This is a genomic window from Burkholderia sp. MSMB1835 (assembly GCF_001526365.1).
Classification (GTDB): domain Bacteria; phylum Pseudomonadota; class Gammaproteobacteria; order Burkholderiales; family Burkholderiaceae; genus Burkholderia.
Map to the genome: position 1 here is coordinate 55,296 of NZ_LOYP01000048.1, position 113,286 is coordinate 168,581.

A 113,286-nucleotide genomic window follows, 5' to 3' on the forward strand; every position below is an offset into this window, starting at 1 on the left:
CGGCGGTGCGTTCAGCGGGTCGATGCGGACCGTGCCGGTGAACCATTCGTCGGGGCCTTTGATCGAGGGCTGCGAGCCCGCGCGCTTCAGTTCCATGATGTCTTCCTCTATCGAAAAGGGTGCCGCATGGATCGCTCCAGCAGTCGGCCATCCCACTTTAATGACTCGCGATTCATGCGACTAGATGGCAAAATCGGCATGAACCTATGCCGTGGCGCATGAATCAATGGAAGACTTCAACGATCTGGTGGCGTTCATGGCCGTCGCGCGCGAGCGCAATTTCACCCGTGCGGCCGCGCAGCTCGGCGTGTCTCAATCGGCGTTGAGCCGAACGGTGCGCGCGCTGGAAGCGCGCATGGGCATTCCGTTGCTGACGCGCACGACGCGCAGCGTGTCGCCGACCGAGGCCGGCGAGCGGTTGCTGGCATCGATCGCCCCGCGCTTTCAGGAAATCGAGGCGGAACTGGAATCGCTGCGCGCGATGACGGACCAGCCGGCCGGCAACGTCCGGATCACCGCGACCGACTATGCGGCGAACGAGTACGTGTGGCCGCGGCTGCAACCGCTGCTGCGTCGATATCCGGCGCTCAAGGTCGAGCTGGTGAACGACTATGGCCTAACCGACCTCGTCGCCGGCCGCTACGACATCGGCGTGCGGCTCGGCGACCAGATTGCCAAGGACATGATCGCGCAGCGTATCGGGCCGGACATGACAATGTCGATCATCGGTTCTCCCGATTACCTTGCGTCCCGCCCCACGGCGAAGACGCCCCAGGACCTGACCCGGCACAACTGCATCAATCTTCGGCTGCCGACCAGAAACGCGCTGCTGTCGTGGGAGTTGAGCAAGGGGCGCCGCGACTTGCAGGTCCGCGTCGAAGGGCAGTTGACGTTCAACAACGTCTATCAGATGGTCGACGCGGCGCTTGCCGGCTTCGGGCTCGCCTATGTGCCGAAGGACCTGGTCGCGCATCACGTCGAAGCCGGACGGCTCGGCTGGGTGCTGGAGGACTGGTTTCCAACGTTCGTCGGGCACCACGTCTATTATCCGAGCCGGCACAAATCGTCGCGAGCCGTGGAACTCGTGGTCGACGCGCTCAGGGCCGGGTATCGACGCACCATACGATCGGCATGAGCCGTGACGCCGGTGTATCGACAGCGTCCCGCCCGTGACGACATCGCTCCCGCGTCGCGCATCACTTCGGAAACACGCCCCGGCTCATCGCATCGAGTTGCCGAACGATCTCGGCGCGCAATTCGGCCGATACGTCGACGCTGTCGAGCAATTCCGAAATCCACAACCCGTCGGCCGCGAGCCGGCAGATCATCAGCGTCGCGGCCTGCTCGAGCGGCACCGGGTCGGGCCGCGTCCATTCGCGCATCGGCACCGACCATCGCGCGCGCGTGTCCGTCTCGGTGATCATCGACGCGACCAGCACGCGCAGCACGTCGGTACTCGCGGCCGGATGGGCCGCATCGAGCACCGCATGCAGATACGCGCGCGCCGCCGCGCCGTCGCCGTCGGAATCCGCCGCCAGCCGCGCGGCCAGTTGCGCGCCGAACCGCTCGGTCGCCTGCCCGAACAGCGCGTCCAGCAGCCCCTGCTTGTTCGCGAAGTGATATTGCAGCGCGCCTTTCGTCACGCCGGCACGCTCGGCCACTGCATCGAGCGTCAACGCAGCCACGCCGTGATGCGTCGCGATCTCCGACGCGGCCGCCAGCAATTGCGCGCGCACCTGATCCGGCGCTTTTTTTCGCCGCACGCCGGTCACGGCCGCGGCTGCCGCCGGCGCCGATGATCCTTCAAGCGCCGGCGCAGCGGGCGTTTCAGCCGGTTCGACGGGCGCGGACACGTCGCGCGGCGCGGGTTCGAAGCGTTTTTTCATGGTGCGGATGGTAGCACCGCGCGTCTCGGTATAAACATTCCGGCTGGATGGTATGATCCGCCGCATGAACAAATCGGCCCCCTCCCCCTGGTCCGCGCTCGACACTGCCATCGCCCGTGGACGCGACGCACTCGTGCGCCTTCAGCAGCCCGACGGCAGCTGGTGTTTCGAACTCGAATCCGACGCGACGATCACCGCGGAATACATCCTGATGATGCATTTCATGGACCGGATCGACGACGTGCGCCAGGAGAAGATGGCGCGCTACCTGCGCGCGAACCAGCGGCTCGACACGCACGGCGCATGGGCGCTGTACGTCGACGGCGCGCCGGACGTGTCGTGCAGCGTAAAGGCGTATTTCGCGCTGAAGGCGGCCGGCGACAGCGAACACGCGCCGCACATGATCCGCGCGCGCGACGCGATCCTGAAGCTCGGCGGCGCGGCACGCTCGAACGTGTTCACGCGCATCCTGCTCGCGACGTTCGGGCAAGTGCCGTGGCGCGCGGCGCCGTTCATGCCGGTCGAATTCGTGCTGTTCCCGAAGTGGGTGCCGATCTCGATGTACAAGGTCGCGTACTGGGCGCGCACGACGATGGTGCCGCTGCTGGTGCTGTGCTCGCTGAAGGCGCGGGCGCGCAATCCGCGCAACGTCTCGATTCGCGAACTGTTCGTCACGCCGCCGGACGAAGAGCGCCGGTACTTCCCGCCCGCGCGCGGCATGCGCCGGCTGTTCCTCGCACTCGACCGCACGGTCCGCCATATCGAGCCGCTGATACCGAAGCGCCTGCGGCAGCGCGCGATCCGGCATGCGCAAGCGTGGTGTGCGGAACGGATGAACGGCGAGGACGGCCTCGGCGGCATTTTCCCGCCGATCGTGTACAGCTATCAGATGATGCAGGTGCTCGGCTACCCGGACGACCATCCGCTGCGGCGCGACTGCGAAAACGCGCTGGAGAAGCTGCTGGTCACGCGGCCGGACGGCAGCGTGTATTGCCAACCGTGCCTGTCGCCGGTGTGGGATACCGCGTGGAGTACGATGGCGCTCGAGCAGGCGCGCGGTGTCGCGGCGCCGGAAACCGGCGAGTCGGCCGGCGCGCTGCGCGAACTCGATGCACGCATCGCCCGCGCGTACGACTGGCTGGCCGAGCGGCAGGTGAACGACCTGCGCGGCGACTGGGTCGAGAACGTCCCGGCCGACGTCGAGCCGGGCGGATGGGCGTTCCAGTACGCGAACCCGTATTACCCGGACATCGACGACAGCGCGGTCGTCACCGCGATGCTCGATCGGCGCGGCCGTACGCACCGCCATGCGGACGGCACGCACCCGTATGCGTCGCGCGTCGCACGCGCACTCGACTGGATGCGCGGGCTGCAATCGCGCAACGGCGGCTTCGCGGCGTTCGATGCGGACTGCGACCGCATGTACCTGAACGCGATCCCGTTCGCCGATCACGGCGCGCTGCTCGATCCGCCGACCGAGGACGTATCGGGCCGCGTGCTGCTGTGCTTCGGCGTGACGAAGCGCGCGGAAGACCGCGCGTCGCTCGCGCGCTGCATCGACTACGTGAAGCGCACGCAGCAGCCCGACGGCAGCTGGTGGGGCCGCTGGGGCACGAACTACCTGTACGGCACGTGGAGCGTGCTGGCCGGCCTCGCGCTCGCCGGCGAGGACAAGTCGCAACCCTATATCGCACGCGCGCTCGACTGGCTGCGCGCGCGGCAGCATGCGGACGGCGGCTGGGGCGAGACGAACGACAGCTACATCGACCCGAAGCTGGCCGGCACGAACGGCGGCGAGAGCACGTCGAACTGCACCGCGTGGGCACTGCTCGCGCAAATGGCGTTCGGCGACTGCGAATCCGATTCGGTGAAACGCGGCATCGCGTATCTGCAATCGGTGCAGCAGGAAGACGGCTTCTGGTGGCACCGTTCGCACAATGCGCCGGGCTTTCCGCGCATCTTCTACCTGAAGTATCACGGCTATACCGCGTACTTCCCGCTGTGGGCGCTCGCGCGTTACCGGCGGCTGGCGGGCGCCGCCGCGGCGGCGGCGCCGGCGGCCGTCGAAGCGGACGGCACGGCTATCGCTTGATCGACCACGCGCTCGATCGCGCTGCGCGCGTCGAAACCCGGCGGAAACGAGACGAACGATGCGTCGCGCAGGTCGGCCGGCCGCGCGACGCACTTGTGTGCGCGCCGCTGCCCGCGCGGCACGATGCAGCACATCGCGCTTTGCGCGAGCCGCGCGACGCGCGCGGCAGGATGCGCGACGGGCTCGGCGACTTCGACGTGGTGCGGTCTTGCGCCCGGCGAGACGATCGGCCGGATCAGACGAAGCCTTCTTCGACCAGCGTGCAGCCGTGGGCCGTGATCTCGTGCCGCTGGCCCGAGCCGCCGACCACGCGGCTCCAGCTCTCGGACACGAGCACCGCGGCATCGCCGTCCGTACGCAGCGCGTAACGGAATCCGCCATACATGCCGGGCACCGCGAACCACATGCGCCCGGCTTGCGCGTCGAATTCGAGCAGCGGTTCGAGTTCGGGAAAACGCAGTGCGTCGACCCGCAGGTGCGCGATGCGGCCACCGATCATGTCGTGGAAATGACGCTGGATGGCGCACAACGTGCCGTCGGGCACGACGCGCCGCGGCTGCGGCGTCAGCAGCGCGACCAGATGCCGATGCCCGCGCGACGCGGCAATGTCGACCGCGCGCTCGCCTCGCGCATCGCGCAGCATGCGCCACGCGCCGAGCCGCAGCAATTCCGCGACGACTTCCCGCGGCGCGCCGCCATACGCGGCCTGATGCAGCGGCGCGTATAGCGACGTGCCGCCCGGCCGCGTCGCGTTGACGAGCGCGGGCTGTTGCGCGACACGCTCGATCAGTGTCGCCCATGCGCCGTCGCGCGCCGCATCGGCCAATGCGTGCCTGCTCGCCAGTTGCGCGTCGTCGAGCACGTCGGCGCCCGTGATTCCGTCCCATGCGATGGTCAATCGGTTCTCCTCCGTCGCCCGGTGCGTCGCTCGCCGCGCACCGGATTGCCCGCCATCATAAGCATTTCCCGACGGGCGCGCGCGGCGACGTTACCGCCCGTCGCCGAGCGATCCGAGGATCCGGTACGCGACCTTCACGCGGTCCTCGATCGGCACGTTGCCGTTCGCGAGGATCACGATCGCGATCCGCTTCGCGGGAACGAACGCGACATACGTGCTGAAGCCGCCGGTCGAACCCGTCTTGTTGATCCAGGTCGCGGGGTTCGGCGCGAGCGGCGGCTGGATCGCGCTGGCCGGCACCGCATCGAACAGCATCTTCGGCGCATTGCCCGCGAGCAGCGTGGGCAGCGCGACCGGGTACGGATACTGTTCCCAGATCAAATCCTGCGTCAGCGGGCCCGCGCGGAAATAGCCGGTGTGCGTGCGTTCGATCGCGCGCTGCAGGCGCGGCGCCGTCTGGATCATCCCCATGTTCGCCTGCACGAAGCGCAGCAGGTCGGCCGCCGTGGTCCGCACGCCGTACGCCTGCTGCCACAGCATGCCTTGCGTCATCCGGGTCGGCTTGCCGTCCTTCGTGTAGCCCTGCGCATAGTCGGCCATGCGTGCGTCGGGCACGTCGATGTAGGTGTGCGTCATCCCGAGCGCGGGAAAGAGCCGCTGCTCCATCAGCGTCGCGAAATCCCGGTGCATCGCCTTCGCGGTGAGCCAGCCGAGCATGCCGATCGCGACGTTCGAATACTTGCGGTGCGTGCCGGGCGCATAGTCGGGCCGCCACGCGCCGAGATAGCGGATCAGGCCCGCGTCGTCGCGGATGCCGTCCGGTACCTGCAGCGGCGTCCCGCCGGGCGTGTGCGTGCCGAGCTGAAGCAGCGTCACGACGCCGAACGGCTTGCCCTGCAGCTCGGGCAGATATTTGGCCGCGGGGTCCGCGAGCGACAGTTCGCCGCCCTCCTGCGCGTCGGCGGCGAGCGTCGCGGTCAACGTCTTGCTGACCGAGCCGATTTCGAACAGCGTGTCGCCGGTCACCGGCTTGCCGGTTTGCTTCGACATCACGCCGTAGTCGAACACGTAGGGCTTGCCGTCGGCGACGATGCCGACCGCCATGCCGGGGATCGCATACTGCTTCATCAGCGGCGCGATATGACGGGTGACGGTGTCGTGGAGGTCGTCCTGCGTGACGGCGGCCGCACGACCGGCCGCGGCGGTCGCGCAGGCGGCGACGAACAGGGTCGCGGCGAAGCGTGTCGCATTGAATCGCATGAGTGCGGTTCCTTTCGATTCCAGATGGTTGCATGGACAACAGATCTGGCCGCGCCGCGCGGAGCGGGCGGCGGCCGGCCTGTCGAAGCAGGACTATCCGCTACCGCCCGGCCGCCAACAATCGACGATATGTTGCGCGAGCCGAAAGAAAAACTTATGAAGTGCGCGACATGCCGGACGGGGCCGCGACTCCGTCGGCGCCGCATGCCTGTTTTTTTCAGGAAAACCGGCCGGGTTTGACGGCATCGATTCCGGGCACATGCGGCCGATCGTCCGCGAACGCGTGCTCGCCGAATTCCTGCGCTCGCGCGCCGGCACGCGGCTCGCCCGACAACTGCAACGCGTCACCAGCGCGATGGCGCTCGACATGCGAGAACGCGGCCGACGCACGCCTGCGCGTCGGCGGCCCGTGCGCACATCACCCCGGCAGCCGGTCGAGAAACGCCAGCATCGCCGCGTTGAATCGCGCGGGCCGCTGCAGCGGCGCGAAATGGCTCACGCCGGGCAGGATCGTCAGCGTCGCGCCGGGGATCGTTCGCGCGAGGTACGCCGCATGCTCGGGCCGGATGAATTCGTCGTGCTCGCCCTGCACGATCGCAACCGGCACGGCGATCGCCGCGAGATCCTGCGCGCTGTAATTCGGTTGCGTGCGCATCATTTCGCTGACGGCGGCCACGAACGCGTCGAACTGGTCCGGCGTCGCGGACAGTTGCGCATAGTCCTTGCGATGTCGCGCGAAACAACGGTCGATCAGCGGGCTCGGCACCATGTCCTTCGTGCCGCCCGGATCCATGTTGCACGCGAAGAAGAACACGCCGGCCGCGCGTTCCGGCGCGCGGGCGGCCAGCACGAGCGCGATGCATGCGCCGTCGCTCCAGCCGACGAAGCGTGCACGGTCGACCTGCAGCGCGTCGAGCACGGCCAGCACGTCCGATGCCATGCGTTCGTACGAATAGGGTCGGTCGTCGCGCGTGCTGCGGCCGTGGCCGCGGCTGTCGATCACGATCGCGCGGTAGCCGGCCGCGAGCAGCGCCGGTACCTGGTTGCCCCAGTTGCCGCCATGGCCGAGGCCGCCGTGCAGCAGCACGACCGCCGGCCCCTGGCCGAACGACGCGTGCCAAATGCGCGCACCGTCGTGGTCGAGCCATCCTTCGGCATCGGCCGCCGGCAGCGGCGTGCCGCCGTGCGCGTCGAAGCGAAGGAGTTCGTCGTCGTCGAATTCCGCATTCATCGTTCAGTCGTCCTCGAGAGGGAGACGCGCTTGCGATTGTAATGCGTGCGGCCGACGCCGCCGTCGCCGCTCAGGCCTGCGTCGACACCAGCCCGCCCGACGGCGAGCCGCCGGATTTTTCGAGCGCCGCGGCAAGTTGCGAGATCGCCGTCGCCAGCGCGGCTGAAATCGCGCTGGCTTCCGCACTCAGCGACTGCTGTTCGACGGCCGCGGCCGGGTCGTCCTTGGCGCGCTGGGCCGCGGCGGCCATCTGCCGCTCCAATGTCGCGAGCTGCTTCTGCAGCCGCTCGATCAGCGCCTTCAACTGGGCGACCGCCGGGTCTTCCGACGATGCGCCCGCCGCGCCGGGCGTGGCGCCGGCGGCGCCCGTCGAATCCTTCGCGCCGGTGGGGCCGGTGGTGCCGGTCGAACCCGTGGCGTTCGCGGTATCCGTTGCGCCGCCGGTGGACGACGTCGCGGCGGGCGGGTTCGCGGTCACGCCGCTGTCCGCGAGCGGGGATTGCGGGGTCGTGGAGAAATCGATCTGCATCGTGTCGATCCGTGTGTCGTGTCGGTAAACGAAAATGACAGGGGCGAGAATCGCCTTTCAATTGTTTACGGCATTCGTCACACGAAACTTGAATATCGGGGGTCGGGTGGATTGCCGGACGATGACCGCCATTGATCGCGAAAGGGCCAGATTGGCGGCACGATGGCGCTGGTAAAATCGCCGCTTCGCCGGCCGGGATGCGCATGTCGGAGCTCTCTTCCAGGCCCGATCGCCGATGCCGCCGGCTGCGACTCCGGGCCGGCATGCAACGCGTGCCGACACCGGCATCGCGGCTTCCCGGGTCGCCTTTTCCGTTCGGCTGCATGCGTGCCCCGCTCACTGCTCGAGCGGCGAACGCCGTGCGGCACACATTCACTTCATCCCGCATTCGAGGAACACACGATGGCCCGCATCGGCGCCTTCTGCATCACGACGTGGCTCGCCGCCGCGATTCTCTACTTCGGCCAGCACTCCGTCGCGATGATCGTGCTCAGCGGTGTCGTGGTATTCGGCGGGTTCGATCTGCTGCGTCCGTAACCGCGCGGCCTTGCAACCCAGTACGGCCGTACCGGGCGCTTCTTTCCACAGCATCTCGTACGCGGGCGCCGGCTTGCGCGATCGACAACGCTTCGCCGAGCCGCTCGATGATGTTTTCCGCCATCTCATGGCTGATCGACAAGCCCCGAACGGAGCCCGCCACGCGCGTCAGCGCGGCAACGTCCTCAACGAAGACGGCCCGCCCGTCAGCGCGATCCGCTTGCCCGTATCGCGCAGCTTGCCGCCCTCGACTGCATACAGCGCAAGCTGCCGTTCGACGTTGAACTGCACGATCACGTGCCGGCTGTCGGCGGTAAACACGATGCCCTGCGCGGCTTCGCCGCCCGGCGCTTCGCTCACCTTCACCGCCTGCCCGTCGCGGATTTCGAACAGCAGCACCTTGCCGAGCTTGTGGCGACCCGGGTTGTCGGCCGTGAGATTCGAGCCGTCCATCGCCTGCACGGCGATCCACTTGCCGTTCGGCGAAATCGCGACGCCTTCCGGCAGCGACGGCACCGTCAAATACTGGACCGTGCGAAACGGCACGCGCGATACGTCGATCAACGCGACCGAATCGGCGTCGCCCGCGAGCGTGCCGGCGTAACCCGGCAGCCCGGCGAGCCCGACGTTGCTGACGACGGCCCAGCGGTTGTCGCTCGACACGTCGATCGTGTACGGCGCAACGCCCGTGCTCAGGCGCGTGCCGCTGTCGGTTACCTTGCCGTCGTCGACGTTCAGCACCGCGATGCCCTGCTCGTCGCGCAGCGACACGAGCGCATGTTTGCCGTCGTGCGTGAAGCTGATCCCGGCCAACCGCTTCTTGCCGATTTTCAGGGTGCCGTCGAGCGTCACGTGCGTGCCGTCGATGCGCAGGATCGACACGCTGCCATCGACGTTGGCGACGAGCGCGAGCCGGCCCGAGCGGTCGATCGCGATCCCTTGCGGATGCGTGCCGAGCTCGACGCGCGTAATCGCGGGCGGCGCGGTGTCGAGATTCACGACCTGCAGGAACGTGTCGAACACGAGCTGCTTCGCGGCCGTGTCATAGCGCGTCGGCGCCCCGACGAGCGCGAGCTTCGCGTCGGGCGTGATCGCGACGGCCTGCGGCGGCCCCTGGATGCCGTTCTCGACGTCGACCTGCAGCGCGACCTTCGGCGGGAAGGTGCTCGCGTCGAGCAGCGTCAGCGTATCCGCGGGCGGGGACGGCAGATAGGTGTCGCGCCCCTCGACGCGCTGGTACTTGCCGTCGTTGCCGGACACGATCCAGTCGGCGGCGTGTACGGCAACGGCCGTCGTGGCGAGGGCCAGCGCGGCGAGCAGGCGCGCGCTGCGCGGGCGGAAGGGATTCGAATGCATGGCGGTCGGTTCTCCGGATCGGTTGCGGACGCAATGGATTGCCCGACCCTGCTGCCCGACGGGCCGGCGCCATCGCATGATGCCCGAAAGCGCGCGCGCCAGGCGTCTTGCGCCCGGTTTCCGTCAGCCCGTCGATCGTGCGTCCGGCTCCCACCGCTCGATGTCGTCGAGCGGATACACCGGTCGCGCGAGCCGCTCGTAGCGGAACAGTCCGAAGTCCGAGCCCGTCACGCCGCGACTGTCGCATTCGACCAGCGCGGACGAAATCGGCACGAACACCGGCCGGCAATACATCCGCGACTTCAGTAGCAGGAAGCGCGCCCGGCGCGGATCGACGCCGACGCTCTCGAACACGCCGAGATCCCACGGCTCCTGCGTGCGCTCGGTGACGACGAGCGTGGCCGTGCCGATGTCGAGCACCGCCGCGCGGCCCATGTACGCACGCTGCCCGGTATACGTCGGCCCCGTGATCACGTATTCGCCGTCGGTGATCGCGCGCACGATGCCCGTCGCGCGGAACGGTTCGCGCCGCACGCCGCCGTGCGACGGCAGCCGGTTGCCGACCGGCACCGTGACGGTGGCGCCGACGCCCGCGTCGATCAGCGCCGCGACGGCTTCGGGATCGCACAACGGCCCGCTGACGATCCCGTCGAGCCCGTGCGCGAGCGCGGCTTCGAGCAGGTCCATCGTGTCGCACGGCCCCCCCGACATGCAGTTGTCGCCGTGATCGAGCATCAGCACCGGGCGATCCGCGCCGCAGGCGAGCGCGGCGGCCTGCGCGACCGATTCGGCGAGCGGCGCGCTGCGATAGACGAATTCGTCGCGCGCGTCCCAGATCTGCCGCGCAATGCGTTCGGCCGCGGCGTCGGCGGCAGCGCGGTCGCCGTCGGCCACCACGACCACGCTGATGCACGGCGCGGGAATATCCGCGAGCGAGAAGCCGGGCAGGATCGATACCGCCAGCATTCCGTCCGCCTCGGCCGCGCACGCGGCCTCCACCGCGCGCCGCATCGCGCCTTCGGCGCTCGCGCTGCGCAGCGTCGACGTCATCAGCGGCGGCTGCCGCCACGCGAGCACGGGCCGCGCGCGGCCGTGAAGCCGGTCGAGCAGCAGCCGCGCCGCATGCTCGCCGGTCTCGTACATGTCGACGTGCGGATACGTCTTGAAACTGACGATCACGTCCGCGTGATCGATCATCTTCTGCGTGACGTTCGCGTGCAGATCGAGCGCGACTGCGATCGGCGCACCGGGCAGCGCCGCGCGCACGCGCGCGAGCAGGTCGCCCTCGCCGTCCACGCTCTGCTCGGCGACCATCGCGCCGTGCAGGTCGAGCATCACCGCATCGCAGCCGGGCGCGGCGGCGACGATCGCATCGCAGATCGCCGCATACGCATCGGCCGCGACCGGCCCGCTCGGGTTCGCGGCCGCCGACACGGGCGTCACGATATCGGCGCCTTCGCGCTCGGCCGCGTCGATGAACGCGGCCATCGCGGTGCGCATCCCGCGATTCGCGCGATACGCGTCGTCGCCCCAGTCGGGGCCGTTGCGGCCGAACGCGGCAAGCGGCGTCGGCACCGGCGAGAACGTGTTGGTCTCGTGGTTCATCCGGGCGATCAGGATCTTCATCGCGCATGGCCCTCCGCGATCCCGGCCGCGCCCAGCATCGCATGCAGCAGCACGTTGCAGCCGGCTTCCAGATGCACCGGATCGGCGTCTTCGATCTCGTTGTGGCTGATGCCGTCCTTGCACGGCACGAAGATCATCGCGGTCGGCGCCACGCGCGCGAGATACACCGCATCGTGCCCCGCGCCGCTGATCACGTTCATCGACGACAGCCCGAGTGCGTGCGCCCCGGCGCGGACCTGCCCGACCAGCGCCGGATCGAACGGCTGCGGCGGAAAATACACGACCGGCTCGATGTCGATCCGCATCCCGGCCGCCGCGCCCAGGTCGGCGCATGCCGCACGCAGTTGCGCATCCATCGCCGCCAGCGTCGCGTCGTCGGCCGCGCGCAGGTCGACGGTCAACGTCACGCGGCCGGGAATCACGTTGCGCGAATTCGGGTGCACGTCGATCCAGCCGACCGTGCCGCGTCCGTGCGGCGGATGCGCACGCGCGATGCCGTTCACCGCACGCACGAGATCGGCCGCGACCAGCAGCGCATCGCGGCGCAGTTCCATCGGCGTGGGGCCCGCATGCGCCTCCATGCCGTGTACGGTCACGTCGTACCAGCGCTGCCCGAGCGCGCCCTCGACCACGCCGATCGTCGTGTCGTGCGCCTCCAATACCGGCCCCTGCTCGATATGCGCTTCGAAATACGCGCCGACCGGATGCGCGCCGTGCCCGTCGTCCGCCCCGCCCGCATAGCCGATCGCGGCCAGCGCATCGCGCACCGGCACGCCATCGCGATCGCGTTGCGCGAGCGCATGCTCGAGCGTGAACGCGCCCGCGAACACGCCGGACCCCATCATCACCGGAACGAAGCGCGACCCTTCTTCGTTGGTCCAGACGGCCACCTCGAGCGGCGCGCGCGTGCGCACCCCGGCGTCATCGAGCGTACGCAGCACCTCGAGGCCGGCCAGCACGCCGTAGTTGCCGTCGAACTTGCCGCCGGTCGGCTGCGTGTCGATATGGCTGCCCGTCGCCACGGGCGGCAGGTCGTCCCGTTCGCCCGCACGCCGCGCAAAGATATTGCCGATCGCATCGACGCGCACGGTGCAACCGATTTCCTTGGCCCAGGCGACGAACAAGTCGCGTGCCTGGCGATCGAGGTCCGTGAGCGCGAGACGGCACACACCGCCCTTGTCGGTCGCACCGATGCGCGCGAGGCGCATCAGGCTGTCCCACAGCCGCGCGCCATCGACGCGCAAGCCGGACGCCGCGACGCCCGGAGTCACATCCTGTACTTGCATCGTTGCCATTCCTCGCATTGAAAGGGCCGGGCGCTCATGCGACACCGACGCCCAGATAGCGGTCCTTCACGTCGTGATCGGCCGCGAATGCCGCGTTGCTGCCTTCGTAGACGATCACGCCCTGTTCGATCACGAAGTGGCGGTCCGCGAGCTGCGTGCACACTTCGAGGTTCTGTTCGACGAGCAGGATCGCGACGCCGGCCGCCTTGATCTGCTTCAACTGCGCGACGATTTCCTCGACGATCACCGGGGCGAGCCCCTCGACCGGCTCGTCGAGCATCAGCAGCCGCGGATGATTCATCAGCGCGCGGCCGATCGCGAGCATCTGCTGCTCGCCACCCGACAACTGAGCGCCGCCGTTGCGGCGACGCTCCTTCAGGCGCGGAAAGATCCGGTAGATGTCGTCGAGCTGCCACGGCGAATCGCGACGCGCGCCGAGCCGCAGGTTTTCCTCGACCGACAGCAGCCGGAAAATCCCCCGATGCTCGGGCACGAAGCACAGGCCGCGCGCGGCGATCCGGTGCGCCGGCTGCCCGGACACCGGCCGGCCCGCGAACGTCACCGTGCCGCCGGTCGGCGCGACGACGCCCGCGATCGTCTTGAGCGTCGTCGACTTGCCCGCGCCGTTGCGGCCGAGCAGCGTCACCGTCTCCCCTTCGCTCACGTTCAGCGAAATGCCCTGCAGCACATGGCTCTTGCCGTAGCAGGCGTGCACCTCCTTCACGTCGAGCATCATGCGCGGCCTCCCGTGATCATGTTGCCGAGATAGGCGCTGCGCACGCGCGCGTCGCCGCGAATCGCGTCGGGTTGGCCTTCGACCAGCACGCGCCCTTGCTGCATCACCGTGATCGTGTCCGAGATGTCCATCACGATGCCCATGTTGTGTTCGATCAGCACGACCGTGTAGTCGTCGCGCAGGCCGCGGATCAGCGTCTTCATGTCGTCGAGATCGTCGATGCCCATGCCCGACGTCGGCTCGTCGAGAAAGATCGCGCGCGGTCGTGCCGCCAGCGCCATCCCGACCTCCAATCGGCGCTGCTGGCCATGCGACAGCACACCGGACGCCGTGTCGGCGAAGCGCTGCAGGCCGAGCCGCTCGAGTACGTCGTCGATGATGCCGTCGTGCGCGAGCGCGCCGCGCGGCGGCGCCCACGGATTGAGCGCCCGGCGCGATTCGACGCCCTGCGCGGCGACGCGCAGGTTCTCGCGCACGCTCAGGTTCGGAAACAGGCTCGTCACCTGGAACGAGCGGGCGATGCCGCGCCGCACGCGCTTGTGATCGGGTTCGTGCGACACGTCGTGACCGTCGAACAGGATCGAGCCCGACGTGATCGGCAGCGTGCCGGTCAGCGTATGGAACAACGTCGTCTTGCCCGCGCCGTTCGGGCCGATCACCGAATGCACGGTGCGCGGCATGATGCGCAGATCGACGCCGCCCAGCGCCGTGAACTTGCCGTAGCGCTTGACGATGCCGCGCGCTTCGAGAATCGCTTCGCTCATTGCCGCTCCTTGTCCGTGGCCGCCGTGCGATCGCTACGCCGCAGCGACGCCACGATGCGTTCGCCCAGCCCCCACAACCCGCGCTGCATGAACAGGCTGACCGCGATCAGCACGAGGCCGAGCAGCAGCAGCCACCGAGGCCACAGCGTCGATAGCCAGTCCGCGAACAGTACGTAGAACGCCGCGCCGAGCACCGACGCGAACAGGTTGCCCGTGCCGCCGATCACCGTCATCACGAGGATCATCTCGCTCGTGTGATAGTCGATGTTCGACAGCGGCGCGATGCCCGTCATCAGCGCGTGCAGCGCCCCCGCCAGGCCCGTGACCGCGCCCGAGATCACGAACGCCGCGAGCTTGAAGCGTTTCACGTCGTAGCCGGCCGCCGCCGCGCGCGCCTCGTTGTCGCGAATCGCCAGCAGCGTGCGGCCGAACACCGAGCGCGACACGCGCAGCAGCAGCCAGAACACCGCGACGAACAGCACCGCGACGAAGCCGTAGTAACGCCACGGCGAATCGAGCGAGACGAGCGGATGGCCGAACGCGGACAGCGCGGGGCGCGGGATGTCGAGCAGCCCGTTGTCGCCGCCCGTCACATCCGGCGTCGTATACGCGAGGAAATAGAACAGTTGCCCGAACGCGAGCGTCAGCATCACGAAATACGTGCCGCGCTGCCGGATCGAGAACCAGCCGACGAGCGCGGCCGCGATCGCGCCGAGCACCGCGGCCGCGACCAGCGCGGCCGTCACGGACGCGACGCCGCGCGTCAGCACCAGCCCCGCCGCGTAACTGCCGAGCCCGAAGAAGATGCCCTGCCCGAACGACAGCAGCCCCGTGTAGCCGAGCAGCAGGTTGCAGCCGAGCGCGGCGAGCGCGAACACCAGTACTTCGGTCGCGAGCGAGCCCGAACTCAACACGAGCGGCAACACGCACGCGGCCACCACCGCGAGCCAGCCTTCCGGCCGCTGCAGCACGCCGCGCCACGGTTGCGGGCGTTGCGACGCCGCCGCGCCCGGCGGCAGCGGTTTCGACGATTCGATCATGCGGCCCTCCCCAGCAAACCGTTCGGACGCAGCAGCAGCACGGCCGCCATCGCGACATAGATCATCAGCCGCGCGCCTTCCGGCCACAGCGTGCTCATCAGGCTCTGCACGATGCCGACCAGCAGCCCGCCGACGAGCGCGCCGAGAAAATTCCCCATCCCGCCGACGACGACCACGACGAACGCGACGCCGAGCGCCTCGATGCCCATGAACGGATCGACGCCGCGGATCGGTGCGGCGAGCACGCCGGCCAGCGCCGCGGTCGCCGCGCCGAGCGCGAACACGAGGCTGAACACGCGCGTCACGTTGATGCCGAGCAGCGACACCATCTCCGTCGACTCGCTGCCCGCGCGCACCGTGCTGCCGAGCCGCGTGCCTTCGAGCACCCACCACAGCAGCGCGGCGAGCACGGCCGTGAACCCGATCACGAACAGCCGGTATTTCGGGTAGACGAAGCCGCCCCAGATCACGACGCCGTTCAGCGCGTCGGGCGGCGGCACGTTGTCGCCGAGCGGCCCCCACGCGAGGATCGCGCACTCCTGCAGCACGAGCGCGAGCCCCACCGTCGCGAGGATGTGGAATTCATGCTGCTGCGCGTACACGTGGCGCAGCACGAGCTTTTCGACGCCCCACGCGAACGCGCCGACCACGAGCGGCACGACCGCGAGCGCGACCCAGAAATTCGCCGACCATTGCAGCGCCTGGTAGCAGAGATACGCACCGAGCAGATAGAACGCGCCGTGAGCGAAATTCACGAAGCGCAGCAGGCCGAACACGATCGACAGGCCGACGGCGAGCAGGAAATACAGCATGCCCACGCCGATGCCGTTGACGATCTGCAGCAGATAGACGTTCATGGCTTCCGTGTCGGAAAGGAGGTAACGGACGCCCGCGGCGCGCGATGCGCCGCGAACGCATGCACGGCGTCACGCGAGCTTGCAGCCCGTCTTGTCGAGCGGCAGGAACGACTGGCCCGAGCTGACGATGTCGGCGTAGTCGTCCGCGTTCTTCATCCGGCCCTTCGGCTTGCCTTTCAGCAGGTAGTAATTCTTCAGCACCTGGTGGTCGCCCTTGCGGATTTCCTCGGGCCCCGTCAGGCCGTCGTACTTCAACCCTTCCATCGCGGCGACGACTTTCTTCGGATCGGCGCTGCCGGCCTTCACCATCGCGTCGATCAGGATCTTCGAGCAGATGTACGAACCCGCGAGGCTGTAGTTCGGGTTCGCGTTGAACGCGGCGTTCGCGCGTTTCACCAGATCGCGGTTCAGCGGCGAATCGATGCCGTGCCAGTACTGCGCGCCGAAATACACGCCGTCGCAGATGTCCGGACCGAGCGCCTCGAACTGCTCGAGGCCCGATGCCCACGCGAGCAGGATCGTGCAGTTGCGCTTCATCCCGAAGCTGACGGCCTGGCGCAACGTGTCGGACGATTGCGAGCCGAAGTTCAGGATCAGCAGCACGTCCGGCTGCGCAGCGGCCGCATTCGTCAGGTAGCCGCTGAACTCCTTCTCGGCGAGCGAGTGGTAGCTGTTGCCCACATGCTCGATGCCCTTCTCCTTGAAGATCGCCTTCGCGGCCGACAGCAGGCCGTCGCCGAACACGTATTGCGGCGTGATCGTGTACCAGCGCTTCGCCTTCGGCAGCATCTGGATCAACGGGCGGACCGTCTGCTCGATCGCGCCGAAGGTCGGCACCGACCAGCGGAAGGTCGCCGCGTTGCAATCCTTGCCGGTGATCTCGTCCGCGCCGGCCGTCGTGATGAACACGCCGCCCGCCTTCTGGACTTCCTTGCCCATCGCCAGCGATTCGGACGACAGGATGCCGCCCGCGAAGAAACGCACGCCCTTCTGTTGCGCGATCTCCTGCACGCGCCGCACGGCGGTCGCGGGCTTGCCCTCGGTGTCGAGCGCCGTATAGGCGAGCGGCGCGCCGAGCACCTTGCCGTATTGCTTGACGGCCAACTGCATGCCGAGATCGGCGTACTTGCCATTGGCGGCGAACGGGCCGGACATCGGCACCGGGCAGGCGAGCTGGATGGGCGAGCCCTGCGCGAACGCGACACGGGACGACATGCTGCCGAGCGCGCCCGGCACGGCCGACAGCGCGGCCAGTTTCAACAGTTCTCGGCGATTCAAGTTGACGCTCCTCATGATGGGGGACACACGCGATACGACCGACTGCCAAACCGTGCCCACGCCCCTGCCGGATGCGCGCCGCCGGTTGATCCTATTTATCATGATAAATAGGATCAACCTGATGCTAGAGTTGATCAAAATTGGTGTCAATCAGGCAAAATTCCGTACCCGCGCGGGGCCGATCGTCGACGATGACGCGGCGCGCGGTCAGACAAAGGAGTCGTGAAGATGGTCATGGACCGAGCCAGGGCGGGCCTCGCGGTCGAAATCAAGCAGCCGAAGCGGGCCGACCTCGTCGCCGAGGAGATCAAGCGGCTGATCACCGAGAAGGACCTGAAGCCGGGCGACCGCCTGCCGCGCGAAGCCGAGCTGCAGCAGTTGTATGCGGTGAGCAAGAGCACGATCCGGGAAGCGCTGAAGTCGCTCGAGGTGCAGGGGCTCATCAAGGTCACGACGGGGCCGTCGGGCGGCGGGATGGTCGTCGAGGTGCCGCTCGACCGCACGCTTCAGCTTCTGCAGAACTATCTGTTCTTCAAGGACGTGACGATCGACGACATCTATACGGTGCGCAAGCTGCTCGAACCCGAGCTGGCCGCCGGCGCAGTGCCGCACCTGACCGAGCGCGACTTCGCGGCGCTGGAAGCGAACATCGCGTGCTGCGACGGCGCGTCGGGCGTGCACGATCGCGGTCACATGCTGCGTCAGCGGCAGGAGGACACGACGTTCCACGACATCCTCGCGGCCGCGAATCCGAATCCGTTCCTGCGCTTCAGTTGCGAACTGATCAACGAGATGATCCGGCAGTTGATCGAGTTCCGGAACGATACGCCGCTCGTCGAGCACAAGCGTTTCGGCGAAGCGAACGTGTCGATCCACAAGGCGATCCTGCAGGCCGCGCGCGAGCGCGACACCGAGCGCGTCCGCGCGCTGATGGTCGAGCACATGACCGAGGCGCCGAAGCATGTGAAGCGGATGAAAGGGAAGCTGCGCGGGCGGTTGATTCTCGATTCCGAGATCCGCAGGCGGGCCGCCGCTTCCGTTTCGGGATTCGATGCGGCCGCAACGGATCCGGAAGAACGCTGAGCGGCGGCACACGCGGAACGGATGCACTCGCCCCGCGATTCATCCGGGCGCTCAGGTCGTCATCGCGCGTCGCCTTCCGTATACCCGGTCGTCCCCTTCGTTTCCAGATACTCGACGAGGCCGAACTCCGCATACTCGCGGCCGTTCCCCGAGCGCTTGTAGCCGCCGAACGGCGCGGCCGGGTTCCATGCCGGGTAGTTGATGTGGACGTTGCCGACGCGCAAGCGCGCCGCGACCCGCCGCGCGCGTTCGAGGTCCTTCGACTGCACGTAGGCCGCGAGCCCGTAGACCGAATCGTTCGCGAGCGCGACGGCCTCGTCCTCGGTCCGGTAGGTCATGATCGACAACACCGGCCCGAAGATTTCCTCGGTTGCGATCGCCATGCCCGGCGCGACGTTCGAAAACACCGTCGGCCGCACGTAGAACCCGTCCGCGAGCCCCTCCGGCCGGCCGGGACCGCCGGCGACGAGCGTCGCACCCTCTTCGATCCCGAGGCGGATGAAATGCTGGATACGATCGAACTGCGTGCGGCTGATCACCGGCCCGATGCCGGTTTCCGTCGAACGCGGATCGCCGACGACCGTGCGTTCCGCTTCCCGGCGCGCCGCCTGCTCGGCCCGCGCCAGATGATCGACGTGCACCAGCATGCGCGTCGGCGCGTTGCACGACTGGCCGCTGTTGCTGAAGCAACTGCGCACGCCGCGCGTGACGGCATCGTCGATGTCCGCGTCGGGCAGGATCAGGTTCGGACTCTTGCTGCCGAGTTCCTGGTGCACGCGCTTCACGGTATCGGCGGCCGCCTTCGCGACCTCGACGCCCGCGCGTGTCGAGCCCGTGAACGACACCATGTCGACGTCCGGATGCCGCGACAGCGCGTCGCCCACTTCATGTCCGTAGCCGTGCACGAGGTTGAACACGCCGGGCGGCACGCCGGCTTCATGCAGGATCTCCGCGAACAGGATCGCGCTGAACGGCGCGATCTCGCTCGGCTTGAGCACCATCGTGCAACCGGCCGCGAGCGCCGGCGCGACCTTGCACACGATCTGGTTGATCGGCCAGTTCCACGGCGTGATCAGCGCGCATACGCCGATCGGCTCGTGCGACACCAGCAGCGAACCGGTCTGCGTGTTGAAGCGGAACGACTGCAGCGCGCGGATCGTCTGTTCGAGATGCGCGGTGCCGACCGCAGCCTGCATCGCGCGCGCGAACGCGATCGGCGCACCCATCTCCTGGCTGATCGTCTGCGCGACTTCTTCGTAGCGGCGCTGGTAGATCTCGAGCACGCGCTTCAGCAGCGCGACGCGCTCGTCCACCGACCAGCGCGAATAGGTATCGAAGGCCTGCTTCGCCGCACCAACCGCGCGATCGACATCGGCCGCATCGCCGATCGCAAGCTGTGCATACGGTCGCGCGGTGGCCGGATCGATCACGTCGATCGATCGCGCATCGGCTGGATCGCGCCACTGGCCGTCGATATAGGACTGTTGTGACGTTCGCATCGAATACTCCTGAAAGGAAGGATGTCGCGCTCAGCGCGTCGCCCGTGCATAGGTATCGACGAGGATGTCGCGGATCTGCGCGACGAACCACACGATCTCGTCGCGCGACATCACGAGCGGCGGCGAAAACTGCACGATCGGCGTGCCTTCGTGATCGACACCCGCGCGGCACAGCAGCCCCGCGTCGAAGATCGCCGGCGCGAGCATCGTCGACACGAACGCCTGCGCGCCGATGCCGGCCGCCCAGCGGCGCGCGGCCTTGTCGGTCACGAGTTCGAGCGAGTAGTGATAGCCGTCGCCGCGCACGTCGCCCACGCACGGCAGCTCCAGCAGCTCGTCGAGCGTCCGGCGAAACACTGCTTCGTTGTCGCGAACGTTCGCGAGCACGCCTTCGCGCTCCATGATCGCGAGGTTCGCGAGCGCGGCCGTGCATGCGACCGGATGGCCGCCGTAGGTCGCGCCGTGCAGGAACATCTGCTGCGGCCCGTCGAGCACCGTGTCGACGACCGCATCGCTCGCGATCACGCCGCCGAGCGGTACGTAGCCCGACGCGATGCCTTTCGCGAACGTGATGATGTCCGGCTTCAGCCCGTAGCGCGCCGACCCGAAGTACTCGCCGAGCCGCCCGAACCCGCAGATCACCTCGTCGGCCACGAGCAGCACGCCGTGCCGGTCGCAGATGTCGCGCAGCCCGGCCGCGTAGCCGGCCGGCGGCGTCAGGCTGCCGCCCGCGTTCTGCAACGGCTCGACGACGATCGCGGCGACCGTGTCCGGCCCTTCCTGCACGATCAGCGATTCGATCTCGTCGAGCAGATGGCGCGTGAACTGCGCTTCCGTCTCGCCGGCCGGGCGGCCGTAGCGCTTCGTGTTGCCCACGTGCCGCACGCCCGACATCAGCGGCTCGAAATGCTTGCGGAAATTCGTCATCCCGTTCAACGCGAGCGCGCCGAACGACGTGCCGTGATACGCGACGCGCCGCGCGATGAACTTGCGCCGCTGCGGCTCGCCGCGCGACTGGTGATACTGGCGCACCAGCTTGATCGCCGATTCGTTCGACTCCGAGCCGCTCGACGTGAAGAACACGCGGTTCAGGCCCTCGGGCGCGAGCGCCGCGAGCTGCTGCGCAAGCCGGATCGCCGGTTCGTGGCCGACGCCCCAGTTGGTCGCGAACGGCAGCCGCACCATCTGCTCGCGGATCGCATCGCCGATCTCCGCGCCGTGGCTGTAGCCGACCTGCACGCAATAGAGCCCGGCCAGCCCGTCGAAATAGCGCTTGCCGTTGCGGTCGACGAGCCAGCAGCCTTCGCCGCGCTCGAACACGGTCAGCGCGTTCTCGCGGTATGCATCGGCATGCGTGAAGTGCATCAGCAGATGGCGCTTGCCGAGCGCCTGCAGGTCCGCATCGAGATTGACGTCAACAGCGTTCATGGATCACTCCTCCTTCAGGGTTTCAAAACCGGCATCGCGCAGCCGGTCATTCAATTCATCGACAGCGTCGGCGCCGGCCGCGTGAAGCCGCGCGTCAGCCAGACGAGCTGGCAGAGCCCGAGCGCGAGCCAGCCGATGCCGACGTAGAACGTCTGGCGCGACAGCCCCGACCAGAGCCACACGCTCATCGCGAAGCCGATCGCCGGCATCAGGCCATACGCGATCCAGCCCGCTGCATGGCGATGCTCGGGCCGGCCCAGATAGCTGCGCATCACGCACAGGTTCACGATCGCGAACGCGACGAGCGCGCCGAAACTGATCATCGTCGACGCGAGATCGAGCGTGATGAACAGCGCGGACAGCGACACGACGCCGACCGCGAGCGTCGCGCGCACCGGCGTGCGCAACCGCGCATGCACATGGCCGAACACGCATTCGGGCAGCACGCGGTCGCGGCCCATCGCGAACAGCACGCGCGTCACGCTCGCCTGCCCGGCCATCGCGCTCGCGAAGCAGCCGGCCACGTACACCGCGACGAAGAACGCCGACAGCGTGCGGCCGCCGACCCGCCGCATCAGTTCGAGGCTCGCCGAATCGAGATCCTTGAACGCGTGCCAGTCGGGAAACACCAGTTGACCGACATATGCAATCAGCATGAACAGCAGGCCGCTTACGAGGGTGCAGAGCAGGATGGCGCGCGGCACCGTGCGCCGCGGCTCGCGCGTTTCCTCCGACAGCGTGGTGACCGCATCGAAGCCGAGGAACGACAGGCACAGGATCGCGGAGCCGGCGAAGATCGCGCGCGCATCGCCGGACGACGGCAACGCGACGGCCATCGACAGCCCTTCGCCCGCCGCGACGCGCGCCGACGCGATGACGAACACCGCGATGAACACGAGCTGGCTGGCGATCAGAATCAGGTTCACACGATTGACGAGCCGGATGCCGACGATGTTCAGCCCGGTGATCAGCGCGATGCTGCCGACGATCCACACGCTGGCCGGCACCGTCGGAAAGATCTGCTTCATGTAGATGCCGATCGCGAGGTAGCTGATCATCGGGATGAACAGGTAGTCCATCAGCAATGCCCAGCCGACCATGAAGCCGGCCGACGTGCCGAAGTTGCGGCTCGCGAACGTATAGGCCGACCCGGCGCTCGGCATCAGCCGCGCCATGTGGCCGTAGCTGCGCGCGGTGAACAGCATCGCGATGAGCGTGATCGCATACGCGGCCGTCAGATGCCCGTTCGTCTCGCTCGTGACGAGGCCGTAGGTCGTGAACACCGTCATCGGCAGCATGTACGCGAGGCCGAAGATCACCAGCGTCGAGAGGCCGAGCAGGTGCGGCCTGCGTGCGTCGGTGTCGCCGCGCGGCGCGCATGTTCCGAACGCGTGCGTCGCGGCGGCTGATGCGGTTCGACCTGGCCTGTCGTTGTCCATGCTGTCCTCACGTGGGTGGCGTCCATGACTTCAACACGCGTGCGGCCGGCGCGGCCGGCGGAGCACGACTGGAAGAAAGTGTGGTGCGCCAAAAAATCGACGACGAATGAGAAAAGCGGACGTAATCGAGGGATATTTCCGGACACGCGGTCGGGCATCGTGCCGTGCCGCCCTGCATGCTGCTGTGCGGCACTGGCGTTTCGCGGACATTCCGGCTATGTTCGGTGCGACCCCGTCACCGCATCGGCACCATGAACAGTCGTTCCCAACGAAACCAGAGCCGGGCCGAACGCAGCCTGCGTTCGGCGCTCGGCCTCGCGCGCCCGGCCGGACGCCAGGAGGACATTCCCGCCACGGTTCACGCGATCGCGGTCGCGCTGGACGAGTGCCGCGTGCGGCACATCGACGGCGCCGCGCTGCTCGAAGGCACCGGCCTCGGCGCGGACGAAGTCGCATCGCCGAACCTGCACGTGAATCGCGGCCAGGAGCAACGTTGCTTTCGCAACCTGTTGCGCTGCAGCGGCGTGCCGTCGATCGGGCTGTCGATCGGCGCGCGGCTGCATGTGTCGACGCTGGGTCTCGCCGGCTACGCGATGCTGATCAGCGGCTCCGTGATGCAGGCGTTCCGCTGCATGGGCCAGTTTCCGCTGTTCATGGGGCTGTATTTCGACGTGCGCATCGACGCGCATGCCGGCGGCATGAGCGTGACCATCGGCCGCTACAACGGCGAGCCCGATCTCGAGGTGTTCCAGGCCGACATGTGCCTGGCGAGCCTGCGCCTGATCGTGTCCGATCTCGTCGGCAAGCCGGTGTGGCCCGAGCAGGTGCAGCTCGCGCGCCGCACGCCGCGCAATGCGGCCGACTACGCGCGCCACTTCGGCTGCCCGGTCGTCTTCAATGCGGCCGACAACCGGCTGGTGTTCACGTCGGTGAACGGCACCGAAGCGCCGCGCCTGGCGAACGAAGTCAGCTTCAATGCGCTGCACGGCCAGTGCGAGGTGCTCGAACGGCAGTGGGCCGCATCGGTCGGCACGCGTTTCGCCGATCGCGCGAAGGAGCTGATGGCGCGCGACCTCGCGCGTTTCAAGTCGATGACGGCGCTCGCCAGTGCGCTGCACCTGACCGAACGCACGCTGCGCAGGCGGCTCGACAAGGACGGCATCACGTTCCAGTCGCTGCTCGACGACGTGCGTCGCGACGAAGCCGTGCGGTTGCTCGACGATCAAGCGTTGACCGTCGCCGCGATCGCCGAGCGGCTCGGCTACAGCGAGCCGCGCAGCTTTCGTCACGCGTACCGGCGCTGGACCGGCAAGACGCCACGGTCGGCGTCGGATGTCGACGCATAACCCGATGCGCTACCGCTTCGCCCGGCTTTCGAGGATTCGGCATCACGCTTCGGTGAACGCACGGCCGGCCGCAGCGACGAGCCCGGCATCGCGCGATAACGATTTCACGAAGCGAAACCGCTCGCGCATCGCGCGTCGCGATGCAGGTTTCGCCCACTGATTCGTTCTTCGAATCAATTTACATGCACGTCGCGCCACCCTATCGCACGACCGGCGACACATCGCCGCGATCGTTCCCCACGGTAGACGCAATTATTTGATTGCTCTATACTCGCCTCAACTTCATCACAAAACGCATGATCTCGTGCGCAACGTGATGTCATTTCGCACTTCGTTGCGCATGCATCCGTTTCGCCACGTCAAAGGGGCCACCGGCCCCAGCGGTCGGCATCGAGCCGCCCGCATCCATGCCGCCCTCACAAGGCGGCGCCCTGCTCGAACGCGCCTCGCCGTTACGGCGCCGCCGGGCTGAACCTGACAATCAGACGAACGCGTCGTCGCGTTCACCCGACCGCCAGCCGCACCTCGGTGCAGCCGGCAGCACTGTTTCCGTCAGTTCAATCGCGGCCATGCCGGGATCACGAACTTCCATCGCGACGCCATTCGGCGTCATCGCGGCGTGCGCGTGCGCGCGCCGCACCGGATTGAGGAGGCGTATCTTCATGACTCGACGCACTGTCCAGTTGGTGGGCAGCCTGGTGGCAATCATCGCAGCGGGATGGGCATTGGCGCGCGGCATCGGCGCCGACACGTTCCATCAGCGCTCGGACGATCTCGCCTACTACGCGGGCCAGCACATGCTGCTGGTCGCCTATTCGATGACACTGGCCATCGCCGTCGGCGTGCCGGCCGGCGTGCTGCTGAGCCGGCCGCGATTCCGGCATCAGGCCGAGCGTTTCATGCAGGTCTTCAACATCGGCAACACGATCCCGTCGCTCGCCGTGCTGGCCATCGCGCTCGGCATCTTCGGCATCGGCGACGTGCCCGCGATCGTCGCGCTGTTCCTCGCGTCGCTCCTGCCCGTCACGCGCAATGCGTACGAAGGCATGAAGAACGTGCCGGCCGCGCTGCGCGAAGCCGCCAAGGGTATCGGCATGACCGGCTGGCAGTCGCTGGTTCGCGTGGAACTGCCCCACGCGCTGCCGATCATCGTCGGCGGCGTGCGCACCGCGCTCGCGATCAACGTCGGGACGGCGCCGCTCGCGTATCTGATCGGCGCGGACAGTCTCGGCTCTCTGATCTTCCCGGGCATCTACCTCGACAACCAGCCGCTGCTGCTGCTCGGCGCGTCGCTCACCGCAATCCTCGCACTGGTGCTGGACGGCGTCGTCGCGGCCGGCAGCCGTCACTGGCTCGCACGCCACGGAGGTGCCGCATGACGCTTCGACGCATCCTTCGATCGCTCGCGCGCCTGGGCGTCGCCGGCGCGCTGTGCGTCGCGGCCGGCACCCCGGCATTCGCCGCGAAGCTCGTGCTGGGCGCGAAGAACTTCACCGAGCAATACGTGCTGGCGGAACTCACGTCGCAATACCTGCGCTCGCGCGGCTACGACGTCGAAGTCCGCGCCGGCCTCGGCAGTACGCTCGCACGCAGCGCGCTGGAGAACGGCCAGTTCGACCTGATGTGGGATTACACGGGCACCGCCGCGCTCGTCTACAACAAGATCCAGGACAAGCTGTCGCCCGACGAAATGTACCGGCGCGTCAAGGCGCTCGACGTGCCGCGCGGGCTCATGTGGCTCGATGCGTCGCCGCTCAACGACACCTACGCGATCGGCCTGCCGAGCCGGCTCGCGCAGGCTACCGGCATCCGGACGGTGTCGCAGCTCGCCGAGCACCTGAAGCACGATCCGGCCGCGAAGCATTACGTATTCGGCATGGACGCGGAATTCGCGAACCGTCCCGACGGCCTGAAGCCGCTGCTCGCCGCCTACGGCATGCAGTTCGGCCGCGCCCAACTGAAACAGATGGATCCGGGGCTCGTCTATACGGCCCTGCACAACGACCAGTTGCAGATCGGCCTCGTCTACACGACCGACGGACGCGTGAAGGGCTTCGGCATCGTGCCGCTCGAGGACGACAGGCACTTCTTCCCGCCGTACAACGCGACGCCCGTGGTCCGCAAGGGCACGCTGGAGCGCAATCCGAAGCTCGCGACGCAACTCAACGCGCTGTCGGCCGTGCTCGACAACGACGCGATGCAGGCGATGGCCAAGGCGGTCGATCTCGACGGCCGATCGCCGCGCGACGTCGCCGATGCGTTCCTGCGCGCCCACCCGCTACCTTGAAGGAGGACCGATGAGCGTATTCGACTATCTCGCTTCGAGCTGGCCCGAGCTGCTGCAGCTCACGCTGCAGCACGTATGGCTCGTCGCGATCGCCGTGGGCTGCGCGATCGTCGCCGGCGTACCGCTCGGTATCCTGATCAATCGTCACGACTGGCTCGCGGGGCCGCTGCTCGGCCTCGCCACGCTCGTGCTCACGTTGCCGTCCATCGCGCTGTTCGGCCTGATGATCCCGTTCTTCTCGCGCTTCGGCCAGGGCATCGGCGCCGCGCCCGCGATCACCGCCGTGTTCCTCTACTCGCTGCTGCCGATCATGCGCAACACCTACCTCGCCTTGCACAACGTGGATGCGGGGATCAAGGAAGCCGGCACCGGCATCGGCATGACGTCGTGGCAGCGCCTGCGTCTCGTCGACTTGCCGCTGGCGGTGCCCGTGATTCTCGCGGGCGTGCGCACCGCCGTCGTGATGAACATCGGCGTGATGACGATCGCCGCCGTGATCGGCGCGGGCGGCCTCGGCACGCTGATCCTGCGTGCGATCGGGCAGAGCAGCATGATGAAACTGCTGGTGGGCGCGGTGCTCGTGAGCCTGCTCGCGATCGTCGCCGACCGGCTGCTGCAGATGCTGCAACGTGCATTGACACCGAAGGGAGTGCAGAAGACATGATCGAACTCGACAAACTGACCAAGACTTTCACGCGCAAGGATGGCCAGGCCGTGCGCGCGGTCGACTCCGTGAGCCTGTCGGTGCCCGAAGGGGAAATCTGCGTGTTCCTCGGCCCGTCGGGCTGCGGCAAGACCACCACGCTCAAGATGATCAACCGGCTGATCGCCGCGACGTCGGGCCGCGTGCTCATCAACGGCGAGGATACGGCGCAACTGGACGAAGTCGACCTGCGGCGCCACATCGGCTACGTGATCCAGCAGATCGGGCTGTTCCCGAACATGACGATCGAGGAGAACATCACCGTCGTGCCGCGCCTGCTCGGCTGGGACAAGAAGCGCTGCGCCGAACGCGCGCGCGACCTGATGTCGATGGTCGCGCTCGATCCGAAGCTGTACCTGAAACGCTATCCGCGCGAGCTGTCGGGCGGGCAGCAGCAGCGCATCGGCGTGATTCGCGCGCTGGCCGCCGATCCGCCCGTGCTGCTGATGGACGAGCCGTTCGGTGCGGTCGATCCGATCAATCGCGAATCGATCCAGAACGAGTTCTTCCAGATGCAGCGGCAACTGAACAAGACCGTGATCATGGTGAGCCACGACATCGACGAAGCGATCAAGCTGGGCGATCGCATCGCCGTGTTCCGGCGCGGCCAGCTCGTTCAGTACGATCACCCCGACACGCTGCTCGCCCGCCCGCGCGACGAGTTCGTCGCGCAGTTCGTCGGTCAGGACAGCACGCTCAAGCGCCTGCTGCTCGTGAAGGCCGGCGACGCCGCCACGCAGCCCGAAACGGCGCGCGTCGATACGCCGCTCGCGCACGCGCTGGCGGTGATGGACGAAACCGACTGCCGCTACCTGACCGTGCTCGACGATGCGGGCCGGGCGCTCGGTTACGTGACGCGCCGCGCGGCACGCACCGACGGCGGCGTGTGCGGCGAACGCGTGACGCCGTTCCCGGCCGGCGTCGCGGCGGACGACAACCTGCGCATCGTGCTGTCGAAGATGTACCAGTACAGCATGTCGTGGATGCCGGTGCTCGACGCCGACGGGGCGTGGCTCGGCGAGATCACGCAGGATTCGATCGCCGCATACCTGAGCTCGGGCCGGTCGCGCCGGCAAACCGGCCAGCCGCCGGGCAGTCCGGCCGACGCGGCGGCCACGGTCGCCACGTCCTGAGTCGCGCCCGGGCCGGCGCTGCGTCGCACCGGCCTCGGGAAACGAACCGAGTCGATGCCGCCCCGTTGCAGAAAAGGACGGTCGTATTCGTTCGGATCGTGCAATCGAAAATCTGTAGCCCGAAACGAATCGCGAATTGAATTGAATCGACACCGGCGATCGGCTGTCGTACGGCCCGACGCCGCCGCGCAAACCGAGCGAACTGCGCGAGCCGTGCTGCCGTGCGTCGATGCGGCGTGGGTCGTGCGCAAAGTGCGGCTCAGCGACGGCCGGCTGACGCAGGTCGAACAGGCGCGCATTGGCAAGTTGAAGGCGCCGGCGCGCCGATCGGGAAACCCCATGGCGGCGCGCCGAACCGGCAAACGTCAGCGCAGCGGCGCGCGGATCTTTCCGTCGACCTTCAACGTGCGCCGCTCGCGCGCGGCCTCGTATTCGACCGTCTGCGCGGGCGTGACCGCGCCGTAGGATCGTCCGTTCACATAGACGACCCCGTCGCGCAACTCGACCCGGTCGCCGTCGACGACCGCGGTGGCCCGGTCGCCCTGCAACACCGCGCCCGAACAGCCGGCGCTCGAGAAGCTGCGGACCGACGCGCCCGGCATCGCGACGTTCCCGCCACCGCGATCCGCCGCATGCGCGGCGCTGCACGGCGGCGCATCCATGGTGCCGGCCGCGTGGAGCGGCGGCGCCGCGATGCTGCCCCCGGCAAGCAACGCGATCATCGTCGGCAACAGCTTGTTCATGGTGATCTCCATAGTCCGCGGTCGTCGATCGACGATCGGCCGGCGATCCTGCCCGCAGATCGACCGGTCCGCCCAGTATGCGGCCGCTTCTCCATGCCCGGCCATCCGCTTCAATACCAGTCGCGCCCCGCCCCGGTTCGCCCCCCGCGCCTCGTCCGGTTGACCGTCGATCGCACGGAAGCACCACCCCCGAAACACCGGCGCGCCCCGCCCCGGTTCGCCCCCCGCGCCTCGTCCGGTTGACCGTCGACCGCACGGAAGCACCGCCCCCGAAACACCGGCGCGCCCTCAAAATCCGCCTTGCCAAGGTTGCGACCCGCAACTATTATTGATTGCGATACGCAACCTTTCAGGAGCCGTTCATGGACCTCATCGACGCGCCGGCCAAGCCGCGCGACGCGACCATCCTCGAGCTGCGCGACTTCTCGCGCAAACTGGTGCGCGAGCTCGGCTTCATGCGGGCGACGCTGGCCGACAGCGACTGGGCGCCGTCGGCCGTGCACGCGATCCTCGAGATCGGGATGGCGCCCGGCATCAACGCGAAGGATCTCGGCGCCATCCTGCGGCTCGACAAATCGAACACGAGCCGGCAACTCGCGCGGCTCGAAGCGGCCGGGGTCGTGGAGCGGCGCGTGTCGAGCGAGGATGCGCGTGCGATCGAGCTGTACCTGACCGCCGAAGGCAAAAAGCTCCGGAAACGAATCGACACGTTCGCGACCGACCAGGTGTCGAATGCGCTGCGCCGCATGATGCCGGCCGACCAGCAGGCGCTGCTGCGTTCGCTCGCGCTGTATGCCGATGCGCTCGCCCAGGACAACGCGGCCAGGGCGCCCGTCGCGCCCGCCGACACGCCGTCGATTCGCGAGGGCTATCAGCCGGGCTGCATCGGCGACATCGCCAGCCTGCATGCACGCTTCTACGCGGAACACTGGGGTTTCGGCGCCTTCTTCGAACAACGCGTGGCGACCGAGCTGGCCGCGTTCGCGGGCGCGCTGCCGGCCGACGGCAAGGCGCTGTGGTTGTGCCAGGAAGACGGTCGCACGCTCGCGTCGCTCGCGATCGACGGCGACCCGGCGACGGGCGTCGCGCACCTGCGCTGGTTCATCGTCAACGACGCGTTGCGCGGCTCGGGCGTCGGACGCCAGTTGATGACGCTGGCGATGCGCTTCGTCGACGATCACCGGTTTCGCGAGACTTATCTGTGCACCTTCAAGGGGCTCGATGCCGCGCGCCATCTGTACGAGTCGTTCGGCTTTGCGCTGACGAGCGAGTGCCCGGGTACGCAGTGGGGAACCGAGGTAGTCGAGCAGCGCTTCAGCCGGCCCGGGCCGGCTGGAGATTGAGCTCGGCGGCCAGCCGTCGCGTCGCCTGTCGCCGTCGTTCCCGCACCGCGTGACCGGGTTCGATCCGCGACTCGCCGGAACAACCGGAAACATCCATGCAGCGATTTACCCGACGGGGCCGCCCGGCAGCCGGTCGCCGCATACGCGCATCCCGACGAAAGCAATCGCGTCGATCCCGTGAACTACCGGCCTGCTTGCGCCTGCTCCACTGCGAACGTATCGCCGACGAACCGGATCACGTCGTCGAGAGACGACGTGCACACTGCGTCCGCGGCAAGCTCGCGAAACGCACCGTCCGGCCCGAAGCAGACGAGCGGCTTGCGCCAGCGCTGCGCGAGCGCGATCTCCTCCGCCGTCCCGTGCCCGCCGGGCAGCGCGACGATCAGGTCGCTGCTCAGCACGTTCACGTAGTTGCGGTTGATCGTGTGCGGGGCCGCGCCCGGTTCGCGGCGCGGCAGCGGCGTGAGGACCGGAATGTCGACGAACGGATGCGGATAGCCGTCGAGCGGCACGAAGCCCGCGACCGGATCGGCCTGCGTCGGCAGGATCCCGATCGATCGGCCGGCCCGGCCGGGCACGCCGGCGAACGCGCGCGCGACCGCCAGCATCACGCCCTGCCCGCCGCCCGTCAGCAGGTTGAACCCGGCCTGCGCGAGCCACACGCCGAGCGGCTCCGAAAACGCGAGCCACGGCTCCTTGCCCGAGCCCATCACGCCGATCGTCCTGTTGTGTCGTTGCATCGTGGTTTCCGGTGAAATCGTGGCGGCGCGTGCGCGCACCGCGCTCATTCGAGCTCGACGCCCTTGAGCTCGGGAATCAGGAACAGCGTCGCGACCATGTCGAGCACGTAGAGGCCGGCGAGCAGCGCGATGGCCGTCTGGAACGAGTAGTGCGCGGCGAGCGCGCCGACCGCGACCGGACCGAAGCCGCCGACCGCGCGGCCGATGTTCCACAGCACGTTCTGCGCGGTCGCGCGTGCGGCCGTCGGATAGCCTTCCGACATCAGCGTCCCGTAGCCGCCCACCATCCCGTTGACGAACATGCCCATCAGCGCGCCGGCCCACAGCATCGCCGTCGGGTCCGACAGCCGCGCATACGCGACGACCGTCACGACCGAGCCGAGCTGATACAGCAGAAACGTCGGCTTGCGGCCGATGCGGTCGGCCAGTTGGCCGAACACCCAGACGCCGATCATCATCCCGACGACGGTCGCCGCCGTCCACAGCCCCGATTTCGTCAGCGAGAAACCCATCTGCTTCGACAGGAAAGTCGGCAGCCAGATCATGATTCCGTAGTAGCCGAAATTCTGGACCGAACACAGGATCGCGATGCCGAGGCTCGTGCGCGCGGTGCGGCCGTCGGCGACGAGCATGCGGAACGCGTTGGGCTTCGGCTGCGTCGCGCGCTGCACGAACGCTTCCGGCTCGTGCAGCTTGTTGCGCATCGCCCAGGCGAGCAGCGCGGGCAGCACGCCGACCACGAACATGCCGCGCCAGCCGATGTGCAGCAGCAGAAACGGCGTCAGCAGCGCGGCCAGCAGCACGCCGGCCTGCCATCCCAGCGCGACGTAGCACGACACGCGGGCGCGCTTGTTTGCCGGCCACGCTTCGGCCGCGAGCGCCATGCCGATCCCGAACTCGCCGCCGAGGCCGATGCCCGCGATGGTGCGATAGACGAGCAGATCCTGGAAGCCTTGCGCGAATGCGCACAGGCCGGTGAAGATCGCGAACAGCAGGATCGTCCAGGTCAGCACGCGCACGCGCCCGTAGCGGTCGCTCAGCGCGCCGAACACGATGCCGCCCGCGACCGCGCCGATCAGCGTCCACGTGACCAGCGCGCCGGCCTGCCCGGGCGTCAGGTGCAGCGCCGCCGTGATCGCCGGCAGCATGAAGCCGAGGATCAGCAGGTCGAAGCCGTCCATTGCATAGCCGATCGCCGACCCGGCCAGCGCTTTCCACGCGTACGCGCCGACCCGCTCCACGCGCGGGGCCGACGGGCCGCCGAGCGTCGAAGATTTCATGTTTGCTGCCATGGTGTCCTGCCACGAATGTCCGGCGACATTCTAAGGCCTGTGCCCGCGAACGACGGAGGCGACGCGTCGTGCCCGCGCTGGCCGGACGGCTGGCGGGAAAACGGCGGAAAATGCGTGGAAAGAGAAAGGAAAAACGTGGATCCAGTGCGGCGGCGAGGCCGGCGATGTCGCGATCGGGCCGGACACCGGATGAAAGACGGCCGGCCGGCGGGGAGATTGCCGGCCGGCCCGCGTGCGCGAACCGGACGGCGCCGGATGGCCTTGCGGCGCGGCGGGCTTCAGCCCTGATCGTCCCCCGGCCACCAGGTCTTGGCCCCGCGGTCGACGGCGAGCGCTTCGAGATCCTTGCCATCGAGCCATTTCGGCCGCGGGCCGCGCCCCGACCATGAGCGGCCGGTCGACGGATCGTAGTACTTGGCAGGCGCCTTGCGCTTGCGCTGAACGATGTAGCCGAGCGCGCTCAGCACTTCCTGCTGCGAAATTCCCAACAGCTCGACCTGTTCCTTGAAAGCCGCGAGCGCAGCTTGCTTCTCCTTCTGCTTTGCCTCTGACAGCTTGATGTTCAGGTCCCGAAGTTGTGCTTCGAGTTCCTGCAGGGCCTGGGTCATGTATTCATCCTCTTTGGGCATGTTTTTGCAAAAAGCTCCGATGGCCGAACCTACCACGAAGTTACGCCGATCGGGGCTGTCAAATAGGTGAATCGTCCACCTGAGCCGGCATGATTTGCGCGATGCGCACGAAACGACGTCGTGCGTCACCGACAGACAGGACCAGACCGGCAGCGGGCGGCACGCCGCGACGCATGCACGGGCGAGCGGTGGCGGCAAATGATTCGCCGCGCCATGGCACGGGCGCGGCATGGCGCGAATGATAGCAGTGCGCGGCGTCGCGATGCAGAAGTCGCCGACCGGAATCGACGCGAGCCCCGACGCTTCAGCGGTCCGCGCCGCCGGGCTCCCACGCGATCCGGTCGAACAGCGCGCGCAGCTTCGCGCCGCGCGCCGCATTCAGCGCCGTCGCATGCGCGACGCGCCCGGCCAGATGCGCACGAAAATCCGGATGCGCATCGCGATTCTCTGACGCCGGACCGCGCCGGATGCAGTTGGTCAGGATGGCCTTCAGGCGATCGAACGCGTCGCGCGGCAGGTTCGGATGACGATTGACGACCACGCCGGCCAGTTGCTGGCGCGTGCCGCGCCGCATCACACGGGTCTTGCGCAATTGCAGCGCGAAGCCTTCCTCGAGTGCGATCGCGGCGACCCGGACCTGCAATCGCCCGATGTCGCGCGCGAGCGCGCCGCCGCCGGAAAACGCGAGGTCGTCCGCATAGCGCGTGTAGGTCGCATCGAGGGAACGCGCGAGCGCGGCAAGCCGCATGTCGAACCGGAACGCGCACAGGTTCGCGAGCGCCGGCGACGTCGGCGCGCCCTGCGGCAGATGCCGTTCGCGATAGCGCTGGCGGCCGATCCAGTCGAAGCGGTCGCGCAAGTCCGGCGCGAGCAGCCGCGCCGACGGCACGCGATTGGTGCACAGCCCGGTGAGCGCACGCGCGACTTCGGCCGGATACCCGAGCGTCGCGAACAGCGCATGGACGCGCGCGGCGCGCACCGACACGAAGAAATCCGCGAGATCGAAACGCACGACGACATCGCGATCCGCATGCGGCGCCGCGAACGACACGATCCCGTGCCCCTTGCGAAAACCGTGTACCGCGCCGTGCGGCGCGATGCGATCGAGCAGCCCGTGCAGGATGCGGCGTTGCGCTTCACGCAGCCGCCCCTTCGGGATTTCGACGAGGCGACACCCGCCGCTGCGCTTGTCGAGCGCGACGTACGTGTAGTGATGCAGCGGCGAGGCGCTGTCGCGCGCGTCGACGCGCCAATGATCGGACAGCCAGTCGAGTTCCGGCGTGCTCACCCCGAGCCAGCCGGCGAGATCGCCGGGCGTCGGCCATTGCGGCACGTCGCAGCCGGCGAGCGGCGCCGGCAACGGTCGCTGCACCAGCGGCCGCCGCACGATGCGGATCACCGCCGGCCGACGGTCGCCATACCATGCGCGCACGAACGCGGGCGCCTCGGCCAGGGCCGCCGCGAGCACGTCGGTGTCGGTATCGGCCCAGTTCGTGCCGAAGCGCACGAGCGCGAGGCTCGCGCATTCGTGCGTCCACGGTGGCGCTTCGCCGAGCACGGCGGCCAGCCGGGCGACGACGCCGTCGCGTTCGGGCGGACCGGCGAGCATCGCCTCGGCAATCGTGCGGGTGGTGTCGCGCAGGGATGAGTGCATGGCAAACGAGAGGCGGGACGATGAGTCAACGTGGCTGGTGCTGCGAGAGCAGTCGTTGCGCAACGCGCAACCTGCGCGCTTGCGACGCATCGGCGTATCGATCCGATCCACGGGGTAGCCCCGTGGTCCTGGAACATCGGCTGCCTGTTCCGGGCGTGTGCTTGACCCACCGCCCCGCGTCGGCGACTTTAACGGCCGGCGCCGCCCGGTGTCAAATCGAGCCGGACGATGCGCGATGCACGGTGGCGCCGCGCTTATGGGCGCCGGGAACTCGCGCAGTGTATCGCCTTTCGATGCAGGTACGGCAGGGTTCCATCACGACCCATGCGACTGCATCGGCCATCGCCGGCTGAAACGGCATACGGTCCGCTCCGCCCGGATCCGCCCCGCTTCCCTACATCGTGCCCGCCAGATGAAACCGCGACGCCGGATGCCACAGCCTGACCGACGTGGCGACCTGCTCGCCGACCCACGTACGGCGTCGCAGCAGCAAGCACGGCTCACCGATTTCCATCACGAGATGCCGACGCACCTGCGCATTGGGCTTCTCCGCGTAGATCCGAAACTCCGCGCGCTGGATCGGCGCCAGGCGCACCATGTAATGATTCGGCGTCTCGATCGTGAAGTCCTGCTCCAGATACGCGGGAAACAACGCCGGATTGACGTAGCGATCCTCGAACTGGATCGGTTCGTCCTCCTCGTAATGCACGATACGCGAATGAAACACGGGCCCGGTGCGCAGGCCGAGCGCATCGATCGCGTCCGGGTCGACGCTGCGCTCGATCAGCAGGACGCGCGCACTGTGCCGATGGCCGCGCTCGGCGATCTCGTCCGCGATGTTGCGGATCTCCAGCACCGTCGACTCGTAATGCCGGCGCTCGACGAACGTGCCGGCCCCCTGGATGCGCGTCAGCACGCGCTCGGCCGTCAGTTCGCGCAGCGCGCGCGACACCGTCATCCGGGCCACGCCGAATTCCTTGACCAGTTCGGCCTCGGTCGGGATCGCGGCGCCGGGCTTCCAGTCGCCCTTCGCGATCCGCTCGACGACGTAGCGCTTGATCTGCTGATAGGCCGGCAACGCCCGCGCCGGTACGGTGTCGGCCGACGCCAACGCCGGCCGTGCGGAAAGTTTGCGTTCCGTTTCGCTCATGCGCCCTCGACCGAATGAATGGTGGGTGATCGGCCCGTCCTCGACCGTCGTCACTGCAACGGCGGCGGCACACCGGCGACGATGCCGGCCGCGATCGCGATGTCGTCCGCGAGCGGCCGGTCGTCGTGATACGCCGGCACGCGGGCGCGCACATGCCGCCACAGCGCGTCGGTCGATGCGGCCCGCCCCGTTTCGTCCGGCTGCAGGTCGTACGCCTGCGCGGCGGCCAGCAGCTCGATCGCGAGCACCCGCGTCGTATTCTCGATGATGTCGAGCGCCTTCAGCGCGGCCGGCGTCGCATGGCACAGGTGATCTTCCTGCAGCCCCGACGTGATGCCGCCGTCGAGGCTCGCCGGCGCGGCAAGCCGCTGATTCTGCGCGACCAGCGCGACCGCCGTGTACTGGGCGATCATGAAACCCGAACAACTGCCTCCCGGCGCGGCGAGAAACGCCGGCAGCCCGCTGACGAGCGGATTCACGAGCCGGTCGAGACGCCGCTCGGCGATCGCCGCGACCTGGGCCATCGCCGCCGCGAGGCTGTCCATCGCGAGCGCGATGCCCGCGCCGACCGCATGCGCCTGCGAATGCACGGCCGGCGCCTCTCGCGTGCCGGCCACGATCGGATTGTCGGTAACGGACGCGAGTTCGCGATCGACGACCTCCGCCGTGACGTCGAACACGTCGCGCGCCGCGCCGTGCACGTGCGGAATCGTGCGCAGGCTGAGCGGATCCTGCGTATGCCGGCCGCTCGCCGCGGCAAGCATGCCGCTGTCCGCCAGCAGCGCGCGCAAACGCGCGCCGACCTGCCCGATACCGGGCGAAATCCGCAACGCGAGCGAAGCCGGATCGAATGCGGCGAGTTGCCCGCCCAGGTTCTCGAAGCTCATCGCCGCGATCCAGTCGGCCCAGTCGAGCAACCGCTCGGCGCGGGCCAGCGCCAACGCCGCCAGCCCCGTGACGCACGGCGTCCCGTTGACCAGGCTCAACCCTTCCTTCGCGCCGAGGACCAGCGGTTCGCGGCCGATGCGCCGCAGCGCCTCGTCGCCGCGCACGCGTTCGCCGCGATGGCGCGCATGGCCGTGCCCGACGCACACGAGAGCGACGTGCGCCATGTGGGTCAGATACCCGACCGAGCCGTGCGCCGGCACTTCGGGGAGGCAATCGTGCTCGAGCAGCGCGACGAGCTGTTCGACGACGTCGGCGCGGACGCCCGAATGCCCGTGCGCATAGTTGTTGATCGCGGCCGCGATGATCGCGCGCGTTTCGGCTGCGCCGAGCGGCATGCCGACGCCCACCGCGTGACTCATCAGGATGTTGTGCGACAGCGTGCTCTGCTGTGCCGGCGACACGATCACGTCGCATAACGCGCCGACGCCGGTATTGACGCCGTATGCGCGAATCCCGCGCGCGACGATCTCGTCGACGAGTTCGCGAGCGGCGACGACGCGCGTGCGCGCATCGTCGGCCAACGCCAGCGGCTCGCCGGCCGCCACGGCCGCGACCTGTCGCCAGTCGAGCGGCTGCGCCGCACGGAATAGGGTCATGGCAGCCTCAGTTCGCGGTGCGGTCGTGATGGCTCAACACGAATTGCCGGAAGCGCTCGGAGGTCTGCCCGCCGAACACGTCGTCGGGCGTCCCGTCCGTATCGACCTCGCCTTGATGGAGGAACATCACCCGATTCGACACGTGGCGCGCAAAACCCATTTCGTGCGTGACGACCAGCATCGTGCGCCCCTCCTCCGCCAGCGAGCGCATCACGCGCAGCACCTCGCCGACCAGCTCGGGGTCGAGCGCCGACGTCGGTTCGTCGAACAGCATCACCTTCGGACGCATCGCCAGCGCGCGGGCAATGGCGACCCGCTGCTGCTGGCCGCCCGACAGGTGCGCGGGATAGTAGCCGCGCTTGTCCGCGAGACCGACGCGTGCGAGCAGCGCCTCCGCTTCCTCCACCGCTTCCGCGCGACTGCGCTTCTGCACGCGCAGCGGCCCCTCGACGAGGTTGTCGAGCACCGTCATGTGCGACCACAGGTTGAAGTTCTGAAACACCATCCCGAGCTGCGAGCGGATCCGGTCGACCTGGCGCCGGTCGCTCGGATGCAGCTTGCCGTCGCGCGCGCGCTTCATCGCCAGCGCTTCGCCCGCGAGCGCGACGGAGCCGTCGTCGGGCGTCTCGAGCAGGTTCAGGCAGCGCAGGAACGTGCTCTTGCCCGAGCCGCTCGCGCCGAGGATCGAGATGACGTCACCCTCGTGCGCGTCGAGCGAAATGCCCTTCAACACATGATGATCGCCGAACGACTTGTGGATGTTTCTGACCGACAGCGCAACGGGAGCAGGGGTGTTCATCGGATTCTCTCTGAAAGGACGGGGAACGCTCAGGATGCGGCGCGCCGGGGATTGGGCGTCGCCGCGGCGGGCGCACCGGACGGCTTCGGCGCACGCAGGTGCGCGGAGAGCCGCCATTCGAGCGCGCCGAGCAGGCGCACGACGATGAAGTTCAGGCACAGATAGATGATGGCCGCGCAGACGAACACCTCGGTCGTCCGATAGGTTTGCTGAATGATTTGCTGCGCGACGCCCGTCACTTCCCACACCGTGACGAGGCTCGCGAGCGCGGTCGACTTGACGAGCAGCACGGCCTCGGTCGAGTACGCCGGCAGGCACTGGCGCAGCGCGATCGGGCCGATCACGCGCCGCAGCAGCGAGAAACCCGACAGGCCGATGGAATACCCGGCCTCGATCTGCCCGACCGGTACGGCCATCAACCCGCCGCGCAGGATTTCGGCCGTGTAGCCGGCGGTGCACAGCGCAAGCGACAGCACCGCGCATACGTACGGCTCGCGCAGCACCGGCCACATGAAGCTCTCGCGGATCACGCCGAACTGGCCGAGCCCGTAATACACGAGGAACATCTGGATCAGCAGCGGCGAGCCGCGAAACACGAGGATGTAGGCGCGCGCGAAGCGGTTCGGCAGCCAGTGCGGCGACACGCGCATCGTGACGATCACGAGCGACAGCAGGCCGCCGAGCACGAGCGACGCGAAGAACAGACCGAGCGTGGTCGGCACGGCCGCGAGCAGCTGGCGCAGCGTATCGACGAGAAAATCGAAATCGATGGACATGCCCGTTCTCCGTCAGTTGCGCGCGAAATTGCGGCGGAACGACCGGCCGACGATCGCTTCCGCCCGGTTGAACACGCGGTTCGACAAGCCCGTCATCAGCAGATACAACGCACCGCCCGCGACGAAGAATACGAAGTACTGGTGCGTCGAATTGGCGGCGATCTGGCTCGTGCGGAGCAGCTCGGCAAGACCGGTGACCGAGATCAGTGCGGAGTCCTTCAGGCTCAGTTGCCACACGTTGCCGATACCGGGCAACGCGAAGCGCAGCACCTGCGGAACCAGGATGCGCCGCAGCACCATCGCGCGCGGCATGCCGATCGAGCGTGCCGCTTCGAGCTCGCCTTTCGAGACGGCGAGCACCGCCGCGCGATAGACCTCGGCCTGATAGGCGCCCGAGATCATCCCGACCGCGAGCGCGCCGATCACGAACGGCGGCACGCCGATGAACCCTTCCGCGCCGAACCACTGGCCGACGGTCGTCACGAGCGTCGAGCCGCCGAAGTAGAACAGATAGATGACGAGCAGTTCGGGCACGCCGCGAAATACCGTCGTATACAGATCGCCGAGCAGGCGGGCGGTGCGGTAGCGCGACAGCTTCGCGGCCGCGATCGCCGCGCCGATCACCGCGCCGACCGCGAGCGCGGCAAGCGTCAGCGCGACCGTCATCAGCGCGGCGAGCAGCAGCACGCCGCCCCAGCCTTCGGGTCCGAAGCCGAGCATTTCAAGAATCGCCATGCGTGCCTCCCGGCATGCGTTGAGTGAATCCGCTGGATGCGTGCCGCCGCGCGCCGTTCGACGAACTTACGCGGCGGCCGAACGCGCGCTTACGGCGTGACGTCGGTCTTGAACCACTTGTCGGCGAGCTTCTTCACCGTGCCGTCCGCGAGCGCTGCGGCGATCGCCGTATCGAACTTCGTCTTCAGGTCGGCATCCTGCTTGCGAAACGCGAGCCCCTCGCCCGGCCCCCAGATCGGGCCGCCGAGCTTCGGCCCCGCGAGCACGATCGATGCGTTGTCCTTCTTCGCGTTGTTCGCCGCGTAGTACGTGACGTCGTCGAACGATGCATCGATGCGCCCGGCGACCAGATCGAGATCGCGCTCCGGCGACGTCTTGTACACGCGGATCGACGCGATGTCCTTGAAGCTGTCGTTGATGAACTTCGTGTAGACGGTGCCCGACTGGATCCCGATCGTCTTGCCCTTCAATTGCTTGCGCAGCGTGTCGACGGTGGGCTTGTCCGTGTTGGCGTCACCCGTCAGCTTGACGATCGGCGCGCCGGGCGCGGCCTTCGGCAGGATCTTCGTATCGGTGACGGCGAACGTCGCCGGCGTCGCCGCATACGGACGCGAGAACAGCAGGATCTTTTCGCGCTCCGGCGTGATGGAAATCGCATCCATCAGGATATCGAACTTGCCGGCCTGCAGGCCGGGAATCATCCCGTCCCAGTCCTGCGCGACCATGTTGCACTGCACCTTGATGCGCTCGCACACGTTGGCGAGCAGTTCCGGTTCGAAACCGCCCAGCTTGCCGCCCGGCAGCGTGAGGTTCCACGGCGCGTAGCCGCCTTCGAGCGCGACCGTCACCGTCTTCCATTCCTTTGCCTGCACCGGTGCCGCAAGCGTTGCCGCCGCTGCCGCGATGACGCCGATCGTCCTGATTGCCCATTTGATGCGCTTGCCGTTCACGAGCTTTCTCCTTGCGTTGAGGTTCGCCATCCCTTCGGTGCCAGCAAGCCGCCTCAGGAATTTGTCTATACAAGCATGCAAGAAGAAAAACAGCGAGACAAGCAGCGATCAATAAAAACCGGGGAAACGCGGGAAATCCCCTAATTAAAGGGCTCTGACGTGCCTCGTTGCAGGGAATTTCGGCACACGTTTGGTGCAGTACGGCAGGCCGAATCGCAAGGATGACTAGACAAATTCAGAATTCGATCGCCAGGCGGGTCATGTCGTTCGCGTTTCTCGCCCGCGTCGATGTCCGCCGGTTCGTCCGGGACGGATGGCTGTATCCACCCCGGCCGACTCGTCGAGGCGTTCTCGTCGAGGCGGCACATCGAAGGCTGCACGATCGCGCAGTCGTCGTGAGGCGTGACGATCGCGTCGTCGCCGTCGTGGGCGATCTCGGTGCCCGCCTTCGCGCTCACGCCGAGCCCCGTGAACGGCCGCGAGAACCGAAAATCCATCGGGCGCGCGGCGACCGGCTCCGTGATCTCGACGAACTTCCGCCGCACCGGCGCGGCTTGCGTCGGAAACGCCGCGACATCGTCGCGCACGGCGACGCCCGCGTGCAGCGGGAAGCGCGCGGCGCTGTCGAGCATGGCCTGGCTCCCGAGCGAGCGGTGAGCGGCTGTACGATCCTCGGCGAATGGGCTCGTCGATGTCGGCGGGACGCCGCGAGCCGCGCGCGGTGTCGATCCTACGGCGACTGCGGCGCATCGCGCAGCACGGTCCGCAGTGCCGTATCGAACGGCGTCGCGTAATCGATCCCGAGCGCGCGCACGCGCGCCGCGTCCAGATGGCAGTCGTACGGGCGCGGCGTCGCGTCGGTCGGCCGGTCGATCGGCGCGAGCGACGCGGCGATACCGAGCGCGGCGGCGATGCGCTGCGCGATGTCGTACTTCGTCATCGGCTCCTCGCTCGACCAGTGGCGGATCCCCGTGACGGTTTCACCCGCGAGATGACGCAGCGTCAGGTCACGGATGACCTGCGCGACGTCGGGCGTATAGGTCGGGTAACGAATCGCCCATGCGTCCATGCCGACCGCATCGGCGCCCGGTCGCGCCGACGCGACGACGGCCGGCACGAGGCTCGTGACGGCCGATTCGCGCCAGTCGGCGATCGGGCCGAAGAGCAGCGGCAGGCGCAGCACGCACGACAGCGGCGACGCGGCGAGGAGCGCGGCCTCGCCCTCCAGCTTGGTGCGACCGTAGATGTTCAGCGGATTCGGGATCGCGTCTTCGCGGTAGGGGGCGGCCCGCCCGTCGAAGACGTAGTCGGTCGAGATGCCGAGCGTCCATGCGCCGTATCGCGCGGCGAGCGCGCCGATGCGGGCCGGTGCGGTGACGTTGATCGCGCGGGCCGCGGCCGGGTCGCGTTCGCAGACGTCGGGGCGGCGCTCGGCGGCGCAGAGAATCACCGCTGCGGGTCGGTGGGTTTCAAAAACGCGTTCGAGCGCCGGCTGGTCGAGAACATCGAGTTCGGCGATGTTTTCCGAGGGCAATGCGAGCAGCTTCGCGCCGGCGGTTTGCGGGTTCCGGATGGTGGCGAGCAGCGTCAGCGACGGTTCGCGGAACAAAGACGCGGCGACCGCGCGGCCCAGCAGGCCCGAGGCGCCGATGAGGAGGATGGTTTTGCGTACCGACGATTGATTTGGCATGGTGGCGATGAATCACGGAAACGCATGGATTATCGGGCTTATTGGATGACATGAGCGGCTCGCGTCGGGTCGGGAACAGGATCGACTCCGTTCTTCGCCCCGTTCGTTGTCCCGTTCGTTGTCCCGTTCGTTGTCCCGTTCGTTGTCCCGTTCGTTGTCCATATCGCGCCGACCAACGGCTTCGTGCAGTACGCGATCGACGATGAGGATTCCGGCCGCGACCGGTTGCGCCGTGCGCGGCGCTTCGGCACACGCCCTCACTCCTCCGTCGTCCGCAAAAACAAAACCCGGCACGCGTGCGCGCACCGGGCTTCCGATACCGAACGGAATCGCCGTCCCGCGTTACTTCCGGTCTACGGAATACCGCCCCGGCCCGACCAACGCGAGCAACAACAGCCCGCCGATGATGCTCACGTTCTTGTAGAAGTTGATCATCGCCATGTACTGCTCCATCCCCTGCAGCGCCCAGTAGCGATGGCCGATCAGCGCGGTCGCGAGCGTATAGGCGGCGAACGCCAGTGCGAGCGGACGCGTATAGAAACCGATCGCGATCAGCACGCCGCCCACCAGTTCGACCGCCACCGCGATCGCGGCCGCCAGCTCGGGCGCCGGGTTCCCCGTCGACGCCATATACGCGACCGTGCCCGAGAAACCGTTCAGCTTCTGCCAGCCGAACAGCACGAACAGGATCATCATCAGTACGCGAGCCGCCAGCAGCAGCTCGTCCTTCTTCGACTCCAGCGAAACGTAACGCATAGCAATCACCCTTGAATTGACGGTTTGATGCATCCGGTGCCGCGGCGCGCCCAATCGACACGCCATGCCGGCCACGGACCACTCTTCGCTCGATCGGACGGCAAGCCGCGTGGCCTGCCGCCGAAGAATCCGTCCGGTAACGCCGCGAGTGGCGGCGCGCTGCGGATCGGTTCTGGCGAAGCACGGGTGCAGTCTACTGTCCCGCAACAAATCATCAATCCATCGAAATATGATTCGCCGTCTCGAATGAGTTGACAATCACGGAAGGCCGCCCCGTTATGCGGCGCCCTGGGCGGCCATGGGAACCACCGGCCTCCCTGTTTCGGCAACGCGAAAGAGGCTCGTTTCTTTACGTTACGGGAATCAACGATATTTCCGAATTGAATTGGAACGCAACCATCGAAACGGCGCATTGCGCCCGTGACTCATCCGCATCCGATGGCAAGCATCGACTCAATGCAACCGTCATTCCGGTTAATCACGCGCCTTTACCTGCGTCGCCCGTATCATTTTTCGAGTTCAAGAACATGGCGCCGAAATGCGCTTTCCGCCTGAAACGCATGGAATCCCATCTTTACGCGTCTTACCCGTCTTCCGTTCAGCGAAATCGACGAAAAAGCATGTCGTCAAACATTCCTGCTTCTGCAAATTTCTACTGTGCCAAAAATCCTTTAATAAATACGACAAATATCATGTGTTGAGAGGAAACGGAACACATTCCCAGCACATTCCTCACTTTCCACTCGCCCATTCACGCTTCCCCCAGGAATCGTTACAAAAAATGACTAATTAATATCGATTTGAGAATACGATGGCGCACCGATTCGTTCGTCCGTTTTCCCGACACTTCCGTGACCTACGCCCCGCGCCATACGAGAAAGCGGCATGCACGCGAATCGCCATGCGCGCCGCCCCGATCGCCGCGGGCCGGCTCGACCGCCGTTCGCCACTGAATCGTCTTTCAACCGGAGCTCACCCATGCCAACGAACACGCCCGTCAACAGCGGCGCGAACGCGAACAGCCTGATGCAACAGGCGGCGCAATCGATCATCAACGGCTCGACCGGCAATCCGGCGATGGACGTCGGCTCGCTCGTCAAGACGCTCGTGAACGCGAAGACGGCCGGGCGGGCCGCGATGCTCGCCGCTTCGCAAACGAACGGCAACACGCGGATTTCCGCGTTCGGCGCGTTGTCGTCGGCGCTCGGCGCGCTCGAGGCGGGCCTGACGTCGCTGAAGAATGGCGCACTGCAGTCGACGTTCAACGCCGTCGCGAGCGGCAAGGGCCTGACGGCGACAGCCGGCGCGGGCGCGGTCGCCGGCACCTACACGGTTGGCGTCACACAGATCGCGACCGCGCAGGCGCTGTCGTCCGCCGGCTTGAACGGCAGCAAGGCGCTCGGCACCGGCACGCTGACGCTGTCGCTCGGCAACCAGTCGTTCAAGGTTGAAATCGGCAGCGCCAACAACACGCTGGCGGGCATCGCGGCGGCAATCAACGGCGCGTCGGGCAACCCGGGAATCAGTGCGACGGTCATCAACGGCACGGATGGCGCGCACCTCGTGCTCGCGTCGTCGAAAACGGGCGCGGCGAATGCGATCAGCGTCGCGGTCGGCAACGTGTCCAACGACGGCGGCCTGTCGAATCTCGGCGTCACGTCGACGGTCGCCCCGTCCGGCGGCGCGTCGACGATCGATTCGGCGAACGGCGCGGCCGCCTGGCGGCAGAGCGCCGTCGCACAGGATGCGAAGTTCACGCTCAACGGGATCGCATCGACCAGCGCGAGCAACGCCGTGTCGGGCGTGCTGACCGGCATCACGCTGAACCTGTCGGCGGCCGCGGTCGGCGCGACCGATACGCAGACGCTGACGATCAGCACCGACACGAAGTCGCAGGCCGCCACGATCACGCATTTCGTGAGTCTGTACAACACGGTCGTCAAGACGATGGGCGCGCTGTCGAGCTACACGCCAGGCGCAAGCTCGCAGGGCGCGCTGATCGGCGATTCGACGCTGAACACGATCCGCAACGCGCTGGCGTCGATCGTCGCGCGCGGGGTGGACGGCGGCGGCGTCGCCGAGAAGGGCAACGGACACGTGAACCTGTTGTCGATCGGCATCAAGCTCGAGCGAGACGGCACGCTGAACGTCGACGGCGCGAAGCTCGACAGCGCGCTGTCCGCCAACCCGTCCGGGGTCGCGCGCCTGTTCAATCCGGAGAACGGGATCGGCACGCGCCTGGCCGAGCAGGTCACGCAGTTCACGAAGAAGAACGGGATGATCGACGTGCGCACGACCGCACTGAGCGCCGATCTGAAACGTGTCGCGCAACAGCAGTCGGATCTGTCCGACTATGCCGCACAACTGACCAGGCAGTATCAGGCGCAATTCACCGCGCTCAACACGCTGATGACCCGGATGAACACCCACTCGCAATACCTGACGCGATTGTTTGGCGGTGCGAACAGTAGCGGCACGCTGTCCAGGAAGTGAGCGGGTCGCGCGGTGTGCGCGGCCCGGAGACATCGTTCATGCCCGGCGGCGCGCCAGCGCCCGCCGGCTTCGCATCGCCGCGGCCGGCAACCGGGCCGCAGTCGTCCTTGAAACAGGCACGCGTCAGCCGAGACCTTCGACGCGGTCGGCGAACCAGTCGATTGCACGCGATACCCGACGCCCGAAATAGCCGGCGCGTTCGTGCTCGTACGCGCGCAGCAGCGACGTGCATTCGCGCTCGGCCCAGCGCCACACCGGGCCCTGCTTGGCGAATACCGGATGGTCGTGCAATTCGGCAGGTACCGTGTGCTCGTCTTCCCAGCCCCAGAAATAAGCCTGGTAGGCACGCGCGAACGGCATGCCCAGCTGGTTCGCAACGGTCTCGTCGTGGCGCAGCGTGAAGTCGACGATCTCCTTGCGCGTACGCCCGCCCACGTCGTCGTGGCGCGCTTCGACCCAGCAGTGATACCGCGCGAGTTGCGACAGATGCCGCGCGGTGCGGCGCCGCGCGCGCGTCGTGCACAGCGCATACAGGTTGCCGCCGCCGAAGTCCATCACCTCGCCGCCCGCGAACGGCCGATAAGGCTTGCCGGTCAGCAGCGTCAGCACCTGCGCGCCGACGATCGCATAGTCGGCGCAGCGCATGTAGCCGCTGCGCGTCGTCGCCTCCGACACGCTCCGATGGACGACCTCGTCGATCACGGCGCGCAGCATGGCATCAACCGGCGCCGCCAGGATCGGCGGCTGGCTTGTCGTCGTCACGTGTTGCATGGGCGAATGCGGCTTCCGCGGTTCGTCGGTAAAAATCACTCCGAGGCATGGTATTACGGACCGCTATGACGGACGGCCGCGGAATTGCGCAGATTTGTGCGCTTTTCTCGCCGTGTGAGAAAACATGTCGACGGTCCACCAGACATCGTCGATGCGACGCGCGGCAGGATGGCCGGACGCGCGTCGACACCGCGCTCGCGGATCGCGGGCGGTTCGAGTTCGTGACGTCGTGAATGGCCGCCGAATGACGGCCGGACAGCGCGGCGGCACGTGTTGCCGCCATCGACGGGATCGGGAGTCGCGACGATTTCGCCGCAATCGTATGCATCGCGCACGCGGATCGTTCCAGCAGAAACCGGCGTGCCGGCCGCACGCACGGCATGGCACGCGATGCGATCGCGCGCCGCGCTGCCGGCGCGACGCGCAAGAAATAGCGGGCCGGCGCCCCGCTTACTGCATCACGTCGATCGGCAGCGTCTTGTCGAGCGTGTCGTGCCACGCGTTGATCGTCTTCGGCACGGTTTTCTTCCACGCGGGCACATTCGAGTAGTAACGCATCCGGACGTGGTTCTTTGCATCGAACACGAGCAGCCCGATCCACAGATCGGTGCCGCGGCGCATCACGATCGCCGCGTTCGTCGTCGCGATACCGCGCACCCAGTACGACGTCACGTGCGCGTCGAGGCCGTCGAGATCCTTCTCGTCGGCGCTGACGTTGACCATGTCGACGAGCGTCTGATAGTCGGCGCCGAGCAGCTTGTGCGCGATCGCGTTCTGCCGCGCGTCGGCGACGACCTTGAGGCTCAGCAGGTCGGCTTTCGGTTGGGCCTGCGACTGCGCGGCGGCCACATAGTTGCCCGCGTACGTGACGCCCGCACCGGCGCCGCAATCGAAATCGGCACCCTGTTGCGTAACGCGGATGCGCCCGCCCGTCCGGTCGAAGTCGAGCCGGCACTGGTTCTGGCGGTAGATGCCGCTGTCGCCGTGCAGCACGATGTCGCCGTCGACGCCGCCGGTATTCGCGCCGTTGTTGGCGCTCAACTCGAAATGCAGGCGCGGCACCGTGCCGGTGAACGTCAGCACGCCGCCGACCGACGGGTTGTCGCTCGTCAGGTACCACGTCTGCTGCCAGCGATCGGCCGCAAGCGGCGTGCCGTTCAGGCTCGCGAGCCGTTCGCGGTAGCGGTCGCCGAGGCATGACGCGTCGCTGCCGCACTGGTCGCGCTGCTTGAGCCACTTCAACTGCGCAGCCTTCGGCGCGGCCGTATCGCCGCCCTTCGCGAGCGTCCTCTTCCACGCGGCCGACAGATCGCCGTCGAGCTTCGAGAGTACGGGGTTCGCGCAGATCGTCTTCTCGGTCGGCGACGCGGCCTTCCCGCAGTCGAAGCCGGCCGCCAGCGCGGCGACCGGCACCAGCATCAGCAGCGCGGCCGCCGCGATGGACGGCAACTGCGTGCGCGACGTTTCACATGCGGACATCGCGGCTTGCCCGCGCGCATTCGATCGGTTCTGGGTTGTCATCGGCTTGATCGTCGCTGCGTCGCGCGCCTGTAGAAGCGACCTGCACGCGACATTCGAGGTAAAAACGCCCGGCCCGGCATGCAGCGCATGCCGCCGCCCGCCGAAGCGTAACCCGGATGCGCGACGCCGATCAATCGACGTTCGATGTCGTCGCAACCATGTCGGCGGCGGTGCCGCGGTGCACGATACCGTCGCGCAACGCAGCTTTCGTCGCGCGACCGACGATCCCGATGAACACGATCGCCCGAGCGCCGTCACGCCTGGTCGGCCCGTCGTCTTCCATCGACCGGAGCCGGATGCGCCGCGGGCGACCTGCCCTACGCGTGTCGCAATCGCACCTGCCGCATCGGCCATGCACACGACGCCTTCGCGCGCAGGACGAGACGAGCCGGCAATGACGTCAGCCGTCGAACGGCACCAGCTCGTAACTCGTGCTCCGCCCGCCGGACGCCGAGCGACGCAACATGCCCTGCTCGACGAGCTCCGTGATGTCGCGCAGCGCCGTGTCCTGCGAGCATTTCGCGAGAGCGGCCCACTTGGTGGTCGTCAGCTTCCCTTCGAAGCCGTCGAGCAGGCGATTCATGACCTTGACCTGGCGTTCGTTCATCGCGACGCCCGCGCATCGCTGCCAGAAACGCGCCTTGATCAGCACCGCATCGAGTGTCGTGTGCGCATGATCGATGGCCCGGCCCAGCGTGTTCAGAAACCACGCGAGCCACTCTGTGACGTCGAGCGAACCGCGCTGCGTGCGCTCCAGCACGTCGTAATACGCGTTGCGCTCGCGCTGGATCTGCGCCGACACGCTGTAGAAACGCTGCGGGCTTCGGTCCCCGCGTGCCAGAACCAGATCGCCGAGCGCGCGCGCGATGCGACCGTTGCCGTCGTCCAACGGGTGCAGCGTGACGAACCACAGGTGGGCCAGGCCGGCCCGGATCAGCAAGGGCTCGGCCGGCGGCGCGTTGAGCCACGCGAGAAAGCGCCCGATTTCGTGCGTCAGGCGGGTGGCCGGCGGCGCCTCGAAATGCACGTGCTGCCGGCCGATCGGCCCGGAGACCACCTGCATCGGCCCGCTCGCATCCGAGCGCCACCCGCCGACGGTGATCCGCGACAGTCCCGAATAGCCGGTCGGGAACAGGGCGGCATGCCACCCGAACAACCGCGCTTCGGTGACCGGTGCGGCGGCATGGGCCGTCGCATCCAGCACCATGTCGACAACGCCTTCGACGTGGCGATCGACCGGCGCGAGCGCGCCGATGTCGACGCCGAGCCGGCGCGCGATCGACGACCGGACCGACGCGACATTCAGGTTCTCGCCCTCGATCGCGCTGGTCTTGACGACGTCATCCGTCAGCGCGGCCAGGCTCGCTTCGTCGCGCAACGCCAGGCCGACATCCGCCAGTCGGCCGGCCAGCATGCCTTGCGCACGGCTGACGTCGGCGAGCGGCGTGGCGAGGGACGGAAGATCGAAGCGCCATGCCGGCCAGTCGGCCGATTCCCAGATAAAGGTGTAATCTCCGCTCATGATGCGGAGATTATCCACCGATACACCGCACGATTCAATAATCTCCGCAAATTTTGCGGAGATTAGTCACCTCATTCACCGCAAAGCGGCCGGCTACCGTACCCGGCCCGCCCCGCTCGCGTCCGTCGGCGCCGGCTGCCCGAGCCGCTCCGCGAGAAACCCGATGAACGTGCGCAGCGTGACGAACCCCTCCCGGTGCTGCGGAAACACGGCATTGAGCGTGATCGGCGGCGGCGCGTACGCGTCGAGCACCGGCACGAGCTCGCCGCTGTCGAGCGCCGCGCCGACGATGAAGTGCGGCAGCAGCGCGATGCCGAGCCCCGCGATCGCGGCGTCGCGCACCACTTCGCCGTTGTTCGCGACCAGCGGCCCCTGCACGTCGAACGTGCGCGCCGCGCCGTCGACGCGGAATTCCCAGCCGACCCGCCGCTCGCGCCCGTACAGCACGCACGTATGGCCGGCCAGATCGGTCGGCGTCTGCGGCGCGCCATGCCGCTTCAGGTAGGCGGGGCTCGCGCACGCGATCATCCGCCACGCGCCGAGCGGTCGCGCGATCAGCGTCGAGTCCTCGAGCGAGCCGATCCGCAGCACGAGATCGAAGCCCTCGCCGATCAGGTCGACGCGCCGGTCGGTCAGGTCGAGGTTCAGCCGCACGGCCGGGTGCGCGGACAGGAATTCGGCGATCAGCGGCGACACGTGCGTGATCCCGAACGACAGCGGCGCGCTGATCTTCAGCGAGCCGTGCAGCTCGGTACTGCGCACCGACATCGCCTGCTCGGCGTCGGCGATCTCCGCGAGGATGCGCTGCGCACGCACATAAAACTCCTGCCCCGACTCGGTCACCGCGAGATTGCGGGTATTGCGATGCAGAAGCCGCACGCCGAGCGACGCCTCCAGCGCCATCGTGCGCCGGCTGACGAACTGCTTGGACAGCATCAACTGGTCGGCCGCCGCCGTGAAACTGCCTGCGTCGACGGTCGCGACGAAGATCCTCAGGTCGTTGAGTTCCATATTGTCCACTCCATAGCGACAGTCATTATCTCTACAGCGATTTATCTGTCAAATCGATTGACCTAAGATTCATCTCAACGAACGGCCGGGCCCACTTCCGAGGTCCGGCGACTTGAAGGAAAAATCATGATCGACATCCGTGCAGCAAACCAACGTGGCCGTGCGGAGCATGGCTGGCTCAGCTCCCGTCATACGTTTTCGTTCGCGAATTACTACGATCCCAAGCAAGTCGGTTTCTCCGATCTGCTCGTGATCAACGACGACCGCGTCGCCCCGGGCCGCGGCTTCGGCACGCACCCGCACCGCGACATGGAAATCCTGTCGTACGTGCTCGAAGGCGCGCTCGAACACAAGGACTCGATGGGCACCGGTTCGGTGATCGTGCCGGGCGACGTGCAACTGATGAGCGCGGGCACGGGCGTGCGCCACAGCGAGTTCAACCACTCGCCGGACACGCCGGTCCACTTCCTGCAGATCTGGGTCGGGCCGGCCGAAAAGGGTGCCGAGCCGCGTTATCAGCAGACGAATGTCGCGGCCGACGACAAGCGCGGCAAGCTCGCCCTCGTCGTGTCGCCGAACGGCGACGCCGGTTCGCTGAAGATCCGCCAGGACACGCGGATTTACGCGGGCCTGTTCGACGGCGACGAAAGCACTACGCTGGAACTTGATCCGAACCGCTTCGCTTACGTGCATGTGGCGCGCGGCAGCGTGACGGTCAACGGCGTGACGCTCGGCGAAGGCGACGGCGCGCGCATCCGCGGCGAACAGGCGCTGACGATCGCGGACGGCAAGGATGCCGAAGTGCTGGTGTTCGACCTGCGTCCGGTCGAAGTGACGGCCGAATGGGCGTGATGCCCGCTCGGGAAACCGGGCTCCGCTGACCGCGGGGCCCCTTTAATCGGAGATTCGCAACATGGCCAAGGTTCTCGTTCTTTACTACTCGTCCTACGGGCACGTCGAAACGATGGCGCAGCACGTCGTGGAGGGCGCGAAATCGGTGCCCGGCGTCGAGGTCACGCTCAAGCGCGTGCCGGAAACGATCCCCGTCGACCAGGCCCGCGCGATCGGCGTGAAGGTCGACCAGGCCGCGCCGGTCGCCACGGTGGACGAACTCGCCGACTACGATGCGATCATCTTCGGCACGCCGACCCGCTTCGGCAACATGGCCGGCCAGATGCGCACGTTCCTCGACCAGACGGGCGGCCTGTGGATGAAAGGCGCACTCGTCGGCAAGATCGGCAGCGTGTTCGCGTCGACCGGCACCCAGCACGGCGGCCAGGAAACGACGATCACGTCGTTCCACACGACGCTGCTGCATCACGGGATGGTGATCGTGGGCGTGCCGTATGCGTGCAGCGGGCTCGTCAACATGAATGAAATCACCGGCGGCACGCCGTACGGCGCGACCACGCTCGCGGGCGCGGACGGTAGCCGCCAGCCGAGCGCGAACGAGCTCGACATCGCGCGCTACCAGGGCAAGCACGTGGCGGAACTCGCGAGCAAGCTCGCGTCGTAACGCGGCGGCTCCGCGGCCCCGCAGTTCCGCACATGAACGAACGGCGCCGGGTCGACCGGCGCCGTTCGTCCTGTGTAACGCGTTCGACCGTTACTGGCCCGAAGCCGGTGCGGCCGGCGCCGCCTTCGTCGCGGGCGCCTTCTGCACGGCGTTCTGCGGATAGTTGCTCTGGTCGTTGGTCAACCGGTAGCCGCTACCGGTGCCGATCGCCTTCAGGTCCGACGCGTGCCGCGCGCGGGCCGCCTTGCGCGCCGCTTTCTTCTGCGCCTTGTCGAGCTGCTTCTGCGCCGGCGCGGACGCCGGGTCCTGCGCATATGCCGTCGGCGCGACGGTCAACAACAGACCGAACGACGCCGCTACCGCTACTGCCACCGAAACCACGCGAGACTGCTTCATGGCCGATCTCCTTGTCGATTGTTGAGTGTGGGTCGGACACCGGCGTGCACGCGACGGCTTGCGACAACGGCGCCGATGCAACGTTAGCCGATCGCTGCGCAAATGTCCTTGGGCGTTCCTGAATTCTCCTGATAACGCCGACGATACATGCGCGCCGCGAGCGCCATCCTGTCGGCCTGTCGTCCGCGCCATCGGGGAAACCGATACCCCGGCGGCCGCGCGCTCAGATCCAGCGCGACAGCACCGGCAGCAGGATCGGCACGACGAACGCCGTCAGCACGCCGTTCAACCCCATCCCGAGCCCGGCAAACGCGCCGGCTTCCTCGCTCACCTGGAACGCGCGCGCGGTGCCGATCCCGTGCGACGCGACGCCGAGCGCGAAGCCGCGCACGGCCGGCTCGTCGACCCGCAGCAGATTGAGGATTCCACGCGCGCACACCGCGCCGAAGATCCCGGTCGAGATCACGAGCACGGCCGTGAGCGACGGAATGCCGCCGATCTCGGCGGCGACGGCCATCGCGATCGGCGTCGTCGCCGATTTCGGCGCGAGCGACGCGATCGTCTGATGCGACGCCCCGAACAGCGCCGCGATGCCGACCGCCGACACGATCGCGGTCAGCGAACCCGCGAGCAGGCCGACGAGCAACGGCAGCGCGGTGCGCCGCAGCTTCGACCACTGGCGGTACAGCGGCAGCGCGAGCGCGACGGTCGCGGGGCCGAGCAGGAAATGGACGAACTGCGCGCCTTCGAAATACGTCGGATATGGCGTATGCGTGAGCGTCAGCAGCACGACGATCACCGCGACCGCGATCAGCACCGGATTCGCGAGCGGGTTGAAGCGTGCCCGCGCATAGACGGCCTGGGCGAACAGATACGCGACCAGCGTGATGGTCAGGCCGAGCAGCGGGCTCGCGGCGAGATAGACCCAGATCGCGCCGAGCTTCGGGAAGGCCGTCATTGCGCGCCCTCCGCAGTGCCGCCCGCGCGGCGCTGGCGTCGCAGCAACGTACGCGTGACGAGCGCCGTCACCGCGATCGCGAGCGTGGTGCTGACGGCCAGCGCGACGACGACCGCGACCGCGTCGCCGCGCACGCGGTCGGCCGACACCATGATGCCGACGCCGGCCGGCACGAACAGCAGCGACAGGTGACGCAGCAGCTCGAGCGCGGTCGGCTCGATCGCATCGGCCACCTGCGGGCGCAGCATCACGAAGCCGAACAGCAGCAGCATGCCGATCACCGGGCCCGGCACCGGCAGGCCGAACAAATAGGACACCCCTTCCCCGAGACACTGGAAGATCAGCAAGACCGCGAACGCCTGCAACATGAACCGCTTCTCCCGAACGTGGCCGCGCGGCCGTGCAGCCGCACGGCCGATGAACCGGCGGCTGGCGACGCCGGCGTGAACGATACGCGCGATCGTACCAACAATGCCGGCGGCCAGGTGCGATCGGGCGATCGGGCGATTGCGCGATCGCCGTTCGACCGTTTCGACCGACGCGCGGCCGGGCATGAGCGGGACGCCCTCCTTCATGCGAAAACGGCGGGCACGTGCCCGCCGTCCCGCCGTTCGGGTTCGAACGACCGTCGATCGCGTTACTTCAGCCGCGTCGCGATTTCATTGGCCATCGCCTTGATCGCGGCCTTCGTCGGTGCATCGTCGGCCAGCGCGTTCAGCAGACCGAAATCATGGATCGTGCCGTCGTAGCGCGTGGTCGTCGCGTCCACGCCGGCCGCGTCGAGCTTGCGACCGTATGCTTCGCCTTCGTCACGCAACACGTCGAACTGCGCGACCTGGATCAGCGCGGGCGGCAACCCCTTCAGTTGCGCGAGGCTCGCGCGCAGCGGCGATGCGTAGATCTCGTTGCGTTGCGCTTCGTTCTTCGTATAGGCGTCCCAGAACCACTTCATCATCGGCCGCGTCAGGAAGTGGCCCTGCTGATACGCGCGGTACGAACCGGTGTTGAAGTCGTGATCCGTGACCGGCCACATCAGCCCCTGGAAACGGATCGCAGGGCCGCCCTTGTCCTTCGCCATCAGCGCGACGACCGCCGACATGTTGCCGCCGACGCTGTTGCCGACCACCGCGAGGCGGCTGCCGTCGACGCCGATCTCCGCGCCGTGCGCGGCCACCCACTTGGTCGCCTCATACGCCTGATTGATCGCGACCGGGTAACGCGCTTCCGGCGACGGCGTGTAGTTCACGAACACCGCGACGGCGCCCGACTGCACGACGAGATCGCGCACGAGGCGCTCGTGCGTCGGGAAATCGCCGAGCACCCAGCCGCCGCCGTGGATGAACACAAATACCGGCAGCGTGCCCGTCGCGCCTTGCGGACGCACGATCGTGACCGGCACCGACAGGCCGTCCTGCTCGATCGTGCGGTTCGACACGTCGATGCCGGACAGATCGACCTTCACGCCATTCTGCGCGTCGACCAGCACCTGGCGCGCCTTCGCGGGGCTCAGCGTTTCGAGGCCCGGGCCCTTCTGGCCGTTCAGCGCGGCGAGGAACGCGCTCGTCTTCACATCGGGACGGACGGCGTCGGCATCGGTGCCGGCGGCGAATGCGGCAGGGGCGGTGGACAACGCGGCTGCAACGGCGGCGGCGATCAGCAGCGGCTTGACGATCTTCATGGTGCGACTCCTTGGTTGATTTCTGCGAATGGCGATGAATGTTTTGCAGTGCGATAGATCAGACGAGCGTGAGCGTGACGTCGATGTTGCCGCGCGTCGCGTTCGAGTACGGGCAGACGACGTGCGCGCGGTCGATCAGCGTTTGCGCGATGTCACGATCGAGGCCGGGCAGCGAGATCTTCAGTTCCACTTCGATGCCGAACCCGTTCGGGATCGCGCCGATACCGACGCTGCCTTCGATCGCGGCGTCCGCGGGCATCGCGATCTTGTCGCGCGCCGCGACGAACTTCATCGCGCCGATGAAACACGCGCTGTAGCCGGCGGCGAACAGTTGCTCGGGGTTCGCGCCCGCCCCGCCCGCGCCGCCGAGCTCGCGCGGCGTGGTCAGCTTCAGGTCGAGACCGCTTTCGGGCACCGTCGCACGGCCGTCGCGGCCGCCGGTGGCTTTTGCATGGGCGCGGTACAGCACTTTTTCGATCGACATGACAGACTCCTTTTCAGCAAATGAATGAAACAGCCTTCGAACCGGGGACCGCGTGCCGGCGGCTTCTCCGCCGACCTCACGTCAATTTATCTACTCATAGATAGATAAACATCCCCAAAAAATGCAGATGGTCGATCCATCTGCGCCAGCAATCTATCTACTACATGATAGATAGCAAGATCCACTAAAAGTGGCGGCGAACCGCCCCACTGCTTGCGCCGTCCGTCAGGACCGCGTTTTCCAGACTGCCTCGACGTCCTCGAGACGCGCCCGCGTGTGAAACAGCCGGCTGGCCAGCACGCTGCCCTGAAACGCCGCATACAACGTGCGCGCCGCCGTGTCGGGCTCGCCGCTGAACTGCAGCGTGCCTTCCTTCGCGCCTTGCGCGAGCAATTCCGCGAGCCAGCGCTCGTTGGCCGTGAAGAACGCCTGCACGGCCTGCCGCACGTTCTCCGGCAGCGTTTCGATGTCGGCCGCGAGCATCCCGCACAGGCAGATCAGATTGCCGTCGCCGAGCGTGCGACCGAACATCTTCGTGTACAGGCTCAGCCTCACGTCGGCCGGCAAGGCCGGATCGATCGCCCGCACCGCCGCGAGGACTTCGTCGCTGTACGCCGCCACCGCTTCCAGCACGAGATCGTCTTTCGACGGGAAGTAGTAGTGGATGCTCGACGTCTTCACGCCCACCAGGTCGGACAGGTCTCGATAGCTGAAGCCGTTGTAACCGCGCTGCATCATCAGCGTGATCGCGTGGTCGAGAATCTGTTCGCGGACGGTCGGTTTCGTTTCCATGGATCGAACTTTATCTACTCATAGATAGATAGTCAAGGGGTTTTTTAGGGGCGCGATGTCCATTCCCGAAAGCCCGCTGCGCGAGTCCGGCGCCGTTCGCACGGCCGGGGCGGCTTACAACCCGCCTGCAGCGCGGTCGAATCGATGCGACACTTCGAGCCGGGCCACGCGATCGCGGCGTAACGTCCGTCGGCCGAAAGGAACGTGCCGGCACACGATGACCGCATCGCATCCGGTCCGGCACCATCGGCCCGCCCGTCGCGTCGGGCCGTATAAGGAGAACAAGTCGATGTATTCGTGGTTTGAACGGCGCCTGCCGACTTTCCCGCTCGAAGATCCCGTCACGCCGCCGAAGGGATTCTTCTCGTTCGTCTGGGCGTGCACGAAAGGCGCGCGCGGCTGGATCCTGCTGATCGCGCTGACGTCGGCCGCGCTGGCCGCGTACGAAGCCGCGCTGTTCGCGATGATGGGGCACGTGGTCGACTGGCTGTCGTCGTCGACACCGGCCGACTTCGGCGGCCGCCACTTCGCCACGCTCGCCGGTTTCGCGGCGATCCTCGCCGGCAGCGCGCTGCTGATCGCGCTGCATACGATGGTCAAGCACCAGGTGCTCGCGATCAACTTCCCGATGCGGCTGCGCTGGCTGTTTCACCGGCTGATGCTCGACCAGAGCCTGTCGTTCTACGCGAACGAGTTCGCGGGCCGCGTGACGACCAAGATCATGCAGACCGCGCTCGCGGTACGCGACGCGCTGTTCATGTCGGTCGACGTCGTGATCGGCGTCACGGCCTACCTGATCGGCATTCTCGTGCTCGCCGCCAGCTTCGACTGGCGGCTGATGATTCCGCTCGCGCTGTGGGCGCTCGGCTACGGCGCGGCGTGCGCGTATTTCGTGCCGCGCCTGGGCGCGGTCGGCAGCCGGCAAGCCGACGCGCGCGCGCTGATGACGGGCCGCATCACCGACGCGTATTCGAACATCACGACCGTGAAGCTGTTCTCGCATACGCGGCGCGAAGCCGAGCACGCGCGGCGCGCGATGGAAGCGTTCAAGGCGACCGGCGACGCGCAGATGCGGCTCGTCAGCGCGTTCGAGATCGTCAACCACCTGCTGTCGACGCTGCTGCTGGTCGGCTCGGCCGGGCTCGCGCTCGCGTTGTGGATGCACGGCGAGGCGAGCGCGGGTGTGGTCGCGGCCGTGATCGCGATGGCGCTGCGCCTGTCGAGCTACTCGCACTGGATCATGTGGGAAATGACCGAGCTGTTCGAGAATGTCGGCACGATCCAGGACGGCATCAACACGTTGACGAAGGTGCGCAGCGTGGTCGACGCGCCCGATGCGAAGCCGCTCGCGGTGCAGCGCGGCGAAATCGTGTTCGACAACGTGCAGTTCGCGCACGAGGACAACGATCGCGCGGTATTCGACGGGCTGAACCTGACGATCCGGCCCGGCGAGCGGATCGGATTGATCGGCCGCTCGGGCGCCGGCAAGTCGACGCTCGTGAACCTGCTGCTGCGCTTCTACGACGTCGGCGGCGGCACGATCCGGATCGACGGGCAGGACATCGCACACGTGACGCAGGACAGCCTGCGCGGCGCGATCGGGATGGTCACGCAGGATACGTCGCTGCTGCACCGGACGATGCGCGAAAACCTGCTGTACGGCCGCCCCGACGCGACCGAGCGCGAGATGCAGGACGCGGCCGTGCGCGCGGAAGCGGCCGAGTTCATCGACCGGCTGCGCGACCGCCATGGCCGCAGCGGCTACGACGTCGAAGTCGGCGAGCGCGGCGTGAAGCTGTCGGGCGGCCAGCGGCAGCGCGTCGCGATCGCGCGCGTGATGCTCAAGGACGCGCCGATCCTCGTGCTCGACGAAGCGACCAGCGCGCTCGACTCCGAGGTCGAAGTCGCGATCCAGCGCAGCCTCGACAGTCTGATGCACGGCAAGACGGTGATCGCGATCGCGCACCGGCTGTCGACGATCGCCGCGATGGACCGGCTGATTGTGCTCGACGAAGGGCGCATCGTCGAGGAAGGCACGCACCAGCAGTTGCTGCAGGCAGGTGGCATTTACGCGGCGCTGTGGGCGCACCAGAGCGGCGGATTCCTCGGCGAGACGGCGGACGCGGAAGACGTGGCGCAATAGACCGGCCGCCATGGCAACATGGCGGCCATCGATCGTTGGCGAATGTCGCCGCCGATCGCGTTCCGGCCGGCCGGGGCCATCGCCCGGTTTCGTACCGACCCACGCATACCCGAGGAGCACCCATGACCACGCGACCGGATATCGCGACCGCGCTCGATGCGCCCGATTCGGTGCTCGAGGAAGACGAGCAGCGCTTCGTGCGTCAGATTCGCCAGCACGGATGGTTCCGCACCGAAGTATTCGCGGAAGACGACGCGCCGGGTTTCTCGTTCACGACCGGGCTGTGGGTCAACCACGGTTTCCCGGAAATCATCGTTTTCTCGTTGCCGACGCGCATCGTCCATGACGTGCTGTGGGACGTCTATCGGAAGGTCGCGGCCGGCACGCCGCCGCCGGTCGGCGAAGTCACGGCCGCCGTCTACGGCAACGCGAACGCGCTGCTGATGCCGGTCGAGAAGGAACACTACGAAGCCCATCTCGGCTGGAACCGCTGGTTCTACGGCAACGACGAATTCCCGTGCGTGCAGTTGCTGTGGCCGGACCGCAACGGAATTTTTCCGTGGCAGCCGGAAGCGGACGACGCATTGAACGCGGCACAGCCGCGCCTGTTCGCACCGGGCGACGCGCGCCACTGACCTGGCGCGCCGGATCGCGCGGCACGCGCGCGATGCACACGCTATTCGCGCGCCGCTCGTCGATCCGTTGCGCGCGCATCCATCGCCGCGCCGCCTCATAACGATCCGACAATTTATTGGTTCCCTTGGCGATACGCCATCCGTATCGTTCACCGGCTCGTCAGACCAATCGACCAACGGGGGAATCCAACCATGAAACAGATCCGGTCATTCGCACTGCTCGCGCTGCCGGCCGCGCTCGTCGCCGCGGGTGCCCACGCACAAAGCAGCGTCACGCTGTACGGCATCGCCGACGCGGGCATCGCGTACGTCCACAACGCGCAGAACGCGAACGGCAGCAACGCGTCGAACCTCGTGAAGTTCAGCAGCGGCAACCTGTCGGGCAGCCGCTGGGGGCTGCGCGGCATCGAGGATCTCGGCAGCGGTCTGTCCGCGCTGTTCCAGCTCGAGAACGGCTTCAACATCGGCACCGGCGCGCTCGGCCAGGGCCAGCGTGAATTCGGCCGCAAGGCCGTCGTCGGCCTCGCGAGCAGCACGTACGGCACCGTGACGCTCGGCCGCCAATACGATCCGGTCGTCGATCTCGTGCAGGGCCTCACGGAAGACAACTACTTCGGCGGCGTGTTCGCGACGCCGGGCGATCTCGACAACTACGACAACAGCCTGCGCGTCAGCAACTCGGTGAAATACACGAGCCCGCTGATCTCCGGCTTCCAGTTCGCCGCGCTGTACGGCTTCGGCGGCGTCGCAGGCGCGACCGGCAGCGGCCGTACGTACAGCTTCGGCGCGAGCTACGCGAACGGCCCGCTGTCGCTCGGCGCCGGCTACTTCTACGCGAACGGCGGCACGACGGTCGCGGGTGGCGTGCGCACGTGGTCGAGCAGCTCGGACACGCTGTTCAACACCGTGATCAACCAGGGCTTCTCGAGCGCGAAATCGATCCAGATCGTGCGCGTGGCCGGCCAGTACGTGGCCGGGCCGGCGACCTTCGGCCTCGCGTACTCGAACACGCAATACGGCGCGGACACGCTGTCGGCATTCAACCGGAACGCGAAGTTCAACAACGGCTCGGCGTTCTTCAACTGGCAATTCACGCCGGCGCTGCGCGCGGGCGTCGGCTACAACTACACGTCGCTGACGGGCCCGGCTTCCGCGCACTACAACCAGGTCAACCTCGGCGCGGACTACGCGCTGTCGAAGCGCACCGACCTGTATGCGCTGTTCGGCTATCAGAAGGCGAGCGGCAATACGCTCGACGCGAGCGGCAAGACCGTGAAGGCCGCCGCTTCGGTCGGCTCGTACGGCGTGAACGCCGGCACCGATACGCAGGAACTCGCGATCGTCGGCATTCGCCACAAGTTCTGATCGCTACGTCGCACGACGATCGTCGTGACGGGCGCGCACCGCGGTGCGCGCCTGCGGCGTTTACACTGTCCGCCTTCACGGTCGTCACGACACGAGGAGCCCGGCATGCCGACGGTATGGGGACGACGCAACGCGTTCAATGTCCAGAAGGCGATCCCGATGCCGACCTTTCAGAGTCGAACAGGCGTCGCAACACCGGTCCAATCATCGGCCTAATGTCGCCGCATGCCACCCAACCCGTGGCCCGCACCCAACGGGAACGGGCCGTGATGGAACCCCGCGCCCATCGGCACCCCGAAGCGGCGATGTCCGATCGGATTGAAGTGATCGACGTGATCGAAGTGGTGAAAACGACGGAAGCGATCGACGAAGATGAAGCTCACGCCCGCGCCGATGAACAACGGCGGCCCCCAGTACCACGGATCGGCATACGGATAGGCTGCCACCGGGTACCACAGCACGCTGCCGTCGGCGTTTTGCACGATCTGCCACGTCCCGTCGTCTTGCAGACACGCGCGCCCCACGATCTGCTGCTCCGTGCCGTCGATGTCCGCCTGCGCGACGACCGCACGGCAGTTCGTGCCGTTCGCCGCTGAATCGTCGGTCATTTGCGCGAAGACGGACGCGGCAAAGCCGAGACAGACGATGGCTGTCACGGATCGAAACGAGATGCACATGATCGGCTCCTGCGTCGTTGCCCCCGACCCATTGATCCCGAGCGTCGCCAACGACGCCCGCACACCGTTTTGCTTGCGCACGATTCGTCGCGCGGCGATCGCCGCTCGCCGCCGCTTCGCGTCGTACAGGGGTCTCCTGACGGCTAAACGACCCAGCGCGGCCGGTTATTCCAGGGGTCGGGATACGGATGCCCGTCGCGGACATCCCCGGCAATCGATGCCGGGATCAGCGCGTGGCGCGACGTCGGGCCACGCAGTAGACAGACGCTGCCGTGATCCCGAATACCAGATGGGCGATCAGCGTGATCGCGCCGCGCACCGGGATGAACCACGGAAAGATCGCCGTGAAACCGTACAGGTTCACGGCGTACAGCAGGAGTCCGAACGCGCCGCCCGCAAGCAGCGCGGCCACACACGACAGCCGGTGGATCAGCCGTGCCAGCACGGCCGCATAGACGAGCGAAAGTATCGCGTGCACGAACGTCGCCACGCCCATGACCGGCGGATCGAAGCCGTCGGACGTATCGAGCACGCTTCGCCCCATCACGATCGCGGCCGTGAGGCGCGCGTCGCGCAATAGATTCCGGACGGCGTCATCGCCGGCGACGGCCCAGAGCAGCAACTCGACGACGGTCGATCCGACCGCCGCGCCGAACGCCGCCCAGAGCATCGGGACCACACTGGCTCGTTTCAATGGTCGTCCTCGTGGCGGCCCGGTCGATGCATCGAGCGAACCGCCGTGCAAACCCGGCTTACGACGCCCCTTCGCAGTCCGACCAGTACGCAAACGGGTCGCGATGTTTCGGATAGTGCTCGTCGAGCCATTTCAGCAGCGTCGCCCGCGCATTGTCCATGTCGGCCTTCAACGACGACGTCGTCAGCTCATGCACTTCGACGGACTTTTCCCGATCGACCACGAAGCAGTTCCAGTCGGGGCCATCGAGATCCGGATCGTCGGATGCCTTCGACGACTTCGTCCAGCCGAAACGCTTGCGCGCATCGATGTAGTAGCGCGGATGCACCTTCAGATACGACATCTCGCCGCCCTGCAGGCTGCTCTCGGCGCGCAGCACGTCGCGTTCGTCGACGATCTGCGTGACTTCCGGAAGCCGGCGGGAGCGCCATCCGGCGGGCAGCGTCGCCACCGCGCGGACGCTATCGTAGGTGCCCCACTCGAGGCCCCACGCTTCGGCCATGCGTTTCATGAACGCGTCGGCGCTCGGATAACCGCGCAGCTGGATGCGGGTCGACAGCGTGACTTCCACCCCGCCGCGACCGCCGGATGCACTCGACACCTCGTCGTCCGCTTCGAACGGATTGCCCGGACGCGGCGATGCGCGCTTCGCGTCCGCAGGCGCCAGGCCGGAAAAAAGTTGATCCAGCGCCGCACGCGCTTTCGACGATTTGTCTGGTCTATTCATCGGTTCCCTTTTGTGCAAATTTGAACCCGTACTGCAATGGTTGGTGATTGCCCTGCCGTCGGGCAAAGGCGCGATTCCGCTTCACTGCGGCGATCTCGCCGTTTTCCGCGGCTGCATTGTAACGATTCGGCGTCCTCGGCCGAACGAACGGAACGGGCGGCCCGTCGCATGCGTGACGCGCGTGCCGAAGCGGCCGCCTGCGCGAACCGCCGGGTGCGCGCTACCGCAGCGCCTTCACCATCCGTTCCATCAACGCGAGGACCTCCGGCCGATTCTCGCCCTTCGCGTGCACGAAGTGATAGCTGAGCGGCGAATCGACCTCGTGACGGCTCACGCGCACGAGCGCGCTGCGCTGCAGATACGCATCCGCCAGCGGCGTTCGCGCAAGCGCCACGCCCAGCCCCGCTTCGGCCGCCGCCAGCACGAGGTTGTAATCCTCGAACCGGCGATCCTGCGCGCGCGGCTTGAACGGAATGCCGAGCGCGTCGAACCACGTGCGCCAGCCGGTCACGTCGGAATCGTGCAGCAACGGCATGTCGAGCAGCGCGGCGTCGCCCGTTGCGCGGCGCATCCTGGCCAGTTGCGCGGCGAGCCGCGGATGCGCGACCGGATACAGCCGCTCCGGCATGAACGGGCGAGTGTCGAGCCGACGCCAGTTGCCGCGCCCGTACCGGATCGACAGATCCGCTTCGCCGCCGGCGATATCCACGTTGCGCAGCTCGATACCGAGCTCGATGCGCAACGCGGGCGCTTCATTCTCGAGCGCGTGCTGCCGCTCCAGCAGCCACAGCTGCGCGAATGCAGGCACCACGCTCATTCGCACCAGCCGCGGCGTGCGCGGCGTGCGCCACTGATCGGCCGCGCCGTCGATGATCGCGAACGCCTGCTCGATCCGGCCGACGAAGCGCTGCCCGTCCGGCGTCAGGCGCACGCCGCGCGCATGCCGTTCGAACAGCGCCATCCCGAGCCAGTTTTCGACGGCAGCCACCCGGCGGCTGATCGCGCCGTGCGTGACGCCGGAGACGTCGGCGGCCGCGAGAAACGAACCCTCGCGCGCCACCGTGCAGACCGTCTCCAGGCTCGCGAGCGGCGGCCGCGGGCCCGGCATCGGCGCGGCGGCCGACAGCCGGACGGCCGCCTGACGCGCACGCGCCGAGCCGTCGGCCCGCCGTGGCCCCGAGCTGTGAGCCATATTCATATCCGGGTGTTGATCTGTGCGCTAGCTTAACATCTCGCCACGCCGCACCATGGCCGCATGAATACGCTTTCGTCACCGACGTCGCGCGGCGCGCGACAACCGCTCGTCGCGGCAGCCGCAGTCGCGTTCACGATCGTCTCGTGGGCGTCCGCGTTCCCGTTCATCCGGATCGGCCTGCATGGCCTCGCGCCGCTGCAGCTCGCGGCCGCGCGCTTCGCGACCGCCGCGTTGCTCGTGATCGCGTGGCTCGCCTGGCGACGGCCGCCGCTGCCGGCGAAAGCCGATGCGTGGCGCTTTCTCGCGTGCGGCCTGCTCGGCATCGCGCTCTACAACGCACTGCTCAATACCGGCGAACGGACCGTGTCGGCCGGCGCGGCGAGTTTCATCGTGAACACGCTGCCGATCTTCACCGCATTGCTGGCCGCCGTGTTTCTGCGCGAGCGCTTCAATCGCTGGGGCTGGCTCGGTTCGCTCGTCAGCCTCGCCGGCATCGCGGTGATCGCGCAAGGGCAGCCCGGCGGCCTTGTCCTCGGCTCGGGCAGCACGCTGATCCTCGGCGCGGCGCTGTGTTCGGCCAGCTATTTCGTGTTGCAGCGGCGGCTGATTCCCGTGTACGGCGCGCTGCCGTGCACCGCGTACACGCTGCTGGCCGGCGCGGTGCTGCTCGCGCCCTGGCTGCCCGGCGCGCTCGTGTCGCTCGGCGGCGGGTCGCGCGACACGGCGCTGGCCGTCGTCGTACTCGGCGTCTTTCCCGCCGCGCTCGGTTACGCGACCTGGACCATCGCGCTCGGCTACTTCGGCGCGGCGCGCGCGGCCAACTTTCTCTACCTGACGCCGGCGGTCGCGACGCTGCTGTCGGTGGTGCTGACCGGCGAGCGGCCGGGCGTCGCGACGGCGTGCGGCGGCCTGCTGGCGATTGCAGGCGTAATCGTCGTCGCATTGCGCGGACGGTCGTAGGGTCGAGCGGGCGGCGAATGGCGCGGCCGATGCGACGCTCCGGATTTTGCCGCGACGCCGGCCCCAAAACGGCCCCCGTCTCTGCCGATCTCGATGGATGGTTCGGTCGGTGTAATCGCCACCCACTTGCCGGCGCGGCCGAACTTGACCGTTAGTTGCATAACGACGGCGATCGCGCTCGATGAAGCATGACCATGAAATCGGATACGCCATTCGCCGTTGACCAAACTGTGCAGACAAATCGACCGAACAGTTCCCGATTGACCGGGCGCCAGTGTCCATGGCTTCGCCGAGGCAACCGGCCGAATAATGGATGCGGCCGTAAGGCCGACGACAGCGAACCGCAATCCGGGGGCCGCCGCGGCGCATGATTTGCGGTATCCGGAAGCCTCGACATCCGCACGCCGGCGCATGCCGCAGCGGTCCGCCACGCGGTGCGCCGCAGCACACGGAAGCGGGTTCCGATATATTCATACGAATTGCATGGCGTGCGGCGCCCGCCCGCTCGCCCGGGCGGCAGGTCACTCGGCCGGACGCCATGCAAGCGACGCCCGTGACGGGTATGGAAAATCGTCCGATCGCCCCGGCCCGCGGCCGGCCGGTCGAGACGTCAATAGAAAGACATTCAATTCGGAGATGGCAGATGGAACGAAGCACTGTCGGCATGCGCTGCAAACCCCTGATCACCGTTGCACTGGCTGCCGCCGCGTTCGCGGCGGCGTCGAGCGCGATGGCCGACCAGGTCGTGAAGATCGGCAGCGTCGAACCGACGACGGGCGGCATCTCGCACCTCGGCAAGGACAACGAGAACGGCGCGCGCCTCGCGGTCGAGGAAATCAACGCGAAGGGGCTGACGATCGGCGGCAAGAAGATCACGCTGCAACTCGACGCGCAGGATGACGCGGCCGACCCGCGCCAGGCGACGCAGGTTGCGCAGAAGCTCGTCGACGACAAGGTCGTCGCCGTCATCGGCCACCTGAATTCGGGCACGTCGATCCCGGCATCGAAAATCTACAGCGACGCGGGCATCGTGCAGATCTCGCCGTCGGCCACGAACCCGACCTACACGCAGCAGGGCTTCAAGACGACCTACCGCGTCGTCGCGACCGACGCGCAGCAGGGCCCGGCGCTCGCGAGCTATGCGCAGTCGAAGGGCGTGAAGAGCGTCGCGGTGATCGACGACTCGACCGCGTACGGCCAGGGCCTCGCGAACGAGTTCGAGAAGAAGGCGAAGGCGCTCGGCCTGAAGGTGCTGTCGCACGACGCGACCAACGACAAGGCGGTCGACTTCCGCGCGATCCTGACGAAGGTCAAGGGCGAGAACCCCGACGCGATCATGTACGGCGGCATGGACGCCACCGGCGGCCCGCTCGCGAAGCAGGCGAAGCAGCTCGGCCTGCGCGCGAAGATCCTGTCCGGCGACGGCGTGTGCACCGACTCGCTGGCCGAACTGGCCGGCCCGGCGGCCGACAACGTGCTGTGTTCGCAGGCCGGCGCGGCGCTCGAGAAGATGCCGGGCGGCGCGGACTTCCTCGCGAAGTACCAGAAGCGCTTCAACCAGGGCATCAAGTTCGACGCGCCGTTCGCGTATGACGCGGTCTATATCGCGGTCGACGCGATGAAGCGCGCGAACTCGACCGACCCGGCGAAGATCCTCGCGGCGATGCCGGCGACGAAGTACGACGGCGTGATCGGCACGACGACGTTCGACTCGAAGGGCGACCTGACGCACGGGGTCATCTCGATCTACGGCTACAAGAGCGGCAAGAAGACCTTCCTCGACCAGGTGAAGATGTAACCCGACGCGGCGCCGGCACGACGGGAACGCCACCCGTCGGCGCCGGCGCCGCGCGGGCCGAATTCTGATTCACGGAGACGAAGCATCATGTGTGCAATGGCGTATGCGGAATTCCAACAGGAGTTGAAGAAGGCGCAGTTGACGGCGCGCGAGTTCGCCCGCCTGATCCGGATGAACGAAAGCTCCATCACGAACTATTCGAGCAAGGGCACCGTCCCTTCCCACCTCGCGGTCATCGCGAAACTGATCGGTACGCTGGCCGCGCACGAGATCGACTTCCGGCGCGTGATCCGGCAAATGCGGATCGAGCCGAAACGGCCGCGCGGCGTCGGCGTGCTGCCCGCAGCGGACAAATCGCGGTCGCGGAAGACGGTAAAAGCCGACGCCTGACCCGCGCCGGCGAAGGTCGACAGCGGCACGGGGATTGCCGCTCGACGCTCGATCGACGCCTCCCCGAAGGGCCGCTCGGCCCGCACCGCCCCGTCGTCACCCCACCGCCCGCACATGATCGAGCAGCGCCTGCAACGGATGGCGCACCTGTTTCGACGACAGGCGCTTCACCTGGCTGCGGCACGAATACCCGGTCGCGAGCGCTTCGCCCTCCTCGTCCGGCGCATCGACGTGCGCGGCCCACGACTGCGCATAGATCGTCTTCGACGTCGCGAGATTGCGCGCCTCGTGCCCGTACGTGCCCGACATCCCGCAACACCCGGCCGCCTGAACCTGCAGGCGCAACCCGCGACGCGCGAACACCTGCGCCCATTGCTTGCCGCTGTCCGGCGCATTGGTTTTCTCGGTGCAGTGCGGCAACAACCGATATGAAACCGTCGCGCCGCCCGCGCCGGCTTGCGGCAGCGCATCCAGCAGCCACTCCTGCGGCAGCGCGACCTTCGGCACGTCGGCGAGCCCCGTCACCTTCAGATATTCCTGCCGATACGTGAGCGTCATCGCCGGATCGAGGCCGACCAGCGCGACGCCCGAGCGCGCCAGCGCGGCCAGTTGCGTCGCGTTGCGGATCGCCGCCTTCGCGAAGGCTTGCAGAAAGCCCTGCACGTGCAGCGCCTTGCCGTTCGGCGCGAGCGGCGCGAGCCACACCTGAAAGCCCAGGCGCGCCGCCAGCTCGATCAGCGTCGCCAGTTGCTCGGTATCGAAATAGCGCGTGAACGTATCCTGCACGATGACGACGCTGCGCGCGCGCTGCGCATCGCTCAGCGCGGCGAGCGCGTGCGGGTCGGCCGGCTTCACGCGCCACGCGCGGATCACGGCCGCGAGATCGAAGCGGCTCAGCAGCGGGCTGTCGACCATGCCGACCTGACGCTCGAGCAGCGCCCGCACCCAGCCGGATCCCATCAGCCCGTTGTACAGCGCGGGCACGCGCGCCATCCACGGCATCGTGAATTCGAGCGAGCCGATCAGGTAGTCGCGCAGCGGCCGCCGGTAGCGCTGGTGATACAGCTCGAGAAAGCGCGAGCGGAACTCGGGCACGTTGACCTTGACCGGACACTGTCCCGCGCACGACTTGCATGCGAGACATCCGGCCATCGCGTCGTACACCTCGTGCGAGAAATCCGTGTCGCCACGACGGGCGTGGCGGCTGTTGCGCCAGCGCTCGATCAGACCGCGCAAGAGCGGCTGCCGCGTGCGCGCCGCCGCGACCACGTCGACGCCGGCCTGCCCTTGCAGGCGCAACCATTCGCGCATCAGCGACGCACGCCCCTTCGGCGACTGCACGCGCTCGCGCGTCGCCTTCCAAGACGGGCACATCGCGTCGTCCGGATCGAAGTTGTAGCACGCGCCGTTGCCGTTGCAATGCATCGCGGTGCCGTAACTCTGCCACACGCGCTCGTCGATCTGCCGGTCGTGATCGCCGCGCGTCGGCACCTCGTCGATCTTCAGCAATCGCAGCGTGCGATCCGGCGGCGTCGCGATCTTGCCCGGGTTGAACTGGTTGTGCGGATCGAATGCGGCCTTCAACTGCTGCAGCGACGGATACAGCTCACCGAAAAACGCCGGCGCATATTCGGAGCGCACGCCCTTGCCGTGCTCGCCCCACAGCAGGCCGCCGTGACGCTGCGTGAGTTCGGCCACCGCGTCCGACACGGGCCGCACCAGCGCCGCCTGCTTCGGATCCTTCATGTCGAGCGCCGGGCGCACGTGCAGCACGCCCGCATCGACGTGGCCGAACATCCCGTACTGCAGCCCGTGGCCGTCGAGCAGCGCGCGAAATTCGGCGATGTACGCGGCGAGGTTTTCGGGCGGCACCGCCGTGTCCTCGACGAACGGTTGCGGGCGCGCCTCGCCCTGCACGTTGCCGAGCAGGCCGACCGCGCGCTTGCGCATCGCATACACGCGCTTCACCGCATCGTCGCCGGCCGCCAGCGTATGGCCGAGACGCGCCACGCTCGTATCGGTGCGCAGATGCTCGACGAACGCGCGCACGCGCGCATCGACGTCGTGTTCGTCGTCGCCGCTGAATTCGATCAGGTTGATGCCGAGCGTCGGACGCGCGTCGTCCTGCGGGAAATACTCGGCCACGCTGCTCCACACGAAGTCCTTCATCGCGAGCATCAGCACCTTCGAGTCGACCGTCTCGATCGACAGCGGCCGGTGTTCGAGCAGCGCGCGCGCATCGCGCAGCGCGTCCATGAAGCCCGCATAACGCACGTTGACCAGCACCGAAAACTTCGGGATCGGCAGCACGTTGAGCTTCGCCTCGACGACGAAGCCGAGCGACCCTTCCGCGCCGCACAGTACGCTATTCAGGTTGAAACGGCCGTCCGGTTCGCGCAGGTGCGCGAGGTCGTAGCCGGTCAGACAGCGGTTGAGCTTCGGAAACTTCGCGTCGATCAGCGCCGCCTTGTCGTCGCTGATGCGCCGCGCGGTGCGGTACACGTTGCCGACGCGGTCCTGCCGCGCGCAGCGGCGTTCCAGCTCCTCATCGTCGAGCGCGCCGCTGTGCAGCCGTTCGCCGCCCATCAGCACGAAATCGAGCGCGAGCACGTGATCGCGCGTCTTGCCGTACGTGCAGCTACCCTGCCCGCTCGCGTCGGTGTTGATCATCCCGCCGACGGTCGCACGGTTCGACGTCGACAGCTCCGGCGCGAAGAACAGCCCGTGCGGCTTGAGCGCCGCATTGAGCTGATCCTTGACGACGCCCGCCTCCACGCGCACCCAGCGCTGCGCGACGTCGATTTCGAGGATCCGGTTCATGTTCCGCGACAGGTCGACGACGATGCCGTCGGTCAGCGACTGCCCGTTGGTGCCGGTGCCGCCGCCGCGCGCGGCCACCGCGACGTCGCGGTGCGCGGGCTCGGCCAGCAGCCGGGCCAGCAACTGGACGTCATCCGCATGCGCGGGGCAGATCACCGCCTGCGGCAGGCGCTGGTAGATCGAGTTGTCGGTGGCCTGCACGGTCCGGTTCGCGTGATCCGCACGGATTTCGCCGGCGAAGCCGGCCGCCTGCAGCGCGGCGAGAAAATCGCGGTAGACGTTCGTGGACGGGCTGGCGGGACGAGGCAACGGGACGATCGACATGGGGCGAAAACGCAATGTGGGTGGAGCAGGCCGGTTCGCGCGCACCGAAACATGATTTTTTGGCAAGTTTCCGTGCGACCGAGAATTCCAGTATCTTTCGATAATTCTCCAGAAACAAACGAATTCTCCCTCGGCGAATCTTGCATAAAACTCATGAATTACCGCCGCCTCACCCCGTCGATGTCGCTGCTGCTCGTGTTCGAGGCCGCCGCGCGGCATGAAAGCTATACGCGCGCGGCCGAGGAGCTGTCGCTGAGCCAGAGCGCGATCAGCCGGCAGGTCCAGACGCTCGAGGATCAGCTCGGCGTGCCGCTGTTCCGGCGCGAGGGTCGCTCGGTCAAGCTGACCGACGTCGGCCGCCGCTACTTCGGCGAGCTGACCGGCGCGCTCGGGCGCATCCGCGGCGCGACGTTGCAGGCGATGTCGCATCGGGCGGGCGCCGGCTCGCTCCGGCTGGCCACGTTGCCGACCTTCGGGTCGAAATGGCTGCTGCCGCACCTGCACGGCTTCTATGCCGCGCATCCGGGCGTGACCGTGCACCTTCATTCCCGAATCGGCGCGATCGATTTCCTCAACGACGACCTCGACGCGGCGATCACCGTCGGCACCGGCGACTGGCCGGGCCTGCATGCGCACCGGCTGTACAACGAGTTCCTGATCGCGATCGCGCCGCCCGCCACGGGCAGCGGCCGCCAGGCCGACGCGCGCACGCCGGCCTGGGCCGCGAAGCAGACGTTGCTGGGCGTGACGAGCAATCAGCAGGCCTGGGCCGAGTGGTTCTCGCACTATCGGCTCGATCATCGCAAGATGCGCATCGGCCCGAGTTTCGAGCTGACGTCGCATCTGATCCAGGCCGTGCATGCCGGAATGGGGATCGGGCTGGTGCCGAAGGTGCTCGTGGAGGACGAATTGAGCCGCGGCGAGCTCGACTCGATCGGCGACACGATTACCAGCCAGCGCAGCTATTACCTCGTCTACCCGCCGGGCAACGAAACGCTGCCGTCGCTCGTCGCCTTCCGCGAATGGCTGCTGACGTCGTGCTGACGCGCCGCCGGCGACGGGCCGCTCAGGCGCGCCATTCGCCGAGAATCTGTTCGGCGAGGTAGTCGCACGGCGGGCGCGCGGACTGCGCGCTGCGGGCGAGCACGACTTCGAGTTCGCCGAGCGACGGCAGCCCGTGGCTCTCCGTCAGTTGCAACAGGTGATCTGGCACGCAGCAGCGCGCGAGCGGCGCGACGGCGAGGCCGGCCTCGACCATGCTGAGCAGGCCGAGAAAGCTCGGGCTTTCGTATGACATCCGGTACGGAATCTTCCGCCGGTTCAGCGCCCTGACCGCGTGATCGCGCGCCATGCTGCCGCCGTGCGTGAAAAACGCCACCGGCAGCGGCCGCTCTTCCCACACGTCGCGTGTCGGCGAGCCGGCCCAGACGAGCGGCTCCATCCGGATCAGCTCGCCCGTCACGCCCTTGATTCGCGTGAGGCACGCGAGGTCGACCGTGTTGTCCTTCAGCATCGGCACGAGCGCGCTGCTCGGCTGGCCGATCACGCGCACTTCCACGCGCGGATGCATCGCGGCGAACTTGCCGAGCACCTGCGGCAGCAGCGACGAGATGTAGTCGTCGGGCACGCCGATCGTCACGCGGCCGCGCATCTCCGGACGCACGACCGACGCCCACGCCTCGTCGCGCATCGCGAGCATCCGGCGGCCGTAATCGGCGAGCATCCTGCCGTCGTCGGTCGCCGTCACGTTGCGCGTGTCGCGGATGAACAGCGGCTTGCCGAGCGCGTCTTCCAGCGTCTTGATCTGCATGCTCACCGCCGACGGCGACCGGTGCACGGCCTGTGCGCCCTGCGCGAACGATCCGGATTCCGCGACGGCCACCACCATCGCGAGCACATCGAGGTCGAGCTTCTTCATGACGATTCAGAAAAACTGATTAATCGATTCAGTTTATCCCGTTTTACTGTTCACCTCCATCGCCGGACAATCGACGCTATCGGCACTCATTCGATGCAGGAAGCGGAAAACATGCACACGTCCGGATCGCTCTACGGGTTTCTCGTCATCGGCGGCATGCTCGCGGTCACGCCGGGGCCGAACATGGTCTACGTGATGTCGCGCTCGATCGCGCAAGGGCGGGCGGCCGGGCTCATTTCGCTCGCCGGCGTGATGATCGGCTACCTGTTCTACATGTTCGCCGCCGCGTTCGGCATCACGACGCTGTTCATGAGCGTGCCCTATGCGGGCAGCGTGCTGGGCGCGCTCGGGGCAACCTATCTGCTGTACCTCGCATGGCAGGCGGTGCGGCCCGGCGGCCGCTCGCCATTCGAGGTGAAGGCGCTGCCGGCCGAGCACCCGCTGCGGCTGCTCGCGATGGGCGCGACGACCAGCGTGCTGAACCCGAAGCTCGCGATGCTGTTCGTGTCGCTGCTGCCGCAGTTCATCGATTACGGACGAGGCAGCGTGTTCGGCCAGTCGCTGTTTCTCGGCTCGCTGCTGATCGCCGCGTTCGCGTCGGCCAACGGGCTGGTGGCGCTCTGCTCGAGCGGCCTCGCGACGTTCCTGCACGGCCGCCCGATGCTGCTGCTCGCGCAGCGCTGGGCGATGGGCATCATCCTCGGCAGTCTCGGCGTGCAGATGGTGATCGAGGCATCGAGGCTGGCGGGCGTCGCGTGAACGTCACGCCGCCGCGCGGCCCTGCGCGATCGCGGGCCGCGCGCGGGCGTCGGACAGGCGTCACGCGGCAACGGCCTGCCGACGCGCCTCCAGTTCGCGCACGAGCGGCAGCACGCGCCGGCCGAAGTATTCGACTTCCTCGATGAAGTGCAGGAAGCCGGCCAGCACGAGATCGACGCCGATCGCCTTCAGCGCGACGATCCGCTCGGCGATCTGCTGCGGCGTGCCGATCAGGTTCGTGCGAAAGCCGTCGTTGTACTGCACGAGATCCTCGAACGTCGATTTCGCCCAGTTGCCCTCGCCTTCGGGCGACGCCTTGCCGGCCTCCTTCACCGCATCGCCGAACGCGTGCACGGCCTCGACGTGCGCATGCCGGATGATGTCGTCGAGCACGGCCCGCGCTTCTTCCTCGGTGTCGCGCGCGATCACGAACGCATTGACGCCGATGCGCACGCGATGGTTGTTCGCGGCCGCCTTCGCGCGAATGTCGTCGATCTGCGCCTTCAGGTTCTCCGGCGTATTGCCGTTCGTGAAATACCAGTCCGACACGCTCGCCGCGTTGTCGCGCGCCGCGCGCGAGCTGCCGCCCTGGAAGATTTCCGGATGCGGCTTCTGCACCGGCTTCGGGCTCAACGTGTAATCGTTGAAGCGGTAGAAGTCGCCCTTGAACGTGAAGTTGTCCTGCGTCCAGATGCCCTTGAGCGCCTGGATGAATTCCTTCGAGCGCCGATAGCGTTCGTCGTGCTCGAGCCACGGCTCGCCGATCGCAGTGAATTCGCCCTTGAACCAGCCGCTCACGACGTTGATCGCGATGCGCCCGTTCGAGATGTGGTCGATCGTCGCGAGCTGCTTCGCGACCACGGCCGGATGCCACGGCCCCGGCAGGATCGCCGCGAGCACCTTGAGCTTGGTCGTCGCATGCAGCAGCGCCTGGCTGAACGACACCGACTCGTGCTGGTATTCGGCGCCATAGCCGGCCGTGAAGCGGATCTGGCTCAGCGCATAGTCGAAGCCGGCCGCTTCGGCCGTGCGCGCGAGCTTCTGGTTGTATTCGAGGCTCCAGTCGGTGCGCTGCTCGATCGTGCTGACGACGAGGCCGCCGCTGACGTTCGGCACCCAGTACGCGAATTTGACGCCGTCGGCGGAAGGGTCGGAAAGGCTCATGAAGATGTCCTGGTCGAAGGGGAAACGAAAAAGCGGCTTACGCGGCCGCGGCGGAAAGCGCGTGCGGGCGCAGTTGCGGCACCGCGCGGTCGACGGCGAGCGCGATGCGCTCGCGCAACGCTGGGCTGGCGATCTGGTACCGGTCGAAATCGCTTTCGGATGCGTACACGCCGATCGGCAGCGTGCGCGCCTGGAAGAAACTGAACAGCGGGCGCAGCTGGTGGTCGATCACGAGCGCATGACGCTCGCTGCCGCCGGTGGCCGCGAGCAGCACCGGCACGTCGACGAGCGCGTCGTGGCGCACGAGGTCGAACAGATGCTTGAAGAGGCCCGTGTACGACGCGCGATACACCGGGCTCGCGACGACGAGCGCATCGGCCGTCTCGATCGCGCGGATCAGCGCGTCGAGATCGGCCGGCACCTGCGCGCGCGTGAGCGCGCCGGCCAGCCGGCTGCCGATCTCGCCGAGTTCGATCCGCCGCGCGTCGATCGGCCGCGCGGCGCCGAGCGCCGTGACGATCGCGTCGGTCAGCGCCAGCGTGCGCGACGGCCGCTGCAGGCTGCCCGATATCGCGACGACGTTGAGAGGGTGGCTCATGCGATGCGTTCCCGTGGTGAAGCCGCGTGCGGTGCGGCGATACCGGTTCGGGTCAGCAAGGAGCGTGCCATTGGCGCGGATGCGTGAAGGAAATTTCATCCGGATCACGAAATTTTTCACCATCGTCCGCCGGCACTGGCGCTCCGCCAAATGCGCGATAGTGGCAAGCATCCCGGCTCACGCGTCACATCGATATTCCGCACCACGATGAACCGGGCGCAGCGGTTTTGCTGATGCACTGCTGATCAGGCAGCAACGCATCGCGCGCGCCAGCGTCGAATTCGATGCTTCGACGTCGCCGCACCGCCGCTCTTGCGCGCCATTGCAGGTTCCGCAGCAATCGCGCTTTGGTTATCAGAAATCGATGCTTTTCGCGCGCGGCGAAACGTTCAACACTCTGCTGACTACGCAGCAGCCACACCGCGGCGCCCGCCGGCACGGGCCCGCTTTGCCCGGCCATCCAACGGTTCATCGCCATGACTTCCATTTCCGCATCGCCGCGCCCGCTCAACCTTCGCGTCGTCGCCGCGTCCCGCGACCCGGCCGGACTTCAGGCCGCCGGGCACGCGGCGCCGGTGCTCACGTTGCCCGACCGTCACGCACCGGCCCGCGCGCAGGCGCAAGTGTTCGCCGATCCGCGTTCGCTCGCGCTGCTCGAACAGGTTCGCCGCGTCGCGCCGAGCGACGCGAACGTGCTGATCGTCGGCGAGACGGGCACCGGCAAGGAACTGATCGCGCGCCACGTGCACGCGCTCGGCGCGCGTCGCGACGGGCCGTTCGTCGCGGTGAACTGCGGCGCCTTCTCCGACACGCTCGTCGACAGCGAACTGTTCGGTCACGAGAAAGGCGCGTTTACGGGCGCGTTCAGCGCGAAGCCCGGCTGGTTCGAAGCCGCGCACGGCGGCACGCTGTTTCTCGACGAAATCGGCGACCTGCCGCTCGCGATGCAGGTCAAGCTGCTGCGCGTGCTGCAGGAGCGCGAGGTCGTGCGGCTCGGTTCGCGCACGGGCATTCCGGTCGACGTCCGGGTGGTCGCGGCCACCAACGTCGACCTGCAGCAGGCGGTCGCGGCCGGGCGGTTTCGCGGCGACCTGTTCTACCGGCTCAACGTCGTGCAGCTCGCGGTCCCGCCGTTGCGCGAGCGCCCGGGCGACATCCTGCCGCTCGCGCGCCACTTCTTCGACATTTACCGCGACCGGCTCGGCGGCGGGCCGCGCCGCATCGATGCGCGCGCCGAGCGCCGGCTCGAGGCACACGGCTGGCCCGGCAACATCCGCGAACTCGAGAACGTGATCCATCACGCGCTGCTGGTGAGCCGGCACGATGCGCTGCAGGACACCGACCTGCACATCGCGCCGCCGTGCCTGCCGGCCGTTTCCGCGCCCGCCGCCGATTCGTCCGCCGACGCGCAGGCAGCGCTCGAACACGCGCTGCGCGACCTGTTCGACGAAGGGCACGGCAATCTGTTCGAACGTATCGAGGACACGGTGATGCGTGTCGCGTTCGAATTCAGTCACCGCAACCAGATCCGGGCCGCGCAGTTGCTCGGCATCAGCCGCAACGTGCTGCGTGCGCGGCTGATTCGCGCGAAGGCGATTTCCGCGCTGAAATAGCGGCGCCGCCGCTGCGCCCCAGGGCGCCATCGCGTCGCGATCCGCGCCGCGACGTCCGAACCTGATGTATCGTGGCGCGAAGCGTACGCTTCGTTGCCCGACCCGCGTCCGGTCGCCCGTCATGCGACCGTCGCCGACCGGCAACAGGTCACGCACGATCCTCCGCAACACGAAAACGAAAGTCGTCCGGCGCGCATGCGCGCCCGGCCGAGCCCTGTTCACCCGTCCGGAACCCGTCGCCATGAAAAAGCTTGTGAACCGCCCGTCCGACGTCGTGCGAGAAATGCTGGAAGGCATCGCGCGGCAATCGCCGCATCTCGCGATCCTCGGCGACGAGCACGTGCTCGTCCGCCAGCCGCTGCCCGAGCCGTCGCAGCGGCCGGTCGCGATCCTGTCCGGCGGCGGCAGCGGCCATGAGCCCGCGCACGGCGGCTATGTCGGCGAAGGGATGCTGAGCGCGGCCGTGTGCGGCGAAGTGTTCACGTCGCCGTCGACCGACGCGGTGCTCGCCGCGATCCGCGCGAGCGCCGGCCCGAACGGCGCGTTGCTGATCGTGAAGAACTACACCGGCGACCGGCTCAATTTCGGGCTCGCCGCCGAGCTCGCGCGCGCGGAAGGCATTCCGGTCGAAACCGTCATCGTCGCCGACGACGTGTCGCTGCGCGGCCGCGTCGAGCGCGGCCAGCGACGCGGGATCGCCGGTACCGTGCTGATCCACAAGCTCGCGGGCGCTGCCGCCGCGCGCGGGCTGCCGCTCGCCCGCGTCGCGAGCATCGCGCGCGACGCGGCGGCCGAGCTCGGCACGATGGGCGTCGCGCTCGACGGCTGCACGATCCCGGGCGCCGACAAGTCGGGCTTCAGCCTCGCCGATCACGAGATCGAGCTGGGCCTCGGCATCCACGGCGAGAAAGGCGTCGAGCGCCGCGCGCCGCTGCCGGCCGATGCGTTGGCCGACACGCTGTTGTCGAGCATCGTCGCCGATCTCGTGCTCGACCGCGACGAACGCGTAGCGCTGTTCGTCAACGGCCTCGGCGCGACACCGGACATGGAACTCGCGATCGTGCTGCGCGCCGCGTTCGACAACCTGAGCCGGCGCGGGATCGTCGTCGCCCGTGCGTGGGCCGGCACGTTCCTGTCCGCGCTGAACATGCCCGGCTGCTCGATCTCGGTGCTGCGGCTGAACGACGAGCGCGCGGCGCTGCTCGATGCGCCGACGCAGGCGCGCGCATGGCCGGGCGGCGGCCTCGTGAACACGCGGATCCGCGTGGCCGCGGCCGCGTCGCAGAACGCGCCGCAGCCGCCGCTCGACGCGGCCGGCCGCGCGTGGGCCGCGCGCCTGCAACCGGCGCTGCACGCGGTGGCGCAGACGCTGATCGACCACGAGCAGACGCTGACGGATCTCGATACGGCAGCCGGCGACGGCGATCTCGGCGCGAGCATGCGGCGCGCCGCGCAGGCGATCCTCGAATTGCCCGACACCGCGTACGGCACGCCATCCGGTGCGCTCGCGGCGCTCGGCGCCGCGTTGCGCCGCGCGATCGCCGGCAGTTCCGGGCCGTTTTACGCGACCGCGCTGCTGCGCGCGTCGCGCCGGCTGGCCGACATCGCCGCGCCGTCGCCGCGCGACTGGGCCGCGGCATTCCGCGCGGCGGTGGATTCGATCGGCGAACTCGGCGGCGCGCGGGCGGGCGACCGGACGATGCTCGATGCGCTGGTGCCGGCTGTCGACGCATTCGGCCGCGCGCTGGACGGCGATCGCGATCCCGCGAGCGCATGGACGGCGGCCGTCGAAGCGGCCGAGCAAGGTGCGCAGGAAACGGCGCGCATGACGCCGCGCGCGGGACGGGCAAGCTATCTGGGCGAGCGGGCGATCGGTACGCCGGACGGCGGAGCGGTGGCCGTGTCGTACTGGCTGCGGGCGTTGCAGCCGCACGTCCGGTAACGACGCGCGGCCGCGTTCAGACGCCCTCGACCAGCACCGCGCGATAGCGGGCGCCCTTGAACCGATGCTGGACGACCCGCTGGTATTCGGGGCCGTGATACCACGCGTGCGCGGCCGCCTTCGACGGGAACTCGACGATCACGACGCCTTCCGGGCCGTCCCCCTCGAGAATTTCCTGCGGCCCATATGCGGCGAGCACCTTCACCGGATGGCCGGCGAGGGTCGCACCGACCTGGCTCGCGTAGGTGTCGAGCTCATGCTGGTCCTGCGTGCTTTCTCGCGTAAAAACGATGTAGGTCGCCACGATATGCGCTCCTGATGAAGGGTGAAAAAAGGGACGCCACGCGTTGAACGGTCCGATCGATCCTGCATGGCAGCGTGCAGCTTACCGCCGTTCGCCGCCCGGCGCCGCGAAGCGCCAGCCGCGGCCCGCGCCGGCCCCCAGCCCGGCACGGGAAAACCCCGATCCCCACATCGTCCTATGACATCCGGCATCGCAAATTGGCGGGATTACTTTGATCCTCGTCGGCGCCCGCCCGGGCGCATGCTGATAGCGAGGATCCCTCATGCGATACGTGCCATCGTGGACTTCCGTTTCCGCCGCGTCGTCGACTCCCGACGACGCGATCACCCAACGCGGCGACGAGCCGCACTGTCTGCCGCGGGTCGCGATCGCGGCCGCCGCCCTCGGCAATGCGACCGAATGGTTCGATTACGGTATTTACGCGTACGGTCTCGCGTACATTTCCGCCGCGCTGTTTCCCGGCAACACCGCGAGCGCGACGCTGTTCGCACTCGGCACGTTCGCGATCTCGTTCCTGATCCGCCCGCTCGGCGGCCTGTTCTGGGGGCCGCTCGGCGACCGGCTGGGCCGCAAGCGCGTGCTCGCGCTGACGGTCCTGACGATGTCGGGCGCGACGTTGCTCGTCGGCCTGCTGCCGAGCTACGCGACGGCCGGCTGGCTCGCCCCCGCCGCGCTGATCGTGCTGCGCATGGTGCAGGGCTTCTCGACCGGCGGCGAATACGGGGGGGCGGCCACCTTCATCGCCGAATACGCGCCCGATTCGCGGCGCGGCCTGTGCGGCAGCTTTCTCGAATTCGCGACGCTCGCCGGCTTCTCGCTCGGCGCGTTCCTGATGCTCGGCTTCGCGCTGCTGCTCGGCGATTCGGCGATGCATGCGTGGGGCTGGCGCCTGCCGTTCCTGGTCGCGGCGCCGCTCGGCCTGATCGGCTTCTATCTGCGCTCGCGCCTCGAGGAAACGCCGGTGTTCCGCGAACTCGAGGAACAGGCGCACCGCCGCGAGAAAAACGTCGCCGCCGCGCTGCCGATCCGGTTGCTGCTGGTGCGGTACGCGAAGCCGCTGCTGCTGCTCGGCGGGCTCGTCGTCGCGCTGAACGTCGTCAACTACGTGCTGCTCGCGTACATGCCGACCTACATGCACAAGGAACTCGGCGTCAGCGAGAACATGTCGCTGCTGATTCCGCTGATCGGCATGCTCGCGATGATGGTGCTGCTGCCGTTCGCCGGCTGGCTGTCGGACCGCGTCGGCCGCAAGACGATGTGGTGGATCTCGCTCGTCGGGCTGTTCGTCGCGGCCGTGCCGATGTTCACGCTGATGACGCACGGCCCGCTCGGCGCCTTCATCGGCTTCGCGGTGCTCGGCGTGCTCTACGTGCCGCAGCTCGCCACCATTTCCGCGATGTTCCCGGCGATGTTCCCGACCCACGTCCGGTATGCGGGCATGGCGATCGCGTACAACGTGTCGACGTCGCTGTTCGGCGGCACCGCGCCGATCGTCAACGACTGGCTGATCGGCAAGACCGGCAACGCGCTGATTCCCGCCTACTACATGATGGCCGCCTGCGCGGTCGGGCTGATCGCGCTGCTGGCGGTGATCGAGACGCGCGGGTGTTCGCTGCGCGGCGACACCCTTCCCGGCCAGCCGGGCTGACCCGCGCGCCGGCGGCGCCCGGCTTCCCATAAACGGCATCCATTGCATCGCCCGCCGTCCGGCAACGGACGGCGGGCGATGTGCATTTCGAGCGGCGAAGCCCACTGTCGGATTGTTGTCGCCCGGACAACACGATGTGCACGCGTGCAACGCTGTTGGCGTGTGTCGGCCGTCACTACAATCGCTGGCAACGTTCGATCGAAATCCGGTCGAACCGAAGCGCGCGATCGTCACGATCGCGCTCGCGAACCGCGCGGCGTCGCGCGGCTCGATCCCCACTCGACGAACAGGATTACTGAACATGAACGCACCCATCCGCAACGTCCAGCCCGTCATCGCCCGCCTGGGCAACGAAGGTTCGGGCGAGCTCGTTTCGTCCCGCTACGCCGTGCGCATCGGCGAAGTCGATGTCGTGCTGATCAGCGACGGCGTGCTGCCGCTGCCGACTTCCACCATGTCGACCAATGTGAGCGAAGCGGACCGCAACGCATGGTTCGACGGCCGCTTCCTGCAACGCGACATGTTCGACTGGGCGCTCAACATCGCGCTCGTGCGCAGCGGCGACCGTCTGATCCTGATCGACTCGGGCGTGGGCGACGGCTTCGAATACTTCACGCGCGCCGGGCGCTCGGTCATGCGTCTGGAATCGGCCGGCATCGACCTGGCCGCGATCACCGACATCGTGATCACGCACATGCACATGGACCATGTCGGCGGGCTGAACGTCGACGGCGTCAAGGCGAAGCTGCGCCCGGACGTACGCATTCACGTATCGGCCGCGGAAGTGGCGTTCTGGAAAAATCCCGACTTCAGCAAGACGGTGATGCCGGAAACCGTTCCGCCCGCGCTGCGCAAGGCGGCGGCGCGGTTCGTGGAACTCTATGGCGAGAACATCGTGCAGTTCGACCGGACCGTGGAAGTCGCCGCGGGCGTGTCGGCGCGGGTGACGGGCGGCCATACGCCGGGGCACTGCGTGGTCGACGTCGCATCGAACGGAGAAAAGCTGACGTTCGCGGGCGACGCGATTTTCGAGGTCAACTTCGACAATCCCGACTGGCAAAACGGCTTCGAACACGATCCGGACGCGGCGGTCGACGTGCGTATCGTGCTGTTCAACGAAGCCGCGGACACCGGCGCGCTGCTCGCCGCGGCCCATGTCGCGTTCCCGTCGATCGGCCATGTTGCAAGGCACGGCGACGGGTTCCGTTTCGTTCCGGTCGTGTGGGACTACTGATGGACGGCCGGTAGCCGACGTGCACCGCTGGCGATGCACCGACGGCTTTTCCAGACCGTATCGGCAAGAAAAAACGCCGCCGCACTTGCATGCGGCGGCGTTGCATCGCGCGCCGAAGCGCGCATCAGGACCGCGTGAACATCACGCGACGGCCGACAGGTTCCGCTCGGCGACCTCGTCCACTGCTTCCTTGACGATCGCGACGATCTCGTCGGCGTCTGCCCGCGTCATCACGAGCGGCGGCGCAAAACCGAGAATGTCGCCGTGCGGCATCGCACGCGCGATCACGCCGCGCTGCAACGCGGCCGCCGACACCTGCGCACCGATCTTCAGCGCGGGATCGAACGGCGTGCGTGCGTCCTTGTCGGCCATGAACTCGAGCGCGGCCAGCATGCCGACGCTGCGCACCTCGCCGACGAGCGGATGCGCGCCGAACGCGTCGCGCAGCTTCGCGCCGAAGTAGCCGCCGACGTCGGCTGCGTTGGCGACCAGGTTCTCGCGCTCCAGGATCGCGAGGTTCGCGAGCGCGGCGGCCGCGCATACCGGATGACCCGAATACGTCCAGCCGTGCCCCATCGGCCCGTGCTCCTGCGAGCCGCGCGCGATCACGTCCCACACCTTCTCGCCGACGATCACGCCCGACAGCGGCGCATAGGCGCTCGTCAGACCCTTCGCGACCGTGATCAGGTCGGGCGCGATCCCGAAGTGCTGCGCGCCCATCTTCGAGCCGAGACGCCCGAACCCGCACACGACTTCATCGGAGATCAGCAGGATGTCGTGCCTGCGCAGCACGGCCTGGATCGCGGGCCAGTAGCCGGCCGGCGGTTCGATGATGCCGCCCGTGCCCATCACCGGCTCCGCGATGAAGGCGGCGATCGTGTCGGCGCCTTCGCGTGCGATCAGCTGCTCGAGCTCGTCGACGCAGTACGCGACGAACTGCGCTTCGTTCATGCCGGCCGGCGCCTTGCGATACCAGTGCGGACACACCGTATGCTTCACGCGATCGATCGGCAGATCGAAATGCTGGTGGAAGCTCGGCAGGCCCGTGAGGCTGCCCGTCACGATGCCCGAGCCGTGATAGCCGCGCTCGCGCGAGATGATCTTCTTCTTGTTCGGGCGGCCGAGCACGTTGTTGTAGTACCAGACGAGCTTGACCTGCGTCTCGTTCGCGTCGGAACCCGACATCCCGTAATAGACCTTCTTCATCCCCGCCGGCGACCAGTCGATGATGCGCGACGACAGCTCGATGATCGCGTCCGACGCGTGGCCGACGTACGTGTGGTAGTACGCGAGCTGCTTCGCCTGTTCGTACATCGCGTCGGCGACTTCGGTGCGGCCGTAGCCGATGTTCACGCAGTAGAGGCCGGCGAACGCGTCGATATAGCGCTTGCCCTGGTGATCCTCGATGCGGATGCCTTCGCCGCCGCGCACGATCTTGCCCGGCAGCGCGCCGGTCTCGTGATCGTATGCGTGCGTCGACGGGTGCATGAAGTGGGCGCGGTCCTCGCGCAGCAGTGCGTCGATCGATTTTTGCATGATGTGCTCCTTTGAATGGGTCAGGCCGTCGCCGCAACCGGCAGGCCGAGATTGCCGAGGCAGAAGTATTTGGTTTCGGTGAACGGCTCGAAGCCCTCGGTACCGCCTTCGCGCCCGAGGCCCGACGCCTTCATCCCGCCGAACGGAATCGGCGCGCCGGTGAATTTCATGCCGTTGACCGACACCATCGCGAAATCAAGCCGCCGCACGAGCTGGAAGATCGTGTCGATGCGCGTCGCGCATACGTACGCGGCGAGGCCGTACTCGGTGTCGTTGGCCGTTTCGACGGCTTCGTCGAGCGTGTCGAACGCGCTGACGGCCGAGATCGGTGCGAAGTTTTCCTCGTCGACCACGCGCATGCCGGGCGCGGCATCCGCGATCACGGTCGGCTCATAGAACCAGCCGCCGAGCGCATGCGGCCGGCCGCCCGCGACGATGCGCGCGCCGCGTGCCCGCGCATCGTCGACACGCGCCGCCGTCGCGTCGAACGCGGCCTGATGCATCAGCGGACCGACGTCCACGCCCTGCTCGAACGCCGGCCCCGTCTTCAGCGCGCGCACCGCGTTCGCATACCGTTCGACGAACGCGTCGTACAGCGGGCGCGCGACGAGTATCCGGTTCGCCGCGCAGCAGTCCTGGCCGGACGTCTGGAACTTCGCGCCGACGGCGATCCGCACCGCCTGCTCGACGTCCGCATCCTCGGTCACGATGAACGGCGCATTGCCGCCCAGTTCGAGCGCGATCTTGCGGATGCCGGCCTTCGCGGCGGTTTCGGTCACGAGCCGTCCGACCCGCGTCGAGCCGGTGAAGCTCACCGCCCGCACGCGCGCGTCGCCGACCAGCGTTTCCATCGCCATCTGCGGCTCGCCGAGCACCACGTTGAACACGCCGGCCGGAAAGCCGGCCTCGTCGGCGAGCTGCGCGAGCGCGAGTGCCGAGAACGGCGTTTCGTGCGCGGGCTTCACGACCACGGTGCAACCGACCGCGATCGCGGCCGCCGCCTTGCGCGTGATCATCGCGGCCGGGAAATTCCACGGCGTGATCAGCGCCGCGACGCCGACCGGCTCCATCACGGTGCCGAGATGCGCGCCGTCGATGTGAGTCGGAATCGTGCGGCCGGCGACGCGCTTCGCCTCGTTCGCGAACCATTCGACGAAGCTCGCCGCATAGCGGATCTCGCCGCGCGCTTCGGCCAGCGGCTTGCCCTGTTCCAGCGATAGCAGCGCGGCCAGATCGTCGACGTGACGCAGGATCAGCGCGTGCCAGCGCAGCAATGCCGCGCTGCGCACCGCTTGCGGCGTCCAGCGCCAGCTTCCGTACGCGCGCTGCGCGGCGTCGACGGCCGCGACGATCTGCGCGCGTTCGAGCATCGGCACGTGGCCGATCACCGCCTGGTCGGCGGGGTTGACGACGGCGACCGTCGCGGCACTGTCGCTGTGGATCCAGCGACCATCGACGTAACAGGTCGACTTGAACAGAACGGGGTGTCCGGGCAGCATGCTGCGTCTCCTCGTTGGTGGGCACGGACTTCATTGTGTCGCGCCCGCGCATGCGGAAATTTCGGTTTGCACCGCCGGAAATGCCGGTTTTTTCCGTATTGCCGCGCGCCGGCGCGAACTTTCACAGCCAGTCCGGCGCGCCGCCGGATCCGCACTTCACCACCTTCGTCACGATGTACGTGAAGTAGCGCTCGATGCCGAGGTCGTCCATCAGCAACGCATCGATGAAGCGCTGGTAATGGTCGATGTCGCGCGCGACCACGTGCAGCACGTAGTCGACGCCGCCGCCCGTCGCATAGCACTGCGCGACCTCGGGCGCCGCGGCCACGCGATCCTCGAAGCGCCGCATGTCGGGCGCCGTGTGCCGCGACAGCGTCACCTCGACCACGATGCGGCTGCCGGAGAACGCGCCGATCCAGTCGACGTCCGCGCGATAGCCGCGGATCACGCCGCTTTCCTCGAGCTTGCGCACGCGCTCCCATGCCGGCGAAATCGACAGGTTCACGGCCTCGGCGAGCTTCGACTTCGTGATGCGCCCGTCGCGCTCGAGCAGGCGCAGGATCGCGAGGTCGTATCGGTCGAGCTTGATCACGTTATGCGTCGCCCCAGGTCGCCACCGGGATGTTGCGCTCGACGATGTCGGCCACCACCGCGATCGTGTCGCCCGTCTGCACGATGCCCGGAAAATGCCGCGCGGCGAGCAACCCGCGCCGCCGTGCGACGTATTCGACCGGCGTGACGCCCGTGCGGTCGATGTCGTGCACGCGCGCGAGCACGTCGCCGGCCTCGACCTCGCTGCCGAGATCGACGCACATCTCGAGCAGGCCGCGATGCTCGCTGGTCGTGTAGCAGGCGCCGTCCGGCATGTCGAGCAGCGTCGTCGTGCGCGGCGCGCCGCCCGCGCCGGCGCGCGAGCCTTCGCGCCGCGCGAGCACGCCGGCATGCGCGAGAAAGCCGCGCACGCCGCGCTCGGCGATCGCGACGCTCGCGGCCGTCGACGTGCCGCCGCCGCCCAGCTCGGTCGACACGAACACCTTGCCGGCCTCCTCCGCCGCGCTGTCGTACAGGCCGACGCTGTCGAGTTCCAGCATGCGCATCGAATACGGCGCGCCGAACGCGCGCATCGCGCGCTCGCAGCGCGCTTCCTGGTCGCGGTCTTCCAGCACGTGAATCGCCGCGAACGGCACGAAGTCGAGCGTGCGGCCGCCCGCGTGAATGTCCAGCACGTGCGTCGCGAGCGGCAGCAGGTGACGCTGGAAGTAATCGGCGATCTTCTCGGTCACGGTGCCGTCCGGCCGGCCCGGGAAGCTGCGGTTCAGGTTGCCGGCATCGATCGGCGACGTGCGGCAACCGGCGCGGAACGCCGGGTAGTTCATGAACGGCACGACGATCACGCGGCCGGTCACGTCGGCCGCCTTCAGCGAGCCGGCGAGCTTCGACAGCGCGACCGGCCCTTCGTATTCGTCGCCGTGATTGCCGCCGGTCAGCAACACCGTCGGCCCGTCGCCGCGCTTCACGACGGTCACCGGAATCATGATCGCGCCCCACGCGGAATCGTCGCGCGAGTAAGGCAGCTTCAGGAAGCCGTGCTGTTCGCCGTCCGCGTCGAAATCGACGGTCGGCGTAATCGGGGAAGCACGCATCGCCTACTCCTTCACGAACAGCTTGCGCGGCACGTTGCAGAACGTCTCGACGCCGGTCTCGGTGATCAGGATGCTTTCCGTGATCTCCAGCCCCCAGTCGTCGAGCCACAGCCCGGGCATGAAATGGAACGTCATGCCGGGTTCGAGCACCGTACGGTCACCCGGACGCAGGCTCATCGTGCGCTCGCCCCAGTCGGGCGGATAGCTCGCGCCGATCGGATAGCCGCAGCGGCTGTCCTTCTCGATGCCCGCGCGGCGCAGCACCGCGAAGAATGCGTTCGCGATGTCCTCGCACACGTTGCCCGGCTTCGCGGCCGCGAGTCCCGCTTCGATGCCCTCGACCACCGCGCGCTCGCCGTCGATGAAGTGCGCGGGCGGCTTGCCGAGATAGACGGTGCGCGACAGCGGGCAGTGATAGCGACGGTAGCAGCCGGCAATCTCGAAGAACGTGCCGGCGCCGCGCGAGAACGTCGAGTCGTCCCAGGTCAGGTGCGGCGCGGCCGCGTCCGCGCCGGTCGGCAACAGCGGGACGATCGCCGGATAATCGCCGCCGAAGCCGTCCGCGCCGCCGATGCCGGTCGCATAGATCTGCGCGACCAGGTCGCTTTTCTTCATGCCCGGCTCGATCGTCTCGACGATGTGCGCATGCATCCGCTCGACGATGCGCGCGGCCACGCGCATGTACTCGATCTCGCGCGGCGACTTCACCGCGCGCTGCCAGTTGACGAGTGCGGTCGCATCGAGCCAGCGCGCGGCCGGCAGATGCTTCTGCAGCGACGCGTACGCCGCCGCGCTGAAGTAGTAGTTGTCGAGCTCGACGCCGATGCGCAGCGTGCTCCAGCCGCGCGCCGCGATCACCTCGGTCGACAGGTAATCCATCGGGTGGCGCGCGGTCGACTGCACGTAGTGATCGGGATAGCCGACGATATTCTCGTGCGCCATGAACGCGGTGCGCTTCGCGCCGTTCGCGTCCTGGCCGCGGCCGAACCACACGGGTTCGCCGTCCAGCGCCAGCAGTACGCACTGGTGCACGTAGAACGACCAGCCGTCGTAGCCGGTCAGCCAGCTCATGTTGGTGGGGTCGGTGACGATCAGCAGGTCGATGCCGGCCCGCTCCATCGCCGCGCGCGTCTTCGCGATGCGCGCGGCATATTCGCTGCGCGCGAACGCGAGACGCGGCGCGGCGTTCCGGGTTTCGATGACTTCGGTCATCTGTCTCCTCTCAAGTCGTGAGGTCGTTGTGAAAAATCGTGCCGACTTCCGCCGCGCGGGCGCGTTGCAGCGCGAGCACGGCAATCGCGGTGTCCTGCGCGCCGGTGCCGGTCAGGTCGCAGATCGTGATGTCGTCGCGATGCGTGCGGCCGTCGCGACGGCCGGTAATCACTTCGCCGAGTTCGGGAAACACGGCGTCGGCCGCGACGGCCCCGGCCGCGATCGCGTGCGCGAGTTCGCCGGCCACGCGGGTCTGCTGCAGCCGGTCGCAGAAATAGCGTGCGGCGCCGAACACCGACGGCGCGAGTTCGGTCTTGTAATCGGCGTCCGAACCCATCGCCGTCACGTGCAGCCCGGGATGCAGGTCTTCCGCGTGCACGAGCGGCGCGCGGCTCGGCGTGGTCGTCACCGCGATGTCCGCGTCGGCCAGCGCCGCACCCACCGAGCGCGCGACCGTCGCGTCGATGCCGTGCGTCGCGCGCACGTCGGCCGCGAATGCGGTGGCCCGCGCGGTATCGCGCGCCCACACCGTCACGTGCGTGATGTCGCGCACGAGCCTCAGCGCGGCGAGCTGCAACCGCGCCTGCTCGCCCGCGCCGACGATCGCCGCGCGGTGCGCATCGGCCCGCGCGAGCCGGCGCGCGGCCACCGCACCGGCCGCCGCGGTGCGTACGGCCGTCAGGTAGCCGTTGTCGAGCAGGACGGCCTCGGTCAGGCCGGTGCGCGCGGACAGCACGAGCATCAGCCCGTTCAGGCTCGACAGCCCGAGCGACGGGTTGTCGAAGAAGCCCGGGCTGACCTTGATCGCGAAGCTGTCGAAGCGCGGCAGGTACGCCGTCTTCACGTCCACTTCGGCGTGGCGCTCCGGCAACGCGAGATTCAGGATCGGCGGCATTACGACCGCGTCGGTCGCGAGCGACGCGAACGCGGCCTCGACCTGGTCGATCGCGGCGAGATCGAGCGGCACCAGCGCACGCAGTTGCGCCTGACCGAGCAACGTGACGGGATGGGCCATGTCAGTTCTCCGAAACGAGCCGGCGATGCACGGCCATGTCGATGTTCGCGCCGCTCACGACGACCACGATCGGGCCGTTGCGGTCGCGGCGCACGATCCGCTCGTCCAGCAACGCGGCGAGGCCGACCGCGCCGGCGCCTTCGACGACGAGCCGCTCTTCCCGATACGCATGCGCGATGCCGCGTGCGATGGACGGCTCGTCGAGCAGCACGACGTCGTCGGCCAACGCGCGCGTCATGTCGAACGTGTAGCGATTGTCGAGGCCGATGCCGCCGCCGAGCGAATCGGCCAGCGTGGGCTGCTCGTCGACGTCGACCGGGCGGCCGGCCGCGAGGCTCGCGTGCATCGCGGCGCCGCGCGCCATCGATACGCCGATCACCTCGATCGACGGCCGGATCGCCTTCGCAGCAAACGCGACGCCGCTGAACAGGCCGCCGCCCGACAGCGGCACGACGAGCGTCGCCGTATCGGGCAGCGCCTCGAGTATCTCGACGCCGATCGTCGCCTGGCCTGCGATGATGCGCGGATCGTCGAACGGCGGCACGTACGCATGGCCTTCGTCGCGCGCGAGGCGCCGCGCTTCGACCTGCGCATCGTCCTGGCTGTCGCCCGCGATCACCACGCGCGCGCCGAGCGCCGCGACTGCGTCGACCTTGTTGGGCGGCACCAGCGACGACATGCAGACGGCCGCGTCGATGCCGAGCGCGCGTGCCGCATGCGCGACCGCGCGGCCGTGGTTGCCGGTCGATGCGGTGACCACGCGCGTCACGCCCTGCGCCGCGAGTTCCGCGAGCGCGTTGGTTGCGCCGCGCAGCTTGAAGCTGCCGGTCGGCTGCAGCGTTTCGAGCTTCAGGTGGACGGGCGCGCCAACGCGCGCGGACAGCGCGGCGGACGCGACGAGCGGTGTACCGTCGGCGCGCCCGGCGAGGCAGCGGCGCGCGCGGTAGACGTCGGACAACGACAGGAAGGACATGGAACGCACGCCTCGCGACGAATGTGATGCGATCCAGTCTAATGTTCCAAATCGCGCTTTCGAATGTCCTGATACATTGCGCGCGACATCGCGGCAGCGTCGCCGGTTCAGTGGAAATCGTTCAGGTGCGGATACTGTTCGAACACGCCCGCGATCGTCTCGAGCGCCGCGTTGCATGCGGCATCGGACGTTTCGGCGCCGATACAGACGCGCACCGCGTTCGGCCGCTCCGTGCCGCCGACGAGAAACGGATCGGGCGACGTCACCGCGATCTTACGGGTGCGCAATTCGCGGACGAGCCGCTCGGCCTGCCAGTAGTCGGGCACGCGCAGCCAAGCCGAAAGCGCATTCGGGTGCGCACCGAGCACATACGGCCCGAGCGCGGCCTTCACCATCTCCTGGCGTACCGCGAGCCGCTGGCGCTGCAGTTCGACGAGCCGCCGCGCGGTGCCGTCGGCGATCCAGCGCGTCGCGATTTCCGCGATCGGCGACGTCGCCATCCAGCTGCTCACGCGCAGCACGCTCTCGACGCGCAACGCGAGCCGCCGCGGCATCGCGAGATAGCCGGTCCGCAACCCGGTCAGTACCGATTTCGTCATGCTCGTGCAGTAGAAGCCGAGCTCCGGAATCAGGCTGGCGATCGGCGTGCCCGTCTTCTCGGGAAGCGGGCCGTACACGTCGTCCTCGATCACGTACACGCCGTAGCGCGTCGCGATGCGCGCGATCGACCGGCGCCGCGACTCGGTCATCAGCGACACGGTCGGGTTATTGAGGGTCGGCGTACACACGAGCGCGCTGATCCGCTCGCCGTCGCACATCTCCTCGAAATGTTCGGGACGAATGCCGTGCTCGTCCATCTCGAGCCCTTTCAGCGTAAACCCGAGCACGTTCGCGGAGCCGATCACGCCGTGATCGGTCAGGCTCTCGCACAACACGGTATCGCCCGGCCCGACGATCGACGCGAGCGCGAGAAAGATCCCGTGCGCCGCGCCGTTCGTGACCAGCAGCGATTCGCGATGCACCGGCATGTTCAGCGACGCGAGCCACGCGGCGCCGGCGTCGCGATGCGCGTCGAGGCCGGCGATCGGCCGGAACGAGCGGATCCACGGCTGATCGTCGGTGCCGGCCAGCGCCGCGCACACGCTTCGCCACGCGGCATCGTGCTCCGGCGTGTGCACGATGCGGGCGATCGAGAAGTCGACCAGTTCGCGCTCGGTCGTGTCGAGGATGTAGTTCGACATCGATTCGGTCACGCGCGCGGCCACGAAGCTGCCGCGGCCGACCTCGCAGCGGATCAGCCCCTGGCGTTCCAGCTCCTTGTATGCGTTGGTGACGGTCTGCACGCTGACGCCGAGGCTCGACGCGACGTCGCGCTGCGGCGCGAGCCGCGCGCCCGGCGCAAGCGCGCCGTTTTCGATGTCGCTGGCGATCGCCTTCACGAGCCGCTTGTATTTCGACTCGATGCCGTGCACCGCGCCGATCGCGTCGCGCCAGCCTGCCGATACCTCGGTCCGTCCCATCTCGATGTCTCCGTCGTGGCTTGCGCATGGTCGCTCAGAAAGCCACCCCGAAAATATTGTCCTAGTGCAATCGCGCGCGAAAGCAGGACTTGCGGGTCGAATCGGCGGTGCAATCGGCGTGCCCGGCAAGGGGGACGGGCCGGTCCTTTATTGTTCGGACGAATGTCGCGGGCTGCCTACCCGCGCAAAATGCGCCGCGCCTTCCGGATCACCGGCGTGTCGATCATCCTGCCGTCGAGCGCGATCGTCGCGCCGCCGCTCGCATCGACGGCATCGAGCACGCGCCGCGCCCACGCCTGTTCCGCGTCGGTCCACGCATAGGCGCGGTGCACCGCGTCGAGCTGCTTCGGGTGAATGCACAGTTTCCCGCCGAAGCCGAACCGCCGCGCGTAGCGCGCATGCCGTTCGATCGCGGCGGGATCGTCGATGAACGTCGACACGCCGTCGACCGGCGGCGCGATCCCCGCCAGCCGCGACGCGAGCACGATCCGCGAGCGGAACGCGTTCAGCGCTTCGCCGTCGCCGTCGATCCCGAGATCGACCTGGAAATCGAGCGTGCCGAACGCCACGCGCACGACGCGCGGCGCGGCACACACCTGATCGAGCCCCGCGATGCCGGCCGCCGTCTCGACGATCGGCAGCAGTTCGAGCGCACGATGCGCGTGAGCGAGCACCGCGTCCACCTGCGCACGCGTGTCGCACTTCGGCAGCATCACGCCGGCCACGCCCGGATGCGCGGCGATCACCGCGATGTCGTCGGCGAACCATGCGGTGTCGGCTGCATTCACGCGCACCCACACGGGCCGCGCGGCATCGAGTTGCGCGACGACCGCGTCGCGCGCCGCCGGCTTGCCGTCCGGCGGCACCGCATCCTCGAGATCGACGATCACCGCGTCGGCGCCGGCCGCCCGCGCCTTCTCGAAGCGTTCCGGACGATTGCCGGGAACGAACAGCCACGAACGGGCAGACGCGGACGTCATGCCGAGGCCTCCGGAAACAGCGTGCCGATCGCGTCGCACGACGCGGCCTGCCGCGCGTCGGCAAGGAGCCGCTCGACCTCGGCGTCGGGATAGCCGCGCGCGTCGTCGATCCGGCGGAAATACTCGCCGGGAAACTGGCTGCACAGGTCGCGCACCGCTTCGCGGATGTCCTGGCACGGGTCGTGTTGCGTCGTCTGCATGTCCGTCGTCGATGAAGGAAAAAGGCAGCAAGCGCGTCATACGAGGGTCGCCGTGGCCTGCATCGTCAGCCAGCCGTCGCGATCTTTCGCCCACAGCTCGATCGTGCGGCAGTCGTCCGACGGCTTGCCGCACAGCGTGAACGGCTCCGAATCGAAGGTCGGGCGCACCGCGCGGAACGCGAAGCTCGCGAGCGTCGCGTCCGGCCGTTCGCGGTGCACGAGATCGACGAGCAGCGTCGCGATCAGCGGGCCGTGCACGACGAGCCCCGGATAACCTTCTTCGTGCGTCACGTAGCGGCGGTCGTAGTGGATGCGATGGCCGTTGAAGGTCAGCGCCGAATAGCGGAACAGCATCACCGCGTCGGCCGTGACCGTACGCGACCACGTCTCGTCCGCGGGCGGCGCGACCGGCTTCGGCGCAGGCGCACCTGCCTGCGGCGCGTCGCGATAGACGATGTCGTGCTCTTCCTCGACGCACAGCGCGCCGCCGGATTCGATCCGGTGCTGCACCGTCACGAACACAAGCCGGCCGCTGCGGCCCGTCTTGTCCTCGATGTTCGCGATCGTCGATTCGCGCGTCGCGCGCTGCCCCGCACGCAGCGGCGCATGGAACGTCAGCCGGCCGCCGGCCCACATGCGGCGCGGCAGCGGCACCGGCGGCAGGAAGCCGCCGCGCTTCGGGTGACCGTCCGGGCCGACCTCGGCCAGCGGCGCGATCGGCAGGAAGTAGAGCCAGTGCCACATCGGCGGCACGACGTCGCCAGGCGACGGGCGATCGAGCGTGGCGGCCAGCGCGTTCAGCGGGAACGCGGTGATGTCGTCGCCGAGCGTTTCGGTCTTGCCGAGCCACGCGTCGAGCGATGCGGACGTGGCGGGCTGCGAGGATGAGGTCGACACGGGCGGAGCCTCCGGTGCGCTTGCAATGGCCCCAATATGCACGCCGCGCGCGGGTTCGTGAAGTCGGCTTTCCCGAACCGGGACTTCGTATTTGCTTGACGCGGCCGTGCGTCGTGCGTCGTGCTGCCGGGCGGTTCTCGTCTGACTATTCAATATAGTCGCCGCGCCGGACGTGGGCGGTTCGGGGTCGCCAGCCTTACGGCTTGCCCCCGGCCGGCGCGCCGCCTAAATTGCTTCAGACGGGTCGGCCGTGCCGCATACGACGTGTCATCCGGGTGACGAAAAACGATAGTTTGCTATCGAACGTTTTTGCCCCTATCATCTCGCCCATGACCAATCTGCACGACCTCCGCCTTGCCGTCAGCAGCCTGCTCGTGCTCACCGCGCGCAAGTGGCGCCGCACCAGCGACGGCGTGCTGACCGCGTACAACGTATCCGAGGCCTGCGCGACGCCGCTGCTGATCGCCGGCCGCCTCGGCGAAGGCGTGCGGCAAGGCACGCTCGCCGAGCACGTCGGCATCGAAGGGCCATCGCTCGTGCGCCTGCTCGACCAGCTGTGCGCGGCCGGCCTCGCCCGCCGCGACGAGGATCCGCACGATCGTCGAGCGAAGACGATCTCGCTGACGGCCGCCGGCCGCGCAATCACCGCGAAGATGGAGGAAGACCTGCGCGCGCTGCGCGCACAGGTGCTCAAGGGCGTGTCGCGCGCCGATCTCGAAGCGACGCTGCGCGTGCTGAACGCGTTCAACGCGGCCGATCTGCATCCTTCGGCGTCGCACCCGTCCCGCCCCGTCGATTCCGCGTCATGACCTATCCGAGCCTTCGCGACTGGCTGTTCTCGGGCAAGACGTTCGCCGCGTCGATGCTGGCACTGTACCTCGGCCTGTATTTCCAGCTGCCGCGCCCGTATTGGGCGATGGCGAGCGTCTACATCGTGTCGAACCCGTTCGTCGGCGCGACGCGCTCGAAGGCGTTGTACCGCGCGCTCGGCACCGCGCTCGGCGCGGCCGCCGCGATCTTCTTCGTGCCGCCTTTCGTCGAGACGCCGCTGCTGTTCAGCATCATCGTCGCGACCTGGTGCGGCACGCTGCTGTACCTCGCGATCTCCGACCGCACCGCGCGCAGCTACGTGTTCATGCTCGCCGGCTATACGATGCCGCTGATCGCGCTGCCGACCGTCACCGATCCGTCCACGGTGTTCGACGTCGCGATCGCGCGCACCGAGGAAATCGTGCTCGGCATCGTATGCGCGAGCGTGGTCGGCAGCACCGTGTTCCCGAACCGGCTCGCGCCGACGCTGATCGAGCGCACCGACGCATGGTTCAAGGACGCCGCGTTCTACGGCCGCGAAACGCTGTCCGGGCATCTGGCAGGCAAGGCGCTGTCCGCGTGCCGGCAGCGGCTCGCCGCGACGATCACCGGCCTCGAATTCCTGCTGAGCCAGCTGGGCTACGACCATGCGCATCCGCGTGTGCTCGCGCGCGCGCAGGCGCTCGCGGGCCGGATGCAGCTGTTCCTGCCGCTGATGTCGTCGCTCGCCGATCCCTTGATCGCGCTGATGCGCGACCTGCACGTGCGCCCGCCTTCGCTCGACGCGCTGCTGGCCGACGCCGCGAAGTGGTTCGACGCGCCGCTGCCGGCCGTCAAGACCGGCTCCGACGGCGACATGGCGCACGATCCGGTCGCGGACGACCTGCGCGAGCGCATCGCCGCGCTGCAGCCGCCCGACAGCGCGCTGGCGAGCTGGGACGGCGCGCTGCTGTCGAATGCGCTGTGGCGGCTGCGCCAGGTCATCGACATCTGGCAGGACTGCCGCTCGCTGCGCGCGCTGATCGCGAACGAGTCGGGCGTGTGGCAGCCGCGCTACCGGCACTGGCGGCTCGGCGGCACCGAGCGCTTCTTCGATCGCGGGATGATGCTGTTCTCGACGCTGACCGTCGTGTTCGCGATCGTGTTCGCGTGCTGGCTGTGGATTTCGTCCGGCTGGCACGACGGCGCGGCCGCCGTCACGCTCGTGGCCGTGTCGTGCAGCTTCTTCGCCGCGCTCGACGAGCCGGCGCCGCTGGTGTTCAAGTTCTTCCTGTCGACCGCCGCGAGCGTCGTGTTCGCGGGCCTGTACCTGTTCGTCGTGCTGCCGCACGTGCACGATTTCGCGATGCTCGTGCTGATGTTCGCGGGCCCGTTCATCCTGATCGGCACGCTGCTGCCGCGCCCGCAGTTCAACATGGTGACGATGCTCGTCGCCGTGAACACGGCCACCTTCATCAGCATCCAGAGCGCGTACGAAGCCGATTTCTTCGTGTTCCTGAACAGCAACCTCGCGGGCGTCGCCGGGCTGCTGTTCGCCTACGTCTGGACGCGTGCGACACGCCCGTTCGGCGCGGAACTCGCGGTGCGGCGCCTGCTCCGCTCGGGCTGGGAGGACGTCGCGCGCTCCGCGTCGACGCAGCCGCTCGACGATCAGCGCAACCACGCATCGCGGATGCTCGACCGCGTCACGCAACTGCTGCCGCGCCTCGGCGCGTCCGACGACCACCGCCACCCGTCGATCGAGAGCTTCCGCGACCTGCGCATCGCGCTGAATGCGCTCGACTTGCGCCGCTCGCGCCGCCGCCTGTCGGGCGACGTGCCCGACGCGATCGATCGCGTGCTGGCCGGCGTCACCGATCACTACACGCGCTGCGCGGCCGCGAACGCGCGTCAGCCCGCGCCGCCCGCGCTGCTCGCGACGATCGACGACGCGCTGCAGCGCGTGGCCGGCCGCACCGTGCCGGGCGCCGCGCTGGCCGACGGCGCGGCCGCACCCGCGGCGCCAGCCACGCACCGCCGGCTGCGCGACACGCTGCACGCGCTCGTCGGCCTGCGCCTGTCGCTGTATCCGGCCGCGGCCGCGCAAGCGCCGCAGGCCCCGGACGGAGCGCGCGCATGAGCCGGCTTTCCACCCTGTCCTTCCGACCGCGACCATGATCGGCGAAATCGATATCTTCGGCGTGTTCGTGCCGGCCCCGCTCGTACTGATGCTGATCGCTTACCTGATCAACATCGTCGTGCGCGCGGTGCTCGAGCGCGTCGGCTTCTACCGCCTCGTCTGGCACCGTTCGATCTTCGACCTCGGCATCTACGTGTTCGTGCTGGCCGCCGTCGTGATCGTGTCCCACCAACTCGTGGCTACCTAACGTGAAAAAAACCTGGCTCTCGGCAGGGCAAGTCCTGCTCACCCTGATCGTCGTCGTCGTGGCCGGCCTCGTGCTGTGGCGCATCATCAACTACTACATGTTCTCGCCATGGACGCGCGACGGGCACGTGCGCGCCGACGTGATCCAGGTCGCACCGGACGTGTCGGGCCTCATCACGTCGGTGCAGGTCGCCGACAACCAGGCCGTCAAGCGCGGCCAGGTCCTGTTCGTGATCGACCAGGCGCGCTACGCGCTCGCGGAGCGGCTCGCCGAAGCAACCCTCGCGCAGCGCCGCGCGACGCTCGCGCAGGCGAAGCGCGAATACGCGCGCAACCTGCAGCTCGGCAACCTGGTCGCGAGCGAACAGGTCGAGGAAAGCCGCACGCGGGTCGAGCAAGGCGAAGCCAGCGTCGCCGATGCACAGGTGTCGCTCGACACCGCGAAGCTGAACCTGCAGCGCACGACGATCGTCAGTCCCGTGGACGGCTACCTGAACGACCGCGCCCCCCGCGTCGGCGAATACGTTCCGGCCGGCCGCGCGGTGCTGTCGGTCGTCGACCGCGACTCGTTCCGCGTCGACGGCTACTTCGAGGAAACCAAGCTGCGCGGCATCCATATCGGCCAGCCGGTCGACATCATCGTGATGGGCGAGCCGCATGCGCTGCGCGGTCACGTGCAGAGCATCGTCGCCGCGATCGAGGATCGCGACCGCACGCAAGGCGCGAACCTGCTGCCGAACGTGAACCCGGCATTCAGCTGGGTGCGGCTCGCGCAGCGCGTGCCCGTGCGGGTCGTGCTCGACGAGGTGCCGGACGATTTCCGGATGATCGCGGGCCGCACCGCGACCGTGTCGATGCGCGGCGCCGAAGCGCGCCGCGACGACAACGCGAAACCGGTTGCCGCCAGCGCCGCGTCGGCGGCCCCGGCTGCGTCCGGTACGGCCGCGAGCGCCGTGGGAGCATCGCAATGAAGCGGCACGGTCTGCGCGTCGCGGCGACGCTCGCCCCGCTTGCGCTCGCACTCGGCGCGTGCAAGTCGGTCGGCCCCGACTACAAGCTGCCGCAACAGGCGTACGTCAATGCGCCGCTCGCGAACCATGCGCTCGACGACGCGAACGGTGCGCTGGTGTCGCGCGACGCGGTGCCCGGCAACTGGTGGCAACTGTACGACGACCCGGTACTCGACGGGCTCGTGCGCGATGCGCTGAAATCGAACACCGACCTGCGCGTCGCCGCGGCGAACCTCGCCCGCTCGCGCGCGGCGCTGGTGGTCGCCAACGAACAGGGCGGCTTCTCGGGCCGCGCGGAAGCGGCCGTGCAGCGTGCGCAGGAATCGGCCGAACAATACCTGCTCGAAAACAAGCTGCCGGTCGTCAACGAAGGCGCGGTCGGCATCAACGTGTCGTACGAACTCGACCTGTTCGGCAAGCTGCGGCGCGGCGTCGAAGCCGCACGCGCGGACAGCGAGGCCGTCAAGGCGGCCGGCGACCTGGCGCGCATCACGGTCGTCGCCGACGTCGTGCGCGCGTACGTCGAAGCATGCTCGGCCGGCGACGAACTCGCGATCGCGAAGCAGTCGCTCGCGCTGCAGCGGCAGCGCGTCGCGCTGTCTCAGCGGCTGCGCGACGCCGGGCGCGGCAACCAGACCGACGTGACGCGCGGCGTGACGCAGGTGCGCACGCTCGCCGCCGACATTCCGCGCTTCGAAGGCCGCCGCAAGATCGCGCAGTACCAGCTCGCCGCGCTGCTCGCACGCGCGCCGGCCGACCTGCCGAAAGCCGCCGCCGAATGCGAACGCCTGCCGAAGCTGCGTCAGCCGATTCCGATCGGCGACGGCGCCGCGCTGCTGCGTCGCCGTCCCGACGTACGCGAGGCCGAGCGGCAGCTCGCCGCCGCGACCGCGCGGATCGGCGTGGCGACCGCCGCGCTGTACCCGTCGGTCAGCATTGGCGCGTCGGCCGGCTCGGTCGGCGTCGCCGCCGACCTGTTTTCGTCCACCACGAATCGCTGGTCGTTCGGCCCGCTGATCAGTTGGTCGTTCCCCGTCAACGGCCAGCGTGCGCGCGTGCGCGAAGCCGAGGCCGCGACGGGCGGCGCACTCGCGCACTTCGACGGCGTCGTGCTGAATGCGCTGCGCGAAACGCAGTCGAGCCTCGCGACCTATGCGGCCGACGTGCAGCGCGCGGATGCGCTGCGCACCGCCTACGAATCGGCCCGCAATTCCGCTGCCGAAACGCATCGCCTCTATGCGGCTGGCCGCGAATCGTTCCTCTCCGATCTCGACGCGACACGCACGCTGACGAGCGTGCAAGCGCAGGTCGCGGCGGCCGAAGGTCAGGTCGCGGCCGACCAGGTGCGGCTCTTCCTCGCACTCGGCGGCGGTTGGGACAGCGATGACGCAACGGCCGCAGCGGACGCCGGCGCCGCCGCCGCGGCACCCGCGACCGGCGCGTCGGCGCCGTAGCATCATCGCCGTCGGCACGAAACGCATGCATGATGCAACGTGCCGTGACGGTGGGGGTTCCTGATTCGCGCGATAACAGCCGCGACGCGCTGCGCTCCCGCTTTGACGGTACACTGGCCGATGCATTTCCATTCATCTGCCACGCGGCCGCCCCGGCCGCGGCATCCACCCGGAGAGTCATCATGCGAACCAGCGCCCGCAACCAGTTCGCCGGCCAGATCGGCGCCGTCAAACCCGGTGCCGTCAACGACGAAGTCACGCTGCGCACGCAGGACGGCCTCGAGATCGTCGCCGTGATCACCCACGGCAGCGCCGCGTCGCTGGGCCTCGCGGCCGGCACGAAGGCGTTCGCGCTCGTCAAGGCGTCGTCGGTGATCGTGATGGTCGACGTCGACAGCAGCAAGGTGTCGGCCCGCAACTGCGTCGCGGGCACCGTCGCGTCGGTCGCGAAGGGCGCGGTCAATTCGGAAGTCGTGATCAAGTCCGCAGGCGGTGCGGAGATCGTCGCGATCGTCACCAACGACAGCGTCGATCGTCTCGGCCTCGCGAGCGGCACCGCCGCATCCGCGATCTTCAAGGCATCGAGCGTGATCGTCGGCGTCGAGTGATCGCGTGACGAACGCGATGGCGAATCATCGTGCGCCGCGTAGAAGTGCTAACGGACTCTTGCCCGGAGACTGACGATGACCGCTTCGGCCGATCGCACGCATGAACGGGTGTTGCAGTCGTTGCAATCGGCAGCGACCAACGTCGATGTGCCCGACGCGCAGTTGTTCGGTGCACTCGTCGCGGCACGCGCGGGTCGCAACGAACTCTCGCTGCTGGGCTTGTCCGCCGGCCAGTTCGCCGGCCTGCTGGCCCGGCAGTTTCCGCATCTGCGATCGATCGATACCACCGCGCTCGCGCCGACGGTCGCGCCGCCACCGTTGCCGGCCGCCCACTCGGCATTCGTCGCGACGCTGCACGCACGGCTGATGGCCGACGCGAATCCCGCCGTCGCCCGCGACGATGCCGACTGCCTCGCGTCGATCGTCGCGCATGCATGCCTGCGCCCCGATCATTTGTGGCGCGACCTCGGGCTCGATGGGCGCGATGCCGTATCCGCGATGCTCGAGCGCTTTTTCCCCGCGCTCGCCGCGCGCAACGTCGCTCATCTGCGCTGGAAGAAGTTCCTTGCGCAGGAAGTGGCCGCGTCGCTCGGCGTGCCGCCCGCGCCCGCACCCGGATGCCCGGGTTGCGAGGATTTCGGTTTCTGTTTTCGTCGAGCGTGATGGTCGTCGCGGCGACGTGCGTGCCGATGTCTGTTGCGTCGCATCGTCAGCCGGAACCCGTCGTGATGCGACTTCGACGCCATATCGCGCTTTCGCGCCCCCCCGCAGATCGCCGATATTCGCGCAACGACGACCGGATGTTCGTCAAACGCGCAGACCGGTTGTCGGAGTTGGTCCCGCACCTCCGACGCGATCCGGCGACGAGCGGCGTCCAGTGCGCGAAGCCCGCATCTGCCTCGACGACGTGACGGCAATCCGCATGCGGGACCGACGTTCGGCTGTGGGCGTTCCCATGAACGGTCACCTTGAAATGTGCAGCGTTCATCGCTGACGACACAGTCAGTTGTCGATGCCGGTGATGAATGTCCGGAAAATGCGCGTGGCTGTGCGTGATCGGCAGATGCACGGGCGAATGCGAGTGCGGTTCATCGCCGTCATACGGAAAGTCGCGTGCGTGCTGATGAGGATCGTCGTGCCGGTGCCGGTGCCGATGCTCGAGCCGCTCGTGCGCATGCGTGTGTTCGTGCCGTTCGCGTACGTGCAGCCAGATACCGAGCGCCATCAGCGCGGCCGCGATTGAGCACGTCGCGGGTAGCAGCGCGGCTGAGGTCAGCAGCGACAGCGCGCCCCCGAGCAGCGGGGCGACGCGCCGAACAATCAGCAATGCATATTATTTCGCAATCGAAACGTCGCACGCGCCAACGTCGATCGATGAACGTCAGTCGTCCGGTTGCGTTGTCTGTTCGACGAGGGAGGTAAGGGAGATGAGGTACCGGCAGGTTTTACGGCGGGGGAGGCAGTCCCGACCTGCCTCTGTCGAGGCAGGTCGGTCTGTCGTGTCATGCACTGCATGCGACTTGCATGCGGAGAAGCACCGTAGGGTCGACGCGCGTCGTGCGAATTACTCGTTGCCGGCCGCTTGTTGTTCGACCTGCGGCGCGGCGTCGGCCTGGACCTTCGCTTCCGCTTCGGCTGGCGCCGATTGCGGCGCGGCAGCGGCCTCGGCCTGCTGCTCGGCCTTCGGCTGCTGCGGCGCCCCCTTGGCCGATTGTGCCGCGCCCTTGCCGGGGCGACGCGCCTTCAGGCGGCGCGCACGCGCCGCGTCGTCGTGCGTCACGCGCCCGGCTTCGTTACCCTGCAGGTCGACGCGCACCGCGTCTTCGACGAGGCAGGACCAGTAGCGGTTGCCGCGGCACCACGTCGACATTGCTTCGCGCAGTTCGGCTTCGTTGAGGCCGACGGCCTGCGCTTCGCGTGCGAGGTCGTCCCAGATGCCGACCTTGAGCGGCACTTTGGGGGCCGGATTCTTCGGGAACGCGCGCGGAAACTTCCGCTGCAGTTTGCCGATTGCGACGATGACCGGATCGACCGGCGCCGACGGCTTCGCCGAAGCAGGCTTCGCCCGGTGCTGCGCCTTCGCGCCGGCAGCCGGCTTGGCGCCGCGGGACGGCTGGTCGCCGGACTTCGGCTTCGCGCCGGCGTCCGTCGGCGCAGCCGGCCGCTTCGCGTTGCGCTCCTGCTTGGCCTTCGCCGCGAGCTGCGCCCGCAATTCGGCAAGTTGTTCAAAACCCATAAATTCAATCCACCAGGAATATAAGGTGTGGTTCGTGCGGCCGTGCCGTTCGGCACAAAAGCGTCGCCGCCATGCGTGCGGCCGGCCTGCCGCCGGTGCGGAATACTACGGGGCCGCATCGTGCACGCCACTCTGTTTTCAGGCACCCGGCCTCGATGCCGGACAAGACAGGATTGGAAGTATACCGGTACGCGGGACGGCCGGTTGACTCGCCGGTCTGCATTTGCCCGATCCGCGACGCCGAAAATGCGCCCGCGCGGTCGTGTTGCGCATTATATGGATACGTTTCCGGATGTCACGCCATTCGCGACCGCTACCGGAAACGGGGCTGTGTGCGCACCCGGTCCGCAATCTTCCGCACGGCTACCGACGAACAGTGTCGTGCCGCATCCGCGACGTGTTGCGTGGCCCCCGACGTCGCGCAACACGCCCGACCGACCGTCGTTTGCGCCGGCATCGGTGCCCGACTCGTTGCGTCCGCATCGATCTCGCCGCGGACGAAGATATCGGAAAGTGCGTAGTATGGCCGAATCGACTTCGTTGGCAGCATGTCCCCGCAGCTTTTCGCCGCGCCCGATCGGTCCGGCGCGATCCCGTTGCCTGCGAAAAGACCCGGTTACTCACGATGGAGCGGATGCATGGTTTCCCAAGACGACACCCCGCACGACGACGTCACGCGCGAGGAGATTCACCATCGGCAGATCGACATGCGCGGCTATCGACGCAGCGATGGCCTGTTCGAAGTGACGGCCTGCCTCGCGGACCGCAAGACCAGCGATTTCACGCCACCCGGCGGCACGCGGACGGTCGCCGCGCTGACGCCGCTCCACGATCTCGGCGTGACACTGGTCTTCGACATCGACATGGTCGTGCGCGCCGTATCCACGTTCATCCGTTCGCATCCGTATGCGCAGTGTCCGGGCGGCGGCGACTCGCTGCAGGCACTCGTCGGATTGAACATCGGCGCCGGCTGGAACAGCGAGGTTCGCAAACGCCTGCCGTCCTGCGATACGTGCACGCACCTGAAGGAATTGCTCGGCCCGATCGCCACGACGGCCTATCAAACGATGGTCGGCATGCGGCGATCGTCGCTCGATTACCGCGACGGCGACGGCAAGCCGCTCAAGATCGACAGTTGCTACGCATACGGCGCATCGCGCGATCTCGTGAAGCGTCTTTGGCCCGAATATCACCAGCCTCCGGCGACGGCAAAGGGCAGCTAGCGCGCCGGCATTCGGCCGGTTCGGCGTTTGTGGAATGAATGGCATCGAACGAACGGCCGCAGAGCCTGCCTTCGTCGATTCGGCGGAGCGGCGCCGTCGCACCCGTCATCAGAAAACACCTAGCGCCAGCCCGGCGGCAAGCCCCGCGCCCAGTTCGGCGCAACGCGCGAGCGCGTCGCGGTCGATCGTCTTCGTCGCGAGAATACGCTCCGGCGTCTGGGCATGCGTGCAGACGATCAGGCCGGGCGCGACGTTCTTGAGCCGCCATCCGGTCGCGATCCGGTCGATCTGGCGCAATGCGTTCTGGCCGTCGCTTCCCGCGCAGATCATCGCCGCATACGGACGGCCGTTCACGCGATCGAGCGCCGCGTAGTAGCAGCGATCGAAGAAATCCTTCATCAGCCCCGACATCGCCGCAAGATTCTCCGGCGTCGCGAACAGGTATGCGTCGGCGGCCAGCACGTCGTCCGCGCTCGTCGCGTCCGCGCGCTGCAGCCTGACGTCGACGCCGGGCTGCTCGCGAGCCGCGCCGGCAGCCGCTTCGGCCATCTGCTGCGTGCCTCCGGTCATCGTGTGATAGACGATCAACAGCGTCTTCATGGATAGTTGCTCGCAATCGGCTTCGGATGCGCCGACGGTATCGTCGAGTTTGGCTCGATGGCCGGTCGGCACGGGTGGGCGCCATTTTTTGGTCGTCTTCCCCGGATCGGCCGGTTTCGCGCATTGCAACGATTTCGGTTGGCCCGCGCTTGCGGATGCTTCCGGTCGCGCATTCAGTCCTGCGTGCGATGCGATGCTGTGCCGTCGTCCGGTCGCGCGTAGTACGCGAGGAACATGTCGGCGGCCGATTCCGCCACTTTCTGCTGTTCCTGCGCCGTCAACGGCGGCTGGCCCATCGTGATCTGCGGCCAGAACGCGAATGCCTTCACGGCCCCATGCAATTGATGCGCGGCGAACACCGGATCGGCGACCGACAGACGACCGGCGGCCGCAGCCGCACGCACCCAGATCGTGACGTCTTCCTCGCGCTCGCCGAGGCGTTCGACCATGTCGCGCGCCCGTTCCGGCGAATGGATGGCCGCGCCGATCGCGACACGCGCCAGCGCGATGAACGCCTCGTCGTTCATCAACCGCAATTTGCGGTCGAGTAGCGCAAGCAGTTGCTCGCGCAGCGGCACGTCGGCGCGATAGGTCGGCGAGTTGCCGGTCCGCGTCGCATCCCACAGCTTGTTCAGGATCGCGGCGAACAGCGTCTCCTTGCCCGGGAAGTGGTTGTAGACGGTGCGCTTCGACACGTCCGCGCGCGCAGCGATGCGATCCATGCTCGTCGCATCATAGCCCGCTGCAAGAAATTCCTCGATCGCCGCGTCGACGATGGCCGCGCGCTTTCGGTCGGTCAGACGCTGAGGGGGAGTGCTGTTATCCATTCGGAAATTTTACACTGGGCAGTTTACTTATCCCAAAAATAAACTACACTGTTTAGTGTACTTTCTTCTCCGGATGAACCGACATGGCATCGCCTCTCGTTATGATTCACCGCATCTTGGGGTTCGCGGCCGCCCGACGTGGCCGGACGCTGTCCGGCAGTTCGCCGCAGCACAATGGCGAGCGCTTTGCCAATGTCGCCCCGCGACCCGCGGAAGGATTGGGGAAGACGTTGAGAATCGCATGGAACATGCTGATCAACAAGCCGCGTCATACCGTGCCCGCCGGTGCGTTGCCCGTCGATTCGCTGACCCGCGCGGAACTCGACGCGGCGCCCGATCGCAGCCTGTACCGGCTCGGCCATTCGACGCTGTTGCTGAAATTGCGCGGCGAATTCTGGCTGACCGATCCGGTTTTTGCCGAGCGCGCGTCGCCGTTTCGGCGCATCGGCCCCAAGCGTTTTCATGCGCCGCCGATCGCGTTGGAAGATCTTCCGCCGCTGCGTGGCGTGATTCTGTCGCACGATCATTACGATCACCTCGACCGCGACACGGTGCTCGCGCTCGCTGCAACCACGGGCGTGTTCGTGACGACGCTGGGCGTCGGCGATCGGCTGATCGAATGGGGTATCGACGCGAACAAGGTCCGCCAGCTCGACTGGTGGCAAAGCATGGACGTGGCCGGGCTGACGCTGACGGCGACGCCGGCGCAGCACTTCTCGGGCCGTAGCCTGTTCGACGGCAACAGTACGCTGTGGGCGTCGTGGGTGATCGTCGACGACGACCTGCGTCTGTTCTTCAGCGGCGATACGGGTTATTTCGACGGCTTCCGGGAGATCGGCGAACGCCTCGGGCCATTCGACGTCACGCTGATCGAAACAGGCGCCTATGATGCGCAATGGCCGTACGTGCACATGCAGCCGGAAGAAACCGTGCAGGCGCACATCGATTTGCGCGGACGCTGGCTGATGCCGATCCACAACGGCACGTTCGATCTCGCCATGCATCGCTGGCAGGAGCCGTTCGAACGTGTGACGGCGTTGGCGCTCGTGCGCGGCATCGAGCTGTCGACACCGAGGATGGGCGAACGCGTCGATCTCGGCGCACCGCACCGTGGTGAGCGCTGGTGGCGCACGGTCGACGAGCGCGCGGCAGCGCCGGCGGCGAAATCGCGACGCTGGCAGCTTTGCGCATCGCAGGCAACGAAGTAGCCCGCCGGTCGCGGCACGTGCCTCCCGAGTAGATGGCGGTGCCGCGATTCCGGGTGGCGCACGCGTTGCCGGCTTCGCCGCACGTCGGCGGGCTGTCTGTCGATCCGATTACCCGAGTAGAGAAGTCATGCATCCGGTACCCGTCCGATACATACCCGGCCAACGAGACGACGATGTCGACATCGCGACATTCGATCACGCAGGCCACCGTCCGACCCGCCGCAGCCGCGAGAACGAGCTGCGACAGATGCTCGCGGAACGCGTCGCGAAATGGACCGAAGGCGTCGATCACCTCGACACGGCCATTCCCAACCTCAGCTTTCATCGAAGGGAAGCGCCAACACTGCCGATGGAATGCATGGTCGAACCGAGCTTCGGCCTCGTCGTTCAGGGCGCGAAGCGAGTCATGCAGAGCGGAGACGCCTATATTTACGACGCCGACCGCTTTCTGATCACGTCCCTCGATCTACCCGGTTCGACGCAGATCATCGAGGCCAGCTCCGACAAACCGTTTCTCGGGCTGGGTCTCAAGCTCGATTTCCGCGTCATGGCCGAGTTGATGATGCAAGTCGCACCGGATCACGACGATACGCCTGCAGGCCGCGGGCTCGTCGTCGGCGACATGACAGAACCACTGTACGACGCGCTGAACCGGTTACTCGCGTTGCTGGACGACCCGAACGCCATTCCCGTTCTCGCACCGTACGTCGAGCGGGAAATTTACTATCGGCTGCTGACGAGCGACCAGGGCGCCCGGCTACGCCAGATTGCGTCCACCGGCAGTCAGTGCAATCGCGTGTCACGCGCGATCCGGTGGTTGCGCGCTCACTATGACGAGTCGTTGCGCGTCGATGATCTCGCGGCGCAGGTTCAGATGAGCAGTTCGACCTTCCATCACCACTTCCGTCAACTCACCGGCATGAGTCCGTTGCAGTATCAGAAATGGATACGGCTGAACGAGGCACGTCGGCTGATGCTGGCTGAGCGGCTCGACGCTGCGTCGGCGGCCTTTCGCGTCGGGTATGCGAGCCCAACCCAGTTCAATCGGGAATATAGCCGGCTGTTCGGTAATTCTCCGCGACGGGATATCGATAGCCTGCGAGGAGGCGCGGACGTCGCGCTATCGATCGTGGCGAGTTATTGATCGCGCTGGGCGACGGGGAAGATGTGCCGGCATTGGACGGGGCCGTGAAGTTGGGATCGGCTTCTCGCATGTGGGGTCAAGCGGACATACTCGTCGTCCGAAGATTACGGTGCACGGGCCGTGCTTCGGATTCCTTCCCTCCGGCCTGAGCGTCTTCTCGCGATGCTCTGAGATTCCAGGAATCGGGGGCCAACCTATGCGTTGTCACGTGACAACTGGCGCTAAATATAGGCGCACGTGGCGCCGAATTGGCGGCTCGACGCGACTCAGCAGAGCCTGGGCCTTCCGGCACATCGACAACTTTCTGCGGCGCCTGTCGCGAAACGTATTAAAAACCACAAATCACGTACCAATAAGAACAAATCCGCGCGCGATCTCACCCACTTTCTCCGTCGGTGCGCTGAAATAGCATACGCCCCCATTTCCAGGCGCCGTCACGCTCATTTTGCGTGAAACAACATGAAGAATGTGGCGCAAGCCATTGCCGTACAAGGATTTCCGGCGGACTGCGATTTTCAGAGAATGTTTCACGACCCGGCTCGTTTGGGTTGTCCCGCCGATCTGACACACTGATTCGGCGCCAATTGCAGCCTATATGCGCGGCAATCTCGACACTTTGCAGTCCTCGGGCGCAGAGCACCACTGTCTGTAACGAAGCTATCCCCTGCCCTACCGATCGGCGCCTGTGACAACGCCCACTCCCTTTCACAAAATAGGGACACATCAACGCCATTGCGATATCCCGTTTGAAGGATGCCACAACAATCGCCCCCGGTATCGTTTCAGCACGCGAGCGCACGCGCGACGATAGAGGAGTCAAACGTCCGGTCGTGTCCGGAACTCGCTAAACCAGAGGTCGATTGCGCGTCGCTTCATATTTTCCCCCGCTGTCCGAGCTTTCAAACATCGGCTCCTGTTGTCACGTGACAACTCGCCGATTCACTAACGGGCTCGGCGGACCTAAAGCTATCGACGACATCTTTTTCTGAGCATATGCCTGCTGCATAGTGAAGATCGGCCCAGCCGCGACAACTCCTTTGAGGATCGCGAAGTAGCGCCGACAGGGTGCGGGTGGAGGCGTTTGTCACGTGACAATTCATCTCGTTGCCGGATAACCATATGCGGTCATGGGCTGCGCACTAGGACTGGGACAAAGCGATTTCTCCCCGTTCGAGCATCGAAGATTCCTCGAGACGTATGCCCCTGGAGGAAGCCGGTGTTCAGCGGCTTGTCACGTGACAACTATTCACGCTCTCGACAACATCAACGGCCCGGATCCGTACCGAGCCGCGAATGAAATCAACGCACGATGAGGCACCAAGTGCTCGTGCAATGTCTTCGCGATCAATGTCGAAGAAAGTTGTATTCCTCCAACTTATGTTCCTTCTCAATCATGATCGAGCGCCTTGATCACGCCATTGCCTACGAATAGCGTCTTGGCCATTTGGCCTATTTGTCACGTAACAACCACAACGATCAATAAAAAGTCCGCGATCTCGAGTACTTTTCTGGACATTTCATGAATAACTACATATATTACGCAAAACTCCGTGGAGAAATTCAATGGCTTTCAAGATCGCCGTCAGTAATCAAAAAGGTGGAACTGGAAAGACGACCATCTCCGTCAATATCGCGGCTGCGTTCGAAGCCGGCGGCAACAAGGTCGCGCTGATCGATGCCGACCCCCAAGGCACTTCCGTCCGTTGGGTCACGAGTGGCGAGAACACACTCCCGATGACGGTCCTGTCGCTGGCGCCCGCCGGCCGCGGCATCGGCGGCGAGATCAAGAAGCAGGACGCAAATTTCGACGTGATCGTCGTCGACTGCCCCGGCAACCTCGAAGATCCGCGTATTGCATCCGTCCTCGAAGTGGCGGACTTCTGCCTCGTGCCGCTTTCGCCGTCGCCGGCCGATCTGTACAGCACCGTCGCGATGATCCGCATGATCGAGTCAATGCGCGCCGTTCGAAATCCTCAACTTTCTTCCGCATTAATGCTGAATAGCGTCAATGGAAAAACTAAAATGCGTGAAGAAATTTTAAAAATTTTAAGAGCTGAAGAAATAGGGGAGCATCTGCTCGATAGCCAGATCGCGCAACGCGAGGTCTATCGTCAGACGTTCGCACTCGGCACCACGATCCATCACCACAATCGATATCTGAAGGGCCTGAAGGAAGCCCGCGCGGAAATCGAAAAGCTGGTCACGGAAATGGCCCAATACATCGCGTCGACGCGCGCTACCGGAGCCGCCCATGGCTAAGGACACCTCGAAAGACAAGAAGCCGGCCGGCAACCTGCATCTGGCAGCCGGCCTGTTGCGCGGGCTCGCGCAGGAAAATGCGGCACTTGAGACGCGGCTGCCCGAGCCGGCGGCCGCATCGGCTGCCGTCGTCGAAGCGACGCCCGCCAGTGTCCCGGCAGCAACCGCGCCCGCCGGTACGCCCGATCTGGGCGCGCCGCAGAAGGTGCTGGTCAAGGACTGCATCCCGAACCCGTTCAACCCGCGCGTGTTCTACTCGGAATCGAGCCTGCACGAGCTCGCACTGACGTTGAAACGGGAAGGGCAGATCGAGCCGATCAAGGTCACGCGGCTCCCCGAATTTCCCGGCAAGCTCGTCGTGATCGACGGGCAACGTCGGCTGCGTGCGACGAGCATCAACGGCGACGAAACGATCAATGCGACGTTCCGCACGGATCACACGCCCGAGCAGCTCTATACGATCGCGTATCGGGCAAACCACGACCACGAACGCCAGACGATCTTCGACGATGCGGTCGCGTGGAAACGCCTCCTGGACGAAAAAGTCTTTGCCGACCAAAACACGCTGGCGGAGAAAATCGGCAAGGACAAGGCATCGATCAGCAAGACGCTGTCGCTGAATGCGTTGCCGAACACGTTGCTGGAGCGGATGGCCAGTGCGAGCGACGTGGTCGGTCTGCAGGCCGCGTACTTCCTGAAGCTGATCTTCGAACGTCTGGGCGAGCCGACGGCCGACCGGCTGCTGACGGCCGTGATCGACCGGAAGAAATCCGTCCGCGATCTCGAGAATTTCCTGCGGACGCAGAGCGACGGCGCCAAGAAAGCCGGACGCACGCGCTACAGCGTTCGCCATGACTTCGCGCTCGAATCGCGCGCGATCGGCCAGTTGAAGACTTATCCGGACGGGCGTCTGGACCTGCAACTCAAGGGGGTCGACGCATCCCACCAGGAAGCGCTTGCCGACAAGCTCAAGACCGTCATCGACGCGTACGTCGCCGATCTGGCGACGGCCACGTCGAAGTAACGCGCCACCGGCACAAGGCCTCGCCTCCGCGCGGCGCCGCGAAGCCGAACCGCACGACGGTCCGGCACACGGCGCACGACAGCGAGGCCTCGCTCAGTTGCCTGCGAGGCTGCTTTTGAGCAGGAATTCCAGCAGGTCGTCCGAGGTCGGCTCCCCCCAGGTGTCGAGCGCCAGCCATCGGAAGAAGCTGGTCTGCGCCAGCTTGCTCGCCTTCTTTTTCGGCGACAACGTCAAGTCCTTCGAACCCGCCACCGTCTCGTTGTAACGCTCGATCAGCTTGGTCTGGTCGTCGATCTCCAGTTCGCGGAAATACGCGCCGGCTTCCTCGACCTTCGCCGCCAGATATTTGTCGCGAATCTGTTCCTGCTTGCTCTGCGCGGATTCCTTCGCCGGCGCGACCGTTTCGGTTCCCTGCCCGTCGGCCAGCGTGTAACCGTGCGTCAAGGCCTTGCGGAAATACGCGGCCACGTTGTCGACGGGCGCTGCATTCTTCTTCGTAGTCCGATTGAGCGTATAGGCGATCGCCGCCTTGATGCGCTGCACGCCGTATTGCGTGATCAGCCGGCGCGCTTCCGAGCGCGGAATACCGAACTTCGCGACCTCGTCGACCAGCGCTTCGTTCTTGACGTCGCCGTCTTCGACCGTATCGGTGCTCTCCTTGCGTGTCACCTTGAACTGCACCGCTTCCACGCTGCGGCCGGATTTGTGTTCGATCAGCTCGAGCGTGTGGTCCGATACTTCGTTCACCTCCTGGATGCACGGCACCAGGACCTTGCTCTTGAACAGCTTGTATTCCTTGTACGACTGCGATGCCTTGTCCTGGCCGAGAATGAGGTCGCGGAATTTCGGCAGCGGAATCTTCGCGGTGATGCCGATCCCTTCGTAGCGCACGGTGTTTTCCCACAGCGCGAGCGAGTGCGACCGCCGGAACTCGCGAGCGATTCGCATATCGATCAACGCGTAGATTTCGGGATTGAGCAGCTCGCTGCGGATCTGGTCGGAGAAGCTGTACTTCAGCACCGATTGCTCGAGTTCGGCGCCGGCAAGCAGGCCCGACGCTTTCCAGACCGTCGAACGGTCCGCGGCCAGGTAGTCCCAGTTGACGACGGTACTGATCAACGAGTTGACCGTGTCCTTCACGTACTTCGTGTTGTTGCTGTTCAATCCGCTCTCGTGCGACAGCGACGCGATCGAGATCGAGAAGCTCGTCCGACCCGGTTCGAACGCCTCCTGCCGAAGCGCGTTCTTGATCAACGAGCTGAACATCTTGCGCTGCTGCAGACCGATCTTTCCCGACTTCGGCGCGATATGAATCGCCTGGACCGCCTTGCGCAGCAAGTCGGGAGGCTCGGGTGTCTGAAACAGCGAAACCTGTTTATCTGAGCCTTTGCTTGCGGGCTTGCGCGGCATCGTGGTGTCCGGGTAAGGTTGCCTTATTGAAAGCGGACTTTATACCTTTTCGTGCCGCGGAGCAACGCCCTTATTCCAGCATCACTTTCAATATCTCGCCTAACCAACTGATACAGAAGGAAAAATGTAGATTGTTGTGTTTGTGCAGGACCCCATATCCGTCTACCTTTCGATCAAAAAGCCTCCCAAAAGTCGCTACCTTTCCCGGGTGGACGGAGAAACCCGGCACAAGATTTGCCACCGCAAAGGTACCCGTCCATGGGGGCAAATGGGCGAAATCGAGAGCGCCGGGTGGATGCGTGATGCCCCGCAACATGACCGCGGTTTCTCCCATAACTTGCTACCTTCATCGATTCCCATAGGAGGGTACCTGTCAGCACCGTCGACGATATTGCTTTCTCTCCCGACGGTAGAAATCGCTCCCATAAACGGCAACCATTCATTTTTCCCATAAAAGGTAACCTGTCTGCGGTCCTGGTCCTGTCTATGGGAATGCTTCACGGGACCATCGAGCAAAAGGCAGCGAACGGATTGAGAACGAATCCCATGAATGGGTACCTTCGAGATCTCCCATAACGGGCTACCTGACGAAAATCGCTGTGCAAACATCGGACTGCCGATCGAGAAATGCATCCCAGAAAAGGCTACCTTCGTGTGTTCCCATAGATGGCTACCCAGCTCGATCTACGGTCGATTTCCCATAACCGGATACGTTCGCCCCATATCCACAACCCTGATTCCCCACAACCTGGTACCCCAAACCCCAAATCCACAGACCTGAAACCCCACACCCTGCCACCTGTGCTCCCATAAATGGGTACCGAACACCGTTCAAACCCTTGCCAGACAAGGATGTGAGCCGTCTAAAAGTAGTTAAAGAAGTAAACGTGGTTTACCAAAGATGTAAACACACGTGTGCTTGCACAAAAAGACGAGCCCCATAAACCGCTACCAATGGGAGCCGTCTGTGGGACACCAGCCGCCCAGCCCGGCCGCCTCAGGCTGACTTGCCTCTGTTTGAAGCCCTGTTCCTGGATAACGCCTTGCCTGACAAGGCATCCCCGAGAGGTGAGCGCCCACTCACAAGCTCCCAAACGTAGAAACTTATGGGAGGAAATCCCCCGATTCGGCATAGAGGTTCCCGTCTATGGGACCCGAAATCCTGCTCCTGGCCGGCTCGGTACCCGGTGATTGATCCGCGGAACGGATCCCGTCACTTTCCTTCACGGCAGTTCGAAATCATCCTGGACTGCCTGCGAGAAGTTTTTTGTCCTCGCGCAGCCTCGTCTGTAGACAAGTTTTTGTCGATCGCCTGTGACGTCGCTCGCCAGATTTAGCCTGTGACCTGTGCTCGGAGGCATCCGAGCCGAGCCGTTCGTCATCCCCCGTCCCGTCCGTTTTTCTACCTTTGGGAGCTCACCCGGGAATTCATGCCGACGCCGTCACAGGCAACGAGAGGACCGGACCCCGCCGGAAAACGGGCTCGGGACCGAGATGCCACCGCATAGAGGCCCGGGGCCGGACGATCGTTGCGAGCCAACGTGAAGATGCCGGCGGCACCGAAGCTCACCGCAATCGACTTCCACGATGCTCCCGAACATGCTCACCTTTAAAAAACCGGACTCCCGGAAAAGCTCACCGATCGGGCGCAGCACAGGTATCAGCAAGCGGTGTAGATTGCCGCTCCGTTCATATAAGGAATCGTCGATCCGAGCAACAAGAAACGATCGGTATCCCTGTGTGACGCCTGATGCGTCGACAAGCACGGTCGCATGGGCGGACAGACTTTCACAGCCATGTGCGCATCCGTCAGACGATCGCTGCTCGTTCATGTTGGCTTCAGCTCATCCGTGTAATCGATCATGCGACGTCTCCACCGCTCGCACAGCCCGCCTTTATCGTCGGACCTTGCCAGTCTCGACAACAAGCCGCGCGTCCACGGCTAGCCTTCTGCATTGCAAGGCGGCAAGGATTGCCGGACGAATCACCGCGCACCGCAATGACGCAACGTAACCGTGATCGCCGACCACGCGAATCGTGGTCGTTTATGGGAGGAACCGTCGTTCGAGCCGCGTCGAACGATGACGCGACGCACGGATCGACTACTGTGCGGCGATCGTGCCAGCACGACGATAGTCACGTCACACGTCAGCGTATCGATATCACCACCAGTGAAACAACCACCGACGCCGCGCGTCGTCGCGTATCCAACGATTCCCGTCATCGAACGCACGAGCCGCGGCGTCTCCCATACGTGTATCCCCAATTCCGTCAGCACGTTGGCGCCACATTTTTTGCGACCCGGTTATGATGCTCTGGTCCTGATCGCGACATGACGACTGGTCAGGGCAGGGGCGGTATCTCGATGGTTTTTCAAACCGTGATGGTCATCAAAAAAGAGAGTTCAGCGATGCGAATCCAGATCAGAAAACTCACGCTGGCTGCGACTGCAGCCGCTTTCCTGTTCGGCTCGGCCGTTCCGGCGTTT

Annotated in this window: 106 protein-coding genes and 3 pseudogenes (2 of these 109 running past the window's edge); 39 read left to right on the forward strand and 70 right to left on the reverse strand. The window is 67.2% G+C overall.

Going from position 1 to position 113,286, the window contains the following annotated elements; all coding sequences use genetic code 11:
- On the reverse strand, positions 1-96 hold the beginning of the coding sequence (locus WS96_RS21385) for a (R)-mandelonitrile lyase (RefSeq protein ID WP_059835185.1). It extends 315 nt beyond the left edge of the window; 96 of the gene's 411 nt are visible here — the first part of the coding sequence; it begins with the start codon at positions 94-96; its stop codon lies off the left edge, out of view.
- 130 nt (positions 97-226) lie between these two features.
- On the opposite strand from WS96_RS21385, the gene WS96_RS21390 reads away from it, so the two are divergent.
- Positions 227-1,135, forward strand: a complete 909-nt coding sequence (locus tag WS96_RS21390; RefSeq protein WP_059835186.1) for a LysR family transcriptional regulator — start codon at positions 227-229, stop codon at positions 1,133-1,135.
- 61 nt (positions 1,136-1,196) lie between these two features.
- Here WS96_RS21390 and WS96_RS21395 read toward each other — a convergent pair whose 3' ends face one another.
- Positions 1,197-1,886: a TetR/AcrR family transcriptional regulator gene (locus WS96_RS21395; protein WP_059835188.1), complete on the reverse strand. Its 690-nt coding sequence runs from the start codon at positions 1,884-1,886 to the stop codon at positions 1,197-1,199.
- Positions 1,887-1,938: 52 nt separating this feature from the next.
- Here WS96_RS21395 and shc point away from each other — a divergent pair, with 52 nt between their 5' ends.
- Positions 1,939-3,978, forward strand: coding sequence for a squalene--hopene cyclase (gene shc / locus WS96_RS21400; RefSeq protein ID WP_059835190.1), 2,040 nt, complete (start codon positions 1,939-1,941; stop codon positions 3,976-3,978).
- On the opposite strand, the pseudogene WS96_RS34560 reads toward shc, so the two are convergent.
- The 5 genes and pseudogenes from WS96_RS34560 to WS96_RS21420 form a co-directional block, all read right to left on the reverse strand.
- Positions 3,972-4,169: pseudogene (locus tag WS96_RS34560) on the reverse strand (LysR family transcriptional regulator); the annotation flags it as partial. The gene shc and the pseudogene WS96_RS34560 overlap by 7 nt on opposite strands.
- A 44-nt stretch (positions 4,170-4,213) precedes the next feature.
- Entirely contained in the window at positions 4,214-4,876 is a 663-nt protein-coding gene (locus tag WS96_RS21405) for an ankyrin repeat domain-containing protein (protein WP_059835192.1), read from the reverse strand.
- 90 nt (positions 4,877-4,966) lie between these two features.
- The gene (ampC, locus tag WS96_RS21410; protein ID WP_059835194.1) at positions 4,967-6,136 is read right to left on the reverse strand and encodes a class C beta-lactamase; all 1,170 of its coding nucleotides are present in this window, start codon (positions 6,134-6,136) and stop codon (positions 4,967-4,969) included.
- Between the two features lie 418 nt (positions 6,137-6,554).
- On the reverse strand, positions 6,555-7,367 hold the full coding sequence (locus WS96_RS21415; RefSeq protein ID WP_059835196.1) for an alpha/beta fold hydrolase: 813 nt from the start codon (positions 7,365-7,367) through the stop codon (positions 6,555-6,557).
- 70 nt (positions 7,368-7,437) lie between these two features.
- Positions 7,438-7,896, reverse strand: coding sequence for a hypothetical protein (locus WS96_RS21420; RefSeq protein ID WP_059835198.1), 459 nt, complete (start codon positions 7,894-7,896; stop codon positions 7,438-7,440).
- A gap of 402 nt (positions 7,897-8,298) precedes the next feature.
- On the opposite strand from WS96_RS21420, the gene WS96_RS34565 reads away from it, so the two are divergent.
- The gene (locus tag WS96_RS34565; protein ID WP_006767081.1) at positions 8,299-8,433 is read left to right on the forward strand and encodes a hypothetical protein; all 135 of its coding nucleotides are present in this window, start codon (positions 8,299-8,301) and stop codon (positions 8,431-8,433) included.
- Between the two features lie 168 nt (positions 8,434-8,601).
- Here the strand turns inward: WS96_RS34565 and WS96_RS21425 are convergent, their stop codons facing one another.
- The 8 genes from WS96_RS21425 to WS96_RS21460 all read right to left on the reverse strand — a co-directional run bounded on the left by WS96_RS21425 (position 8,602) and on the right by WS96_RS21460 (position 17,376).
- Positions 8,602-9,789: a YncE family protein gene (locus tag WS96_RS21425; RefSeq protein WP_059835201.1), complete on the reverse strand. Its 1,188-nt coding sequence runs from the start codon at positions 9,787-9,789 to the stop codon at positions 8,602-8,604.
- A gap of 123 nt (positions 9,790-9,912) precedes the next feature.
- Positions 9,913-11,415, reverse strand: coding sequence for a M81 family metallopeptidase (locus WS96_RS21430; RefSeq protein WP_059835203.1), 1,503 nt, complete (start codon positions 11,413-11,415; stop codon positions 9,913-9,915).
- The gene (locus WS96_RS21435) at positions 11,412-12,701 is read right to left on the reverse strand and encodes a Zn-dependent hydrolase (RefSeq protein ID WP_059835331.1); all 1,290 of its coding nucleotides are present in this window, start codon (positions 12,699-12,701) and stop codon (positions 11,412-11,414) included. The genes WS96_RS21430 and WS96_RS21435 overlap by 4 nt, the downstream gene beginning before the upstream one ends.
- Before the next feature lie 34 nt (positions 12,702-12,735).
- A complete protein-coding gene (locus WS96_RS21440; protein WP_059781892.1) occupies positions 12,736-13,437 on the reverse strand; it encodes an ABC transporter ATP-binding protein in 702 nt (233 codons plus the stop codon).
- Positions 13,434-14,201, reverse strand: coding sequence for an ABC transporter ATP-binding protein (locus WS96_RS21445; RefSeq protein WP_059835205.1), 768 nt, complete (start codon positions 14,199-14,201; stop codon positions 13,434-13,436). Before WS96_RS21445 ends, WS96_RS21440 begins: the two co-directional genes overlap by 4 nt.
- The gene (locus tag WS96_RS21450; RefSeq protein WP_034208918.1) at positions 14,198-15,241 is read right to left on the reverse strand and encodes a branched-chain amino acid ABC transporter permease; all 1,044 of its coding nucleotides are present in this window, start codon (positions 15,239-15,241) and stop codon (positions 14,198-14,200) included. The genes WS96_RS21445 and WS96_RS21450 overlap by 4 nt, the downstream gene beginning before the upstream one ends.
- Positions 15,238-16,098 (reverse strand): branched-chain amino acid ABC transporter permease, encoded by an 861-nt coding sequence (locus WS96_RS21455; RefSeq protein ID WP_059835207.1) that lies wholly within the window; start codon positions 16,096-16,098, stop codon positions 15,238-15,240. The genes WS96_RS21450 and WS96_RS21455 overlap by 4 nt, the downstream gene beginning before the upstream one ends.
- Positions 16,099-16,167: 69 nt before the next feature.
- Positions 16,168-17,376: an ABC transporter substrate-binding protein gene (locus WS96_RS21460; RefSeq protein WP_059835209.1), complete on the reverse strand. Its 1,209-nt coding sequence runs from the start codon at positions 17,374-17,376 to the stop codon at positions 16,168-16,170.
- Between the two features lies 1 nt (position 17,377).
- On the opposite strand from WS96_RS21460, the gene WS96_RS21465 reads away from it, so the two are divergent.
- Both WS96_RS21465 and WS96_RS21470 read left to right on the forward strand, forming a co-directional pair.
- The gene (locus tag WS96_RS21465; RefSeq protein ID WP_059826847.1) at positions 17,378-17,602 is read left to right on the forward strand and encodes a hypothetical protein; all 225 of its coding nucleotides are present in this window, start codon (positions 17,378-17,380) and stop codon (positions 17,600-17,602) included.
- A gap of 2 nt (positions 17,603-17,604) precedes the next feature.
- Positions 17,605-18,459, forward strand: a complete 855-nt coding sequence (locus WS96_RS21470; RefSeq protein WP_034208914.1) for a FadR/GntR family transcriptional regulator — start codon at positions 17,605-17,607, stop codon at positions 18,457-18,459.
- Positions 18,460-18,518: 59 nt separating this feature from the next.
- On the opposite strand, the gene WS96_RS21475 is transcribed toward WS96_RS21470, so the two are convergent.
- Genes WS96_RS21475 through WS96_RS21485 form a run of 3 tightly spaced genes read right to left on the reverse strand, consistent with a single transcriptional unit; the run spans position 18,519 to position 22,825 of the window.
- Positions 18,519-19,958: an aldehyde dehydrogenase family protein gene (locus WS96_RS21475; protein WP_059835211.1), complete on the reverse strand. Its 1,440-nt coding sequence runs from the start codon at positions 19,956-19,958 to the stop codon at positions 18,519-18,521.
- 30 nt (positions 19,959-19,988) lie between these two features.
- Positions 19,989-21,386 (reverse strand): aspartate aminotransferase family protein, encoded by a 1,398-nt coding sequence (locus WS96_RS21480; protein ID WP_059835213.1) that lies wholly within the window; start codon positions 21,384-21,386, stop codon positions 19,989-19,991.
- A 50-nt stretch (positions 21,387-21,436) separates the two neighbouring features.
- Positions 21,437-22,825, reverse strand: a complete 1,389-nt coding sequence (locus WS96_RS21485; protein ID WP_059835214.1) for an APC family permease — start codon at positions 22,823-22,825, stop codon at positions 21,437-21,439.
- Between the two features lie 251 nt (positions 22,826-23,076).
- Between WS96_RS21485 and WS96_RS21490 the strand changes: the two genes are divergently transcribed.
- Entirely contained in the window at positions 23,077-24,171 is a 1,095-nt protein-coding gene (locus WS96_RS21490; RefSeq protein ID WP_059835216.1) for an AraC family transcriptional regulator, read from the forward strand.
- Positions 24,172-24,652: 481 nt separating this feature from the next.
- On the opposite strand, the gene WS96_RS21495 is transcribed toward WS96_RS21490, so the two are convergent.
- Complete coding sequence (locus WS96_RS21495; RefSeq protein WP_059498731.1) at positions 24,653-24,835, reverse strand: hypothetical protein; 183 nt, start codon at positions 24,833-24,835, stop codon at positions 24,653-24,655.
- Here WS96_RS21495 and WS96_RS21500 point away from each other — a divergent pair.
- The 4 genes from WS96_RS21500 to WS96_RS21515 are packed head-to-tail and all read left to right on the forward strand — an operon-like array spanning position 24,834 to position 28,294.
- The gene (locus WS96_RS21500) at positions 24,834-25,550 is read left to right on the forward strand and encodes an ABC transporter permease (protein ID WP_034208909.1); all 717 of its coding nucleotides are present in this window, start codon (positions 24,834-24,836) and stop codon (positions 25,548-25,550) included. The two genes, WS96_RS21495 and WS96_RS21500, sit on opposite strands and share 2 nt — an antisense overlap.
- Entirely contained in the window at positions 25,547-26,458 is a 912-nt protein-coding gene (locus tag WS96_RS21505; protein WP_059835218.1) for a glycine betaine ABC transporter substrate-binding protein, read from the forward strand. Before WS96_RS21500 ends, WS96_RS21505 begins: the two co-directional genes overlap by 4 nt.
- A gap of 10 nt (positions 26,459-26,468) precedes the next feature.
- Positions 26,469-27,122 (forward strand): ABC transporter permease, encoded by a 654-nt coding sequence (locus tag WS96_RS21510; protein ID WP_034208907.1) that lies wholly within the window; start codon positions 26,469-26,471, stop codon positions 27,120-27,122.
- A complete protein-coding gene (locus WS96_RS21515; protein ID WP_059835220.1) occupies positions 27,119-28,294 on the forward strand; it encodes an ABC transporter ATP-binding protein in 1,176 nt (391 codons plus the stop codon). The genes WS96_RS21510 and WS96_RS21515 overlap by 4 nt, the downstream gene beginning before the upstream one ends.
- A 365-nt stretch (positions 28,295-28,659) precedes the next feature.
- Here the strand turns inward: WS96_RS21515 and WS96_RS21520 are convergent, their stop codons facing one another.
- Positions 28,660-29,151: a sugar ABC transporter ATPase gene (locus tag WS96_RS21520; protein WP_373557910.1), complete on the reverse strand. Its 492-nt coding sequence runs from the start codon at positions 29,149-29,151 to the stop codon at positions 28,660-28,662.
- 248 nt (positions 29,152-29,399) lie between these two features.
- Here WS96_RS21520 and WS96_RS21525 point away from each other — a divergent pair, with 248 nt between their 5' ends.
- Positions 29,400-30,380, forward strand: coding sequence for a bifunctional helix-turn-helix transcriptional regulator/GNAT family N-acetyltransferase (locus WS96_RS21525; RefSeq protein ID WP_059835222.1), 981 nt, complete (start codon positions 29,400-29,402; stop codon positions 30,378-30,380).
- Between the two features lie 182 nt (positions 30,381-30,562).
- Here WS96_RS21525 and WS96_RS21530 read toward each other — a convergent pair whose 3' ends face one another.
- From WS96_RS21530 to WS96_RS21590, 13 genes are all read right to left on the reverse strand, one after another.
- Positions 30,563-31,168, reverse strand: a complete 606-nt coding sequence (locus WS96_RS21530; protein ID WP_059835224.1) for a hypothetical protein — start codon at positions 31,166-31,168, stop codon at positions 30,563-30,565.
- The gene (locus tag WS96_RS21535; RefSeq protein ID WP_059835226.1) at positions 31,165-32,412 is read right to left on the reverse strand and encodes an MFS transporter; all 1,248 of its coding nucleotides are present in this window, start codon (positions 32,410-32,412) and stop codon (positions 31,165-31,167) included. Before WS96_RS21535 ends, WS96_RS21530 begins: the two co-directional genes overlap by 4 nt.
- A 278-nt stretch (positions 32,413-32,690) precedes the next feature.
- Entirely contained in the window at positions 32,691-33,020 is a 330-nt protein-coding gene (locus tag WS96_RS21540; RefSeq protein WP_034208901.1) for an H-NS histone family protein, read from the reverse strand.
- Between the two features lie 325 nt (positions 33,021-33,345).
- Positions 33,346-34,695, reverse strand: coding sequence for a reverse transcriptase family protein (locus tag WS96_RS21545; protein ID WP_059835228.1), 1,350 nt, complete (start codon positions 34,693-34,695; stop codon positions 33,346-33,348).
- 394 nt (positions 34,696-35,089) lie between these two features.
- Positions 35,090-35,845: a histidine utilization repressor gene (hutC, locus tag WS96_RS21550; protein ID WP_059826865.1), complete on the reverse strand. Its 756-nt coding sequence runs from the start codon at positions 35,843-35,845 to the stop codon at positions 35,090-35,092.
- Between the two features lie 50 nt (positions 35,846-35,895).
- Entirely contained in the window at positions 35,896-37,389 is a 1,494-nt protein-coding gene (locus WS96_RS21555; protein WP_059835230.1) for an HAL/PAL/TAL family ammonia-lyase, read from the reverse strand.
- Between the two features lie 7 nt (positions 37,390-37,396).
- On the reverse strand, positions 37,397-38,188 hold the full coding sequence (locus WS96_RS21560; RefSeq protein ID WP_059835232.1) for an ABC transporter ATP-binding protein: 792 nt from the start codon (positions 38,186-38,188) through the stop codon (positions 37,397-37,399).
- Between the two features lie 29 nt (positions 38,189-38,217).
- Positions 38,218-38,964, reverse strand: coding sequence for an ABC transporter permease (locus WS96_RS21565; RefSeq protein ID WP_034208896.1), 747 nt, complete (start codon positions 38,962-38,964; stop codon positions 38,218-38,220).
- A 12-nt stretch (positions 38,965-38,976) separates the two neighbouring features.
- Positions 38,977-39,699, reverse strand: coding sequence for an ABC transporter permease (locus WS96_RS21570; protein WP_059835234.1), 723 nt, complete (start codon positions 39,697-39,699; stop codon positions 38,977-38,979).
- A gap of 89 nt (positions 39,700-39,788) precedes the next feature.
- Positions 39,789-40,649 (reverse strand): transporter substrate-binding domain-containing protein, encoded by an 861-nt coding sequence (locus WS96_RS21575; protein ID WP_034209453.1) that lies wholly within the window; start codon positions 40,647-40,649, stop codon positions 39,789-39,791.
- 140 nt (positions 40,650-40,789) lie between these two features.
- Positions 40,790-41,281, reverse strand: a complete 492-nt coding sequence (locus WS96_RS34570) for a hypothetical protein (protein ID WP_257128031.1) — start codon at positions 41,279-41,281, stop codon at positions 40,790-40,792.
- A 98-nt stretch (positions 41,282-41,379) separates the two neighbouring features.
- On the reverse strand, positions 41,380-42,339 hold the full coding sequence (locus tag WS96_RS21585; RefSeq protein ID WP_059835238.1) for a dTDP-4-dehydrorhamnose reductase family protein: 960 nt from the start codon (positions 42,337-42,339) through the stop codon (positions 41,380-41,382).
- Between the two features lie 342 nt (positions 42,340-42,681).
- The gene (locus tag WS96_RS21590; RefSeq protein ID WP_059781932.1) at positions 42,682-43,095 is read right to left on the reverse strand and encodes a DoxX family protein; all 414 of its coding nucleotides are present in this window, start codon (positions 43,093-43,095) and stop codon (positions 42,682-42,684) included.
- A gap of 978 nt (positions 43,096-44,073) precedes the next feature.
- Between WS96_RS21590 and fliD the strand changes: the two genes are divergently transcribed.
- Positions 44,074-45,588, forward strand: coding sequence for a flagellar filament capping protein FliD (fliD, locus tag WS96_RS21595; RefSeq protein ID WP_059835240.1), 1,515 nt, complete (start codon positions 44,074-44,076; stop codon positions 45,586-45,588).
- A 123-nt stretch (positions 45,589-45,711) separates the two neighbouring features.
- Here fliD and WS96_RS21600 read toward each other — a convergent pair whose 3' ends face one another.
- The 4 genes from WS96_RS21600 to WS96_RS21615 form a co-directional block, all read right to left on the reverse strand.
- Positions 45,712-46,359: a hypothetical protein gene (locus WS96_RS21600; protein ID WP_059835242.1), complete on the reverse strand. Its 648-nt coding sequence runs from the start codon at positions 46,357-46,359 to the stop codon at positions 45,712-45,714.
- Between the two features lie 450 nt (positions 46,360-46,809).
- Positions 46,810-47,880 (reverse strand): lysozyme inhibitor LprI family protein, encoded by a 1,071-nt coding sequence (locus WS96_RS21605; protein WP_373557911.1) that lies wholly within the window; start codon positions 47,878-47,880, stop codon positions 46,810-46,812.
- A gap of 400 nt (positions 47,881-48,280) precedes the next feature.
- Complete coding sequence (locus tag WS96_RS21610; RefSeq protein ID WP_218920987.1) at positions 48,281-49,402, reverse strand: Fic family protein; 1,122 nt, start codon at positions 49,400-49,402, stop codon at positions 48,281-48,283.
- 93 nt (positions 49,403-49,495) lie between these two features.
- Entirely contained in the window at positions 49,496-50,413 is a 918-nt protein-coding gene (locus WS96_RS21615; RefSeq protein ID WP_059835246.1) for a LysR family transcriptional regulator, read from the reverse strand.
- 126 nt (positions 50,414-50,539) lie between these two features.
- Here WS96_RS21615 and WS96_RS21620 point away from each other — a divergent pair, with 126 nt between their 5' ends.
- The gene (locus tag WS96_RS21620; RefSeq protein ID WP_059498753.1) at positions 50,540-51,265 is read left to right on the forward strand and encodes a pirin family protein; all 726 of its coding nucleotides are present in this window, start codon (positions 50,540-50,542) and stop codon (positions 51,263-51,265) included.
- Between the two features lie 61 nt (positions 51,266-51,326).
- The gene (wrbA, locus tag WS96_RS21625; protein ID WP_034208883.1) at positions 51,327-51,929 is read left to right on the forward strand and encodes an NAD(P)H:quinone oxidoreductase; all 603 of its coding nucleotides are present in this window, start codon (positions 51,327-51,329) and stop codon (positions 51,927-51,929) included.
- 90 nt (positions 51,930-52,019) lie between these two features.
- Here the strand turns inward: wrbA and WS96_RS21630 are convergent, their stop codons facing one another.
- The 6 genes from WS96_RS21630 to WS96_RS21655 all read right to left on the reverse strand — a co-directional run bounded on the left by WS96_RS21630 (position 52,020) and on the right by WS96_RS21655 (position 56,237).
- Positions 52,020-52,325 carry a hypothetical protein gene (locus tag WS96_RS21630; RefSeq protein WP_059498754.1) on the reverse strand — a complete coding sequence of 102 codons (306 nt, stop codon included), beginning with the start codon at positions 52,323-52,325 and terminating at the stop codon, positions 52,020-52,022.
- Between the two features lie 223 nt (positions 52,326-52,548).
- A complete protein-coding gene (locus tag WS96_RS21635; protein WP_034208881.1) occupies positions 52,549-53,283 on the reverse strand; it encodes an LrgB family protein in 735 nt (244 codons plus the stop codon).
- Positions 53,280-53,651: a CidA/LrgA family protein gene (locus WS96_RS21640; protein ID WP_059835336.1), complete on the reverse strand. Its 372-nt coding sequence runs from the start codon at positions 53,649-53,651 to the stop codon at positions 53,280-53,282. Before WS96_RS21640 ends, WS96_RS21635 begins: the two co-directional genes overlap by 4 nt.
- Before the next feature lie 269 nt (positions 53,652-53,920).
- Complete coding sequence (locus tag WS96_RS21645; protein ID WP_059835248.1) at positions 53,921-54,961, reverse strand: alpha/beta hydrolase; 1,041 nt, start codon at positions 54,959-54,961, stop codon at positions 53,921-53,923.
- 58 nt (positions 54,962-55,019) lie between these two features.
- Positions 55,020-55,445 (reverse strand): organic hydroperoxide resistance protein, encoded by a 426-nt coding sequence (locus WS96_RS21650; protein ID WP_034208878.1) that lies wholly within the window; start codon positions 55,443-55,445, stop codon positions 55,020-55,022.
- 225 nt (positions 55,446-55,670) lie between these two features.
- A complete protein-coding gene (locus tag WS96_RS21655; protein ID WP_059781952.1) occupies positions 55,671-56,237 on the reverse strand; it encodes a TetR/AcrR family transcriptional regulator in 567 nt (188 codons plus the stop codon).
- Between the two features lie 289 nt (positions 56,238-56,526).
- Between WS96_RS21655 and WS96_RS21660 the strand changes: the two genes are divergently transcribed.
- The 3 genes from WS96_RS21660 (at position 56,527) to WS96_RS21670 (ending at position 60,380) form a co-directional block, all read left to right on the forward strand.
- A complete protein-coding gene (locus tag WS96_RS21660; RefSeq protein ID WP_059835339.1) occupies positions 56,527-58,380 on the forward strand; it encodes an ABC transporter ATP-binding protein in 1,854 nt (617 codons plus the stop codon).
- 122 nt (positions 58,381-58,502) lie between these two features.
- Entirely contained in the window at positions 58,503-59,015 is a 513-nt protein-coding gene (locus WS96_RS21665; protein ID WP_059835250.1) for a DUF4262 domain-containing protein, read from the forward strand.
- Between the two features lie 192 nt (positions 59,016-59,207).
- Positions 59,208-60,380 (forward strand): porin, encoded by a 1,173-nt coding sequence (locus WS96_RS21670; RefSeq protein WP_059781957.1) that lies wholly within the window; start codon positions 59,208-59,210, stop codon positions 60,378-60,380.
- Positions 60,381-60,592: 212 nt separating this feature from the next.
- Here the strand turns inward: WS96_RS21670 and WS96_RS21675 are convergent, their stop codons facing one another.
- The 4 genes from WS96_RS21675 to WS96_RS21690 form a co-directional block, all read right to left on the reverse strand.
- Positions 60,593-61,057 carry a hypothetical protein gene (locus WS96_RS21675; RefSeq protein WP_059835341.1) on the reverse strand — a complete coding sequence of 155 codons (465 nt, stop codon included), beginning with the start codon at positions 61,055-61,057 and terminating at the stop codon, positions 60,593-60,595.
- 226 nt (positions 61,058-61,283) lie between these two features.
- Positions 61,284-61,751, reverse strand: a complete 468-nt coding sequence (locus WS96_RS21680) for a sodium:proline symporter (protein ID WP_082720320.1) — start codon at positions 61,749-61,751, stop codon at positions 61,284-61,286.
- A 58-nt stretch (positions 61,752-61,809) separates the two neighbouring features.
- On the reverse strand, positions 61,810-62,478 hold the full coding sequence (locus tag WS96_RS21685; protein WP_034208873.1) for a hypothetical protein: 669 nt from the start codon (positions 62,476-62,478) through the stop codon (positions 61,810-61,812).
- A gap of 220 nt (positions 62,479-62,698) precedes the next feature.
- Complete coding sequence (locus WS96_RS21690) at positions 62,699-63,676, reverse strand: LysR substrate-binding domain-containing protein (RefSeq protein ID WP_059835254.1); 978 nt, start codon at positions 63,674-63,676, stop codon at positions 62,699-62,701.
- A gap of 57 nt (positions 63,677-63,733) precedes the next feature.
- Between WS96_RS21690 and WS96_RS21695 the strand changes: the two genes are divergently transcribed.
- The 3 genes from WS96_RS21695 to WS96_RS21705 all read left to right on the forward strand — a co-directional run bounded on the left by WS96_RS21695 (position 63,734) and on the right by WS96_RS21705 (position 66,821).
- Positions 63,734-64,633 (forward strand): DMT family transporter, encoded by a 900-nt coding sequence (locus WS96_RS21695; protein ID WP_059835256.1) that lies wholly within the window; start codon positions 63,734-63,736, stop codon positions 64,631-64,633.
- Between the two features lie 643 nt (positions 64,634-65,276).
- Positions 65,277-66,431, forward strand: coding sequence for a branched-chain amino acid ABC transporter substrate-binding protein (locus tag WS96_RS21700; protein ID WP_034208870.1), 1,155 nt, complete (start codon positions 65,277-65,279; stop codon positions 66,429-66,431).
- An 87-nt stretch (positions 66,432-66,518) separates the two neighbouring features.
- Positions 66,519-66,821, forward strand: a complete 303-nt coding sequence (locus WS96_RS21705; protein WP_059835257.1) for a hypothetical protein — start codon at positions 66,519-66,521, stop codon at positions 66,819-66,821.
- 96 nt (positions 66,822-66,917) lie between these two features.
- Here the strand turns inward: WS96_RS21705 and ydiJ are convergent, their stop codons facing one another.
- Entirely contained in the window at positions 66,918-69,965 is a 3,048-nt protein-coding gene (gene ydiJ, locus WS96_RS21710) for a D-2-hydroxyglutarate dehydrogenase YdiJ (RefSeq protein ID WP_059835259.1), read from the reverse strand.
- Positions 69,966-70,118: 153 nt separating this feature from the next.
- On the opposite strand from ydiJ, the gene WS96_RS21715 reads away from it, so the two are divergent.
- The gene (locus WS96_RS21715; protein WP_059835261.1) at positions 70,119-71,009 is read left to right on the forward strand and encodes a LysR substrate-binding domain-containing protein; all 891 of its coding nucleotides are present in this window, start codon (positions 70,119-70,121) and stop codon (positions 71,007-71,009) included.
- 22 nt (positions 71,010-71,031) lie between these two features.
- On the opposite strand, the gene WS96_RS21720 is transcribed toward WS96_RS21715, so the two are convergent.
- Positions 71,032-71,883 (reverse strand): LysR substrate-binding domain-containing protein, encoded by an 852-nt coding sequence (locus WS96_RS21720; protein WP_034208866.1) that lies wholly within the window; start codon positions 71,881-71,883, stop codon positions 71,032-71,034.
- Positions 71,884-71,994: 111 nt separating this feature from the next.
- Between WS96_RS21720 and WS96_RS21725 the strand changes: the two genes are divergently transcribed.
- A complete protein-coding gene (locus WS96_RS21725) occupies positions 71,995-72,642 on the forward strand; it encodes a LysE family translocator (RefSeq protein WP_059835343.1) in 648 nt (215 codons plus the stop codon).
- A 60-nt stretch (positions 72,643-72,702) separates the two neighbouring features.
- On the opposite strand, the gene sfnG is transcribed toward WS96_RS21725, so the two are convergent.
- The 3 genes from sfnG to WS96_RS32765 form a co-directional block, all read right to left on the reverse strand.
- Positions 72,703-73,806, reverse strand: a complete 1,104-nt coding sequence (sfnG, locus tag WS96_RS21730) for a dimethylsulfone monooxygenase SfnG (RefSeq protein ID WP_059835262.1) — start codon at positions 73,804-73,806, stop codon at positions 72,703-72,705.
- A 37-nt stretch (positions 73,807-73,843) separates the two neighbouring features.
- Complete coding sequence (gene msuE / locus WS96_RS21735; protein ID WP_059835345.1) at positions 73,844-74,404, reverse strand: FMN reductase; 561 nt, start codon at positions 74,402-74,404, stop codon at positions 73,844-73,846.
- A 184-nt stretch (positions 74,405-74,588) separates the two neighbouring features.
- Positions 74,589-74,882: a hypothetical protein gene (locus tag WS96_RS32765; protein WP_082720322.1), complete on the reverse strand. Its 294-nt coding sequence runs from the start codon at positions 74,880-74,882 to the stop codon at positions 74,589-74,591.
- Between WS96_RS32765 and WS96_RS21740 the strand changes: the two genes are divergently transcribed.
- Together WS96_RS21740 and WS96_RS21745 are read left to right on the forward strand one after the other, a co-directional pair.
- A complete protein-coding gene (locus tag WS96_RS21740; protein ID WP_082720323.1) occupies positions 74,881-76,017 on the forward strand; it encodes a sigma-54 interaction domain-containing protein in 1,137 nt (378 codons plus the stop codon). The two genes, WS96_RS32765 and WS96_RS21740, sit on opposite strands and share 2 nt — an antisense overlap.
- Before the next feature lie 241 nt (positions 76,018-76,258).
- On the forward strand, positions 76,259-77,959 hold the full coding sequence (locus tag WS96_RS21745) for a dihydroxyacetone kinase family protein (RefSeq protein ID WP_059835264.1): 1,701 nt from the start codon (positions 76,259-76,261) through the stop codon (positions 77,957-77,959).
- Positions 77,960-77,975: 16 nt separating this feature from the next.
- Here WS96_RS21745 and WS96_RS21750 read toward each other — a convergent pair whose 3' ends face one another.
- The gene (locus WS96_RS21750; protein ID WP_059835266.1) at positions 77,976-78,263 is read right to left on the reverse strand and encodes a DUF1330 domain-containing protein; all 288 of its coding nucleotides are present in this window, start codon (positions 78,261-78,263) and stop codon (positions 77,976-77,978) included.
- Positions 78,264-78,525: 262 nt separating this feature from the next.
- Between WS96_RS21750 and WS96_RS21755 the strand changes: the two genes are divergently transcribed.
- Positions 78,526-79,911 (forward strand): MFS transporter, encoded by a 1,386-nt coding sequence (locus tag WS96_RS21755; protein WP_059835268.1) that lies wholly within the window; start codon positions 78,526-78,528, stop codon positions 79,909-79,911.
- A gap of 301 nt (positions 79,912-80,212) precedes the next feature.
- On the forward strand, positions 80,213-81,145 hold the full coding sequence (locus WS96_RS21760) for an MBL fold metallo-hydrolase (RefSeq protein WP_059835270.1): 933 nt from the start codon (positions 80,213-80,215) through the stop codon (positions 81,143-81,145).
- A 141-nt stretch (positions 81,146-81,286) separates the two neighbouring features.
- On the opposite strand, the gene WS96_RS21765 is transcribed toward WS96_RS21760, so the two are convergent.
- The 11 genes and pseudogenes from WS96_RS21765 to WS96_RS21815 all read right to left on the reverse strand — a co-directional run bounded on the left by WS96_RS21765 (position 81,287) and on the right by WS96_RS21815 (position 92,620).
- Positions 81,287-82,681, reverse strand: coding sequence for an aspartate aminotransferase family protein (locus tag WS96_RS21765; RefSeq protein WP_059835272.1), 1,395 nt, complete (start codon positions 82,679-82,681; stop codon positions 81,287-81,289).
- A 20-nt stretch (positions 82,682-82,701) separates the two neighbouring features.
- On the reverse strand, positions 82,702-84,180 hold the full coding sequence (locus WS96_RS21770) for an NAD-dependent succinate-semialdehyde dehydrogenase (protein WP_059835274.1): 1,479 nt from the start codon (positions 84,178-84,180) through the stop codon (positions 82,702-82,704).
- A 121-nt stretch (positions 84,181-84,301) separates the two neighbouring features.
- Complete coding sequence (locus tag WS96_RS21775; protein ID WP_059835277.1) at positions 84,302-84,772, reverse strand: Lrp/AsnC family transcriptional regulator; 471 nt, start codon at positions 84,770-84,772, stop codon at positions 84,302-84,304.
- Position 84,773: 1 nt separating this feature from the next.
- A complete protein-coding gene (gene doeB / locus WS96_RS21780; protein ID WP_059835279.1) occupies positions 84,774-85,823 on the reverse strand; it encodes a N(2)-acetyl-L-2,4-diaminobutanoate deacetylase DoeB in 1,050 nt (349 codons plus the stop codon).
- A gap of 3 nt (positions 85,824-85,826) precedes the next feature.
- On the reverse strand, positions 85,827-87,035 hold the full coding sequence (gene doeA / locus WS96_RS21785; RefSeq protein ID WP_059835280.1) for an ectoine hydrolase DoeA: 1,209 nt from the start codon (positions 87,033-87,035) through the stop codon (positions 85,827-85,829).
- Positions 87,036-87,045: 10 nt separating this feature from the next.
- Positions 87,046-88,050, reverse strand: a complete 1,005-nt coding sequence (locus WS96_RS21790; protein ID WP_059835282.1) for a cyclodeaminase — start codon at positions 88,048-88,050, stop codon at positions 87,046-87,048.
- 1 nt (position 88,051) lies between these two features.
- A complete protein-coding gene (gene eutB, locus WS96_RS21795) occupies positions 88,052-89,023 on the reverse strand; it encodes a hydroxyectoine utilization dehydratase EutB (RefSeq protein WP_059835284.1) in 972 nt (323 codons plus the stop codon).
- A gap of 107 nt (positions 89,024-89,130) precedes the next feature.
- Positions 89,131-90,543, reverse strand: a complete 1,413-nt coding sequence (ehuR, locus tag WS96_RS21800) for a MocR-like ectoine utilization transcription factor EhuR (protein ID WP_059826908.1) — start codon at positions 90,541-90,543, stop codon at positions 89,131-89,133.
- Positions 90,544-90,719: 176 nt separating this feature from the next.
- Positions 90,720-91,523: an HpcH/HpaI aldolase/citrate lyase family protein gene (locus WS96_RS21805; protein ID WP_059835286.1), complete on the reverse strand. Its 804-nt coding sequence runs from the start codon at positions 91,521-91,523 to the stop codon at positions 90,720-90,722.
- 65 nt (positions 91,524-91,588) lie between these two features.
- A pseudogene (locus tag WS96_RS21810) lies at positions 91,589-91,723 on the reverse strand (acyl-CoA dehydrogenase family protein); the annotation flags it as partial.
- A 36-nt stretch (positions 91,724-91,759) separates the two neighbouring features.
- Entirely contained in the window at positions 91,760-92,620 is an 861-nt protein-coding gene (locus WS96_RS21815; protein ID WP_059835290.1) for an FAS1-like dehydratase domain-containing protein, read from the reverse strand.
- A gap of 329 nt (positions 92,621-92,949) precedes the next feature.
- Here WS96_RS21815 and WS96_RS21820 point away from each other — a divergent pair, with 329 nt between their 5' ends.
- The 7 genes from WS96_RS21820 (at position 92,950) to WS96_RS21850 (ending at position 99,530) form a co-directional block, all read left to right on the forward strand.
- Entirely contained in the window at positions 92,950-93,429 is a 480-nt protein-coding gene (locus tag WS96_RS21820; RefSeq protein ID WP_034208849.1) for a MarR family winged helix-turn-helix transcriptional regulator, read from the forward strand.
- Entirely contained in the window at positions 93,426-95,549 is a 2,124-nt protein-coding gene (locus tag WS96_RS21825) for an FUSC family protein (RefSeq protein ID WP_059835292.1), read from the forward strand. Before WS96_RS21820 ends, WS96_RS21825 begins: the two co-directional genes overlap by 4 nt.
- Before the next feature lie 34 nt (positions 95,550-95,583).
- Positions 95,584-95,796: a DUF1656 domain-containing protein gene (locus WS96_RS21830; protein ID WP_006481008.1), complete on the forward strand. Its 213-nt coding sequence runs from the start codon at positions 95,584-95,586 to the stop codon at positions 95,794-95,796.
- Between the two features lies 1 nt (position 95,797).
- A complete protein-coding gene (locus WS96_RS21835; RefSeq protein ID WP_059835294.1) occupies positions 95,798-96,766 on the forward strand; it encodes an efflux RND transporter periplasmic adaptor subunit in 969 nt (322 codons plus the stop codon).
- On the forward strand, positions 96,763-98,259 hold the full coding sequence (locus WS96_RS21840; RefSeq protein WP_059835295.1) for an efflux transporter outer membrane subunit: 1,497 nt from the start codon (positions 96,763-96,765) through the stop codon (positions 98,257-98,259). Before WS96_RS21835 ends, WS96_RS21840 begins: the two co-directional genes overlap by 4 nt.
- A gap of 182 nt (positions 98,260-98,441) precedes the next feature.
- A complete protein-coding gene (locus WS96_RS21845; RefSeq protein WP_034208845.1) occupies positions 98,442-98,867 on the forward strand; it encodes a TOBE domain-containing protein in 426 nt (141 codons plus the stop codon).
- Positions 98,868-98,942: 75 nt separating this feature from the next.
- Positions 98,943-99,530 (forward strand): nitrogen fixation protein NifQ, encoded by a 588-nt coding sequence (locus tag WS96_RS21850; protein ID WP_059835297.1) that lies wholly within the window; start codon positions 98,943-98,945, stop codon positions 99,528-99,530.
- Positions 99,531-99,876: 346 nt separating this feature from the next.
- Here the strand turns inward: WS96_RS21850 and WS96_RS34575 are convergent.
- Both WS96_RS34575 and WS96_RS21855 read right to left on the reverse strand, forming a co-directional pair.
- Positions 99,877-100,176, reverse strand: a pseudogene (locus WS96_RS34575) (EamA family transporter); the annotation flags it as partial.
- A 255-nt stretch (positions 100,177-100,431) separates the two neighbouring features.
- The gene (locus WS96_RS21855) at positions 100,432-101,103 is read right to left on the reverse strand and encodes a ProQ/FinO family protein (protein WP_059782005.1); all 672 of its coding nucleotides are present in this window, start codon (positions 101,101-101,103) and stop codon (positions 100,432-100,434) included.
- A gap of 638 nt (positions 101,104-101,741) precedes the next feature.
- Between WS96_RS21855 and WS96_RS21860 the strand changes: the two genes are divergently transcribed.
- A complete protein-coding gene (locus WS96_RS21860; protein ID WP_059835300.1) occupies positions 101,742-102,326 on the forward strand; it encodes a DUF2889 domain-containing protein in 585 nt (194 codons plus the stop codon).
- A 108-nt stretch (positions 102,327-102,434) separates the two neighbouring features.
- On the opposite strand, the gene WS96_RS21865 is transcribed toward WS96_RS21860, so the two are convergent.
- Together WS96_RS21865 and WS96_RS21870 are read right to left on the reverse strand one after the other, a co-directional pair.
- A complete protein-coding gene (locus WS96_RS21865) occupies positions 102,435-102,926 on the reverse strand; it encodes a flavodoxin family protein (protein ID WP_027786281.1) in 492 nt (163 codons plus the stop codon).
- Between the two features lie 173 nt (positions 102,927-103,099).
- On the reverse strand, positions 103,100-103,753 hold the full coding sequence (locus WS96_RS21870) for a TetR/AcrR family transcriptional regulator (RefSeq protein WP_059835301.1): 654 nt from the start codon (positions 103,751-103,753) through the stop codon (positions 103,100-103,102).
- Positions 103,754-103,836: 83 nt separating this feature from the next.
- On the opposite strand from WS96_RS21870, the gene WS96_RS21875 reads away from it, so the two are divergent.
- Positions 103,837-104,961, forward strand: coding sequence for an MBL fold metallo-hydrolase (locus WS96_RS21875; protein ID WP_059835303.1), 1,125 nt, complete (start codon positions 103,837-103,839; stop codon positions 104,959-104,961).
- 127 nt (positions 104,962-105,088) lie between these two features.
- Positions 105,089-106,105 carry an AraC family transcriptional regulator gene (locus tag WS96_RS21880; protein ID WP_059835305.1) on the forward strand — a complete coding sequence of 339 codons (1,017 nt, stop codon included), beginning with the start codon at positions 105,089-105,091 and terminating at the stop codon, positions 106,103-106,105.
- A 342-nt stretch (positions 106,106-106,447) separates the two neighbouring features.
- Here the strand turns inward: WS96_RS21880 and WS96_RS33810 are convergent, their stop codons facing one another.
- Positions 106,448-106,636, reverse strand: a complete 189-nt coding sequence (locus WS96_RS33810) for a hypothetical protein (protein WP_156443676.1) — start codon at positions 106,634-106,636, stop codon at positions 106,448-106,450.
- A 1,032-nt stretch (positions 106,637-107,668) separates the two neighbouring features.
- On the opposite strand from WS96_RS33810, the gene WS96_RS21885 reads away from it, so the two are divergent.
- The gene (locus tag WS96_RS21885) at positions 107,669-108,364 is read left to right on the forward strand and encodes a ParA family protein (RefSeq protein WP_006497839.1); all 696 of its coding nucleotides are present in this window, start codon (positions 107,669-107,671) and stop codon (positions 108,362-108,364) included.
- Entirely contained in the window at positions 108,357-109,388 is a 1,032-nt protein-coding gene (locus WS96_RS21890; RefSeq protein WP_059835307.1) for a ParB/RepB/Spo0J family partition protein, read from the forward strand. The genes WS96_RS21885 and WS96_RS21890 overlap by 8 nt, the downstream gene beginning before the upstream one ends.
- A 93-nt stretch (positions 109,389-109,481) precedes the next feature.
- On the opposite strand, the gene WS96_RS21895 is transcribed toward WS96_RS21890, so the two are convergent.
- Complete coding sequence (locus WS96_RS21895) at positions 109,482-110,798, reverse strand: replication initiation protein (protein ID WP_034208836.1); 1,317 nt, start codon at positions 110,796-110,798, stop codon at positions 109,482-109,484.
- Between the two features lie 2,410 nt (positions 110,799-113,208).
- Between WS96_RS21895 and WS96_RS21900 the strand changes: the two genes are divergently transcribed.
- Positions 113,209-113,286: the 5' portion of a hypothetical protein gene (locus tag WS96_RS21900; protein ID WP_059498804.1), read on the forward strand. Its footprint extends 237 nt past the window's final position; 78 of the gene's 315 nt are visible here — the first part of the coding sequence; the start codon lies at positions 113,209-113,211; its stop codon lies off the right edge, out of view.

What these genes read in the sequence shown, in the direction of transcription:
- WS96_RS21865 (WP_027786281.1), bottom strand. Translation starts at nt 102,926, where the DNA reads ATGAAGACGCTGTTGATCGTCTATCACACGATGACCGGAGGCACGCAG.
- hutC (WP_059826865.1), bottom strand. Translation starts at nt 35,845, where the DNA reads ATGAGCGAAACGGAACGCAAACTTTCCGCACGGCCGGCGTTGGCGTCG.
- WS96_RS21650 (WP_034208878.1), bottom strand. Translation starts at nt 55,445, where the DNA reads ATGTCGATCGAAAAAGTGCTGTACCGCGCCCATGCAAAAGCCACCGGC.
- WS96_RS21895 (WP_034208836.1), bottom strand. Translation starts at nt 110,798, where the DNA reads ATGCCGCGCAAGCCCGCAAGCAAAGGCTCAGATAAACAGGTTTCGCTG.
- WS96_RS21840 (WP_059835295.1), top strand. Translation starts at nt 96,763, where the DNA reads ATGAAGCGGCACGGTCTGCGCGTCGCGGCGACGCTCGCCCCGCTTGCG.
- WS96_RS21685 (WP_034208873.1), bottom strand. Translation starts at nt 62,478, where the DNA reads ATGAATAGACCAGACAAATCGTCGAAAGCGCGTGCGGCGCTGGATCAA.
- WS96_RS34565 (WP_006767081.1), top strand. Translation starts at nt 8,299, where the DNA reads ATGGCCCGCATCGGCGCCTTCTGCATCACGACGTGGCTCGCCGCCGCG.
- WS96_RS21445 (WP_059835205.1), bottom strand. Translation starts at nt 14,201, where the DNA reads ATGAGCGAAGCGATTCTCGAAGCGCGCGGCATCGTCAAGCGCTACGGC.
- WS96_RS21450 (WP_034208918.1), bottom strand. Translation starts at nt 15,241, where the DNA reads ATGATCGAATCGTCGAAACCGCTGCCGCCGGGCGCGGCGGCGTCGCAA.
- WS96_RS21700 (WP_034208870.1), top strand. Translation starts at nt 65,277, where the DNA reads ATGGAACGAAGCACTGTCGGCATGCGCTGCAAACCCCTGATCACCGTT.
- WS96_RS21825 (WP_059835292.1), top strand. Translation starts at nt 93,426, where the DNA reads ATGACCTATCCGAGCCTTCGCGACTGGCTGTTCTCGGGCAAGACGTTC.
- wrbA (WP_034208883.1), top strand. Translation starts at nt 51,327, where the DNA reads ATGGCCAAGGTTCTCGTTCTTTACTACTCGTCCTACGGGCACGTCGAA.
- ampC (WP_059835194.1), bottom strand. Translation starts at nt 6,136, where the DNA reads ATGCGATTCAATGCGACACGCTTCGCCGCGACCCTGTTCGTCGCCGCC.
- WS96_RS32765 (WP_082720322.1), bottom strand. Translation starts at nt 74,882, where the DNA reads ATGGCGATGAACCGTTGGATGGCCGGGCAAAGCGGGCCCGTGCCGGCG.
- WS96_RS21855 (WP_059782005.1), bottom strand. Translation starts at nt 101,103, where the DNA reads ATGGGTTTTGAACAACTTGCCGAATTGCGGGCGCAGCTCGCGGCGAAG.
- WS96_RS21585 (WP_059835238.1), bottom strand. Translation starts at nt 42,339, where the DNA reads ATGCCAAATCAATCGTCGGTACGCAAAACCATCCTCCTCATCGGCGCC.
- WS96_RS21440 (WP_059781892.1), bottom strand. Translation starts at nt 13,437, where the DNA reads ATGATGCTCGACGTGAAGGAGGTGCACGCCTGCTACGGCAAGAGCCAT.
- WS96_RS21555 (WP_059835230.1), bottom strand. Translation starts at nt 37,389, where the DNA reads ATGACCCTATTCCGTGCGGCGCAGCCGCTCGACTGGCGACAGGTCGCG.
- WS96_RS21755 (WP_059835268.1), top strand. Translation starts at nt 78,526, where the DNA reads ATGCGATACGTGCCATCGTGGACTTCCGTTTCCGCCGCGTCGTCGACT.
- WS96_RS21655 (WP_059781952.1), bottom strand. Translation starts at nt 56,237, where the DNA reads ATGGAAACGAAACCGACCGTCCGCGAACAGATTCTCGACCACGCGATC.
- WS96_RS21535 (WP_059835226.1), bottom strand. Translation starts at nt 32,412, where the DNA reads ATGGCAGCAAACATGAAATCTTCGACGCTCGGCGGCCCGTCGGCCCCG.
- WS96_RS21395 (WP_059835188.1), bottom strand. Translation starts at nt 1,886, where the DNA reads ATGAAAAAACGCTTCGAACCCGCGCCGCGCGACGTGTCCGCGCCCGTC.
- WS96_RS21715 (WP_059835261.1), top strand. Translation starts at nt 70,119, where the DNA reads ATGAATTACCGCCGCCTCACCCCGTCGATGTCGCTGCTGCTCGTGTTC.
- WS96_RS21620 (WP_059498753.1), top strand. Translation starts at nt 50,540, where the DNA reads ATGATCGACATCCGTGCAGCAAACCAACGTGGCCGTGCGGAGCATGGC.
- WS96_RS21725 (WP_059835343.1), top strand. Translation starts at nt 71,995, where the DNA reads ATGCACACGTCCGGATCGCTCTACGGGTTTCTCGTCATCGGCGGCATG.
- WS96_RS21660 (WP_059835339.1), top strand. Translation starts at nt 56,527, where the DNA reads ATGTATTCGTGGTTTGAACGGCGCCTGCCGACTTTCCCGCTCGAAGAT.
- WS96_RS21515 (WP_059835220.1), top strand. Translation starts at nt 27,119, where the DNA reads ATGATCGAACTCGACAAACTGACCAAGACTTTCACGCGCAAGGATGGC.
- WS96_RS34570 (WP_257128031.1), bottom strand. Translation starts at nt 41,281, where the DNA reads ATGCTCGACAGCGCCGCGCGCTTCCCGCTGCACGCGGGCGTCGCCGTG.
- WS96_RS21890 (WP_059835307.1), top strand. Translation starts at nt 108,357, where the DNA reads ATGGCTAAGGACACCTCGAAAGACAAGAAGCCGGCCGGCAACCTGCAT.
- WS96_RS21570 (WP_059835234.1), bottom strand. Translation starts at nt 39,699, where the DNA reads ATGGCGATTCTTGAAATGCTCGGCTTCGGACCCGAAGGCTGGGGCGGC.
- WS96_RS21540 (WP_034208901.1), bottom strand. Translation starts at nt 33,020, where the DNA reads ATGACCCAGGCCCTGCAGGAACTCGAAGCACAACTTCGGGACCTGAAC.
- sfnG (WP_059835262.1), bottom strand. Translation starts at nt 73,806, where the DNA reads ATGAGCCTTTCCGACCCTTCCGCCGACGGCGTCAAATTCGCGTACTGG.
- msuE (WP_059835345.1), bottom strand. Translation starts at nt 74,404, where the DNA reads ATGAGCCACCCTCTCAACGTCGTCGCGATATCGGGCAGCCTGCAGCGG.
- WS96_RS21455 (WP_059835207.1), bottom strand. Translation starts at nt 16,098, where the DNA reads ATGAACGTCTATCTGCTGCAGATCGTCAACGGCATCGGCGTGGGCATG.
- WS96_RS21610 (WP_218920987.1), bottom strand. Translation starts at nt 49,402, where the DNA reads ATGAGCGGAGATTACACCTTTATCTGGGAATCGGCCGACTGGCCGGCA.
- WS96_RS21485 (WP_059835214.1), bottom strand. Translation starts at nt 22,825, where the DNA reads ATGGACAACGACAGGCCAGGTCGAACCGCATCAGCCGCCGCGACGCAC.
- WS96_RS21545 (WP_059835228.1), bottom strand. Translation starts at nt 34,695, where the DNA reads ATGCACTCATCCCTGCGCGACACCACCCGCACGATTGCCGAGGCGATG.
- WS96_RS21885 (WP_006497839.1), top strand. Translation starts at nt 107,669, where the DNA reads ATGGCTTTCAAGATCGCCGTCAGTAATCAAAAAGGTGGAACTGGAAAG.
- doeB (WP_059835279.1), bottom strand. Translation starts at nt 85,823, where the DNA reads ATGCGTGCTTCCCCGATTACGCCGACCGTCGATTTCGACGCGGACGGC.
- WS96_RS21435 (WP_059835331.1), bottom strand. Translation starts at nt 12,701, where the DNA reads ATGCAAGTACAGGATGTGACTCCGGGCGTCGCGGCGTCCGGCTTGCGC.
- WS96_RS21760 (WP_059835270.1), top strand. Translation starts at nt 80,213, where the DNA reads ATGAACGCACCCATCCGCAACGTCCAGCCCGTCATCGCCCGCCTGGGC.
- WS96_RS21690 (WP_059835254.1), bottom strand. Translation starts at nt 63,676, where the DNA reads ATGAATATGGCTCACAGCTCGGGGCCACGGCGGGCCGACGGCTCGGCG.
- WS96_RS21695 (WP_059835256.1), top strand. Translation starts at nt 63,734, where the DNA reads ATGAATACGCTTTCGTCACCGACGTCGCGCGGCGCGCGACAACCGCTC.
- fliD (WP_059835240.1), top strand. Translation starts at nt 44,074, where the DNA reads ATGCCAACGAACACGCCCGTCAACAGCGGCGCGAACGCGAACAGCCTG.
- WS96_RS21420 (WP_059835198.1), bottom strand. Translation starts at nt 7,896, where the DNA reads ATGCAGATCGATTTCTCCACGACCCCGCAATCCCCGCTCGCGGACAGC.
- WS96_RS21600 (WP_059835242.1), bottom strand. Translation starts at nt 46,359, where the DNA reads ATGCAACACGTGACGACGACAAGCCAGCCGCCGATCCTGGCGGCGCCG.
- WS96_RS21705 (WP_059835257.1), top strand. Translation starts at nt 66,519, where the DNA reads ATGTGTGCAATGGCGTATGCGGAATTCCAACAGGAGTTGAAGAAGGCG.
- doeA (WP_059835280.1), bottom strand. Translation starts at nt 87,035, where the DNA reads ATGACCGAAGTCATCGAAACCCGGAACGCCGCGCCGCGTCTCGCGTTC.
- WS96_RS21615 (WP_059835246.1), bottom strand. Translation starts at nt 50,413, where the DNA reads ATGGAACTCAACGACCTGAGGATCTTCGTCGCGACCGTCGACGCAGGC.
- WS96_RS21565 (WP_034208896.1), bottom strand. Translation starts at nt 38,964, where the DNA reads ATGTCCATCGATTTCGATTTTCTCGTCGATACGCTGCGCCAGCTGCTC.
- WS96_RS21860 (WP_059835300.1), top strand. Translation starts at nt 101,742, where the DNA reads ATGGTTTCCCAAGACGACACCCCGCACGACGACGTCACGCGCGAGGAG.
- WS96_RS21720 (WP_034208866.1), bottom strand. Translation starts at nt 71,883, where the DNA reads ATGAAGAAGCTCGACCTCGATGTGCTCGCGATGGTGGTGGCCGTCGCG.
- eutB (WP_059835284.1), bottom strand. Translation starts at nt 89,023, where the DNA reads ATGTCCTTCCTGTCGTTGTCCGACGTCTACCGCGCGCGCCGCTGCCTC.
- WS96_RS21765 (WP_059835272.1), bottom strand. Translation starts at nt 82,681, where the DNA reads ATGCAAAAATCGATCGACGCACTGCTGCGCGAGGACCGCGCCCACTTC.
- ehuR (WP_059826908.1), bottom strand. Translation starts at nt 90,543, where the DNA reads ATGGGACGGACCGAGGTATCGGCAGGCTGGCGCGACGCGATCGGCGCG.
- WS96_RS21805 (WP_059835286.1), bottom strand. Translation starts at nt 91,523, where the DNA reads ATGACGTCCGCGTCTGCCCGTTCGTGGCTGTTCGTTCCCGGCAATCGT.
- WS96_RS21845 (WP_034208845.1), top strand. Translation starts at nt 98,442, where the DNA reads ATGCGAACCAGCGCCCGCAACCAGTTCGCCGGCCAGATCGGCGCCGTC.
- WS96_RS21530 (WP_059835224.1), bottom strand. Translation starts at nt 31,168, where the DNA reads ATGAGCGCGGTGCGCGCACGCGCCGCCACGATTTCACCGGAAACCACG.
- WS96_RS21390 (WP_059835186.1), top strand. Translation starts at nt 227, where the DNA reads ATGGAAGACTTCAACGATCTGGTGGCGTTCATGGCCGTCGCGCGCGAG.
- ydiJ (WP_059835259.1), bottom strand. Translation starts at nt 69,965, where the DNA reads ATGTCGATCGTCCCGTTGCCTCGTCCCGCCAGCCCGTCCACGAACGTC.
- WS96_RS21605 (WP_373557911.1), bottom strand. Translation starts at nt 47,880, where the DNA reads ATGACAACCCAGAACCGATCGAATGCGCGCGGGCAAGCCGCGATGTCC.
- WS96_RS21850 (WP_059835297.1), top strand. Translation starts at nt 98,943, where the DNA reads ATGACCGCTTCGGCCGATCGCACGCATGAACGGGTGTTGCAGTCGTTG.
- WS96_RS21525 (WP_059835222.1), top strand. Translation starts at nt 29,400, where the DNA reads ATGGACCTCATCGACGCGCCGGCCAAGCCGCGCGACGCGACCATCCTC.
- WS96_RS21645 (WP_059835248.1), bottom strand. Translation starts at nt 54,961, where the DNA reads ATGAAGATCGTCAAGCCGCTGCTGATCGCCGCCGCCGTTGCAGCCGCG.
- WS96_RS21790 (WP_059835282.1), bottom strand. Translation starts at nt 88,050, where the DNA reads ATGGCCCATCCCGTCACGTTGCTCGGTCAGGCGCAACTGCGTGCGCTG.
- WS96_RS21480 (WP_059835213.1), bottom strand. Translation starts at nt 21,386, where the DNA reads ATGAACGCTGTTGACGTCAATCTCGATGCGGACCTGCAGGCGCTCGGC.
- WS96_RS21635 (WP_034208881.1), bottom strand. Translation starts at nt 53,283, where the DNA reads ATGACGGCCTTCCCGAAGCTCGGCGCGATCTGGGTCTATCTCGCCGCG.
- WS96_RS21830 (WP_006481008.1), top strand. Translation starts at nt 95,584, where the DNA reads ATGATCGGCGAAATCGATATCTTCGGCGTGTTCGTGCCGGCCCCGCTC.
- WS96_RS21745 (WP_059835264.1), top strand. Translation starts at nt 76,259, where the DNA reads ATGAAAAAGCTTGTGAACCGCCCGTCCGACGTCGTGCGAGAAATGCTG.
- WS96_RS21510 (WP_034208907.1), top strand. Translation starts at nt 26,469, where the DNA reads ATGAGCGTATTCGACTATCTCGCTTCGAGCTGGCCCGAGCTGCTGCAG.
- WS96_RS21770 (WP_059835274.1), bottom strand. Translation starts at nt 84,180, where the DNA reads ATGCTGCCCGGACACCCCGTTCTGTTCAAGTCGACCTGTTACGTCGAT.
- WS96_RS21880 (WP_059835305.1), top strand. Translation starts at nt 105,089, where the DNA reads ATGCATCCGGTACCCGTCCGATACATACCCGGCCAACGAGACGACGAT.
- WS96_RS21475 (WP_059835211.1), bottom strand. Translation starts at nt 19,958, where the DNA reads ATGCGAACGTCACAACAGTCCTATATCGACGGCCAGTGGCGCGATCCA.
- WS96_RS21670 (WP_059781957.1), top strand. Translation starts at nt 59,208, where the DNA reads ATGAAACAGATCCGGTCATTCGCACTGCTCGCGCTGCCGGCCGCGCTC.
- WS96_RS21870 (WP_059835301.1), bottom strand. Translation starts at nt 103,753, where the DNA reads ATGGATAACAGCACTCCCCCTCAGCGTCTGACCGACCGAAAGCGCGCG.
- WS96_RS21675 (WP_059835341.1), bottom strand. Translation starts at nt 61,057, where the DNA reads ATGTGCATCTCGTTTCGATCCGTGACAGCCATCGTCTGTCTCGGCTTT.
- WS96_RS21505 (WP_059835218.1), top strand. Translation starts at nt 25,547, where the DNA reads ATGACGCTTCGACGCATCCTTCGATCGCTCGCGCGCCTGGGCGTCGCC.
- WS96_RS21630 (WP_059498754.1), bottom strand. Translation starts at nt 52,325, where the DNA reads ATGAAGCAGTCTCGCGTGGTTTCGGTGGCAGTAGCGGTAGCGGCGTCG.
- WS96_RS21590 (WP_059781932.1), bottom strand. Translation starts at nt 43,095, where the DNA reads ATGCGTTACGTTTCGCTGGAGTCGAAGAAGGACGAGCTGCTGCTGGCG.
- WS96_RS21560 (WP_059835232.1), bottom strand. Translation starts at nt 38,188, where the DNA reads ATGAACACCCCTGCTCCCGTTGCGCTGTCGGTCAGAAACATCCACAAG.
- WS96_RS21640 (WP_059835336.1), bottom strand. Translation starts at nt 53,651, where the DNA reads ATGTTGCAGGCGTTCGCGGTCTTGCTGATCTTCCAGTGTCTCGGGGAA.
- WS96_RS21875 (WP_059835303.1), top strand. Translation starts at nt 103,837, where the DNA reads ATGGCATCGCCTCTCGTTATGATTCACCGCATCTTGGGGTTCGCGGCC.
- shc (WP_059835190.1), top strand. Translation starts at nt 1,939, where the DNA reads ATGATCCGCCGCATGAACAAATCGGCCCCCTCCCCCTGGTCCGCGCTC.
- WS96_RS21820 (WP_034208849.1), top strand. Translation starts at nt 92,950, where the DNA reads ATGACCAATCTGCACGACCTCCGCCTTGCCGTCAGCAGCCTGCTCGTG.
- WS96_RS21740 (WP_082720323.1), top strand. Translation starts at nt 74,881, where the DNA reads ATGACTTCCATTTCCGCATCGCCGCGCCCGCTCAACCTTCGCGTCGTC.
- WS96_RS21500 (WP_034208909.1), top strand. Translation starts at nt 24,834, where the DNA reads ATGACTCGACGCACTGTCCAGTTGGTGGGCAGCCTGGTGGCAATCATC.
- WS96_RS21470 (WP_034208914.1), top strand. Translation starts at nt 17,605, where the DNA reads ATGGTCATGGACCGAGCCAGGGCGGGCCTCGCGGTCGAAATCAAGCAG.
- WS96_RS21430 (WP_059835203.1), bottom strand. Translation starts at nt 11,415, where the DNA reads ATGAAGATCCTGATCGCCCGGATGAACCACGAGACCAACACGTTCTCG.
- WS96_RS21415 (WP_059835196.1), bottom strand. Translation starts at nt 7,367, where the DNA reads ATGAATGCGGAATTCGACGACGACGAACTCCTTCGCTTCGACGCGCAC.
- WS96_RS21665 (WP_059835250.1), top strand. Translation starts at nt 58,503, where the DNA reads ATGACCACGCGACCGGATATCGCGACCGCGCTCGATGCGCCCGATTCG.
- WS96_RS21425 (WP_059835201.1), bottom strand. Translation starts at nt 9,789, where the DNA reads ATGCATTCGAATCCCTTCCGCCCGCGCAGCGCGCGCCTGCTCGCCGCG.
- WS96_RS21490 (WP_059835216.1), top strand. Translation starts at nt 23,077, where the DNA reads ATGAACAGTCGTTCCCAACGAAACCAGAGCCGGGCCGAACGCAGCCTG.
- WS96_RS21495 (WP_059498731.1), bottom strand. Translation starts at nt 24,835, where the DNA reads ATGAAGATACGCCTCCTCAATCCGGTGCGGCGCGCGCACGCGCACGCC.